This is a genomic window from Bacillus mobilis (genome assembly GCF_001884045.1).
Lineage (GTDB): Bacteria > Bacillota > Bacilli > Bacillales > Bacillaceae_G > Bacillus_A > Bacillus_A mobilis.
This window is the reverse complement of the sequence record NZ_MACF01000070.1, coordinates 1-115,343: the sequence shown is the minus strand read 5'-3', so window position 1 is coordinate 115,343 and position 115,343 is coordinate 1. Positions and strand designations below refer to the sequence as shown.

At 34.2% G+C, this 115,343-nt stretch carries 112 protein-coding genes and 2 other annotated features (1 of these 114 running past the window's edge); of the genes, 89 read left to right on the top strand and 23 right to left on the bottom strand.

Annotated features, from left to right (window positions below):
- The 6 genes from deoC to BAQ44_RS11860 form a co-directional block, all read left to right on the top strand.
- On the top strand, positions 1 to 632 hold the 3' portion of the coding sequence (gene deoC / locus BAQ44_RS11885; RefSeq protein WP_001017444.1) for a deoxyribose-phosphate aldolase. 40 nt of this gene lie to the left of the window's left edge; only the last 632 of its 672 coding nucleotides appear in the window; the start codon falls outside the window, past its left edge; its stop codon occupies positions 630 to 632.
- Between the two features lie 102 nt (positions 633 to 734).
- Entirely contained in the window at positions 735 to 1,916 is a 1,182-nt protein-coding gene (locus tag BAQ44_RS11880) for a NupC/NupG family nucleoside CNT transporter (protein ID WP_000876173.1), read from the top strand.
- 36 nt (positions 1,917 to 1,952) lie between these two features.
- Entirely contained in the window at positions 1,953 to 3,254 is a 1,302-nt protein-coding gene (locus BAQ44_RS11875; protein ID WP_001983022.1) for a pyrimidine-nucleoside phosphorylase, read from the top strand.
- A gap of 33 nt (positions 3,255 to 3,287) precedes the next feature.
- A complete protein-coding gene (locus BAQ44_RS11870) occupies positions 3,288 to 3,683 on the top strand; it encodes a cytidine deaminase (RefSeq protein ID WP_000358522.1) in 396 nt (131 codons plus the stop codon).
- 146 nt (positions 3,684 to 3,829) lie between these two features.
- Complete coding sequence (locus tag BAQ44_RS11865) at positions 3,830 to 4,225, top strand: DUF2871 domain-containing protein (protein WP_071721767.1); 396 nt, start codon at positions 3,830 to 3,832, stop codon at positions 4,223 to 4,225.
- A 17-nt stretch (positions 4,226 to 4,242) separates the two neighbouring features.
- Positions 4,243 to 4,722 carry a CcdC family protein gene (locus BAQ44_RS11860; RefSeq protein WP_071721766.1) on the top strand — a complete coding sequence of 160 codons (480 nt, stop codon included), beginning with the start codon at positions 4,243 to 4,245 and terminating at the stop codon, positions 4,720 to 4,722.
- A 50-nt stretch (positions 4,723 to 4,772) separates the two neighbouring features.
- On the opposite strand, the gene BAQ44_RS11855 is transcribed toward BAQ44_RS11860, so the two are convergent.
- Positions 4,773 to 5,003, bottom strand: a complete 231-nt coding sequence (locus BAQ44_RS11855; RefSeq protein WP_000789775.1) for a DUF896 domain-containing protein — start codon at positions 5,001 to 5,003, stop codon at positions 4,773 to 4,775.
- Positions 5,004 to 5,246: 243 nt separating this feature from the next.
- Here BAQ44_RS11855 and BAQ44_RS11850 point away from each other — a divergent pair, with 243 nt between their 5' ends.
- Positions 5,247 to 6,161 (top strand): HPP family protein, encoded by a 915-nt coding sequence (locus BAQ44_RS11850; RefSeq protein ID WP_071721765.1) that lies wholly within the window; start codon positions 5,247 to 5,249, stop codon positions 6,159 to 6,161.
- Positions 6,162 to 6,232: 71 nt separating this feature from the next.
- Here the strand turns inward: BAQ44_RS11850 and BAQ44_RS11845 are convergent, their stop codons facing one another.
- Positions 6,233 to 6,940 carry an alpha/beta fold hydrolase gene (locus BAQ44_RS11845; RefSeq protein ID WP_063260199.1) on the bottom strand — a complete coding sequence of 236 codons (708 nt, stop codon included), beginning with the start codon at positions 6,938 to 6,940 and terminating at the stop codon, positions 6,233 to 6,235.
- Positions 6,941 to 7,082: 142 nt separating this feature from the next.
- On the opposite strand from BAQ44_RS11845, the gene BAQ44_RS11840 reads away from it, so the two are divergent.
- The gene (locus BAQ44_RS11840; RefSeq protein ID WP_063260200.1) at positions 7,083 to 7,955 is read left to right on the top strand and encodes a LysR family transcriptional regulator; all 873 of its coding nucleotides are present in this window, start codon (positions 7,083 to 7,085) and stop codon (positions 7,953 to 7,955) included.
- 57 nt (positions 7,956 to 8,012) lie between these two features.
- On the opposite strand, the gene BAQ44_RS11835 is transcribed toward BAQ44_RS11840, so the two are convergent.
- On the bottom strand, positions 8,013 to 8,729 hold the full coding sequence (locus BAQ44_RS11835; RefSeq protein ID WP_249024726.1) for an urease accessory protein UreH domain-containing protein: 717 nt from the start codon (positions 8,727 to 8,729) through the stop codon (positions 8,013 to 8,015).
- A gap of 15 nt (positions 8,730 to 8,744) precedes the next feature.
- Positions 8,745 to 9,728, bottom strand: a complete 984-nt coding sequence (locus tag BAQ44_RS11830) for a F510_1955 family glycosylhydrolase (protein ID WP_071721764.1) — start codon at positions 9,726 to 9,728, stop codon at positions 8,745 to 8,747.
- A gap of 221 nt (positions 9,729 to 9,949) precedes the next feature.
- Between BAQ44_RS11830 and BAQ44_RS11825 the strand changes: the two genes are divergently transcribed.
- On the top strand, positions 9,950 to 11,239 hold the full coding sequence (locus BAQ44_RS11825) for an aminopeptidase P family protein (protein ID WP_071721763.1): 1,290 nt from the start codon (positions 9,950 to 9,952) through the stop codon (positions 11,237 to 11,239).
- A 110-nt stretch (positions 11,240 to 11,349) separates the two neighbouring features.
- Here BAQ44_RS11825 and BAQ44_RS11820 read toward each other — a convergent pair whose 3' ends face one another.
- On the bottom strand, positions 11,350 to 11,895 hold the full coding sequence (locus tag BAQ44_RS11820) for a hypothetical protein (RefSeq protein ID WP_071721762.1): 546 nt from the start codon (positions 11,893 to 11,895) through the stop codon (positions 11,350 to 11,352).
- Between the two features lie 317 nt (positions 11,896 to 12,212).
- A complete protein-coding gene (locus BAQ44_RS11815) occupies positions 12,213 to 12,782 on the bottom strand; it encodes a class I SAM-dependent methyltransferase (protein ID WP_071721761.1) in 570 nt (189 codons plus the stop codon).
- A gap of 292 nt (positions 12,783 to 13,074) precedes the next feature.
- Here BAQ44_RS11815 and topB point away from each other — a divergent pair, with 292 nt between their 5' ends.
- Both topB and BAQ44_RS11805 read left to right on the top strand, forming a co-directional pair.
- A complete protein-coding gene (topB, locus tag BAQ44_RS11810) occupies positions 13,075 to 15,219 on the top strand; it encodes a DNA topoisomerase III (RefSeq protein WP_063260205.1) in 2,145 nt (714 codons plus the stop codon).
- 348 nt (positions 15,220 to 15,567) lie between these two features.
- Entirely contained in the window at positions 15,568 to 16,815 is a 1,248-nt protein-coding gene (locus BAQ44_RS11805) for a DUF4153 domain-containing protein (protein ID WP_071721760.1), read from the top strand.
- A 126-nt stretch (positions 16,816 to 16,941) separates the two neighbouring features.
- Here the strand turns inward: BAQ44_RS11805 and BAQ44_RS11800 are convergent, their stop codons facing one another.
- Positions 16,942 to 17,907, bottom strand: a complete 966-nt coding sequence (locus BAQ44_RS11800; RefSeq protein ID WP_071721759.1) for an arsenic resistance protein — start codon at positions 17,905 to 17,907, stop codon at positions 16,942 to 16,944.
- Between the two features lie 293 nt (positions 17,908 to 18,200).
- On the opposite strand from BAQ44_RS11800, the gene BAQ44_RS11795 reads away from it, so the two are divergent.
- From BAQ44_RS11795 to BAQ44_RS11770, 6 genes are all read left to right on the top strand, one after another.
- Entirely contained in the window at positions 18,201 to 18,893 is a 693-nt protein-coding gene (locus BAQ44_RS11795; RefSeq protein ID WP_061676831.1) for an FMN-dependent NADH-azoreductase, read from the top strand.
- A 234-nt stretch (positions 18,894 to 19,127) separates the two neighbouring features.
- Positions 19,128 to 20,486: a branched-chain amino acid transport system II carrier protein gene (gene brnQ, locus BAQ44_RS11790; protein ID WP_061676832.1), complete on the top strand. Its 1,359-nt coding sequence runs from the start codon at positions 19,128 to 19,130 to the stop codon at positions 20,484 to 20,486.
- Between the two features lie 83 nt (positions 20,487 to 20,569).
- Positions 20,570 to 20,989, top strand: a complete 420-nt coding sequence (locus BAQ44_RS11785) for a VOC family protein (RefSeq protein ID WP_000750850.1) — start codon at positions 20,570 to 20,572, stop codon at positions 20,987 to 20,989.
- A gap of 251 nt (positions 20,990 to 21,240) precedes the next feature.
- The gene (locus BAQ44_RS11780; RefSeq protein ID WP_071721758.1) at positions 21,241 to 22,254 is read left to right on the top strand and encodes a CgeB family protein; all 1,014 of its coding nucleotides are present in this window, start codon (positions 21,241 to 21,243) and stop codon (positions 22,252 to 22,254) included.
- Between the two features lie 639 nt (positions 22,255 to 22,893).
- Positions 22,894 to 24,543, top strand: a complete 1,650-nt coding sequence (locus tag BAQ44_RS11775; protein ID WP_071721757.1) for a copper resistance CopC/CopD family protein — start codon at positions 22,894 to 22,896, stop codon at positions 24,541 to 24,543.
- 32 nt (positions 24,544 to 24,575) lie between these two features.
- Positions 24,576 to 25,196 (top strand): YcnI family copper-binding membrane protein, encoded by a 621-nt coding sequence (locus tag BAQ44_RS11770; RefSeq protein WP_071721756.1) that lies wholly within the window; start codon positions 24,576 to 24,578, stop codon positions 25,194 to 25,196.
- 75 nt (positions 25,197 to 25,271) lie between these two features.
- Here the strand turns inward: BAQ44_RS11770 and BAQ44_RS11765 are convergent, their stop codons facing one another.
- On the bottom strand, positions 25,272 to 26,048 hold the full coding sequence (locus BAQ44_RS11765; protein WP_071721755.1) for an alpha/beta fold hydrolase: 777 nt from the start codon (positions 26,046 to 26,048) through the stop codon (positions 25,272 to 25,274).
- A gap of 115 nt (positions 26,049 to 26,163) precedes the next feature.
- Entirely contained in the window at positions 26,164 to 27,069 is a 906-nt protein-coding gene (locus BAQ44_RS11760; RefSeq protein ID WP_063261794.1) for a DMT family transporter, read from the bottom strand.
- Positions 27,070 to 27,166: 97 nt separating this feature from the next.
- Here BAQ44_RS11760 and BAQ44_RS11755 point away from each other — a divergent pair, with 97 nt between their 5' ends.
- From BAQ44_RS11755 to BAQ44_RS11740, 4 genes are all read left to right on the top strand, one after another.
- Positions 27,167 to 28,036, top strand: a complete 870-nt coding sequence (locus BAQ44_RS11755) for a LysR family transcriptional regulator (protein ID WP_071721754.1) — start codon at positions 27,167 to 27,169, stop codon at positions 28,034 to 28,036.
- A 120-nt stretch (positions 28,037 to 28,156) separates the two neighbouring features.
- Positions 28,157 to 28,588, top strand: a complete 432-nt coding sequence (locus BAQ44_RS11750; protein ID WP_063261795.1) for an Rrf2 family transcriptional regulator — start codon at positions 28,157 to 28,159, stop codon at positions 28,586 to 28,588.
- 71 nt (positions 28,589 to 28,659) lie between these two features.
- Entirely contained in the window at positions 28,660 to 29,310 is a 651-nt protein-coding gene (locus BAQ44_RS11745) for a DsbA family oxidoreductase (RefSeq protein WP_071721753.1), read from the top strand.
- Positions 29,311 to 29,367: 57 nt separating this feature from the next.
- Positions 29,368 to 29,970, top strand: a complete 603-nt coding sequence (locus tag BAQ44_RS11740) for a nitroreductase family protein (RefSeq protein WP_071721752.1) — start codon at positions 29,368 to 29,370, stop codon at positions 29,968 to 29,970.
- A 150-nt stretch (positions 29,971 to 30,120) separates the two neighbouring features.
- Here BAQ44_RS11740 and BAQ44_RS11735 read toward each other — a convergent pair whose 3' ends face one another.
- Positions 30,121 to 30,540 (bottom strand): GNAT family N-acetyltransferase, encoded by a 420-nt coding sequence (locus BAQ44_RS11735; protein WP_063261797.1) that lies wholly within the window; start codon positions 30,538 to 30,540, stop codon positions 30,121 to 30,123.
- A gap of 188 nt (positions 30,541 to 30,728) precedes the next feature.
- Here BAQ44_RS11735 and BAQ44_RS31585 point away from each other — a divergent pair, with 188 nt between their 5' ends.
- The 3 genes from BAQ44_RS31585 (at position 30,729) to BAQ44_RS11720 (ending at position 33,772) form a co-directional block, all read left to right on the top strand.
- Positions 30,729 to 30,860 (top strand): hypothetical protein, encoded by a 132-nt coding sequence (locus BAQ44_RS31585; RefSeq protein ID WP_061676841.1) that lies wholly within the window; start codon positions 30,729 to 30,731, stop codon positions 30,858 to 30,860.
- Positions 30,861 to 30,969: 109 nt separating this feature from the next.
- Entirely contained in the window at positions 30,970 to 32,580 is a 1,611-nt protein-coding gene (locus BAQ44_RS11725) for an amidase family protein (protein WP_071721751.1), read from the top strand.
- Positions 32,581 to 32,758: 178 nt separating this feature from the next.
- Positions 32,759 to 33,772: an AI-2E family transporter gene (locus BAQ44_RS11720; RefSeq protein ID WP_071721750.1), complete on the top strand. Its 1,014-nt coding sequence runs from the start codon at positions 32,759 to 32,761 to the stop codon at positions 33,770 to 33,772.
- Between the two features lie 56 nt (positions 33,773 to 33,828).
- Here the strand turns inward: BAQ44_RS11720 and BAQ44_RS11715 are convergent, their stop codons facing one another.
- Complete coding sequence (locus tag BAQ44_RS11715) at positions 33,829 to 34,773, bottom strand: L-lactate dehydrogenase (protein WP_071721749.1); 945 nt, start codon at positions 34,771 to 34,773, stop codon at positions 33,829 to 33,831.
- Between the two features lie 201 nt (positions 34,774 to 34,974).
- On the opposite strand from BAQ44_RS11715, the gene BAQ44_RS11710 reads away from it, so the two are divergent.
- From BAQ44_RS11710 to BAQ44_RS11660, 11 genes are all read left to right on the top strand, one after another.
- Positions 34,975 to 36,411: a flavin monoamine oxidase family protein gene (locus BAQ44_RS11710; RefSeq protein WP_071721748.1), complete on the top strand. Its 1,437-nt coding sequence runs from the start codon at positions 34,975 to 34,977 to the stop codon at positions 36,409 to 36,411.
- A gap of 106 nt (positions 36,412 to 36,517) precedes the next feature.
- Positions 36,518 to 37,441 (top strand): CobW family GTP-binding protein, encoded by a 924-nt coding sequence (locus BAQ44_RS11705; RefSeq protein WP_063261853.1) that lies wholly within the window; start codon positions 36,518 to 36,520, stop codon positions 37,439 to 37,441.
- 129 nt (positions 37,442 to 37,570) lie between these two features.
- Positions 37,571 to 38,176, top strand: a complete 606-nt coding sequence (locus BAQ44_RS11700; RefSeq protein ID WP_116758358.1) for a TetR/AcrR family transcriptional regulator — start codon at positions 37,571 to 37,573, stop codon at positions 38,174 to 38,176.
- A gap of 14 nt (positions 38,177 to 38,190) precedes the next feature.
- On the top strand, positions 38,191 to 39,681 hold the full coding sequence (locus tag BAQ44_RS11695; protein ID WP_063261801.1) for an o-succinylbenzoate--CoA ligase: 1,491 nt from the start codon (positions 38,191 to 38,193) through the stop codon (positions 39,679 to 39,681).
- Positions 39,682 to 39,685: 4 nt separating this feature from the next.
- Positions 39,686 to 40,102: a MaoC family dehydratase gene (locus tag BAQ44_RS11690; protein WP_063261802.1), complete on the top strand. Its 417-nt coding sequence runs from the start codon at positions 39,686 to 39,688 to the stop codon at positions 40,100 to 40,102.
- On the top strand, positions 40,102 to 41,097 hold the full coding sequence (locus BAQ44_RS11685) for a 3-oxoacyl-ACP synthase (protein ID WP_063261803.1): 996 nt from the start codon (positions 40,102 to 40,104) through the stop codon (positions 41,095 to 41,097). Before BAQ44_RS11690 ends, BAQ44_RS11685 begins: the two co-directional genes overlap by 1 nt.
- Positions 41,098 to 41,277: 180 nt before the next feature.
- Complete coding sequence (locus BAQ44_RS11680; RefSeq protein ID WP_063261804.1) at positions 41,278 to 42,495, top strand: substrate-binding domain-containing protein; 1,218 nt, start codon at positions 41,278 to 41,280, stop codon at positions 42,493 to 42,495.
- An 89-nt stretch (positions 42,496 to 42,584) separates the two neighbouring features.
- Positions 42,585 to 43,358 (top strand): ABC transporter ATP-binding protein, encoded by a 774-nt coding sequence (locus BAQ44_RS11675; protein WP_046197658.1) that lies wholly within the window; start codon positions 42,585 to 42,587, stop codon positions 43,356 to 43,358.
- A complete protein-coding gene (locus tag BAQ44_RS11670) occupies positions 43,336 to 44,037 on the top strand; it encodes a branched-chain amino acid ABC transporter ATP-binding protein (RefSeq protein ID WP_063261805.1) in 702 nt (233 codons plus the stop codon). The genes BAQ44_RS11675 and BAQ44_RS11670 overlap by 23 nt, the downstream gene beginning before the upstream one ends.
- A gap of 21 nt (positions 44,038 to 44,058) precedes the next feature.
- Positions 44,059 to 44,919, top strand: coding sequence for a branched-chain amino acid ABC transporter permease (locus tag BAQ44_RS11665; protein WP_061676848.1), 861 nt, complete (start codon positions 44,059 to 44,061; stop codon positions 44,917 to 44,919).
- A 49-nt stretch (positions 44,920 to 44,968) separates the two neighbouring features.
- A complete protein-coding gene (locus BAQ44_RS11660) occupies positions 44,969 to 45,922 on the top strand; it encodes a branched-chain amino acid ABC transporter permease (protein ID WP_071721773.1) in 954 nt (317 codons plus the stop codon).
- Positions 45,923 to 46,024: 102 nt separating this feature from the next.
- Here BAQ44_RS11660 and BAQ44_RS11655 read toward each other — a convergent pair whose 3' ends face one another.
- Positions 46,025 to 46,813 (bottom strand): LysR family transcriptional regulator, encoded by a 789-nt coding sequence (locus BAQ44_RS11655; protein ID WP_071721747.1) that lies wholly within the window; start codon positions 46,811 to 46,813, stop codon positions 46,025 to 46,027.
- Positions 46,814 to 46,933: 120 nt separating this feature from the next.
- Between BAQ44_RS11655 and BAQ44_RS11650 the strand changes: the two genes are divergently transcribed.
- The 12 genes from BAQ44_RS11650 (at position 46,934) to BAQ44_RS11595 (ending at position 60,453) form a co-directional block, all read left to right on the top strand.
- Positions 46,934 to 47,482, top strand: a complete 549-nt coding sequence (locus BAQ44_RS11650) for a DUF4865 family protein (RefSeq protein ID WP_071721746.1) — start codon at positions 46,934 to 46,936, stop codon at positions 47,480 to 47,482.
- Between the two features lie 41 nt (positions 47,483 to 47,523).
- Positions 47,524 to 47,919 carry a tautomerase family protein gene (locus tag BAQ44_RS11645; protein ID WP_071721745.1) on the top strand — a complete coding sequence of 132 codons (396 nt, stop codon included), beginning with the start codon at positions 47,524 to 47,526 and terminating at the stop codon, positions 47,917 to 47,919.
- A gap of 11 nt (positions 47,920 to 47,930) precedes the next feature.
- Complete coding sequence (locus tag BAQ44_RS11640; RefSeq protein WP_071721772.1) at positions 47,931 to 48,254, top strand: carboxymuconolactone decarboxylase family protein; 324 nt, start codon at positions 47,931 to 47,933, stop codon at positions 48,252 to 48,254.
- Positions 48,255 to 48,407: 153 nt separating this feature from the next.
- Entirely contained in the window at positions 48,408 to 48,851 is a 444-nt protein-coding gene (locus tag BAQ44_RS11635) for a MarR family winged helix-turn-helix transcriptional regulator (RefSeq protein WP_001205521.1), read from the top strand.
- Positions 48,852 to 48,971: 120 nt separating this feature from the next.
- Entirely contained in the window at positions 48,972 to 50,027 is a 1,056-nt protein-coding gene (locus tag BAQ44_RS11630) for an LLM class flavin-dependent oxidoreductase (RefSeq protein ID WP_063261807.1), read from the top strand.
- A 615-nt stretch (positions 50,028 to 50,642) separates the two neighbouring features.
- Entirely contained in the window at positions 50,643 to 52,046 is a 1,404-nt protein-coding gene (gene cydA, locus BAQ44_RS11625; RefSeq protein ID WP_064476356.1) for a cytochrome ubiquinol oxidase subunit I, read from the top strand.
- Positions 52,033 to 53,049, top strand: coding sequence for a cytochrome d ubiquinol oxidase subunit II (gene cydB, locus BAQ44_RS11620; protein ID WP_071721744.1), 1,017 nt, complete (start codon positions 52,033 to 52,035; stop codon positions 53,047 to 53,049). Before cydA ends, cydB begins: the two co-directional genes overlap by 14 nt.
- Positions 53,049 to 54,764 (top strand): thiol reductant ABC exporter subunit CydD, encoded by a 1,716-nt coding sequence (gene cydD, locus BAQ44_RS11615; protein ID WP_071721743.1) that lies wholly within the window; start codon positions 53,049 to 53,051, stop codon positions 54,762 to 54,764. The genes cydB and cydD overlap by 1 nt, the downstream gene beginning before the upstream one ends.
- Positions 54,765 to 54,766: 2 nt before the next feature.
- Positions 54,767 to 56,491, top strand: a complete 1,725-nt coding sequence (gene cydC, locus BAQ44_RS11610; protein ID WP_071721742.1) for a thiol reductant ABC exporter subunit CydC — start codon at positions 54,767 to 54,769, stop codon at positions 56,489 to 56,491.
- A 436-nt stretch (positions 56,492 to 56,927) separates the two neighbouring features.
- Entirely contained in the window at positions 56,928 to 59,489 is a 2,562-nt protein-coding gene (locus BAQ44_RS11605; RefSeq protein ID WP_071721741.1) for a glycosyltransferase, read from the top strand.
- A gap of 206 nt (positions 59,490 to 59,695) precedes the next feature.
- Positions 59,696 to 59,917: a hypothetical protein gene (locus BAQ44_RS11600; RefSeq protein WP_000461288.1), complete on the top strand. Its 222-nt coding sequence runs from the start codon at positions 59,696 to 59,698 to the stop codon at positions 59,915 to 59,917.
- Positions 59,918 to 60,006: 89 nt separating this feature from the next.
- Complete coding sequence (locus tag BAQ44_RS11595; protein ID WP_061676859.1) at positions 60,007 to 60,453, top strand: DUF6376 family protein; 447 nt, start codon at positions 60,007 to 60,009, stop codon at positions 60,451 to 60,453.
- Between the two features lie 88 nt (positions 60,454 to 60,541).
- Here BAQ44_RS11595 and BAQ44_RS11590 read toward each other — a convergent pair whose 3' ends face one another.
- The gene (locus BAQ44_RS11590) at positions 60,542 to 61,543 is read right to left on the bottom strand and encodes a S66 family peptidase (RefSeq protein ID WP_071721740.1); all 1,002 of its coding nucleotides are present in this window, start codon (positions 61,541 to 61,543) and stop codon (positions 60,542 to 60,544) included.
- Between the two features lie 187 nt (positions 61,544 to 61,730).
- Here BAQ44_RS11590 and BAQ44_RS11585 point away from each other — a divergent pair, with 187 nt between their 5' ends.
- Positions 61,731 to 62,684, top strand: coding sequence for a D-alanyl-D-alanine carboxypeptidase family protein (locus BAQ44_RS11585; protein WP_061676861.1), 954 nt, complete (start codon positions 61,731 to 61,733; stop codon positions 62,682 to 62,684).
- Positions 62,685 to 62,929: 245 nt separating this feature from the next.
- Entirely contained in the window at positions 62,930 to 63,532 is a 603-nt protein-coding gene (locus BAQ44_RS11580; protein ID WP_186292095.1) for a nitroreductase family protein, read from the top strand.
- Positions 63,533 to 63,731: 199 nt separating this feature from the next.
- Here BAQ44_RS11580 and BAQ44_RS11575 read toward each other — a convergent pair whose 3' ends face one another.
- Entirely contained in the window at positions 63,732 to 63,902 is a 171-nt protein-coding gene (locus tag BAQ44_RS11575; RefSeq protein WP_071721739.1) for a DNA mismatch repair protein MutT, read from the bottom strand.
- A 695-nt stretch (positions 63,903 to 64,597) separates the two neighbouring features.
- On the opposite strand from BAQ44_RS11575, the gene entFM reads away from it, so the two are divergent.
- Positions 64,598 to 65,890 (top strand): enterotoxin EntFM, encoded by a 1,293-nt coding sequence (gene entFM / locus BAQ44_RS11570; RefSeq protein WP_061676864.1) that lies wholly within the window; start codon positions 64,598 to 64,600, stop codon positions 65,888 to 65,890.
- 98 nt (positions 65,891 to 65,988) lie between these two features.
- On the opposite strand, the gene BAQ44_RS11565 is transcribed toward entFM, so the two are convergent.
- Positions 65,989 to 66,753 carry an alpha/beta fold hydrolase gene (locus BAQ44_RS11565; protein WP_071721738.1) on the bottom strand — a complete coding sequence of 255 codons (765 nt, stop codon included), beginning with the start codon at positions 66,751 to 66,753 and terminating at the stop codon, positions 65,989 to 65,991.
- A 240-nt stretch (positions 66,754 to 66,993) separates the two neighbouring features.
- Between BAQ44_RS11565 and BAQ44_RS11560 the strand changes: the two genes are divergently transcribed.
- From BAQ44_RS11560 to BAQ44_RS11530, 7 genes are all read left to right on the top strand, one after another.
- Positions 66,994 to 68,754 (top strand): ABC transporter ATP-binding protein, encoded by a 1,761-nt coding sequence (locus tag BAQ44_RS11560; protein WP_071721737.1) that lies wholly within the window; start codon positions 66,994 to 66,996, stop codon positions 68,752 to 68,754.
- An 88-nt stretch (positions 68,755 to 68,842) separates the two neighbouring features.
- Positions 68,843 to 69,520 (top strand): response regulator transcription factor, encoded by a 678-nt coding sequence (gene hitR, locus BAQ44_RS11555; protein WP_217994143.1) that lies wholly within the window; start codon positions 68,843 to 68,845, stop codon positions 69,518 to 69,520.
- A complete protein-coding gene (hitS, locus tag BAQ44_RS11550; protein WP_071721735.1) occupies positions 69,517 to 70,590 on the top strand; it encodes an envelope stress sensor histidine kinase HitS in 1,074 nt (357 codons plus the stop codon). The genes hitR and hitS overlap by 4 nt, the downstream gene beginning before the upstream one ends.
- Before the next feature lie 220 nt (positions 70,591 to 70,810).
- Positions 70,811 to 71,530, top strand: coding sequence for a 3-ketoacyl-ACP reductase (locus BAQ44_RS11545; RefSeq protein WP_000818985.1), 720 nt, complete (start codon positions 70,811 to 70,813; stop codon positions 71,528 to 71,530).
- A gap of 140 nt (positions 71,531 to 71,670) precedes the next feature.
- A complete protein-coding gene (locus BAQ44_RS11540; protein ID WP_071721734.1) occupies positions 71,671 to 72,342 on the top strand; it encodes an O-methyltransferase in 672 nt (223 codons plus the stop codon).
- A 132-nt stretch (positions 72,343 to 72,474) separates the two neighbouring features.
- Positions 72,475 to 73,347 carry an aminoglycoside 6-adenylyltransferase gene (locus BAQ44_RS11535; RefSeq protein WP_071721733.1) on the top strand — a complete coding sequence of 291 codons (873 nt, stop codon included), beginning with the start codon at positions 72,475 to 72,477 and terminating at the stop codon, positions 73,345 to 73,347.
- 117 nt (positions 73,348 to 73,464) lie between these two features.
- Positions 73,465 to 74,292 carry a peptidoglycan-N-acetylglucosamine deacetylase gene (locus BAQ44_RS11530; RefSeq protein ID WP_071721732.1) on the top strand — a complete coding sequence of 276 codons (828 nt, stop codon included), beginning with the start codon at positions 73,465 to 73,467 and terminating at the stop codon, positions 74,290 to 74,292.
- Between the two features lie 85 nt (positions 74,293 to 74,377).
- Here the strand turns inward: BAQ44_RS11530 and BAQ44_RS11525 are convergent, their stop codons facing one another.
- Positions 74,378 to 74,986: an NUDIX hydrolase gene (locus tag BAQ44_RS11525; RefSeq protein WP_063261821.1), complete on the bottom strand. Its 609-nt coding sequence runs from the start codon at positions 74,984 to 74,986 to the stop codon at positions 74,378 to 74,380.
- Positions 74,987 to 75,068: 82 nt separating this feature from the next.
- On the opposite strand from BAQ44_RS11525, the gene BAQ44_RS11520 reads away from it, so the two are divergent.
- From BAQ44_RS11520 to bcbE, 22 genes are all read left to right on the top strand, one after another.
- On the top strand, positions 75,069 to 75,707 hold the full coding sequence (locus tag BAQ44_RS11520; RefSeq protein ID WP_063261822.1) for a pyridoxamine 5'-phosphate oxidase family protein: 639 nt from the start codon (positions 75,069 to 75,071) through the stop codon (positions 75,705 to 75,707).
- A 235-nt stretch (positions 75,708 to 75,942) separates the two neighbouring features.
- Positions 75,943 to 76,174 (top strand) — a binding site (T-box leader).
- A gap of 115 nt (positions 76,175 to 76,289) precedes the next feature.
- Positions 76,290 to 76,521, top strand: a binding site (T-box leader).
- Positions 76,522 to 76,675: 154 nt separating this feature from the next.
- Positions 76,676 to 77,971 carry a homoserine dehydrogenase gene (locus BAQ44_RS11510; RefSeq protein ID WP_063261823.1) on the top strand — a complete coding sequence of 432 codons (1,296 nt, stop codon included), beginning with the start codon at positions 76,676 to 76,678 and terminating at the stop codon, positions 77,969 to 77,971.
- Entirely contained in the window at positions 77,964 to 79,022 is a 1,059-nt protein-coding gene (thrC, locus tag BAQ44_RS11505) for a threonine synthase (protein ID WP_063261824.1), read from the top strand. Before BAQ44_RS11510 ends, thrC begins: the two co-directional genes overlap by 8 nt.
- The gene (thrB, locus tag BAQ44_RS11500) at positions 79,019 to 79,912 is read left to right on the top strand and encodes a homoserine kinase (protein ID WP_063261825.1); all 894 of its coding nucleotides are present in this window, start codon (positions 79,019 to 79,021) and stop codon (positions 79,910 to 79,912) included. Before thrC ends, thrB begins: the two co-directional genes overlap by 4 nt.
- Positions 79,913 to 80,023: 111 nt before the next feature.
- Entirely contained in the window at positions 80,024 to 80,233 is a 210-nt protein-coding gene (locus BAQ44_RS11495; RefSeq protein ID WP_063261826.1) for a DUF6366 family protein, read from the top strand.
- Between the two features lie 197 nt (positions 80,234 to 80,430).
- A complete protein-coding gene (locus BAQ44_RS11490; protein WP_071721730.1) occupies positions 80,431 to 82,734 on the top strand; it encodes a glycoside hydrolase in 2,304 nt (767 codons plus the stop codon).
- A gap of 283 nt (positions 82,735 to 83,017) precedes the next feature.
- Positions 83,018 to 84,019, top strand: a complete 1,002-nt coding sequence (locus BAQ44_RS11485) for an LCP family protein (protein WP_063261828.1) — start codon at positions 83,018 to 83,020, stop codon at positions 84,017 to 84,019.
- A 164-nt stretch (positions 84,020 to 84,183) separates the two neighbouring features.
- Entirely contained in the window at positions 84,184 to 85,431 is a 1,248-nt protein-coding gene (locus tag BAQ44_RS11480) for a hypothetical protein (protein ID WP_071721729.1), read from the top strand.
- Between the two features lie 13 nt (positions 85,432 to 85,444).
- On the top strand, positions 85,445 to 86,134 hold the full coding sequence (locus BAQ44_RS11475; RefSeq protein ID WP_063261830.1) for a response regulator transcription factor: 690 nt from the start codon (positions 85,445 to 85,447) through the stop codon (positions 86,132 to 86,134).
- The gene (locus tag BAQ44_RS11470; RefSeq protein WP_071721728.1) at positions 86,131 to 87,492 is read left to right on the top strand and encodes a sensor histidine kinase; all 1,362 of its coding nucleotides are present in this window, start codon (positions 86,131 to 86,133) and stop codon (positions 87,490 to 87,492) included. The genes BAQ44_RS11475 and BAQ44_RS11470 overlap by 4 nt, the downstream gene beginning before the upstream one ends.
- A 103-nt stretch (positions 87,493 to 87,595) precedes the next feature.
- On the top strand, positions 87,596 to 88,417 hold the full coding sequence (locus tag BAQ44_RS11465) for a peptidoglycan-N-acetylglucosamine deacetylase (protein WP_061680439.1): 822 nt from the start codon (positions 87,596 to 87,598) through the stop codon (positions 88,415 to 88,417).
- A 14-nt stretch (positions 88,418 to 88,431) separates the two neighbouring features.
- The gene (locus BAQ44_RS11460; RefSeq protein ID WP_063261833.1) at positions 88,432 to 89,088 is read left to right on the top strand and encodes a YkyA family protein; all 657 of its coding nucleotides are present in this window, start codon (positions 88,432 to 88,434) and stop codon (positions 89,086 to 89,088) included.
- Between the two features lie 159 nt (positions 89,089 to 89,247).
- Entirely contained in the window at positions 89,248 to 89,928 is a 681-nt protein-coding gene (locus BAQ44_RS11455) for an MgtC/SapB family protein (RefSeq protein WP_000119503.1), read from the top strand.
- A gap of 94 nt (positions 89,929 to 90,022) precedes the next feature.
- Positions 90,023 to 90,547, top strand: coding sequence for a GNAT family N-acetyltransferase (locus BAQ44_RS11450; RefSeq protein ID WP_071721727.1), 525 nt, complete (start codon positions 90,023 to 90,025; stop codon positions 90,545 to 90,547).
- A 298-nt stretch (positions 90,548 to 90,845) separates the two neighbouring features.
- A complete protein-coding gene (locus BAQ44_RS11445) occupies positions 90,846 to 92,654 on the top strand; it encodes an IucA/IucC family protein (protein WP_071721726.1) in 1,809 nt (602 codons plus the stop codon).
- 59 nt (positions 92,655 to 92,713) lie between these two features.
- Positions 92,714 to 94,552 carry an IucA/IucC family protein gene (locus BAQ44_RS11440; RefSeq protein ID WP_071721771.1) on the top strand — a complete coding sequence of 613 codons (1,839 nt, stop codon included), beginning with the start codon at positions 92,714 to 92,716 and terminating at the stop codon, positions 94,550 to 94,552.
- Complete coding sequence (gene asbC, locus BAQ44_RS11435) at positions 94,539 to 95,777, top strand: 3,4-dihydroxybenzoic acid-AMP ligase AsbC (RefSeq protein WP_071721725.1); 1,239 nt, start codon at positions 94,539 to 94,541, stop codon at positions 95,775 to 95,777. Before BAQ44_RS11440 ends, asbC begins: the two co-directional genes overlap by 14 nt.
- The gene (asbD, locus tag BAQ44_RS11430) at positions 95,774 to 96,028 is read left to right on the top strand and encodes a petrobactin biosynthesis protein AsbD (protein WP_061680434.1); all 255 of its coding nucleotides are present in this window, start codon (positions 95,774 to 95,776) and stop codon (positions 96,026 to 96,028) included. The genes asbC and asbD overlap by 4 nt, the downstream gene beginning before the upstream one ends.
- 44 nt (positions 96,029 to 96,072) lie before the next feature.
- The gene (gene asbE / locus BAQ44_RS11425) at positions 96,073 to 97,068 is read left to right on the top strand and encodes a petrobactin biosynthesis protein AsbE (protein WP_063261837.1); all 996 of its coding nucleotides are present in this window, start codon (positions 96,073 to 96,075) and stop codon (positions 97,066 to 97,068) included.
- Between the two features lie 25 nt (positions 97,069 to 97,093).
- Entirely contained in the window at positions 97,094 to 97,936 is an 843-nt protein-coding gene (locus BAQ44_RS11420) for a sugar phosphate isomerase/epimerase family protein (protein ID WP_071721724.1), read from the top strand.
- A 126-nt stretch (positions 97,937 to 98,062) separates the two neighbouring features.
- Complete coding sequence (locus tag BAQ44_RS11415) at positions 98,063 to 98,269, top strand: alpha/beta-type small acid-soluble spore protein (RefSeq protein ID WP_000113545.1); 207 nt, start codon at positions 98,063 to 98,065, stop codon at positions 98,267 to 98,269.
- 237 nt (positions 98,270 to 98,506) lie between these two features.
- A complete protein-coding gene (bcbE, locus tag BAQ44_RS11410) occupies positions 98,507 to 99,736 on the top strand; it encodes a bacillibactin exporter BcbE (protein ID WP_063261839.1) in 1,230 nt (409 codons plus the stop codon).
- A gap of 53 nt (positions 99,737 to 99,789) precedes the next feature.
- Here bcbE and BAQ44_RS11405 read toward each other — a convergent pair whose 3' ends face one another.
- Positions 99,790 to 100,404, bottom strand: coding sequence for a LysE/ArgO family amino acid transporter (locus BAQ44_RS11405; RefSeq protein WP_071721723.1), 615 nt, complete (start codon positions 100,402 to 100,404; stop codon positions 99,790 to 99,792).
- Positions 100,405 to 100,522: 118 nt separating this feature from the next.
- On the opposite strand from BAQ44_RS11405, the gene BAQ44_RS11400 reads away from it, so the two are divergent.
- On the top strand, positions 100,523 to 101,965 hold the full coding sequence (locus BAQ44_RS11400; protein WP_071721722.1) for an aminotransferase-like domain-containing protein: 1,443 nt from the start codon (positions 100,523 to 100,525) through the stop codon (positions 101,963 to 101,965).
- 12 nt (positions 101,966 to 101,977) lie between these two features.
- Entirely contained in the window at positions 101,978 to 102,145 is a 168-nt protein-coding gene (locus BAQ44_RS11395; RefSeq protein ID WP_061676491.1) for a DUF3933 family protein, read from the top strand.
- A gap of 107 nt (positions 102,146 to 102,252) precedes the next feature.
- Here BAQ44_RS11395 and BAQ44_RS11390 read toward each other — a convergent pair whose 3' ends face one another.
- Together BAQ44_RS11390 and BAQ44_RS11385 are read right to left on the bottom strand one after the other, a co-directional pair.
- Positions 102,253 to 103,218, bottom strand: a complete 966-nt coding sequence (locus BAQ44_RS11390) for a patatin-like phospholipase family protein (protein WP_061676490.1) — start codon at positions 103,216 to 103,218, stop codon at positions 102,253 to 102,255.
- 87 nt (positions 103,219 to 103,305) lie between these two features.
- On the bottom strand, positions 103,306 to 103,452 hold the full coding sequence (locus tag BAQ44_RS11385) for a YjcZ family sporulation protein (RefSeq protein ID WP_000540425.1): 147 nt from the start codon (positions 103,450 to 103,452) through the stop codon (positions 103,306 to 103,308).
- Positions 103,453 to 103,676: 224 nt separating this feature from the next.
- Between BAQ44_RS11385 and BAQ44_RS11380 the strand changes: the two genes are divergently transcribed.
- The 4 genes from BAQ44_RS11380 to BAQ44_RS11365 all read left to right on the top strand — a co-directional run bounded on the left by BAQ44_RS11380 (position 103,677) and on the right by BAQ44_RS11365 (position 106,529).
- Positions 103,677 to 104,429 carry a YwqG family protein gene (locus tag BAQ44_RS11380; RefSeq protein ID WP_071721721.1) on the top strand — a complete coding sequence of 251 codons (753 nt, stop codon included), beginning with the start codon at positions 103,677 to 103,679 and terminating at the stop codon, positions 104,427 to 104,429.
- Positions 104,430 to 104,575: 146 nt separating this feature from the next.
- The gene (locus BAQ44_RS11375; RefSeq protein WP_071721720.1) at positions 104,576 to 105,736 is read left to right on the top strand and encodes a transglutaminase domain-containing protein; all 1,161 of its coding nucleotides are present in this window, start codon (positions 104,576 to 104,578) and stop codon (positions 105,734 to 105,736) included.
- Between the two features lie 103 nt (positions 105,737 to 105,839).
- Positions 105,840 to 106,037, top strand: a complete 198-nt coding sequence (locus BAQ44_RS11370; protein ID WP_061676487.1) for a DUF4083 domain-containing protein — start codon at positions 105,840 to 105,842, stop codon at positions 106,035 to 106,037.
- A gap of 30 nt (positions 106,038 to 106,067) precedes the next feature.
- Complete coding sequence (locus BAQ44_RS11365) at positions 106,068 to 106,529, top strand: NUDIX hydrolase (protein WP_071721719.1); 462 nt, start codon at positions 106,068 to 106,070, stop codon at positions 106,527 to 106,529.
- A 41-nt stretch (positions 106,530 to 106,570) separates the two neighbouring features.
- Here BAQ44_RS11365 and nadE read toward each other — a convergent pair whose 3' ends face one another.
- Positions 106,571 to 107,389: an NAD(+) synthase gene (gene nadE, locus BAQ44_RS11360; protein ID WP_061676485.1), complete on the bottom strand. Its 819-nt coding sequence runs from the start codon at positions 107,387 to 107,389 to the stop codon at positions 106,571 to 106,573.
- 270 nt (positions 107,390 to 107,659) lie between these two features.
- On the opposite strand from nadE, the gene BAQ44_RS11355 reads away from it, so the two are divergent.
- The 3 genes from BAQ44_RS11355 to BAQ44_RS11345 all read left to right on the top strand — a co-directional run bounded on the left by BAQ44_RS11355 (position 107,660) and on the right by BAQ44_RS11345 (position 111,147).
- Positions 107,660 to 109,540: an FtsX-like permease family protein gene (locus BAQ44_RS11355; protein ID WP_063261848.1), complete on the top strand. Its 1,881-nt coding sequence runs from the start codon at positions 107,660 to 107,662 to the stop codon at positions 109,538 to 109,540.
- Between the two features lie 115 nt (positions 109,541 to 109,655).
- Positions 109,656 to 109,943, top strand: a complete 288-nt coding sequence (locus BAQ44_RS11350; protein WP_000648284.1) for an AbrB/MazE/SpoVT family DNA-binding domain-containing protein — start codon at positions 109,656 to 109,658, stop codon at positions 109,941 to 109,943.
- A gap of 253 nt (positions 109,944 to 110,196) precedes the next feature.
- Complete coding sequence (locus BAQ44_RS11345; RefSeq protein ID WP_063261849.1) at positions 110,197 to 111,147, top strand: serine protease; 951 nt, start codon at positions 110,197 to 110,199, stop codon at positions 111,145 to 111,147.
- 148 nt (positions 111,148 to 111,295) lie between these two features.
- On the opposite strand, the gene BAQ44_RS11340 is transcribed toward BAQ44_RS11345, so the two are convergent.
- The 3 genes from BAQ44_RS11340 to BAQ44_RS11330 form a co-directional block, all read right to left on the bottom strand.
- Positions 111,296 to 112,399, bottom strand: a complete 1,104-nt coding sequence (locus tag BAQ44_RS11340; protein ID WP_063261850.1) for an ABC transporter ATP-binding protein — start codon at positions 112,397 to 112,399, stop codon at positions 111,296 to 111,298.
- Between the two features lie 264 nt (positions 112,400 to 112,663).
- A complete protein-coding gene (locus BAQ44_RS11335) occupies positions 112,664 to 113,527 on the bottom strand; it encodes a PucR family transcriptional regulator (protein ID WP_071721718.1) in 864 nt (287 codons plus the stop codon).
- A 68-nt stretch (positions 113,528 to 113,595) separates the two neighbouring features.
- Positions 113,596 to 114,456: a helix-turn-helix domain-containing protein gene (locus tag BAQ44_RS11330; RefSeq protein WP_071721717.1), complete on the bottom strand. Its 861-nt coding sequence runs from the start codon at positions 114,454 to 114,456 to the stop codon at positions 113,596 to 113,598.
- Between the two features lie 368 nt (positions 114,457 to 114,824).
- Between BAQ44_RS11330 and BAQ44_RS11320 the strand changes: the two genes are divergently transcribed.
- Positions 114,825 to 115,343, top strand: a 519-nt coding sequence (locus BAQ44_RS11320; RefSeq protein WP_487246452.1) for a nuclease/transposase family protein, incomplete at its 3' end; no start/stop codon positions are given.

Below are 115,343 nucleotides of genomic sequence, written 5' to 3'. Positions count from 1 at the left end.
CTAATACTACAAAAGAAGATGTTATGAAAGTAATCGAAGAAGCAAAGGAATATAAATTCGCTTCTGTTTGTATTAATCCTACATGGGTGAAGCTAGCTGCTGAAGAATTAGCTGGACATGACGTAGATGTTTGTACTGTAATCGGTTTCCCATTAGGAGCAAGCACTACTGAAACAAAAGCTTTCGAAACAAAAGATGCTATTGCAAAAGGTGCAACTGAAGTTGATATGGTAATCAACGTAGGCGCTTTAAAAGATGGCGATAATGAGTTCGTTGAAAAAGATATTTATGAAGTAGTACAAGCAGCAAAAGGAAAAGCTCTTGTAAAAGTAATCATTGAAACTTGCCTGTTAACAGATGAAGAGAAAGTACGCGCTTGTGAATTATCAGTAAAAGCTGGTGCTGATTTCGTAAAAACTTCAACTGGATTCTCAACTGGCGGAGCAACTGCTGAAGACATCGCATTAATGCGTAAAACAGTTGGACCAAACGTTGGTGTAAAAGCATCTGGTGGCGTTCGTACACGTGAAGATGCAGACAAAATGGTAGCTGCTGGAGCTTCTCGCGTTGGAGCAAGTGCTAGTGTTGCAATCGTATTAAATGATGCAAAAGGTGCTACAGATAACTACTAATCATTAATGAAGTCAAAAGCAATAGATACACAAAGTAAAGTGTATCTATTGCTTTAATAATTGAAAAAAATGTAAGCGGATACGAATGGGAGGAGACGGCTTATGAAATACTTAATTGGTATTTTTGGCCTCGTATTGATTTTAGGTATCGCTTGGCTTGCTAGTAATAATAGAAAGAAAGTCAAATATCGCCCAATCATAACGATGGTTATATTACAATTTATTTTGGGGTTTTTATTATTAAATACAAGTGTAGGGAATATATTAATTAGCGGAATAGCAGATGGTTTTGGAGAGTTATTAAAATATGCCGCTGATGGTGTGAATTTCGTATTTGGTGGATTAGTAAATCAAAAAGAGTTCTCGTTCTTTTTAAGTGTATTAATGCCAATCGTATTTATATCAGCTTTAATAGGTATTTTGCAACACATTAAAGTATTACCTATTATTGTGAAATCTATCGGTCTAGCATTAAGTAAAGTAAATGGAATGGGGAAACTAGAATCATATAATGCAGTTGCATCTGCGATTTTAGGACAATCTGAAGTGTTTATTTCAGTTAAGAAACAATTAGGGTTATTGCCAGAGAAAAGGATGTATACATTATGTGCATCTGCAATGTCTACCGTTTCAATGTCTATCGTCGGATCATATATGGTGTTATTAAAACCGCAATATGTTGTAACCGCTTTAGTTCTTAACTTATTTGGTGGTTTTATTATCGCTTCTATCATTAACCCGTATGAAGTTACTGAAGAAGAAGATATGTTAGAAGTACAAGAAGAAGAGAAAAAGACTTTCTTTGAAGTATTAGGGGAATACATTATAGATGGATTTAAAGTTGCGATTACAGTAGCAGCTATGTTAGTCGGTTTCGTTGCTTTAATCGCATTCATTAATGCAGTATTTAAAGGTGTAATTGGTATTTCGTTCCAAGAAATACTTGGTTATGTATTTGCACCATTTGCATTTATTATGGGTGTACCTTGGCACGAAGCAGTTAATGCCGGAAATATTATGGCAACAAAATTAGTATCAAATGAATTTGTCGCTATGACAGATTTAGCACAAGGAAACTTTAATTTCTCAGATAGAACGACAGCGATTATATCTGTATTCTTAGTTTCATTTGCAAACTTCTCTTCAATTGGAATTATTGCAGGGGCAGTTAAGAGCTTAAATGAAAAGCAAGGGAATGTAGTCGCAAGATTCGGTTTGAAATTACTTTTCGGTGCAACATTAGTAAGTTTCTTATCAGCAACAATCGTTGGCTTATTATTTTAATAGATTTATATCATATAAAAAGGAATGGTGATTGTAATGAGAATGGTAGATATTATTGCAAAAAAACGTGACGGCAAAGAATTAACGACTGAAGAAATCAAATTCTTTATTAATGGATATACAGATGGAAGTATCCCTGATTATCAAGTGAGTGCGCTTGCAATGGCAATCTTCTTTAAAGATATGACAGATCGTGAACGTGCAGATTTAACGATGGCAATGGTGGAGTCTGGAGAAACAATCGATTTATCAGCAATTGAAGGAATTAAAGTAGACAAACATTCAACTGGCGGTGTAGGTGATACAACAACATTAGTATTAGGGCCATTAGTAGCTGCTTTAGATGTGCCAGTAGCAAAAATGTCTGGTCGTGGTTTAGGACATACAGGCGGAACAATTGATAAGTTAGAAGCGGTAGAAGGATTCCACGTTGAAATTACGAAAGAGCAGTTCATTGATATTGTAAACCGTGATAAAGTAGCTGTTATTGGACAAACAGGAAACTTAACACCAGCCGATAAAAAGATTTATGCATTACGCGATGTAACAGGAACAGTAAACTCAATTCCTTTAATCGCAAGTTCAATTATGAGTAAAAAAATTGCAGCTGGTGCTGACGCGATCGTACTTGATGTAAAAACAGGTGCTGGCGCATTTATGAAAACAGAAGAAGATGCAAAAGAATTAGCACATGCAATGGTACGTATCGGAAATAATGTAGGACGTCAAACTATGGCTGTTATTTCAGATATGTCACAACCTCTTGGATTTGCGATTGGTAATGCTCTAGAAGTGAAAGAAGCGATTGATACGTTAAAAGGTGAAGGTCCAGAAGATTTAACAGAATTAGTACTTGTATTAGGAAGTCAAATGGTCGTACTTGCGAAAAAAGCAAATACATTAGAAGAAGCTCGTGAAATGCTAATTGAAGTTATGAAAAACGGAAAAGCAACTGAGAAGTTTAAAGAGTTCTTAAGCAATCAAGGCGGAGATAGCTCAATTGTAGACAATCCAGAAAAAATGCCACAGGCGAAGTATGTAATTGATGTACCAGCTAAAACTTCAGGTGTTATTTCTAACATTGTTGCAGATGAGATTGGTATTGCAGCTATGTTACTAGGTGCTGGACGTGCAACAAAAGAAGATGAAATTGATTTAGCAGTAGGATTAATGTTACGTAAAAAAGTTGGCGATGCAGTAAAAGAAGGCGAGCCATTCGTAACGATCTATGCAAATCGTGAAAATGTAGAAGATGTAAAAGCAAAAATTTATGAGAACATTTCTATCGCTGAAACAGCAGTGGCTCCTAAATTAGTTCATACAGTGATTACTGACTAATCATAATTACACTTACTTTGAGGAGGAAATAATATGGATAAGAAAAAATATATTGAAGAAGCAAATAAGATGTTAGCAAAAGCATATATTCCGTATTCAAAATTTCCTGTTGGTGCAGCGTTAGTTACGAAAGAAGGTAAAATCTATACTGGTTGTAATATAGAAAATGCTTCTTACGGTTTATGTAACTGTGCAGAAAGAACAGCGATCTTTAAAGCAGTATCAGAAGGGGAGCGCGATTTTAGTTACTTAGTTATTACAGGCGAAACGGATGGACCGATTTCACCATGTGGTGCTTGTAGACAAGTGATAGCTGAATTCTGTGAACCGAAAATGCCAGTTTTACTAACGAATGTAAAAGGCGACGAAAAAGAAGTGACTGTTGAGCAGTTACTTCCAGGCGCTTTCTCGATAGAAGATTTAAAATAAGTTGAAAAGCCATTCCACAATTATTAATTGTGGGATGGCTTTTTTATTTTCAACAATTGAATGTAATATTTTGTTCATATTCCGTTCATAAACTTTGCTTAAAATAATTGCAGCGAATATAGAAAGTTTACAACAGGAGGAATAGAATGAAGAGATTATATAATGCGGCATTCATTTACTTAATTATTGGTTTATTATCAGGAGTATTTGCAAGAGAGTATACGAAAGCACAAGGAATTAAAGGATCCACAATGTTGCAATTGGTGCATACACATGTATTAGTGCTCGGTTTCGTATTCTGTTTAATTGCTTTAGCTTTATGTAAAGTGTTTCATGTACAAGAAACAAAGAGCTTTCGTGCATGGTTTGTTGTTTATAATGTAGGATTAATCTTTACTATCGCAACAATGCTATGGAGAGGTCTTCTACAAGTAAATGGAACTGACTTTAACGGTTTAAGCCATATGGCTGGATTAGGTCATGTTATTATAAGTATCGGGCTCGTTTGGTTTATGATTTTGCTCAAAAAGTCTGTTAAATAGATAGGGGTGGAGAGAGTATGATAGCACTTTTATCAAGTATTGTAGCGGTTTGTATGGCTGTTGGTGTCATGTTTCTGCGCTTTAAAGCAGCGAAAAAACCGGTAACGAAAAAGAAAATTATATTACCGCCAATTTTTATGAGCACTGGTGCAATGATGTACTTCTTACCAGAGTTTCGATTAACATCGTTAGAAATAATAGAGGCAATTAGCGTAGGACTTATTTTCTCTATATTTCTAATTAAAACAACTAAGCTCGAAATAAGGGCTGAACATATATTTATGAAACCGTCAAAAGCATTCATATTTATTTTAGTCGGATTATTGGCTGTACGAGTAGCGTTAAAATCATATTTAAGTCAATCAATTGATTTAGCACAGTTAAGCGGAATGTTTTTCTTACTTGCATTTGCGATGATTGTATCGTGGAGAATTGCGATGTATCGCTCATATGCTAAATTAGAAAAGACAATAAAAAGAGCTGGAATTTCTAAATAGGAATTCCGGCTCTTTTTATGTTTTATACGATTGCTTTTTTATCGCTAATTTCATTTGCTTAATTTTAAACGTATTTGAGCATCTTGTAATGCGGCTGGTGTAACGTTAAGACCATGTTGATCAACAATTTTTGTGTTTAATAAAATGGAATCTAAGCTTCCACGAAATGTTTTTGTATAGTTTTGACGCAACATTTGTTGTTCTTGTTTTTCATCAACTGTTAATCCAGATGCTTTTTCTTTTTTTGATAATTCGTTAATACGGAATAAAATGTTTTTCATTTGATTCACCTCTAGTTAAATTAATTACATTAGTTACTTACTAATGTATAGTTATTGTAACTTATCTTTTAATAAGTGTCAATGCCTAGAAACATTCCTTGTTTTGTAAGTGTATGTGGGGATAAAGAATGAAAAAACTAAATACTTGAAATAGAAAAGATGCTAATATACAATACCTTAGTAGGGTATATAAATGTATTATTTTACATTATGGAAGTAATAAGCAAAAAGGAGTATGTATGAATGAATGCAGTAATTTCAAAGAAAGAAACTATCATCTCATATACGATTGCTATTTCATTTATTTTAGCAATGGTAACAGCAGGTGTGTTATTAAATGATCCAGAAGTCATTTTGCCGGAAATAGCAGCAATGGCAGTTGCTTTATGGGCGTATCGTGAGCCAGGGTGGTTAAGACAACCAGAAAAAATCTTTATTGCAACGTCAATAACAGCTGTAATTGGTTTTATGGTGAATCAAATGGATATAGCCTATTTAGGGAAAGTAAGTTTAACACTTGTATTGATGTTGCTGTTTTTACGTGTAATTCAATCTAATTTAGCACCATCTATTGCGACAGGTTTATTACCAATAGTAACAAATGCGACGGAATGGTCATTTGTTATCGCAGTATTCGCTTTTACATTTATTTTAATGGTAGGTGTTCTTATATTTAAATTGAACAACGGTATTGAGCGAAAAATGAATATACAGTATAAATATATGACTGTATTTCTAATATTAAATTTCGTGTGGATCAGTTTATGTTGGATAACTGGTTATGAAAAATTAGCAGTTATTCCACCAATATTAGTTGTCGTGTATGAATCACTTCAAAAGCCGATGTACAATGAAAAAATGGCATTTAAACAAATATTAGTATTAACTACATCAGCAACTGTTGGAACGTTATTGTATTTTTCCATTGATTCATGGATTGTAGTCACTTTATTCAATATGATATTAATGCTTATTTTATTAAAAATCGTTGGAGTACGTATTCCAGCAGCGTATGCATTTCCGTTATTACCGCTCGTATTTCCTGATGAAATGATAAAAATGTTACCAGTAGTTTCATTTATTGCAGGGGTATTTTTATTTGGTACAGTACTGCTGTATAAAAAGTGGGAGATGAAGCAAAAGGGCATGCAAATGTAGTGAAGAAAATACAATCTCTAGTTAGCATAATAAATAGACACCTGCGGGTGTCTATTTTCATTAAATGAAATTTAGCGTAACTCATTTAAGCAATTAACAAGTTCTGTCGCTTTAGAAAAGAATGGTGAATGATCAGCTTCAAAAGTAATTATTTTCGTGCAAGGGGTCTCTGTATTCATTCGGCGCTGAAAATCAATTGGAATCGCTCTATCTAGAGTTGTTTCGATATAAATCCGATTTATAGTTCCAAAATTCTCTTCTGATATTTTTAGCTCTTGTTGGAACGGTCCTAGTGGTTGAGGACGCATTTGATTAAAAGATGCTTCTTTAATAGCGCCGTCTTCTGTAGCATTTAAAAATGTTTGTTCAATCAACTCTGGTATAAGTTCAGCAGTCAAGTCATTCTCATTTATAGAGAATTGTGGTCCGGTTTCTCCATTTAATTTACTACCAAGACTTTCTCCGTTTTGTGGTAAGAATGCACAAAGATATACTAATTTATCGATTTTATTGGGTATAAGTTCAGCAGTTTGAGTAATCACAATTCCACCCATACTATGTCCAACAAGAATAACTCTTTCATTTTGTTGATTTATAGTAGCTGTTACTGCATTAACATAGGAATCTAACGTTATATTTTGGGAGGGAGTCATATCTTTCCCGCTTCCAGGTAAGTCTAGTGTAATAACGGTGTGACCTAAAGCTTCTAGTTGAGGTTTTACTAATTCCCATGCCCATTCACCTTGCCATGCTCCATGTACTAAAACGTAAGTACTCATTTAATCAACACTCCTCTAATGTTTATATGTTTATTTTTTCGTAATATTGATGATGTATAATTAGTGTATATGAAGTGAGTTGATAAATATAATGAAGCTTATTTATAGATGATATAAATATTTTTTATATAAGGAGAACAAAATGAACGTTTTTGATTTTAAAGTTTTTAAATACGTGGCTCGTTTGAATAGCATTAGTTTAGCTGCTAAGGAATTACATATGACACAGCCGGCTATAACTCATATCATAAACAAATTAGAGAAACGATATGCTATCACTTTATTTGATCGCTCTAGACAAGGAACGGTTTTAACTGAAAATGGAAAAGAATTTTTAGTTTGTGTAGATAGACTTCTAATCGAGTATGAAAATCTTGAAGAAACAGCTTTAAAATTGAAAAATAAAAGCTTATATAAGATTGTATTAGCTACATACCCTTCAGTTACTGTATATTGTTTGGCTGAGTGTATCGAATTAGGTAATTTTGATCAAAGTCAGTATGTGCTTGCAGTTCGAGAGGGAAGCTACCAAGAAGTTTTAGATTGGTTGTCTTCTGGAAGTGCAGATTTTTCTATTTCTATAAAAGAAAATTTAATACAAGGATTTCATTATGATGTCATTGGTGAAGATCCGTATGTTATGGTTTCTTCAAAGTTTGTTCCACCTAATCTTACTATTAAAGAGTTGAAAAATTATCCTTTTATTATGCCGCTTTCTGGTTGTAAAGAAGTACTTGAACCATATTTGACGAAAAATGAAATAGTAGTTAATAAAGTGATGGAATCAGAGACCATTAGTTCAGCATTAGCACTTGCTTTACAGGTTAACGGTATAACAATTGTTCCAGTATCAGGACTACATAAGCAAATTATTAATGATTTCATTGTGCAACCGATAGAAATTAGAATTCCACGGCAACTTATTATGCAGTGGTCACCTAGAAAAGAGAATGATCCGCTGTTTCTGGCGTTTGTTATGAATTTACTAAGCCAACTACAACAAAAGAAAAAATGAATAAATAAAATGATACAAAGGTAAGCTCATTTCACTGTAGCTTACCTTTTGTATGTATTACCAATATAGAGTAGTATCATAGAGCCCAACTAAAATGAGTAGTATTCCAGCTATAAGCTGAATGGTTTTTCCTATTTTTCGGCTCTTTTTAAGTAGTGCCCCATTTAATCCAAGGTAGGAGATGATGAACATTAATATAACGATAGGGAGAGCAGTTCCTATCGAAAAGAATGGTGGAAACAAGTAACCATAATTATATGAGAAAGATAAAGGAATTAGCGTTCCGAAAAATAGAACGAACATAGTCGGACAGAAAGCTAAGGAAAAGAAGAATCCAAGTAAAAATGAGCCAACTTCATATTGTTTTCGTATAAATTTGATCGAGAAGAAATTTCTGCTCTTTATAATACCGGCTAACATTAGCCCCATCAAAATCAATAAAGGACCAATTATTTTTCGTAACCACGGGAAGTACAAAGTTAATATTTGCTGAGTCTCTTTTCCTAAAAACCATACGAATAGTCCAAGCGTTGTAAAAGCTATTATTTTTCCTAAAATGAATAACAATATATGTTTCCATGTATGTCCTTTTTGTAAAGAGTGATTGCCATAAAGTGTAATAGCACTAATGTTTCCTGTTAATTGGCAAGGAGCAAGAGTACCTACTACGCCTAATAAAAACGCAAATAAAAGAGGTACTGATTTCGTAGCATTCGCGACATCCATTAAAGGAGACATGAGTTGATAGCTCCATTCACTAATTGTTGAAAACACGTTATATTCACCTTTCTAATTAAATTGGAATGCTCCCTCTTTTGTAATCTGCTTCCACGTTTTACCCTCATCTGTAGAAAGGAACACATTAGCTTTCATTGTAGCAAATGCTATTTCAGCTGAATTTTGAGGGTTTTGCGATATGTACATAATTGCATCTTTAGGATCTAAAGCTGGAATTTGTATGTTTGTCTCTTCATTTGTAGCAATTGATTTCTTCGTTACGATTTGCTTATTGATAGGGGCGTAAATAACTTCTTCATTACTTAATGTAACTGCTGTCGATTCAAGTGATGTAGAGAATAGTTCAAATGTATTTCCGTAATCAGTAGATAAATAAACACCGTCTTTCGTACTTACCGCTACTACACTAGCTTGATCTGGATGTACGGAAAAGGCATGAATCGTACTTGAAAGACCTTTTAACTTACTATTTTTCCAATCTTGTCCGTTGTTCGTACTGAAATAAAAACCTTGTTGTAATTTAGAATTTGGACGCTCATTGTATAAATAAATAGCTTCCGTATTGTATCCGACAGCAAGGTTATGAAAATCAGATTCTCCATAGAATGCTAGCTTTTCAAGGGTGTTACCGCCATCAGAACTTTTCATTAACCCTAAAGGATTTTTAAAATTTGCGCCTGGTGCAGGATGACCGCTGGCAAAGAATCCGTTCTTCGTTGCTTGAAATCCCATATAATCATGTAGCTCAGTCTTAGTTTCAAGCCATTTTCCATTTTGGTAAACTTTTATCCCGCTATGAGTGGCGATAGAAACCCCAGGCATATTTCCTGCATAGCCAATTCCATGAATGTGCTCGATTTTGCCAGAGGTAGTTTCCTTATAGAAGTTTTGCGGACTCGTATTTACTGTTTCTGTATGTTTTGGCTGAGATTGCACCGTGTCTTTCTTCGCCGGTGCTGTTTCGGTGTTGCTAGAACATCCTGAAATTATGAATAAAGAAGTAATTGCTAATCCTGTTGCTACATAATATTTCAAAGTTGTAGCTCCTTTCCTATATATGAGATTTTAAGTATATGGAATAAATGTCAAGAAATTGTGGAGTAGTATGCGTAATTTTGATTGGAAGGGGCCTTAGTAATGAAAATTTTCCTTTCTTCATGAGTACTATTAATTGACGAAAAATTATAACAATAATAGAATGAATTGTATTGGATAATTAGATTTAAAAGTATACATAGAACGCTAGGGGGATTATTATGAAATCAACATTTTTTGCTCAAAATAGAGAACGATTAGTAAACACATTACCAGATGAATCTATTACTATTTTATTCGCTGGACAAGCACCTCATATGTCAGCGGATGCACATTATAAATTTGTGCCGAATCGAAATTTTTACTATGTAACAGGAATTGATGAACCGAATGTTATTTTCATGTTGAAGAAGTTTGGAAATAGTGTAGAAGAAACACTTTTCATTGAAAAGTCAGATCCAGTAATGGAAAAATGGGTCGGTAAAACAGTTTCTAACGAAGAAGCAGAGAAAATTTCAGGTATAAAGAAAGTTGTATATTTAGATAGCTTTGAAAAGACAATGTCAAATATACTTTTTACAGAAAATGTGAAGCATCTATATTTAGATTTAGAGCGTCGTGAGTGGAATGGTACGGAGACAAAAACGCTAGCATTTTCTAAACATGTAAGAGAACAGTATCCACACGTTTTAATTGGTAATGTATATCCGAATATTTGTGAATTACGAGTGTTTAAAACAGAAGAAGAAGTTGAAATTATTAAAGAAGCGATTGCTGTAACGAAAGAGGGCATTTACAACGTACTTAAGCATGCAAAAGCTGACATGATGGAGTATGAGTTAGAAGCTCAGTTTGATTTCACACTGAAATCATCTGGCATTAAGCATCATGCGTTCAATACAATTTTGGCAAGTGGAAAAAATGCTACAGTTCTTCATTATGAAGATAATGATGCACAAATTCAAAATGGTGATTTAGTACTGCTAGATTTAGGCGCTCAAAAAGACTACTATAATGCTGATATTAGTTATACTTTCCCGGCAAATGGAACATTCTCTAGTCGCCAAAAACAAATGTATAATATTGTATTAAAAGCATTGAAAGAAACAACGAAACTCATTAAGCCAGGAGTAAAGTTTGCTGCATTAAATGAGCATACAAAAAAGGTACTGGCAGAAGAGTGTAAAGCAATTGGTTTAATTCAAGAAGACGAAGAGTTATCGAAATACTATTATCACGGTGTCAGCCATTTCCTTGGTTTAGATACACATGATGTAGGAACATATAAAGAGAGAGTGTTAGAAGAAGGTATGGTTATAACAATTGAACCTGGTCTTTATATTGAAGAAGAAGCAATTGGCATTCGTATTGAAGATGATATTCTTGTAACGAAAGACGGACATGAAAACTTGTCAAAAGATATCATTAGAGAAGTTGAAGAGATTGAAGCGTTTATGAGAGAAAATAATGTGAATGTAAAAGTAAAAGAAGATGAAGCAGTTACGAAATAATGATCGGGAAAGACGCTCAAGTTTGAGCGTCTTTTTATTTTGTTCATTTTAAACCGCGATATTTTTTCGGAAAGCATCTGCTAATTATAAAGTTGATTATATTCCAAGTGTTAATGTATATGTTGATCATGCCCGGGTGAAGGTGGGAGAGTATGATCTGGGAATGTTACGAATACGGCAACGATAATTACTACGCTAATTGAAAGTAATAACAAAAAACGCCGTTGGATAAAAGTAGAAAAGTTCTCTGATAACAATTGAATCACACAGGACATAGTCATCGTTATAGTAAGTAAGAGACTAATGAACAGTATACTATGAGCCTGTTGAGCGTTTAACATTTCTGTAATCATTGCGCCCATCATACTTGCCATTAAGCCAGAGAACATTCCTTCTAAAGCAGTGAATAGGTGAAAACGTAGACCGACTAAAAAACCGATACAACTACTAATCAAAATCGCAAGCAAAGTAGAATATAGTAATTCACCTTTAAAAAGAATACCTAAATAAAAACCGATACTTAAACCCGTACTCATACTAAAAGACATAATAAATACCATATACTCCATTAGGGTACCCTTACGTTTAGAAATGTATGATGTAATAAGAATCGAGATACAACAAAGTGTTAAGGCGGCTAATGTGTAAGCGAACATTATGATACCTCCCTGTCCTATCATTCATTTCATCATATGTTCATATGGAGAGTACTTATGCTTATTTATATCTGCATATTATCTGCACAATTTATTAGAGGTGAGTTCGATATAATGTTCAAATAGTGATGTGTTCTTTTAGTAGGTGAGTATCTGTAAAAAAGTATTACGATCATATTAGTTACAGAGGGAAAAAGTATTATTACTTTGAGAGAAATATATATAGTAAAAATGAATGGAAAGGATGGTCCACTTTTGAACATCTTTTTTGTGAATAAATAGGAGTTAGGATAGTAAGCAAGATAATGAAACAGAGCTTAATAATTTGTTTTTCGAATGATAACAAGGTGGTCGTAAGTTAAAACAATGTTGTATTCAGAGTTATTGCAAAGTTCATTTACAGCTTTGATAACTCCTGGAAACTGCTCGGTATAATCGTGAAATAGAATGAGCCCACCATTTACAACACGTGATACATAATGAGTGATGTCGTGTTTCACACTAGAATATTCATGATCACCATCAATAAATAATGCGGCGATAGATTTAGGACAATCATTGTAAGCTTGTGTACTAAACTTTCTTATTGGAATAACGAAATCTTGTAGTCCGTGGTAATTTATGTTGAACTGAAATGAAGGGTAATAACAATCAAGGAATGGATCAATAGCGTAGATTGGACGTTTTTTATTACTCAATAGAGAACTTCCCAGAGCTAAGGCAATTGTACTTTTTCCTTTATAGGAACCGATTTCAACTATATCTCCGTCTAAGTGATCTAGCGTTGAAGATAAGTGTAATTGAGCAAATTGCTCATGCGGCGATAACCAGCCTTCGGTATGCTCTATAATTGCTAATAAGTCGTGTATACTTACTAGACTTTTCATATTATCATCATCCTTTTCAAGTTTATAATAGCTTATGTCAGTAGAAAAAAAGTGATATGGTTGTAGAGTTTAACTTTTGTACAATTGAATTCACATTTATATTGTTTTAATTATAGGAGAAATAATATGTGAGTATCTCTATTGTGAACACATAAAGAATAAGCGTATAATATTATAGTTATCCCATTACCCGGGGTAACCCGCGAATGATAAATAAGATTGTTGTTTTATCATCGCCTCTAAACAGATAGACAATGAAAGTAACACTGGAATACGAATAGGGAGTTATAAAATGAAATTAATTATTGCCGAGAAACCAGATCAAGGTTTGGCTCTTGTTTCACAGTTTAAATATCGCCGGAAAGATGGATATTTAGAAGTAGAAGCGAATGAGTTATTTCCAAATGGAGCGTACTGTACATGGGCAATTGGTCATTTGACGCAGTTATGTAATCCAGAGCATTATCACGCAGAGTGGAAAAAATGGTCACTTAATACGTTACCAATGATTCCAGAGCGTTTTCAATTTGAAGTAACAAAGTCAAAGTATAAGCAATTTAACGTTGTGAAACAGCTGTTACATAATCCACAGGTAACAGAAATTATTCACGCGGGCGATGCCGGGCGTGAAGGGGAATTGATTGTACGAAATATTATTAACCTTTGCAACGTGCAAAAGCCGATGAAGCGTCTTTGGATTTCATCTTTAACGAAACAAGCTATATACCAGGGATTTAAAAATTTACTAGATGAAGCAGATACAATTAATACGTACTATGAGGCGTATACAAGGTCGTGTGCGGACTGGGTTGTTGGTATGAATGCTTCACGTGTCTTTAGTATTTTGCTAAAGAAAAAAGGAATGAACGATGTATTTTCCGCTGGTCGTGTACAAACACCAACGTTAGCGTTGATTGTAAAGCGTGAGAAAGAAATAGAAAACTTTAAGTCTGAGCCATTTTGGGAAGTGTTCGCAACCTTTAATATAGAAGGAAAGAAGTATGAGGGGAAATGGGAGAAGGATAGTGAATCCCGCTTACAAGACCCTGATATGGCAAATAAAATTGCGGCATTTTGCCAAGGGAAACCGGCTGTAGTAAAAGAAATGAAAACGGAGCGTAAAGAGTTTCAGCCGCCTTTTTTATTTAATTTATCAGCACTGCAAGCGACAGCTAATAAAGCTTTTAAATTTTCACCGAAAAAGACGCTTGATATAACACAAGCACTATATCAAAAAGGGATAGTTTCTTATCCGCGTTCGGATTCTAACTATGTTACACAAGGAGAAGCAGCGACGTTCCCTGATATTTTACAGAAGTTAAGTCAGTTTGATGAATATAAAGGGTTATTGCCAGCACCAATTGAATCGATTATGAATAATAAGCGTTATGTGAATGAAAAAAAAGTTACAGATCACTACGCTATTATTCCGACAGAGCAAGTTACAAATCCAAGCAAACTATCAGGTGATGAAAAGAAAATTTACGATATGATCGTAAGAAGACTGATTGCGGCGCATTATGAAGTAGCAATCTTTGACTACACAACGATTACAACGCTTGTAGATGAACGGGCTGAATTCATTTCAAAAGGAAAACAGCAAATTCAAGAAGGTTGGCGTAAAGTTATTTTCCAAGATGATAAAGATGACGAAACAATTCTTCCAATTGTCGCAGAAGGTGAACAAGGGAAAGTTGTAAAGGTGAAAGTGAAAGAAGGAAAAACACAGCCACCGAAGCGTTATACAGAAGGACAACTTATTACGTTAATGAAAACGGCAGGTAAGTATTTAGAGAACGAAGAGCTTGAGAAAGTGTTAAAGAAAACAGAGGGTTTAGGTACGGAGGCAACTCGCGCTGGAATTATTACGATGCTGAAAGACCGTAAATATATAGATGTGAAGAAGAACCAAGTGTATGCAACCGATAAAGGGAAAGTATTAATTACCGCAATCGGAGACAAAATACTAGCTTCACCAGAAATGACAGCGAAATGGGAGCAGCGTCTTGCGGAAATCGGCGAAGGCACAGCATCACCAGCTACATTTATGGAGCAAACGAAAAAGCTATCAGCTAAAATTATTGAAGATGCAGTGGAAATGTCGGAGAAATGGGATTTCACTGGATTACATGTTGAGTCGATTGAGCGAAAAGGATCGAAATTTACAACAGGTAAAAAGGTAGGTAGCTGCAAAAAGTGTGATGGCGATGTGATTGATAAGTCAACGTTTTACGGTTGTTCTAACTACAACACGACACAATGTGATTTTACTATCTCAAAGAAGATATTAAGTAAAACAATTTCGCAAAAGAATATGACAAAGCTCCTAAAAGGTGAAAAGACCGATTTAATTAAAGGTTTTACAAAGGGCGAGAAAACATTTGATGCGAAGCTAGAGTGGAAAGATAATAAGATTAATTTTGTGTTTGAGAATTAAGTGGTTTTAACAAATAAAAGGTTAAGTTTGAAAAAGCATGACAATTTTATGTCATGCTTTTTTATTTTGTATGCTAACGATAAAAAATATTTGAAAAGATAGTATTTAAATAGGGCGTTTATATTATCTTTACCATTTATTTTATATAAGAGGAAAAAATAATTAAGAGAAACTGAGAGTAGTTTATACAGATTTTTGTGGAAATATGCAATAAAAATATCATCTTAAATAATAAATATTTATTGTAAATCAATAAACTTTATATTAAAATCAAAAACATAATAAATAAGTGTGGTGCTTTTTTGAAAAGGTAACAACTTTATTTTTTTAATTAGAGGAGGTATAAATATGGACAGTAACAATTTGATTATTGAAAATATGGATAACCCTCATGAGTTGGAGAGAATGTATAGAAAAGACCCAAAAGCTTTTAAAAAGTCATTCTCACAAGCATGGGATGAAAAACCTGATTCTCAGGTGCTAGCAGCTTGGTATGAAAGATTGAATTTCAAGGAGACGGCAAATAAAGAAAAAATATCACTGTTTCAAAAAGGTTTCTTATTCATGGGCATGTTAGCTATTCTAGCTGGGCTAAGCACTAGAATTATTTTCCACTTTGTTGAGCAGGAAGCAATTGCTCCAATTAACTTGGCTTTTGGTGTAATGCCCTTTATCGCTGCTTATTTTATTTACAATAATACTCCGAAAAAAAGTATTATTTATTTCCTTGGAGCGTTGTTCCTAATTGCCGGGTTGTATCTTAATATGTTGCCCTTAAATTATAAAGACAGCAGTATCCTTGCTTATTTACATCTTCCTATATTGTTATGGGTCTTATTGGGACTTGCATTTACGGGAAATGAATATTCAAAAGGCAGTACAAGATTAGCGTATATTAAATTTAATTTAGAATATGCTCTTCTCTACGCGAGCATGGCAGTGAGCGGAATGATATTAGCAGTTTTCACCATGAAGTTATTTAGCTTCGTTGACTTGGATATAGGAGAATTCTATTTTAGTAATGTTGTATTATTTGGAGCTGCCGCTCTCGCTGTAGTGGCTGCATACTTAGTATCATTGAATCTTAAATTTGCTAAAAATATTACACCATATATAGCTAAAATTTTTAGTCCTCTCGTCCTGATCACATTGTTTATTTATCTTATAACGGTAATTTTGGTCGCGAAAAATCCATTCTTGGATCGTAATTTCCTCATGGCCTTCAACGTAATACTACTTGGTGTATTGGCTGTTACTATATTTTCTATCGTTGAGAGTGAGTCAGACGAGAAAAAGAGCATTTCAGATTATATAAACGTTGCCTTAATTGCTTTGGCACTTATTATTGATACTGTAGCTTTGTCAGCTATCGTATTTAGACTTTCTTCTTACGGGATTACACCTAATAGACTTGCTGTTTTAGGTGTAAACATACTGATCTGGGCAAATCTTATTTGGATTATGTTCTCCTATATGCGTTTTCTACAAAACAAATCAGGATCGACAGCTATCCAAGACGCCGTTACGAAGTATTTGCCAATCTACGGACTTTGGGCAGCTTTCGTAATATTTACTTTTCCTATAATTTTTAATTAGAAAGACTTGGTTAATGAAACGACAAGTTAATTTTCTATAGCGCAAAAAATTCTTAGAGCTGATAATTATCGTTACTTCTATGATTTCTCGACAATAAAAAAACGTCCTAAAGTAGGACGTTTTTTGTTATGTATATCGCTGTTTTTTCTTAATAAACAACAACACTTGTGAAACACAAGCAAGTACTGGCAGTTCAATCAACGGACCAATAACGAGTGCAAGCGCGATAAGAGGTTCGTCTGGAAAAGCCGTCACGGCAATAGCGAGTGCAACAGGTGAGTTTCTTGCTAATGTTGTTAAGTTTAGACTTACTGTATCTTTATAAGATAAACGCATTATGCGTCCGATAAATTGTCCTAGTACAAAATTAATAATGAAGAACAATAGAACCGGAATGAGTAATAGTAAAACGACATTCATATTTTGTAGTAAATATTTTCCTTGTGATGCAAACATTGCTACGATTGCTAAACTTAAAAATACAATTTGAGCAGAGCTGAAAAACGGGATGAGTTTATTCTCGAGTGTTTCAGCTTTTTTCACTTTATTCATAATGAATTTTGTAGCGTGTGCAAGTATAAATGGTAAGACGATTACGATAACAATACTTTCTACTAAAACAGAAACAGCTACAGTCTTCATGACACCAGCAAATAAAAATAAATAAATGGGAAGGAGTAGTACTTGCAATATTAAATTTACAGGCAAAATTGCAGTAGAAAGTGCTACATTTCCTTTCGCTATTTCAGTAAAGATTAAGTACCAATCTGTACATGGAGTAACCATTAACATAATAAATCCAACCCAAAGTGCCGGATGATCTGAAAGAAATAGTGCTCCTAATCCCCAAGCGAGTAAAGGTGTCCATAAAAAATTAATGGTAAGGCTCGTTCCAGCGAATTTTAAATTACGAAATCCATTTTTTATTTCTTTCAATGGAATGCTGAGGAATAATCCATACAGCATGAAAAATAAGAAGGGGACAATAAATTGCTCTGCATACATATGTATCAAATTAAATTGTCCGAGTACGATGCCGCATGTAACAGCAAAAAGAATAATAAAAGTTTGAATCTTTTCTATAGTGCTCATGAGTAAATCCTTTCTAAATATGAATTGCCCTCTCTACATTCATTATACAAACAAAAAAGTACAATGGGTGTTTAAATTGTATTTGGGTTTTATTTTTAATTCGAGATATTATTTTTTATTTAAAGTTACTTGACTAAAGTAAGTGATTTGTATTACAATCACTTACATAAGGTAATTAAATAACAAAAAGTTTTGGGTATCTTTACTTAAGGTATCAATTGGAACTTTTTATTAGAATAAGAATTTTTATGATGATGAATAATGAATATGATAAGAAAGTTTAGGTGAAGAAAATGGGATTATTTAGCTCGTTATTTGGTAAAAAAGAAGAAAATACAAAAGTAGAGGGGAATAAAACAATGTCAAAAGTATTATTTGTAAAAGCAAACGATCGTCCAGCGGAGCAAGCAGTTAGTTCAAGAATGTATGAAACATTTGTAAGTGCTTATAAAGAAGCGAACCCAAATACAGAAATTACGGAGTTAGATTTATTTGCATTAGATCTTCCGTACTACGGAAATATCGCTATTTCAGGTGGATATAAACGTAGTCAAGGAATGGAATTAACAGCAGAAGAAGAGAAGGCTGTAGCAACGGTAGATCAATATTTAAATCAGTTTTTAGAAGCTGATAAAGTTGTATTTGCGTTCCCGCTATGGAACTTCACAGTGCCAGCACCATTAATTACGTATATTTCATATTTATCTCAAGCTGGAAAAACATTTAAATATACTGCAAATGGTCCAGAAGGTTTAGCTGGTGGTAAGAAAGTCGTTGTATTAGGTGCGCGAGGTTCAGATTATTCTTCAGAACAAATGGCTCCTATGGAAATGGCAGTTAATTATGTAACAACTGTACTTGGATTCTGGGGAATTACAAACCCAGAGACGGTTGTAATTGAAGGACACAATCAATATCCAGATCGTTCACAACAAATTGTTGAAGAAGGTTTAGAGAACGTTAAAAAAGTAGCGGCGAAATTTTAATTGATAATAAATGTAAAAAACCAACATGGATGACCATGTTGTTTTTTTAGTCTATTTCTATTTTAAAAAATGTATATTTATAAAATAAAAGAAAAGTTTGAAAATAGTATTGCAAAATATTATATTTCAAACTATAATGAGGTCAAGAATAGTTGATACTTAAGTTAAATATTCAGAAAATTCAATTAGTTAAAAATGGAAATGAGATAAAAGGATTGGAATGGAGGTTATATTATGACGAACAAAGTACCGTTTTCGTTCATAGTAGTTATTGGTTTAATGTTATTCGCACTATTTTTTGGAGCAGGAAATTTAATATTCCCGGCAATGCTTGGTCAATCGGCAGGAGAGAATGTATGGATTGCTAACGCTGGATTTTTAGTAACTGGTGTTGGTTTACCGTTACTAGGAGTATTAGCATTTGGTATTTCAGGTAAAGAGGATTTACAATCGTTAGCAAGTCGCGTGCATCCAGTATTCGGAATTGTATTTACGACAGTTTTATATTTAGCAATTGGTCCGTTATTCGCTATTCCGAGAACAGGCAGCGTTTCTTATGAAATTGGTATTAAGCCGTTCGTGACAGAAGGTTTCAGTTCTACAGCACTTATTCTTTTTACAATTGTATTCTTTAGCATTACTTGTTTTTTTTCGCTAAATCCCGCGAAAATTGTCGATATTGTAGGGAAAATCTTAACGCCAATTAAATTAACGTTCATTGGAATTTTAGTAGCATTTGCTTTTATTCATCCAATGGGAGAAATGCAAGCACCTGCAGAGGCGTATACATCACATGCGTTCTTTAAAGGGTTCCAAGAAGGTTACTTAACAATGGATACGTTAGCATCATTCGTATTTGGTATCATCATCATAAATGCGATTAAAGAAAAGGGCGCAAAAACGAAAAAAGATATTATGATTGTTTGTGCAAAAGCAACACTTATTGCTGCATCTATTTTAGCAATAATCTATTCAGCACTTTCATTTATGGGAGCTTCAAGTGTTGCAAAACTTGGCCACTTAGATAACGGTGGTGCAGTATTAGCAAAAGTTTCAAACTATTATTTCGGGTCATACGGCGGAATTATATTAGGGATTATGGTTATAGCAGCATGTTTAACTACTAGTGTTGGACTAGTCTCAGCTTGTTCTTCATTTTTCCATAAGTTATTCCCAAGCGTTTCATATAAAAAGATTGCAATTGTATTATCAGTGTTCAGTGCAGTTGTTGCGAATGTAGGTTTAACACAATTAATCGCAATTTCTGTTCCAGTATTAATCGCAATTTATCCATTAGCAATCGTATTAATTTTCTTAACACTCCTTCATCCATTGTTTAAAGGACGAGCAGAAGTGTATCAAGGTAGCTTATTAATAACATTTATTGTAAGTATGTTTGATGGATTAAATGCAGCTGGTATGAAATTGGCAGTAGTGAACGATATTCTAACTAAGTTACTTCCAATGCATGAAGTTGGACTAGGTTGGATTTTACCAGCACTTATTGGTGGACTAATCGGATACGGCATTAGTATTGTGAAAGTAAAAAATGAAGTTCAACCAACAGCTAGTGCGAATAAGAAAATAGGGTAAATAAAAAAGTTATAGAACTTGTTTCTATAACTTTTTTTGTTACTATTAATAATGAAAGAAAATAAAGTAGTAGGGGAAATAAAATGAAAAAAACAATTGATCATATTGGCATCGCAGTTCGAGATATAGATAGCACGATACGTTTTTATGAAAATGTGTTATTAGGAACTTTAATAGATCGTTACGTAAGTGAAGCTCCTGGTGTGGAAAGCGAAGTAGCCATTCTTGAAGTGGATGGAGATAGAATTGAATTACTTGCACCGACGAATAATACGACTTCACCAATTGCTCGATTTATAAAGCAAAAAGGTAAAGGCGTTCATCACGTTGCATATCGTGTCGATGATTTAGATGTAGCTTTAGAAGAGTTAAAAGAACAAGGTATTCGAACGTTAGAGCATACACTTCGAATTAATAAACACGGCAGAAGATTAATATATCTTAACCCAGCGGATACAGAGGGAACAATCATTGAGTATTGTGATTATCCGGAAGAGAAATAAAGTTCAACCTTAAGCAAAGGAGTTACATTATAATGTAACTCCTTTTTATTTTTGTATTTGTGTGAGGTGACAAAAAAGTTATACATTTTATAAGAAAGTCATACCTTATATAAAGATGTAGAATGAGCTGATTATGCTCCTCTTCCGCGGCAATAGGTTACAGGGGAGACTAATTTGTAGCCAACTATATATTTTTAGGTAATACAATATAATATAAATAGTTAATTACATGTATTGGAGCGTGGCTATTTGTGACGATTTCATATAGTGCTGAAAATTTTAACGTATTATTTGTTAAATCTGGTGCTTCTGTATATTTTCCAGTGTTAGAGGAATCAATATTTAATAGTTTGAAAAAAGCAATTGGTAATGTAACGATGGTAACATACAAAAATTTGGTGAAAACAGCTTTAAAGATACAGCCCTCACTCATTATTGTATTCCATGGTTTTGAAGAAGGAATAAGTAAGGGAATTCAAGAGTTAAAACAATATAATTTTACGACTGCACTCTGGCTTACAGATGATCCTTACTTTACAGATGTGACAAAAAATTTAGTGCTTGATTATGATTATGTTTTTACACAAGATACAGGATGTATTGATTTTTATAAAGATTTAGGCTGTGATAATGTTTATTACTTGCCTTTAGCGGCAGAACCTCCTGCATATACGCCGATACGTACGGAAGAGGATTATTTATTTGATATTAGTTTCATAGGGACTGCTTTTGATAATCGGCTAGCGTTTATTGATTCAATTGCAGAGTATTTAGTGACTAAAAACACCTTAATTATAGGATGTAACTGGGATAGACTAAAAAACTATGAATTATTGAAGGATAAGATTATACTTTTACCATTTTTGGTTTATAAAAATAGTATGGAATATTATACAAAAAGTAAAATTAACATGAATATACATCGATCGATAGAGGATGTAACATTTAATATAAATAGAGTAAAAATAAATGCTTGTTCCATTAATAATCGTACATTTGAAATAGCTAGTACAGGTGCTTTTCAAATGACGGATATTCGTTCAGATTTGGAAAAGTGCTATATTCCAGGGGTGCAAATTGAGACATTTACTTCATCGGTTGATTTTATAGAGAAAGCAGAAAGGTATTTGGAAAATCCAGCACAAAGAAATAAAATTGCGATGGAAGGATTTAGAAGAACACTAATTGAACATACATATGATAAAAGGGTAAAAGATTTATTGGAAATAATTAGCGTTAATCCTATAAAAGAAAGTGGAATTTAAAAATAGGGTTAGGATATGCAGAAACATAAAATGTTTAAAGAACAAGGTATTCGAGCATACACTTCCCATTAATAAGCATGATAGAAGGTTATTTTATCTTAACACAGCAGATACAAAATAAATGAGCATGGATTATGGTGATTATCTGGAAGAGAAGTAAAAGAATTGTATTAAGAAAAGGTGTTGCGTAATAACGTAATGCCTTTTTTGTTTCTTCGGCTATTTGCGAGCGATAAGACTACCACCTCAAAAGTCTGCGAATATGAGAGAGTTAGGTGGGAGCTTCCTGTCCGTAAAGGTCTGACTGGCGTGGGCTAATAATTAGGGGGGAACAAAAACACCGACTGATAAAAGTTTTACTTTATGTATTTCACACTTTCTTCACAAATGATTCACGATAACTTTTCTTCTTCAGGAACTTACATAAATATATTTTATGATATAATTACAATCGACTTTAAAAATGTAAGTTGTATCTATGAAGGTAGTTACTATTTTATTGGAAGTTTAGAGGTGAGAGAGAAATAAAGAGTTATACTGTATAGTAATTTATATTTAATCAGGTTAATATTTCGCCGGAGAATTGAACTTGGGAAGTTAAAGGAATGGAAGTATAGCGATGAGTAAGAAAGAAGTGAAATGATTGTGAAAGTAATGAAAAGGTTAGGGGCATGGCTATTCATTGTATGTGTGCTTATTATATCGATAACAAAAAGTGCATCTGCTCATGCGTACATTGTGAAATCCAACCCTGCTGAAAATGAAACGTTGAAGAAAGCACCAGCTGTTGTGAAAATTGAATTTGATGAGGATATACAAGTTTCGCATTTTAATACATTGTTTGTAAGAGATACATCAGGTACAAGAGTAGATTTAAAAAATGCTCATATCGATAAGAAAAATAAAAAATTATTAGAAGCAGGGTTAAAAGAAAACTTGAAAAACGGACTCTACTCTATTCAGTGGAAAGTGATTTCAGCTGACGGTCATCCTATTCAAGGAGTGATTCCGTTTCGAATTGGCTCAGCAGAAGCGGGAGCAGACGATATACAAGTAGAAGAGATGGGATATGTCCCGCAAATAGATATGATTATGGAACGTGGCGTTCTATATACAAGTTTCTCACTATTTATAGGAGTGCTATTCTTTAATCTTATTATGTATAAAGGGAATGCAATCTCGGTTCGATCAAGAAGTAAAAAAATTATATGGATCTCATTAATTGGCATATTCATTAGTTTATTATTCAATCTACCATTGCAAGCGAAAATAAATGCTGATGTTTCATGGCTAGAAGTATTCGATCCTTTACTATTAAAAGAAACATTACAGCTCTCTGTTTTTAGTTACGTATGGCTCACTCAAATGGCTCTTATTAGTTTGCTTATAATCGTTACGTATTTTGCGCTGAAGTGTGAAAAGCTATCGTCGTTTAAAGTATGGAGCATTCCGATAGTATTGTTTATTGGGATACTTGTTATGAAAGCCTTTAATAGTCACGCATATGGTTTAAAGTTTAAAGAAATTGCTGTCGTTATGGACTTTCTACATTTATTCGCAGCTTCATTATGGATTGGCGGTCTATCAACCATTATTCTTCTTTTACGTAAAGAGGATGACAAGTGGAGTGTGTATTGGGATATGATTAAGCGTTTTTCACCGTGGGCAACAGGTGCTGTCATCGTGATTTTAATAACAGGTCTTTTTAACAGTACATTTTTTATTCCAACAATCCACTCGTTATTTGATACGAAGTATGGATTAGCTTTATTAGCAAAAATACTTTTATTCATTTTCATGGGGATATTGGGAATTGTTCATTATGTGAAAGGGAAAATGAGAGCGAAGCAAGGATTAGGCGCTACGGTGAAAGTAGAGTTTATCATAGGAATTATTATTTTCGTAATCGTAGCTTTTATGACAAACGTACAAACACCGCCGATGCCACCTACTGGACCTTTTACAGAAAGTAAACAATTAGATAATGGATATGAACTTACTTTACATGTAAGTCCTAATAAAGTAGGAAAAAATACATTCCATATTACTTTAAAGGATGAGAACGGACAACCTGTTACTGATATGGAGCAAATTATTTTAACTACGCAATCATTGGATATGAACATGGGAAAAGGCTCATTTAAAGTTTCGGCCGTTTCACCAGGAGAATATGAATCGGAAGGTATGTATATTAACATGACAGGAAACTGGAATATACAAGTGCACGGATTAACAAAATCTCTTGATAGCTTTGATGCGGATTATAAATTTATAGTAGGCGGCAGATAAAGAGAAGGTATAAATAAAAAGGAGTTAATAAAATGAAACGTATAAAAAAAATTGGCACGACAATGATCGCAACAATAATTGCAATGGGCATTTTTTCGTTACCGGTTAGTGCGCACGTCACTGTGAAACCAGCGACTTCGGACGTTAATTCTTGGGAGACTTACACGATAAAAGTACCGGTTGAAAAGAATGTGGCAACGACAAAAGTTACACTGAAAATACCGTCTGGAGTGGAGTTTCAACAGTATGAACCCGTGCCAGGATGGAAAGTGGAGGAGCAGAAAGATAATGCTGGAAAAGTTAAAACTGTAGTGTGGGAAGCAACGGGAGATGGGATTTTACCTGGTCAGTTCCAGCGATTTACTTTTGTCGCTAAAAATCCGGATAAAGAACAAAAAATAGCTTGGGATGCATACCAACAATATAAAGATGGAGAAATTGTTGAATGGACAGGCGATGAAAAAGCTGAAAAACCACATTCACTTACTACAATTGCAAAAGGTACGTCATTAACAGGTGAACATGGTGAAGTGTCTAGTGTAGAAAAGAATGAAAGCACTAGTAATATGCAATTGATAGCAATTGTCTTATCTATTTTAGCGATTGTATCGTCGGTAGGTGCGTGTGTTTTTGTAGTACGTCGTAAAAGATAAGTAAGATTGAAAGGTCTCATTGTAAATAATGAGACCTTTTTATTAGGTCTTTGGATTAGTAATAATGTATAGAAATTAATTGACGATTATTAAGTCTTCCGGCAAAATATCATGTTCGAGCCAGTTTTCAATTAAAGTATTAAATAGTATAGGATTTGCCAAAGAGATTCCATGACCAATTTCAGGAATGATAATACCTGTACAATTCGTATTACTTTCAAGGATTTCATTCATCGAGTCTTTCATAATTCGTTTTTCTTTGTCTCCAACAGTTACTAATATATTACTATTAGCATCCTTGAAACCTTTTGGTATTGTAAATGACATGTTTTCTTCTAATATCCTTACAAATGTATTTTTACTTATTTGACAACTTTCATGATAATAGTTATCAAATTGTGTTTCATCTATGTACATTGATTTTGCTTGTATTTTGGAAAATGTCTTACTCTTTATTAGGAAGTGGGTTAAGCTAAGAGAGCTTATAAATGTTTTCGCGAAAGGAATTGGTTTAACTAATGCGCTATTTACCATAGCATATTGAATTAAGTGTGGCTTCATGCTGAGCATAGCAATTAATACTTGAGCGCCTAATGAAAAACCAATTACTATAACAGTTTTACCTTGTCCTTTTTCTTCAATTAGTTCTATGATTTTTTTAGCACTAAAGTTTATTGAGAAATGATCTTTACTTCTGTTTTTTCCTTGCTCCGGTAAATCAGGAACAAGGCAGTGAAAGTTAGTAAAATGTTTAATTTGTTTGTCCCACATCCATCCACTGACTCCACCCCCATGAATAAACACCATAAGTGGAGAGCTTGAATCTCCAAATTCTTTATACTGTAAAACCATATAATTCCCCCTTATGATTAGAATTGTTAGTCTATTTGTATATATTAGAGAAAATATTCTTGCTATTTAAATATCATCATACAATAAAAAAGAATCTACAAACGTAGACTCTTTTTTATTTCACTTCAACCTGCTGCCTTACAGCAAGTGTTTTCGGCTTTATATTAACAAAACAAATACTCACCACAATAAATAATAGTCCGATGAATAAACTAATAGTAATGGCCTCGTGTAAGAAAATTGAACTTACAATAATAGCGATTAGTGGAATAAGAAATGTATAAGCCCCAACTTTACTTGCTTCACCAGCTCCAACGAGTGTGAAATATGCAAGCCATCCCATTGCAATAACAAAGAATGAAATAAAGAGAAGTACGCTAATAAATGGTAGACTCCAAGCGATGGTAGACCAGCTTTCAAACTCTGAACCAAATCCAATTAAGCAAAAACCGCCAATAATGAGCTGAAGTGTTACCATCCAAATGGAATTAACGCGGTGCCCAGTTTTCTTAATAAATACTGTTCCAAGTGCCCAGCCAATCGCACATCCTATCGCGAGAAGGGTTCCGATAATAGAAATATGTCCAGTTAAACTACTAGAGCTAATAACACCTACGCCAATAAATCCAAGAACAAGCCCGAAAATTTTTAACCCGTACATAGATTCTTCAAGCCAAATCCATGAGAAAATGCCGAGTAAAACAGGTTGTAGAAATACAATGGCGGAAAATAAACCAGCAGGCATATATTGAAGGCCAACAGTTTGTAATCCGTAAAATATAATGATGTTAAGTAAAGAAGAAATAACGTATAAATGCCAAGTTTCTTTTAAGTGTAACTCTTTGTATTTCGGTAATGCGAAAAGGAGTAAAATGAATCCTCCAATTAAAGTTCGAACGCCTGCAAATAAAACGGGTGGTGTATAATGCAGGGCAAACTTAGATAAAGGCCAATTGATTCCCCACATGAAAACGAGAAAGGTAAGGATTATGGCCGTTTTAGTTCGAGAAAGCTGTGTCACGGTAAGACCTCCTTGTTGTTATTCATTTCACTATGATATGATATCGACTGTAATAAATAAAATGAATCTTTTTTATAAGGAGTATAAGTGATTAGTTATGACCATTACACAACTGCAAGTATTAATAAAAACTGTTGAGTTAGGTAGTTTTACGAAGGCTGCTCGGGTGTTAAATATGACGCAGCCAGCTGTAAGTCATGCCATTTCAAGTATTGAGTCAGAGTTAGGAGTTACGATTCTTATACGTGATAAACGAAAAGGATTAATCGTTACGGATGTAGGAAACAGAATTCTTGTACATATTAGAGAGATTTTGAACGGCGTAGAGAAGATTGAACAAGAAGTTGCGATGGAGAAAGGACACGAAGTGGGGACGATTCGAATTGGGAGTTTTCCGAGTGCTTCTGCACATTTTTTACCGAAAATGATAAACCATTTTAAGGAGAAGTATCCGAACTTAGAAGTCGTTCTTTGTGAAGGAACAATTAAAGAAGTTGAAGATTGGTTAGTATCAAGGGTTGTTGATATAGGAATTGTTATCTTGCCTAATAAAGAGATGGAGATTGTCCCATTAACCAAGGGAAAAATGGTTGCTATCTTAAGAGAGGATCATCCTCTTTGTAAAAAGGACTCTATTACAATTAGTGATTTAGAGAATGAACCGATTATATTATGTAAGGGTGGATATGAACCACCCATTATTGATATGTTTAAACAAGCTAACGTACCACTTCGGGCTGAATATGTAATATCGACCGTTACGACAGCTTTAAATATGATTCAGGAAGGGCTAGGTATTGCAATATTAGCTGAATTATCTTTAACGAATTTACCACAGAATGTGCAAACGAGAGAATTGGAACCGCAAGTATGGAGAGAAATTGCTTTAGCTGTTCCTGCATTAAAGGATTCTTCAATCGCTGTGCAGCTATTTATTGAAGAATTTCAAACGCTATTTGCAGAATAACAAGAGGTGTCTCATATATCATAATGGGGCACTTTTAAATTTGTTTATAAAAAATATATGAAAAGGATTGACTTATCTTTTTGTTGTAACTATAATGATTACATCGGGGTGGTGATCATGATGAAAATTAGTAGCCGCTTTTCTATAGCTGTTCATATTTTATCTATTTTGAAAAACAATCCATCTTCACTTTGTACTTCAGACTATATGGCTGAAAGTGTAAATACGAATCCAGTAGTCATTCGTAAAATGATGTCGTACTTGAAGCAAGCTGGATTTGTATATGTAAATCGCGGCCCAGGTGGTGCGGGATTATTAAAGGATTTACATGAAATCACATTGTTGGATGTGTATCATGCAGTAAATGTAGTCGAAGAAGATAAGCTATTTCATATTCACGAGCAACCAAATCCAGATTGTCCAATTGGAGCGAATATTCAAGCTGTATTAGAAGTTATATTAATACAAGCACAATCTGCGATGGAAGAAGTTTTAAGAAATATTACGATGGGGCAGTTGTTTGAAACTTTGCAAGAGAAAATGAATGCTTAAATCATATTTATATTTTTTTGTCATTGATGTAACTGATTTGATTACAACTATAAAGGTAAGGTGTAAAAATTATGACTGTAAAAATGAAAGTATACTCAGATTTTATATGTCCATTTTGTTTTTTAGCAAAAGGTCCATTAGATGAGGTAGCGAAAGAGAATGATGTAGAGATTGAATGGATGCCATTTGAATTACGTCCAAGTCCATATTCAAAAATAGATCCATGGAATGAGCCGGAAAAATTAGGTTCATGGGACGCTTTCATTCTTCCAACCGCGAAAAAGTTAGGAATCGATATGCGTTTGCCGCGTGTTTCTCCGCATCCATATACACATTTAGCTTTTGAAGGATGTCAATTTGCGAAGGAATGTGGACTTGGAAATGAGTATCATCACCGTGTATTCACAGCATTTTTCCAAGAAGAGCAAAACATTGAAGATATTGATGTTTTAACAAAATTAGCGGTAGAAGTAGGTCTTCCTGAAGCTGAATTTAAAGATGCTTTAGTAAATCGAAAATATAAAGAAAAGCATCAAGAAGCGATTCAGCATGCATATGATGAAGCGAATATTATGGCTGTTCCAACAGTCATGATTGGAGATGAAGTCATTCAAGGGCTTGCTAGTAAAGAAACGCTACAAAGAGTAATTGATAAAGAAATTGAAAAGGAAAAAACAAATTCATTTGAAGGTATGCAGTGTAATACAGATGGATATTGCTAATTCGCTTGTTATGAAATAACAAAATAAATTATAAAACAAATATTTGGAGGAATTAACATGTCAGCAACTACAACAAACTTAAAAGAAGCAATCGTGAACCGTCGTTCTATTCGTAAAGTAACAAAAAACGATGCAATTACGAAAGAAAGAATTGAAGAAGTTTTAAAAACAGCTTTACACGCACCAACATCTTTCAATATGCAAAGTGGCCGTATGGTTGTATTAATGGATGGAGAGCATGAAAAGTTTTGGGATATTGTTAAAGAAACACTAAGAGCCCGCGTACCAGCAGAAAACTTTGAAGCGACTGTAGAAAGATTAAAAGGTTTCCATACAGGTGTTGGGACTGTGTTATTCTTTGAAGATCAAGCAACAGTAGAAAAAATGCAAGAGAATGCACCATTATATAAAGATCAGTTCCCATTCTGGTCTCATCAAGGAAATGCAATGTTACAACATACTGTATGGATGTTATTAGCAGTTGAAGGAATTGGCGCATCCCTGCAACACTACAATCCAATTGTAGATGCTGAAGTGAAAGAGACTTGGAACATTCCAGCTGAGTGGAGCTTAGTAGGACAAATGCCATTTGGTGAGCCAAATGAACAACCAGGAGAAAGAACATTTTTACCTACTGAAGATGTAGTGAAATTTTATTAAGAAATTTAATATGTAAAGAGTGAAATAAAAGGAGAGTACATATGAGCCATATATGTACTCTCCTTTCGTATGTAATGTTAAAGATAAACACATACTGCAAGAACAAATTCCTTCATATGAACCGAAGTGTTTCCTTACAATAAAAATCTATTATGTTTTTGAAATGACAGTAAACATTCCCGTCATATTTGGTGAGTAATCTTTAAAATCAAATTTCTCATAGAACGATTTTTTACCTTCTGATGCAAACAAACCGACAAACGCTTTATCAGGGGCATTTTCATGTAAGTATGTAACTAAACGATGCATGATTTCTTTCCCGATACCATGTTTCTGATAATCCGGATGAACCACTATATCTTGAATATAGAAATAGATAGATCCATCACCAACAATTCTACCCATGCCGATCATTTTTTCATTATCTTTCACTGTGATGCAGTGAATAGAATGTTTTAGTGAAGTTTCCGCCACTTCAAAATTCATATAATTAGTCCATCCAACAGAATCACATAAATATTTATACTCTTCCAATGTTGGAATGTTATGTTTAAACTCATATGTTTTCAAAATGTACCCTCCAAACCCTTAAATTCAACAAATATATACTATACATTCGACATTTCTTTATCGTTTCCTCTTATGTAACTCAATTCCCTTTAGCTATCGAATTTCGTATAGTTTCCTTATTTGTATTAATTTATAGGAGTTTAGGGGAAAAATATTAGAAATAATGCAATAGAAAGGGAAGTGGAAAAATGAATGATGAGAAAAAATATACAGTAGTAGGTACTGATGTTGAGGAAGTAAAACGTTTAAATAAGAATTCAGGATTAACATATAATCAGGTGAAAGAATTATTAGCAAAGCAAATGCAAAATAAGAAGTAATGAAATTAAAATTCTTCATTTTTTCATGTAGCATTTCAATTAGAGAGAGTTACAAGGATAACTCTCTTTTTCAATACAATTTAGCAACTTTTAGAGTGGAGGTAACAACATGAAAAAGTGGGTAAAGATAATGTTGTCGATCGCTGGAGGTATTGTCCTGTTGGCATGTGCCGGAGGGTATTACATGTATAAAAATTATTTTCCAAAGGAACCGGAGCGTATCGTATATGATAAAGATAGAGTGTTAAAACCGATACATAATCAGTTGAAAGACATTAACATAGAAAACATAAAGATAAAAGAAAAAGAAGTCGTAGATGCGACTGTAGATGAGCTTCAAAAAATGATTGATGATGGGAAATTATCATATGAAGAATTAACGAGTATTTACCTTTTTAGAATACAAGAACATGACCAAAATGGAATATCATTAAATGCTGTTACAGAGATTAATCCAAATGCAATGGAAGAAGCGCGAAAGCTAGATAAAGAAAGATCTTTCAATAAGAAGTCGAACTTATACGGCATGCCAGTTATCGTAAAAGATAATATACAAACAGAAAAGGTGATGCCGACAAGCGCGGGTACGTATGTGTTAAAAGATTGGATTGCAGATGAAGATGCCACGATCGTGAAGAAGTTGAAAGAAGAAGGTGCTTTCGTTTTAGGAAAAGCGAATATGTCTGAGTGGGCAAATTATTTATCCTTTACAATGCCTAGCGGCTATAGCGGGAAAAAAGGACAAAATTTGAATCCATACGGTCCGATTACGTTTGATACATCGGGATCAAGTTCAGGGTCTGCTACAGTAGTTGCGGCAGATTTTGCACCACTTGCAATCGGGACGGAAACGACTGGATCGATTGTAGCACCAGCGACGCAGCAATCAGTAGTTGGATTACGCCCATCACTAGGTATGGTGAGTAGATCAGGCATTATTCCATTAGCTGAAACACTTGATACAGCAGGACCGATGGCAAGAACGGTAAAGGATGCGGCAACGTTATTTAACATAATGGTAAGTTTTGATGAAAAAGATGCTATGACAGAAAAAATGAAAGATAAAGAAAGAATTGATTATACGAAAGATTTATCAATAGACGGATTGAAAGGGAAAAAAGTAGGAGTTCTTTTTTCAATAGACCGACAAGATGAAAATAGAAAAGAAGTAGCAGAAAAGATTAGAAAAGACCTTCGAGATGCAGGTGCGATCTTGACTGATGATATTCAGTTAAACGCTGAGGGTGTAGATAATTTGCAAACATTAGAATATGAGTTCAAACATAATGTTAACGATTATCTTTCAAAGCAAAAAAAGGTACCGGTAAAATCGCTAGAAGAGATTATAACGTTTAATAAAAAGGATAGTAATAGACGAATAAAATATGGACAAACATTAATTGAGGGATCTGAAAAATCTGCTATAACGAAAGATGAGTTTCAAAAAGTAGTGCAAACGAGTCAAGAAAATGCAAGAAAAGAGCTAGATAGGTATTTAGTAGAAAAAGGTTTGGATGCTTTAGTTATGATTAACAACGATGAAGTTCTTCTATCAGCTGTAGCTGGCTATCCAGAATTAGCTGTGCCAGCAGGATATGATAACAATGGAGAGCCAGTAGGTGCAGTGTTTGTCGGAAAGCAATTCGGTGAAAAGGATCTGTTCAATATGGGATATGCGTATGAGCAGCAGTCTAAAAATAGAAAATCACCAAAATTATAAAAGGGTAAACGAAAAAAAGAGTGCCACTAAATTATGTTGATGTGCTAATAGAAAAAGAATCTAACATTATTAAAAGAAAAAAAGGATTCTTCTCAATTAGTAAGAAAGATTGTCTATAGAAGTTCATAAAATGTAATATATTCAATTTCCATCCATTGAAGGGGGAGGTTAAATCTTAATGAATGAAGTGAAAAATTTCTTTCGAAGTAGAGGGTTCCAACGGTTTCTCGTTTTAATAATAGTAGCGCTTGTATTATATGGATTAAAAAGTATGATTAATTTAATATTAATTACGTTCATACTGACATTTTTAATGGATCGGTTTCAACGTTTTATTTCAAAGAAATTGAAAGTGAATCGGAAAATTGTTATCGCATGTTTGTATATCATATTAGTTACTTTTATCGGCACAACATTATATAAATACTTACCTGTGCTAACGATACAAATTTCCCAATTGATTTATCAGTTTAGGTTATTTTTTCAAAATCCACCTGATAATGAAATCATTAAATATGCACTTTCAACAATTAATGGGATGGAAGTCTCAAAATATATAGAACAAGGTGTAGATGTCATATATCAATCGATTGCAAATATAGGAAAAGTCAGTTTGCAAATACTGCTCTCTCTTATTTTAAGTTTATTTTTCTTGTTAGAAAAAGAACGCATCATATCATTTACTTCGAAATTTAAAGATAGTAGTCTGAGGGTTTTTTATGAGGAGATTGCATATTTTGGTGAAAGGTTTGCAAGATCGTTCGGTAAAGTAATTGAAGCGCAGTTTTTAATTGCAATTGTCAATTGTATTCTTACTGTCATTGCATTAATCGTTTTAGGATTTCCGCAGCTTCTCGTATTAGCTGTCATGATTTTCTTACTAGGATTAATTCCTGTTGCCGGTGTATTCATTTCCTTGTTCCCGCTATGTATTATTGCTTATAACGTAGGCGGAGTTATGTATGTTGTATACATACTTGTGTTCATTACAATAATCCATGCTCTTGAAAGTTATTTTTTAAACCCGAAGTTCATGTCTGCGAAAACGAATTTACCAATCTTTTATACATTTATGATTCTTATCTTTTCAGAGCATTTCCTTGGAATATGGGGGCTTATTATTGGTATACCAATCTTCATCTTCTTATTAGATGTACTGAATGTAAATAATGAGGAGACGATTAAAAAATAGAAAATAAATAAAAAAAGCAATCCAAAATAAATTGGATTGCTTTTTTGCATACACGCTTAAAGAACAGGTGCCATTGTTTCTTTCAATACTTGAACAGAGTGATCGAATTTTAATTCTTCTTCTTCACTTAATTCCACTTCTAAAATTTCACGAACACCGCCGCGATTTAATACAGCAGGTACACCGATATAAACATCTTTTTGACCGTATTGACCTTCTAAGTAAGCTGATACTGTTAATACACTATTTTCGTCGTTTAAAATCGCCTTAGTAACACGTAGAAGTGACATACCAATACCATAGTAAGTTGCACCTTTTCGCTCAATAATATGGTAAGCTGCATCACGAACATTTATGAAGATTTTGTCTAAATCTTCTTGCGTGTATGTGTTGTCTTTATCAAGAAGTGTTTGTAGTTTTTGAATACCAATGGATACGTGACTCCAAACAGGAAGTTCCGTATCACCATGTTCTCCGATAATATAAGCATGAATGTTGTGAGGACCAATATCGAAATACTCACCTAACATATAGCGGAAACGAGCAGAATCAAGAGTTGTACCAGAACCGATTACACGTTCTTTTGGTAAACCAGATTCTTTCCAAGTTACATAAGTTAAAATATCGACAGGGTTAGTTGCGATTAAGAAGATACCATCAAATCCGCTATCCATAATACTACGAACGATTTGTTTAAAGATTTTCGCATTTTTCTCAACTAAATCTAAACGTGTTTCGCCTGGTTTTTGTGGTAATCCAGCCGTAATAACTACAAGATCAGCATCTTTACAATCTTCGTAGCTACCTTTCCATACTCTAGTTGGAGCTGGTGCAAAAGGAACAGCATGACTTAAATCCATTGCCTCTCCTTCAGCTTTTGCCTCGTTTAAATCAACTAAAACAAATTCTTCAGCTACAGCTTGGTTAATCATGCAGTAAGCGTAACTACATCCAACTGCTCCTGTTCCTACTAATACAACACGGTTAATACCTTTTTTCATTTCAAAATTCCTCGCAATTTCATTGATTTTATTATGTAAGATAATACGTCTTACTTCTATAGAGTCATATCTAGTTTATTACATTTTATAAAAGATATTCAAGTATTTGAAAATGTATCCGTGCAATTTCTTGCATGAAACATAGTACGTAAGTGAACCGAATATACTGCAATAAAATCCTTTATTGAAGGAGAAAAGGGCATGATGCAGCCATTAACGATGGGAAAAATGCTTCATATTATTAATGTGGGGCTCGTTAAAACGAAGAATCCAAAGCAGATTATTATTGCTGGTGCAGGGATTTCGGGCTTAGTTGCAGCATCGTTATTGAAAGAAGCAGGTCATAATATAACAATTTTAGAAGCGAATAACCGAATAGGCGGAAGAACATATACGATCCGTGAACCATTTAGCTCTGGTTTGTATTTTAATGCAGGGCCGATGCGAATTCCTGACACACACGAGTTAACTTTGGCTTACATTCGTAAGTTTAAATTACCGTTAAATTTGTTTATAAATAAAACCACTTCAGATATTATTTATACGAATAATATTAAAACGAGATTGAGCATATTCGAAAAAAATCCAAGTATACTGAGATATCCAATTGTAGAGAACGAAAAAGGAAAAACGGCAGAAGAGTTAATGTTAGTAGTATTAGAACCAATACTAAACTTTATAAAAAAAGATCCTAATAAAAATTGGATTATCGTTGAAAAAAAGTATAAAGCATATTCACTTGGCTCATTTTTAATTGAGTATTATTCAGACGGAGCAATAGATATGATAGGTGTACTTCTTGATATGGAAGCATATATGGGAATGTCTTTAATTGAAGTATTACGTGAAATGATCTTTTTTACCTCAACGACAAAATATTACGAGATAACGGGCGGAATGGATGCATTACCAAATTCATTTTTACCGGAGTTAAAAGCTCATATTTTTATGTCGTATAAAGTAGAGAAAATCATACAAGAAGATAATAAAGTAATGATGCAAGGAAGTCAGGAGCAAACGTTACATCCATTTATCGTAACAGGCGACAGTGCTATTATTACAATTCCATTTTCAGCGTTACGGTTTGTAGAAGTTCAGCCATATCATTTATTCTCTTATTATAAAAGACGAGCAATTCGTGAGTTAAATTATATTGCTGCAACTAAAATTGCGATAGAGTTTAAAAGTAGATTTTGGGAGAAAGCGGGACAATACGGCGGTAAATCTATTACAGATTTACCGATTCGATTTACATATTATCCGAGTTATGGCATTCATACACCAGGGGCAGCCATCGTTTTAGCGAGTTATACGTGGGCAGATGAGGCGTTAACGTGGGATAGTCTCCCTCAAAGTGATCGTATTCGTTACGCATTAAAAAATTTAGCAGAAATATACGGTGACATCGTCTATAGTGAATTTGTTACTGGAACATCTTTTAGCTGGAGTAAAAATCCGTATTCTTGCGGCGCATTTACGGCTTTCGAACCAGGCCAAGAGCTCGAGTTATTTCCGTATATTACGCCGCCAGCTGGCAAAGTACACTTTGCAGGAGAGCATACGACATTAACGCATGGATGGATGCAAGGAGCAATAGAGTCTGGAGTTAGGGTTGCACATGAAGTAAACGAACAGTGAATCTGTTATGTTTACAAATGGTCATTCTTTTAATAAAATGATAAATATAAATCGTAATTATTACGCTTTGAATACGTTTGAAGTAAAGAAATGGATGGTCGATCAAATGAATAAAGTAGAAATTCATATATTAGGTGGCTTTTTAGGTAGTGGAAAATCAACATTATTACAAAATTTATTGTTAGCTGAGAAAAAGAAGAATAGAAAAGTTGCAGTATTAATGAATGAAATTGGTGAATACTCGGTAGATACCGATATTATTGGAAAAGAGAATGTTTTAAGAGAGCTTCTGAAAGGATGTATTTGTTGTACGCTAAAAGAAGAGCTTGAAATACAATTGCATTCGTTATATCAGCAAGAAAGACCAGATGTCATTTATATAGAAACGACAGGTGTTGCGCATCCAATTGAAGTGTTAGATGCATGTGTATCACCAATTTTAGCACCTTTCTTAGACGTGAAATCAATTGTAGTCGTTTTAGATGCAGTAAGATGGTTAAATCGAAGTGTATTAAGTGCAAACGTTCAGCAATTATTGCATGAGCAACTGAAGTTTGGTAGCCACATTTTAATTAATAAATCAGACTTACTAACAGATGCGGATAAGAACAAAGTAATTGAAGAAGTGAAAGCGATAAATAATCATGCGAAATTGTTTGAAACAAAATATTGTAATATATCTTTAGAAGACATAGAAGAGGCTGAATTTACGAATGACGGGGAACATGAGACACTACATGTCAAACAGCATTTACATATACAAACGATGACGTATCAGTTTACGAAATCGATTGATCAAGACAAATTATATGAATGGCTTTCGAATTTACCAGATAGTATTTATCGTGTAAAAGGATTTGTGAAATTCCATGGAGATAAATACCCGCACCTATTCCAGTATTCGTTCGGGGTACCGACTTTACTGGAACAAGACTTCGGTTTTCCGACGAACTTGGTAGTAATAGGGGAAGGGCTAGATAAGAAAGAATTGGCTGAAGGGTTAGAGAAAGTAGAAAATAATTCTAATTAAGATTAAAGGTCTAACTTATTTTTAAGTTAGGCCTTTTTGTGTGTAGAAAAACACTTGCAGATTTTGTCTAACAATAATAATTGTAAAATTCAGAAATTTATTTATAATCAAACCTAAGAGGTGATTCAGGTGTCAGAAAAAATAATAATGGATGTAAAAAACTTAACAACAAAAGGATTAGAAACGAGAGAGAAATTATTGTGTGCTGCAGAAGATGTGTTTGGTAATAAAGGATATTACGAGGCTTCTATCGTGAATATTACACAAGAAGCAAAGGTAGCGCACGGAACTTTCTATAATTACTTTCCATCTAAAAAAGATATATTTGATGAATTGATTCGCAGATTGAACCGTGAGTTACGCTTAATTATTAAAGAAGAAATGAAGGGAATATCAAGTTATGAAAAGGCACAAAGAAGAGGTTTTCAGGCTTTTTTTCGGTGGGTGAAGGATCGACCTAATCTATATAACATTGTACAACAGGCAGTAGTTGTTGATGATAACTTATATAGATGGTACTATGCAAAGCTCGCCAATGGGTTTTTAAAAAGTTTATCGGCTGGTATGGAAGCGGGAGAGTTTAAACAACTTGATAAAGAAACAATTGCGTATTGTCTTATGTCAATTGGGCAATTTCTAGGAATGCGATGGGGTTATTGGGAAGAGAAAGATGTTCCAGAAGATGTATTTGAAGCAGCGATGTCATTAATATTTGAAGGATTGAGACAGAGATAAAGGAGTGGGGAAATATGCAAGGCATTGCTTATTGGATTGAAAAACGGTCCTATTTACATCCAGATCGCATTGCCATTATTACAGAAGAGGAGGAAATGACATATAAACAGTTACATGAGTATGTAAGTAAAGTAGCAGCATATTTAATTTACGAGGTAAATGTGCAAAAAGGAGAAAGGATAGCTATTTTATCACAGAACAGCTTGGAATATATTGTACTTTTGTTTGCTATAGCAAAAGTAGAATGTATTGCTGTTCCATTGAATATACGCTTAACAGAAAATGAACTTATATTTCAGTTAAAAGATAGTGGAACTACAGTTTTATTTGTAGAGGAAACATTTCAAAATATGGCACTGTCAATGCATAAGGTATCGTACGTACAAAGAGTTATTTCGATTAAAACTTTAAAAGAAATAGAAGATAGAAAAAGTGATAACTTTGAAGAGATAAATGAAAGCGCATCCTTTATTATATGTTATACATCAGGTACAACAGGAAAACCGAAAGGAGCCGTACTTACACAAAAAAATATGTTTTGGAATGCGCTTAACAATACATTTGCGATTGACTTAACTATGCACGACCGCTCTATTGTATTATTACCTTTATTTCATATTGGTGGAATTGGTTTATTCGCATTTCCAACTTTATTTGCAGGTGGCGTAATCATTATTCCAAGAAAATTCGAACCAACCACAGCTCTTTCCATGATAGAAAAACATAAAGTGACTGTAGTGATGGGAGTGCCTACAATTCATCAAGCATTAATTAATTGCCCAAAGTTTGAAACTACAAATTTCCAATCAGTTCGCTGGTTTTATAATGGTGGTGCTCCATGTCCAGAAGAGCTGATGAGAGAATTTATAGATAGAGGATTTTTATTTGGTCAAGGCTTTGGCATGACTGAAACATCACCAACCGTATTTATGCTTTCAGAAGAAGATGCAAGACATAAAGTAGGTTCAATTGGAAAACCTGTTCTGTTTTGTGATTATGTACTTATGGATGAAAACAAAAATAAGGTTGAAATCGGTGAAGTTGGAGAGTTACTTATAAGAGGGCCGAATGTAATGAAAGAGTATTGGAATCGACCAGATGCAACAAAAGAAACAATTCAAGATGGATGGTTATATACGGGAGATTTAGCTAAAGTTGATGAAGATGGTTTTGTATACATTGTCGGTAGAAAAAAAGAAATGATAATTTCCGGTGGTGAAAATATTTATCCACTTGAAGTAGAGCAGGTCATTAATAAGATTTCTGAGGTATATGAGGTAGCGGTCGTTGGTAGGCAACATGTAAAGTGGGGAGAGATTCCAATCGCCTTTATTGTGAAAAAGAGTAGCAGTGAATTAACTGAAAAGGAAGTTATTGAACATTGTTGTTTATTTCTAGCAAAATATAAAATTCCAAAAGAAATTGTATTTCTAGAGGAATTGCCCAAAAATGCAACTGGTAAAATTCAAAAAGTACAGTTAGCAAATCAATTGAAAAGCAGGTGAAGAGGTGACGATGTATAGCACTGGTCAACAAGCATCATGTAGTAAAACAATAACAGAAACAGATTTTGTATTATTTGCAGGTTTGAGTGGGGATTTTAATCCAATTCATATTGATCATGAGTATGCGAAACAAACTAGATTTAATCAAAGAATAGCACATGGTTTACTAACTTCTAGTCTATTATCACAATTGCTTGGGATTCATTTACCTGGAAAAGGATCCGTTTATATGGAACAAACTATTAAATTTACAGCACCAGTTTTTATAGGAGATACAATTACAGCTACGGCTACAGTGCAAGAATTTATGAAAGAAAAGAGAGTTTTGAAATTGATAACTGAATGTCATAATCAAAAAGGAGATTTAGTATTGACAGGTGTAGCGACTATGATGGTGCCAAAAGAAGGGGGAGTGGTCTAATGAATATTGGGGTTGAAACGACTGGTGTTTTCTTCCCAAAAGGCGTAGAGACGGCTGCAGATCTATCTAAGAAAACAGGTATCCCTGAGAAAATTATTATAGAAAAGTTTGGTTTATATGAAAAACATGTCGCAGATGAAATGATGCATGCATCAGATTTAGCTATTGCTGCTGCAAAGCCAATATTATTACAAGTAGATCCTCAATCTATTGATGTGATCATTTATTTTGGCAGTCCACATAAAGATTACCACGTATGGTCAAGTGCCCCAAAAATTCAGCATGAACTTGGATTGAAAAATGCTTATGCTTTTGAAATTATGAATGTTAGTTCTTGCTTTCCTATTGCTCTCAAAGTCGCAAAAGATATGCTTTACTCCGATAACTCAATTGAAAATATATTATTAGTAGGTGGATGTAAAGAATCTCAAATTGTAGATTATGATAATCCACGCTCACGTTTTATGTTTAATTTCGCTGATGGTGGAAGCGCAGCCTTAGTGAAAAAAGATGCTAGCAATGGTGAAATATTAGGAAGTGCGATTATAACAGATGGTTCATTTCATGAAGATGTACGTATTCCAGCAGGTGGATCAAAGCAGGTTGCGAGCTATGATACAGTTGAGAATCGACAACATTATATTGATGTAATAGATCCTAATAGTATGAAAGAACGTCTAGACCGGGTTTCAATCCCTAATTTTGACAAGGTTATTAGGGGGGCTTTAAGAAAAAGTGGATTTACTCCTAAAGATATTAAAGTATTGTTACCACTGCATACAAAACGTTCTATGTTAATAGAATTGATACAGGGACTAGGGCTAGATGAAGAACAAGTTGTATATTTAGATCATTATGGACATATGTCAGCGCTTGATCCTTGCATTGGTCTTCACTTTGCAAATGAACAGGGAAAATTACAGCCTGGAGATATTGCAGTAGTAGTAAGTGCCGGGACTGGGTATACGTGGGCTGCGACTGTAATTAGGTGGTGAAAAATACTAGATGAGTATATGGTAAATGGAGGTATTTGGAAAGAGGCGGCGAATGTAAAGGTACTTCATTAAATTTTTTAACACATTTGTTTGTATGATTCAAAGAAAAAGTCATAATTACGGATGGGTAACTTTGGCGTGTTTGACTCTATCAGAAAGTAAAGTATGGGGAGGATCACAATGTCGATGAAAAAACGTAAATGGCTAAGAATGATGGCTACTGGTTGTGTTTTAGGTTCGTTATTAATAACGGCAGCTTGTTCAGGAAAGACAACAAGTACAGAGGATGAAAAGACGATTAAGGTAGGGGTTCTTGCATCATTAACAGGTCCATTAGAATCGTATGGAAAACAAACAATGAACGGATTTGAATTAGGCTTAGACTATGCAACGGGTGGAACTGGGAAAGTGGAAGGGAAGAAGATTAAGTTTGTTGTAGAAGATACGGAAACGAAAGCAGATGTAGCGGTGAAGAAAGCTACGAAATTATTAGAAGAAGAGAAAGTTGATTTTTTAGTCGGATCGTCTAGTTCGAGTGATACATTAGCGGTTTTACCATTAGCTGAAGAATATGAAAAAATAATGGTTGTAGAACCGGCGGTGGCTGATAGTATTACCGGTAAGAACTGGAATAAATATATTTTTAGAACAGGAAGAAATTCATCTCAAGATGCAGTCGCTGGTGCTGCAGCAATTGCTAAAAAAGATGTGAAAATAGCAACGTTAGCACAAGATAATGCTTACGGCCGTGAAGGAATTGCGGCATTTAAAGCTGGAGCGAAGAAGTTAGGTGCAAATATTGTAAACGAGCAATATGCTGATACGAATTCGACTGACTTCACTGCAAATATTCAAAATATCATTAGCTCAAAACCGGATTATTTATTTATCGTTTGGGCTGGGGCAAATTCACCTTGGAAACAGTTAAAAGATATGAATGTGGAAGCGCAAGGTATTAAAATTTCTACCGGTGCACCAGATATACCGGCATTAAAAACGATGGATGCGTTAGTAGGAATGCAAGGTTTTTCTGTTTATTATCATACGCTCCCGAAAAATAAGGTGAATGATTGGTTAGTAGAAGAACATAAAAAACGATTTAATGGTGCGGTTCCAGATTTATTTACAGCAGGGGGAATGTCAGCGGCAATTTCAATTGTAGAAGCTTTAAAGAAAACAAAAGGTGATACAGATGTAGATACATTGATTAAGAAAATGGAAGGAATGGAATTTGATACACCGAAAGGAAAGATGAAGTTTAGAGAAAAGGATCACCAAGCGATGCAGACACTGTATTCCATTACATTGAAAAAGCAAGATGGTGTTGATTATCCGGTGCCAGTATTAGAGCGAGAATTAACGATGAAAGAGACAGAACCACCAGTTCAAAACAAATAGACTGAATTTTCTGTTGTTTTTGTATAAAGAGGGAATACCCTCTTTATACGTATTTCTTTCACACTGAAAGCTTTAAAAGGAGGGATTTCGTGACACACTTGCTTGAAACGAAAAATCTTAGCGTATCTTTTGGTGAACATCATGTTATTAAGGATGTGAATTTAACAGTACAGAAAGGAAAGCTCATTTCCATTATTGGACCAAACGGTGCAGGAAAGACAACGTTATTTAATTTACTTAGTGGACAAATTTCTCCAACAAAGGGTGAAGTATATTTTAAAGGACAAGAGATTACAAAATTATCAATTTCGGATCGAACTCGATTAGGAATTGGTCGTTCTTTTCAACTTACAAATATATTCCCGGAGTTAACGGTACTTGAAAATGTTCGTTTAAGTGTTCAATCATTTGTTCAAGATTACTATAGTTTTTTTCCGAGTTCGGCAAAATTTAAACAACAAGTGGGAGAGGCGAGACGGTTCTTAAAAACGGTATTACTTCAGGAGAAAGAACATGTATTAGCGAAAGATTTAGCGCATGGAGAAAAACGAAAGTTAGAGCTTGCGATGTTATTAGCTTTAAAAACGGATGTGTTACTACTTGATGAGCCGACGGCAGGTATATCAGTCGAGGAGGTACCGGCAATTTTACAAGTGATTGAAAATATTAAGAAACATCCAGAGAGTACAATTGTACTGATTGAACACAAAATGGATATGGTACTAGGTTTGTCAGACCATCTTATCGTTTTATTCCATGGAGAGTTATTAGCTGAAGGTTTGCCCGAAGAAATTATGAAAGATGAGCGTGTACAAAGTGCTTATTTAGGGGGATTATATAGTGGCACTATTACAAGTGAATAATATAGAGACGTATTTAGATCAGTTTCATATTTTACAAGGGGTATCTCTTGCTGTTGAGAAAGGAACGATTACTGTACTGTTTGGAAGAAATGGGGCAGGGAAGACTACGACATTACGTTCGGTTATGGGTTTTCACCATATCGCACATGGTGAAATTTATTATGATAGTACACAAGTAAATGGATTATCTACACATTTAATCTCAAGGAAAGGAATAGGGTATGTACCAGAAAATCAAGGTATTTTTTATGACCTGACAGTAGAAGAAACATTCGCTCTTGCTAGGGGGAAGGGAGAAGAAGCGGAAGAGAAAATTGAGTGGATGCTTGAATTATTTCCAGATTTAAAGCAGTTTTGGCACAAAAAAAGTGGGCTCTTAAGCGGAGGACAAAAGCAAATGCTAGCAATTTCAAGAGCATTTATAAATAGTGATGGTTTATTACTTATTGATGAGCCGAGTAAAGGCTTGTCCCCCATTATGATAGAAAAATTAATGATAGCCATTTTGAAAATGAAGGAGAAAACAACAGTTTTACTCGTTGAACAAAATTTTATGATGGCTAGTCAAATTGGTGATTATTTTTATATTATGGATAACGGAAAAATTGTTCATAACGGTTTTATGCATGAACTAAAAGAGGATAAGGAAATGTGTCATAAATATTTAGGAATCTCTTAACATGAATCCGGGGTGAGAAGGATGGATGTGTTAATCAATTTATTTGTAAATGGGATTTCAACAGGGATGCTCATTTTTTTATTAGCATCAGGTCTTTCACTTATTTTCGGTTTAATGAGCGTTCTAAACTTCGCACATGGTGGTTTATTTGCGTGGGGAGCATTTACAGGTGTTTGGCTATTTAATATGACAGGTAGTTATGTATTAGCGTTAATTGGAGCAATTGCTATGGGGATGTTTCTTGGATTCATTTTAGAAAGATTCCTTATTAGACCGGTATATGGAAATCATGTTCGCCAACTTCTTGTGACGCTTGGAGGAATGCTGGTACTTAGTGAATGTATTAAAGTATTTTGGGGGCCCAATCCAATTGGGGCTAAATTACCGTTATGGTTACAAGGTAGTTATACATTTGAAGGAGTTATATTAATTAAATATCGTCTATTTGTTATTTTAATTGGGATCATCATTTACATTGCCTTACTTTTATTGCTCAAAAAAACAAAAATAGGTCTTATGATACGTGCAGGCGTAATGGATAAAGAGATGGTTCAAGCGCTCGGTATTAACGTAAAAGCGATATTTTCTTTCGTCTTTTTATTAGGAGCAGGGATGGCAGCGTTGGGAGGCTTCTTATTAGCACCGTATTCAGGAGTTATTTTCGCCGAGATGGGTATGCAGTATGCGATTTTAGCTTTCATAGTAGTAATCATTGGAGGATTAGGAAGCGTACAAGGTTCGGCAATCGCTTCTTTAATTGTCGGATTAGCTGGTGCTTTTACAGCATATTTTATACCGGATTTATCGCTTGCAATCAATATGTTAATGTTACTATTTTTCTTAATAGTGAAGCCAAACGGACTTGTTGGTGAAAAGGGGTGAAATGGTGAACAGCACTTCAAATCGAATTAAAGTATACTTCGGTGTATGTATGCTCATTTGTTTAAGTGTATTTCCATTCGTAAATGATTCACGGAGTTTGTTAATTTTGTTCACTCAAATCTTCATCTTTGCTATTTTTGCAATGAGTTTTGATGTATTGCTTGGATATACCGGAATTGTATCGTTCGGTCACTGTATGTTCTTTGGAATAGGAGCATATGGGGTAGCGCTTTTATTTGATCGGCAAGGAGTATCCATAACGAACTTTTTAATAGGGATAGTAGCTGCAGTTATCATTTCAGCAATTGTTAGCTATATAATCGGCTTGCTTTCATTGCGGCTGAAAAGTCATTTTTATGCAATGTTAACACTTGCTATTTCACAGTTGTTTTTCGTACTTGCTGAAAAATGGCGCGGGCTTACTCACGGAGGGGATGGTTTTACATTTGGTGTACCAGATTTATTCCGTGACCGTTTTACGTTTTATTATGTAACACTTATATGTTTAATTGTCATTTTTATTCTGTTACGTCTTTTCACAAAATCTTCTATTGGAAAAGTATTAAAGGCGATTTCACAAAATGAGCAACGTGTTGAAGCGCTAGGGTATAAAGTTCTTCATTATAAAATTATTGCTAGTATTGTGGCAGGAGTAGTAGCTGCAATTAGTGGTGGTTTATTTGTTATCACACTACGCTTTGTAAATACGACGGTATTTTCAATTGAAATGACATTAAATGCATTATTGATGACGATGATTGGAGGCGTTGGAACGTTAATAGGAGCAATTGCGGGAGCAGGAATTATTGAATCATTGAAATATTATTTATCAGAACTGGCTACAGCGTATCCAATTTTTGAACGATGGACAATTATTCTTGGCTTATTGTACATTATCGTCTTGCTAGTTTTCCCGAAAGGATTAGTTGGAACGGTAAAGAGTTTGAAGAGTATGAAACGGAATAAGAAGGAGAAAAGTGCAGAAGTGGAGCAAAATGTGTGAAAAATCAATTGTATAGAATATGAAAATCCCTCTTTTAGATTCGTAAAGGAGGGATTTTTATTGGTGTATGTAATTAGTTAGTTTGTAAACCTAGCAATTATATTAATCAAATAGTTCATTAGGTATTTGTTTTAAAGAGTTTCGATTTGTAAAAAAATGAACAGCTAATCTCTCAATTGGAACATCTTCAATGGGCACTAAGTTATCATTTTTAATCGGTAAAAAGGCTATTCCTTTACCGTCCTGAATAAACTCTTCCATAAGCGAATAAGAATCTAATTGTTGAAGTTGACCTTGAGATAAATTATTTTCTTTTAGAAATTGTATCGTCTTACTTCTAAAAGGGCACTTTTTATCATTACTAACGAAGAAGAGTTCCTTTGAATAGTCAATGATAGGCGTTTCTTTCGATTTTAATAAGCCTACAGAAATGGAAGTAGTAAATACTTTTTTAAAAGTTGCTTCGGAATCATCCTCGTAAGTAATGACCATATCAACTTTTTGTTGTTGCAGTAATTTATGCAAATGACTACTATTTTCTACATATATTTGATAATTCCTGAAATTTTCTTTAATACGCTTACTTACATAATTAGTCAAAATAGATTGTGACGTCGCGATGATATAAGAAGAACCACTCGTTTTAATTTTATCTTTCGCTTCTGCTACTAAAGTTAATATTTGATTCGTGTAGTCTAATAAAATGTCACCTGAGGGTAACAAGGAAACACCTTTGTTATCTCTATGTAGTAAAGGTGTTTCTAATTCTTGTTCTAATTTTTTGATTCGCTCAGTTACGTTTGGTTGAACATATCCTAACTCTTTAGCAGCTTTACTAATAGAGCCTTCACTAGCTACAGTTTTGAATATAATAAGATCATTTATTTCCATGTATCACAGCTCCTTATACGGTATCATTATAAATGATATCAAGCATAATTTATACCTATTTTACGCTAGTCACTCATCGGTTTATCATTGTGTATATAAGATAGAAAGTGAGTGATAAACATGATTGGAATGCAATATAAGGTCATTTTGCCAAAGGATTATGATATGGAAATCATTAAAAAAAGGGTAAAGGATAATGGACATAAAACGGATGGTTTTCAAGAGTTGAATTTCAAAGCGTATTTAATTACAGAGGCAGGAAAGGACGGGAATTTCTATAACTGTTATGCACCTTTATATATTTGGAATGGCCATGAAGGAATGAACAAATTTATATTTAAAGGGTATTACGATAATATTTTACAATCTTTTGGATGGCAACAAATAAATATAGGTGTTCCATTAGTTGTTAATTTAAGTGATGATTTTAAAAAAAGTAAATATGCTGTTGAGTTTACAGGGAGTATTTCCAAAAGTAATTCACTGAAGGGAACGCAATTAAATACTATAAATGAAAATGTACAAAACATAGAAAAATGTTTAGGAAATGTAATCATTTATAATCCAGATAAATGGAGGTATAGTCAGTTTAATTTTTATGAAGGAAAGCCTGACATGGTAACCAATAAAGGGGTTACAGTATATGAGATTTTGCACATTTCACGATGAAAACTTGTTGAAGTTAAATTAAGAAAAAGGAATGAAAATGTATGCCCTTTGTGAACGTTTATTATCATGAAAATATATTAAATAAAGAAGAGTTGAAAAAGATAGGTGAATGTATTCATCTTTCATTAATTGAACATTTTAACATCCCTGAAAATGATTTTTTTCAAATGTTTTTACCTTATAAACAGAATCACTTTTTATTTAATCCATATTATTTATTAGAAAGAGGAGAAAAGAGAACAGAGAATATGATTTATGTTTCTATTACATGTGGATCGGGAAGAACGATAAAACAGAAAAGGGATCTGTATCAGTCGATATCCTTGAAGGTTTCTGAATGTTCTAGTATAAAAAGTGCAGACATTTTTATTACACTAAATGAGACAGCTGCTGAAAATTGGTCGTTTAGTCAAGGAGTGGCGCAATTGGTAAAATGAAGGGGAGTGAAATGATGAATGAATCCATTGAATATTGTATTCAAAAGAAAATGAGAGAAATGGCCCCTGCATTTGCTCAATATAGTGAAGAGATATTGTTCGAGGAAGTGTGGCGAGATGCCACTTTAACATTAAGAGAAAGAAGTTTATGTACAGTGGCGGCACTAATTAGTCTTAATCAGACAGAACAATTACCATTTCATTTGCGGCTGGCAAAGCAAAATGGAATTATGGAGAATGAAATGATTGCATTAATAACGCATATGGCTTTTTATGTTGGCTGGCCAAAAGCGGTAGCAGCTTTAAATATAGCAATGAATGAAATGGAAAGTTAAGAATAGCGATAAGAAAGAATTCATGTTGAAATTAATTCTTTCTTATCGTTATTTATGCAATACTCTAATGAGATATTTTTCACGTTTTCTCTTGCTTTTTCATCACTTGCGTAGTAAAGTGATAGTAAGATTCACGATAGGAAGTGATCAAACATGCGTGATAATACGATAGGATCATTAATATGGTTACGTTTAATACGATTTACGAACCAAAGTAATCAGATGTCAAATGAGTTTTTAAAGCGTTTTGATTTAACGACAGCTCAATTTGATGTGCTTTTGCAAATACGTACGTATCAACCACTAACACAGATGGAGTTAGCTGAAAAGGTAACTGTTACACAAGGTGGTATTTCTCGAATGTTAACTCGTCTTGAAAAAGAAGGATATATTGTACGAAAACAAGATTGGAAAACGAAAACAATTAGCCTTACAGAGCAAGGAGAAGCAGCTTTAGAGAGAGCATTGCCAGAGCAACTTGCATTTCAATCATCGTTTTTTGATGATGTATTAAATGAAGAAGAGCAAAAAATATTATACGAGCTAATGACGAAAGTTCATAAGCATAGTGAGAAAAAAGAATTACCACATGAGTAATTTTTTTTACACCATCAATTGACTAATCAAGTGATGACGTAGGTAATAGGGAGATACACTTGACTTACCAACCTTTTTAATAGAGAAACTAATTACACTTCATTAAAGGAGAGAGCAACTATGGAAAAATACCGTATGGATACAAGTAAAGGAATAGAGTTTGGATTATATTCGATTGGGGATCATGTTTTAAATCCGCATAACGGAGAGAAAATTAGTGCAGAACAAAGAATTCATGAATTAATTGAAACAGCTAAGTTAGCGGATGAAGCTGGACTTGATGTATTTGCTGTCGGTGAAAGTCATCAAACGCATTTTACAACACAAGCTCATACAGTTATTTTAGGAGCTATTGCACAAGCTACGAAAAATATAAAAATTGCAAGTTCAGCAACGATAATAAGTACATCTGATCCGGTACGAGTATATGAGGATTTTGCTACAATTGATTTAATTTCTAATGGACGTGCAGAAATCGTAGCTGGTCGTGGATCTCGTATTGGGGGATATAGTTTACTCGGTTATGATGTGAATGATTATGAAGAGTTATTTGAAGAGAAAATGGATCTTTTATTAAAAATTAATAAAGAGGAACATGTAACATGGAACGGACAGTTCAGAGCGCCGCTTGCACATGCATCGGTTATTCCAAGAGCTAAAAATAATAACTTACCAATTTGGCGTGCAGTTGGTGGCCCGCCAGCTAGTGCGATTAAAGCAGGACGTGCAGGTGTACCAATGATGATAACAACACTAGGTGGTCCAGCTATTAACTTTAAAGGATCAGTAGATGCCTACCGTGAGGCTGCGGCACAAAGTGGATTTAATCCAGCAAGTTTGCCAGTTGCAACAACGAGTTTATTTTATACAGCAAAAAATTCACAAGATGCATTTAATGAATACTATCCTCATATTAATGCTGGTATGCTTACACTGCGTGGTGGTGGGTATCCGAAGCAACAATTTACAAATGCAGTAGATTACCGTGACGCATTAATGGTTGGTAGCCCGCAACAAATTATTGAAAAAATGCTTTACCAATATGAATTGTTTGGGCAACAACGTTTTATGGCACAAATTGATTTTGGTGGTGTACCACTTAATAAAATTGAGAAAAACATCGAATTAATTGCTACTGAAATTTTACCGGCTGTTAGAAAACATACAGCAAAATAATTTTAAAAAAACCGAGAGTCTAATCGATTCTCGGTTTTTTTATGTATGAATTTAGTTTGAAAAAATGACAAAAAAATGAATTTTTAGTCTAGGAAGAGGGAGGGTATTTTCTATTTTTGAATAACAATATTTTGTGTTTGAATTTTTAAAATACATTTTTCTCTTGACAAAAAACTAGCTGATTTACCTGTTGGTTTAGAGGGCATTTTTTCGCGAAAAAGTCAAGTGTATGAAGAGAGTAACGATTATTTTATTGATGTGAAAGTAAGTCTTACATTAAAAAAATACATTTTAGTAATGAGAAAAATCTAATTCAAAAAAATGACAAATGACATATTTCAGACAAAATGATGTCAATAATACGTCAAAAATCAGCTGAATTTACTATGCAGGTATATTATACAATTCGATTAACGGATAAAACACTACTGAAATAGTGAAAAGGTAAATTTTATGAGAAAGTTCTTTTGTGATTATCTTGAAAACTGAAAATTTATATTTTCTAAAAGTACATAAACAAATTTATCTTTCTACATTTCTAAGATTTGAGTTGTTTTATTCATACAACTCAATTGAAATTACGATATAAAAAATTATGAAGGAAGTGATTGTAGTATGGAAACGCTCGAATTGGCACGAATACAATTCGCATCAACAACGATTTTCCATTACTTTTTTGTTCCGCTGTCTATTGGTTTAGCTTTTATCATTGCGTTAATGCAAACGTTATATGTGGTAAAGGGACAAGAAATTTATAAGAAGATGACGAAGTTTTGGACACAAATATTCCTTGTAAACTTTGCGGTAGGTGTAGTAACTGGTATTCTACAAGAATTCCAGTTTGGTATGAATTGGTCAACCTATTCACGTTTCGTAGGTGATGTGTTTGGTCCGTCACTTGCGATTGAAGGTTTATTAGCATTTTTCATTGAGTCTACATTCCTAGGTTTATGGGTATTCGGTGAGGATAAATTGCCGAAGCGCGTTCACCTTTTATGTATTTGGCTCCTTTCAATTGGAACAATGTTATCAGCATTTTGGATTTTAACTGCAAGTGCATTTATGCAATCGCCAGTAGGGTATGAAATGGCAGCAGATGGACGTGCACAAATGAATGATTTCTTAGCGATTATTCAAAACCCACAATTATGGGTACAATTCCCGCATACAATTACAGCGGCGATTGCAACTGGTGCATTCTTTATTGCGGGTGTGAGTGCATGGAAAATAACGAAAGCTCAAGAAACTGAAGTGTTTAAAAAATCATTCCGCATTTCTATCATTGTTGGAACACTTACAACTGCGCTAGTATTATTCTTCGGTCATGCGCAAGCACAACAATTAATTAAGACACACCCAATGAAAATGGCAGCAGCGGAAGCGTTATGGAATACGAGTGAGGATCCAGCGCCATTTACAGTATTTGCGAAAATTGATGCAGAGAAGCAAGAAAATTCGTTTGAAATTCAAATCCCTTATATGCTAAGTCTATTATCATTTGATAAATTTAGTGGTCAAGTAGAAGGAATGAATCAAATTCAAAAACAATATGAAGAAAAATATGGGCCTGGAGATTATATACCGCCAGTACACACTATGTTCTGGAGTTTTAGAGCGATGGTAATGAGTGGAACATTTATGCTTCTTCTAGGAGCATACGGATGGTTCTTATCAAGAAAAGATCGTTTAGCTGAAAAAACTTGGTATTTAAAATTAATGGTGTATGCAATTGCACTACCGTTTATCGGTAATACAGTAGGATGGATTATGACTGAAATGGGACGTCAGCCTTGGGTAGTTTTCGGTGTTATGAAAACAGAAGATGCTGTATCTCCAAATGTTACGTTCGGAGAAGTATTATTCTCTTTAGTTTCATTCACATCACTATATTTAATTATAGGTGGAATTACTATTTACTTATTCGTTCGTGTCATTAAAGGACATGAGAATAAAAAAACGAAACAGGATTCTCAAAGCCATGATCCATTTGATAAGGAGGATGAGTATGTTATCTCTTAATGAGTTGTGGTTTATCATTATTGCAGTTTTATTCGTAGGCTTCTTTGTACTTGAAGGTTTCGATTTCGGTGTAGGTATAGTTTCAAGGTTTTTAGGGGAAAACGATTTAGAGAAAAGAATTTACTTAAATACAATTGGTCCATTTTGGCACGCGAATGAAGTATGGCTTGTTTGTGCAGGTGGAGCTATGTTCGCGGCATTCCCGCACTGGTATGCAACTTTATTTAGCGGGTTTTACATTCCGTTTGTATTTATGCTTCTTGCTTTAATTATTAGGGGTGTTTCCTTTAAATTCCGTGCGAAAATAGATAATCATAAATGGAAAGGTTTTTGGGATTGGGGTATGTTTTTAGGAAGTCTGCTACCGCCTATTCTTTGGGGTGTTGCCATTGCTAACTTTATGGTAGGTATTCCAATTGATGAGACGAAAAATGCTGTAGGTGGATTCTTACAACTACTTCATCCATTTGCATTACTTGGAGGAGTTATGTTCCTTCTACTATGTATTGTTCACGGATTGCAATTCCTTACTATACGTACAACTGGTAAGTTAAGAGAACGTGCACGTATTGCTGCATTGAAAATTGCACCGCTTGCGATTATAGCACTTCTTATTTTTGCCGGTGTAGGGTTATGGAAAACAGATATATTCACTGGTCATGGTACAGAGTGGGTTATGGTTCCGATTGGAGCTTTTGTAGCATTATGTGCGTCAACATTATTAAATAAAAGAAGAAGAGATGGTTGGGCTTTCGTTATGACGAGTTTAACAATCATTTTACTAAGTGCGAGTGTGTTTGTCGGCATGTTCCCACGTGTCTTAATTAGCTCGTTAGGGTCAATATACGATTTAACAATTTATAATGCAGCATCAGGTGATTATGCACTAAAATTGATGACGTATTTTTCAATTGCTATATTGCCATTTGTTATGGGAAGTCAAATATGGAGTTTCTATGTGTTTAGACAACCTGTTAAGTCAGATAAAGATTTGGAGTACTAATGAAAAGAAAAAGAGGACTTCCGTCGTATCCTGGTAGCCGAGTTTTATATGTAGTGTTAACCATCATTAGCATTTTAGAAGCTATAAGTATTATTGCGCAAACAGTGTTTTTAGCGCGGGCTATTACGTTTTTATTTCAAGGAGAAACAGTGCAATCTGTGTTAAATGAAACTGTTTATTTTGGAATCACGTTTGCAGTACGTCACACGTTAGTGCGAATATCGCAAATATTAGTGGAACGTTTCGCTGAAAAAACAGGATCGCTACTGCGAAAACAATTAATAGAGGCGTATTTCACATTAGGTCCACGATATGTTCAAACTGCTGGAACAGGTCATCTGGTTACCTTATCGATTGAAGGTATTGAGAAATTTAAAACATATATTGAATTAACAATTCCTAAAATGATTAGAAGTAGTATCGTACCGGGACTAATTGTACTATATGTTTTTACGCTAGATATTGAGTCTGGAATCATTTTAGTTGTAACGATTCCTATCGTAATTACATTTATGATCCTACTAGGATTAGCGGCGCAGAAAATGGCGGATAGCCAATATGAAACATACCGTGTACTTTCTAATCATTTTGTAGATACGTTAAAAGGGTTAGAAACATTAAAGTATTTAGGTAAAAGTAAACAGCACGAAGGAAAGATTGAAAAAGTAAGTAAAAGGTATAGAAAAGCAACGATGCGTACTTTGCGAGTTGCTTTTCTTTCTTCTTTTGCATTAGATTTCTTTACGAGTTTATCCATCGCATTTGTGGCGGTCGGATTAGGGATACGTTTAATAGATGGGACAATTGTACTATTGCCAGCCCTTACGATTTTAATTTTAGCTCCAGAATATTTCTTGCCGATTAAACAAGTTGGAGCGAATTATCATGCTACGTTAGATGGACAACTTGCAATGGAGCAAATAGAAGAGATTTTACAGCAACAAAAAGAAATAGGAAAGAAAGAATCAAATGTAGATTTAATATGGAATTCCTCTAGTAGCTTGAAATTACAAGATGTAAAAGTAAAGAGCAATGAATCTGAAAAAGCTATATTAGAGGGAATTGATTTTACTTGGAAAGGCACCGGTGCTATAGGTGTAATTGGTGAAAGTGGAGCAGGAAAATCAACATTAATCGACGTATTAGCAGGATTTTTAACTCCTTCAGGTGGAAAGATGATTGTAAATGGTGTGGAAATTGACGGGACTACTCGTGAAGAGTGGCAAAAGAATATTGCTTATATTCCGCAGCAACCTTATATTTTCCCGCTTTCATTAAAAGATAACATTTGTTTTTATGAAACAAATACAACGGATGAAGAAGTGGAAAGAGTTATTAATGAAGTTGGTCTTCATTCACTCGTAACATCGCTTCCGAACGGGATGTGCGAAAGAATTGGAGAAGGTGGACGTATGCTTAGTGGCGGGCAAGAGCAACGTGTTGCTATGGCGCGTGCACTTTTAAGCAAAAAGCCAATTATTTTATTAGACGAGCCTACAGCACATCTTGATATTGAAACTGAATTTGAAATAAAACAAGCGATGTTACGTCTGTTTGAAGGGAAGTTAGTATTTCTTGCAACACATCGTCTTCATTGGATGAAACAGATGGATCATATTCTTATTTTAAATAAAGGGGAAATGATAGAAAGTGGAACATATGAAGAGCTTTTAAAGAATGAGGCATTACGTTTTCACAGGAAAGAGAGGGGATAGAGATGAGTAACTGGATTAAACCTTATATACAGCAAAATAAAGGTAGAATGACTTTAACTATATTCCTTGGTCTTCTTGGAGTTAGTTCAGGTGCGATGTTACTTTTCATTTCAGGTTATTTAATCTCTAAATCTGCTCTTAGACCAGAGAATGTAATGGCTGTATATGTTCCTATCGTTGCAACACGTGCGTTTAGTATAGGACAAGCGGTATTTCATTATTTAGAGCGTTTAGTTGGACATGATGTCGTACTGCGCATATTAGAAAAAATGAGAACGAAACTATATAGAATAGTAGAGCCGCAGGCGTTATTTTTCCGTTCGCGATTTCAAACGGGCGATATGTTAGGTGTATTATCCGAAGATATAGAGCATTTGCAAAACCTATATTTACGTACCATATTTCCTAGTATATTAGCATTAGTTGTATATAGCATATTCGTACTTGTTATCGGAGCATTTGACGTAGTGTTTGCACTTATTGCAGCATGTATGCTAGCGATTATCGTCTTTCTGCTTCCATTTATATCATTACTTTTAATGAAGCAACATCATGTTACTTTAAAACAAGGAAGAAGCCGTTTGTATCAACAATTAACAGACGCTGTTTTTGGATTATCTGATTGGCAAGCAAGTGGTAGAAAAGATGAATTCATTGATAAGTATGTAGAGCAAAATGCTCAGTTGTTAAAAACGGAAAAAAGAATGAAACGCTGGAATCATATTCGGGACAGTATCATTCAAGTAGTAGTGGGGATTGTAGTCATTTCCATGATCATATGGACTGGAAATGAGGCGGCAAGTGAACAGATTGCACCTACCGTTATTGCGGCTTTCGTCTTAATGACGTTATCAGTTACAAACGCGCTTATTCCTCTTTCAGATGCTATCGATCGAATCCCATCATATGTAGAATCTGCTCATCGTCTAAATCAAATAGAAGATAATGCTGTTTTACAGGAAGAAGAGGAATTACGCGGGGATAAAGGTTATGTTGCATCAAAACATATAGACATTGAATTAAATCATGTATCGTATAGTTACCCAGATAGTAATGAATTTGTATTGAAAGAAGTATCACTGCAAATAAAGGCAGGAAAGAAAATCGCCATTTTAGGAAGAAGCGGAACAGGAAAATCTACTTTGTTAAAATTGTTAACAGGTGCGCTAAGTCCGTTACATGGTGAAGTTTTATTGAATAGTGAACATGCTCATACAAATCTTTTATCGAAATATATTTCTGTATTGAATCAAAAGCCACATTTATTCGATACGACAATTGGAAATAATGTGCGAATCGGTAAACCAGAGGCTACGGATGAAGAGATATGGACAGCTTTAGAGAAAGCACAATTAGCTTCGCATATAGCTTCTCTTCCAGACGGATTGCAAACAAAAATGCATGAAATGGGAAAAAGGTTTTCTGGCGGGGAAAGACAACGGGTTGCTTTTGCTAGAACGCTCATGCAAGAGGCTCCAATTATTGTCCTTGATGAACCTACGATCGGCTTAGATCCGAAGACAGAATTATCTTTAATAGAAACAATGTTTTCTGCAACGGAAGAAAAGACAGTAATTTGGATTACGCACCATCTTGTAGGAATTGAACATGTAGATGAAGTTATATTCCTTGATCGGGGTCAAATTGTGATGCAAGGTAGTCATGAACAACTTCTGAAAGAAAACGAGAAGTATCGTATGCTTTATGAGTTAGATAAAGGAATATAGTTTGAATAAGTAATAATTGTAAAATAGCTACGCCTAATGGTGCAGCTATTTTTTTGTTAAGAAATATATTTTCTTTTTAAGGTATAGATTTATCCCGCTATTTGCAGGGAGTAAGACTCCAATCTTAAAATCCGGCTGATGTGAGGAAGTTAGGCGGAAGAGTAACTGTACGTAAAAATCCGATTGGTGAGGGGGATAATTAGAAGGGGGAGAAGCGCCCTCTAATTAAGGTTTCGTTTTATTTGCCTTAAGATAGAAATCAAATGAATCAAAAGCAGCTAATCAAATACTTATATCATTGAATATGTATATTTACGATTGAAAAGTAGGATATTTTGTTATGAGCTTGCATAAAAGTATAAAGGTTTCATACGGTTTAAGTAATGTGATAGTATGTCGCGTATATAAATAATATGCAAAAAGGTGGAGGGAAAAGATGGGGAATCGTTTTGAAAAAAGTGAAGAGGCGATAGAGCGAATTCCGTTAGTAAGTGTATTAATTCCTACTTATAATCGTCCTGGCTACTTTGAAAAAGCATTATGTAGTGTATTACAACAGACATATTCTAATATAGAAATTATCGTTGGAGATGATAGCACGAATGACGAAACAGAAAATGTGTTACAAAAATACTTATGTGATCATTCAAATATTATTTATATAAAAAACAGGTCAACTCTCGGACAATTTGAAAATGCGCTAATGTTATTTAATGAAGCAAACGGTGAGTATATAAATTTTTTAATGGATGATGATATATTTCATGTGAATAAAATTGAAAAAATGATGAAGTATTTTTTCAATGATCGAGATAATGAAATCAAACTTGTAACATCTCATCGTCAAGTAATTAATGATAAAGGGAAAGAACTACGACATATTTATTCAACTGTCCGTTTATTTGAAGAGGATACGATTATAGAGGGAACAGAATTAGGAAATAGAGTAATTGTGGATCAAAAAAATTATATTGGAGAACCGACAACAGTTTTATTTCGTAAAAATGATTTACAAGAACCGTATGGGATTTTTGATAAGAGAAGATATTTATGTAATGTAGATATAGCTTCATGGTTATCTTTATTAAGTAAAGGAAAAGCAGTATATATTGCAGAGACACTTAGTTACTTCCGATTACATTCAGGTCAACAGTTGAATGAATCTAATAAACTTATGGATGGAGTAGAGGATTTTTCACATAGTATTATAGTTGGAGAAAAGTATGGTTTTTTATCTACTGAAAAAGAGTTATATAAAGCAATAACTAATTTCCTAGACTATGCAAAAAAAATAGTTCCATCATCAATATTATATACGTTAGACTACTACCGACATATTAAGCGAAAGGAGATAAATATAGAAAAGAAAAAACAGTATCGGAATAACTACTCTCATTTACCGAAAGTCAGTATACTTATTCCTGCCTATAATCAACCTCATTACTTGGAATTAGCTCTCAAAAGTGCTTTGAATCAAACATATGAAAATATTGAAATAATAATTTCTGACGATAGTACAAACGGTGAAGTTAAAGCGATGATCCAACCATATTTAAGTCAATATGAATGTATTACATATGTTAAAAATAAACCTGGATTAGAAGCAGAGAACTTTAATAAGTGTATAGAACTTGCGAATGGAGATTATATAAACTTTTTATTAGAGGATGACTTATTTCATCCTGAAAAGATTAAAAGAATGATGAACTATTTTTTTAGTCTAGAAAACATTTCGTTTGTGACGTCATATCGTGAATTAATTGATGGGAATGGAAAAGTATTATCACCATCAACATTGAATATGAAAATCGCCAAAGAAACTACACTTTTTGAAGGGAAAGAATTAGGGGATTATATGCTAAAAAACTTAAAAAATGTAGTTGGTGAGCCTACAACAGTTCTGTTTAATCGAAAATTTTTGGGAGGCGGTTTTGGGTGTTTTAAGGGGAAGGGTTACTCTGCTATTCATGACATTGCAACATGGCTAGATATGATGAGGAAAGGGAAAGTAGTTTATATAGAGGAACCCCTTAGTTATGTTAGACAACATAGTGGGGAAAATCAAAAACAAATGCAATGTACAGTAAAGACAATTGAAGAATGGAATGAATTAATACTAGATGCATATAATAGTGGGTTTTTAAATTGTGAGCAAGATTATAAAGAATGTTTAACTCATTGTTTGGAAAATGCGGTGTTAATAATTAAGGATGCGGTAAAAAATAGTCAATTAAATCAAATTGATAATGAAAAGATAGAGAAGGAACTAAATAAGTTAGTTCATCTTTTATTTCAGAAAGAAGTCTGCTATTGTCAATTTTGCAATCAACAATTTGAAAAATTTTCTCCTTGGCCAGAACATTACGATTTTCCAAAATATAAATTCGAGATGTGGAATAAAGATACGGGAATTTGTCCGGTATGTGATTCGATGGACCGTGAAAGGTTATATCGTGTATATATTGAAATGGAAACGGATTTATTAAGTGGAAATGATACTGTGCTTCATATTGCACCAGAAGCAAAGTTAAGAAGTTGGTTTGCTCAGCATAAAAATATTACATATGTATGTGGAGATATTGAACCAAAGGATCCATTAATGCAGGAAATTGATGTTACTAGAATTCCATATGAAAATGATACATTTGATGTGGTTTTATGTGGTCATGTATTACAGTACGTTCAAGATGATGAAAAAGCGATGAGAGAGTTATATAGAGTATTAAAAACAAATGGATGGGGAATTATTCAAGCTCCAATCGTAATGAATGTAGATATTATTATAGAGAATGAATTAATTTTAACGCCAAAATTGAGAAAAATAGCTTTTGGTCATGAAGAACACGTAAGAATTTATAATCAATCAGGATTTATACAACGATTAATGAATGTAGGATTTAAGGTTGAATTGTATAACATAGCTGAAAAACAAGGAATGAGAAGTGCGAGGGGATTTGGTTTATCTGAAACTGATGTACTCTATATTGTTCGGAAATGAAGGATTGAGGAGAATTGAAATAATTTGCATAATAGATATTATGGACAGTTAAATCAAAGTTTTGAAGAAGCATTAAACCTTAAAAAAAGAATTAATGCTTCTCATTTTAATTATGGAGCGATATGCAACTTATTTTTTGGTTTTAAATTTAGCTGACAAAGGCAATACTGAGCCATAGTGAATGTAAAGTTGGAGGGCGAGTGTATATGTTTGAAGAGGATGGAATTGTTTTAATTATGGAGCCTGCTGATGAAAGAAACTTGAGGAGATTTATTTTTTCAGTGCCAAAGTCAGTGTATGAAAAGAAGGGGCTTACATTACACTATGGAGCAGCTATAGGACAAGGATATATGGATATAATTGAAGATATTATTAGTGTACATATAGAAATAGATGTTGTAACCATAATAGGGCATGTGAGCGGTTAAATAGCTATTTGAAAAAGGTTGTAGGTGATTTAGCTAGAAGTTATGATAAAGAAGATTGCAGACAAGGATAATGACGAAGGGAGTCTAAAATGAAAATCAAATCAATTTTATTAGTATGTATAGTTTCAATTGGTTTAATGGGATGTTCACTAGTAGAGCAAGGAAAGAACTCCATAGATTATGCTCAAAAAGCGACAGACTATGTAAATGAAATAAGTGCATTTGCAAGTGATGCGCCAGCATTAGCTGAAAAGGCCGTTAATGATAGCGAAGCTCGAAAAGAATTAGAAACGAAGCTTAATGAAATTAAACAAGATATACCCGCATTCAATGAATTAACGCCACCGGATGTAGCGAAGGATCTTCATCAGCAAATCGTCGGATATAACGAAAAGTTAAATACATTAATTGATACGGCAATGACAAAGATAGAAGAAGGCAAAGTGGATGTAGAGCAATTTAAAAACTCTGAGCTTATGCAGACGATAGATCAAGTTCGTGAATTGAAAGACAAGGTTCAAAATTTAGGACAATAATAAAAAAGGATCCGTGATGAACGGATCCTTTTTTATGTTTTCTAATGGAAAAGTTTATAATATTTTCTTCCTATAATATAGGCGTCCTTTATATCTTCCATTTTTCTAAAATATGTATAGTTTTATTGGTTGCATCCATGTTCACTTGAAGACCTATCGGCATAGTGATCATCGGATGGGTATGACAACAATCAAAGTCAGCAAGTAAAGGAATGCTTTGGTTTTGCAGTACTTCTAATAATATTTCGTACGGTTTGCGATTTGTACCACAATCATCAAATTGCTCATGTTTTCCAAGAAGTATACCTGAAACTTTATCAAATACACCGTTAATTTTAAGGAATGAAAAGCTTCTTTCAATAGTAGCTGCATTTTTTGAGCTATCCTCAATAAATAAAATATCGCCTTCTTGAATGCTTGGCATATAAGGGCTACCCCAAATGCCTTCTATTGTATTTAAGTTCCCACCAATAATACGTCCAGTAGCTTGTCCATTTGTTACAGAAATCCAATTATTATGTCTACGTTCTTTTTCTTCCGTCTTCATTTCCCAATTAATAAATTCATCTGACCAAAATAAAGGCTGTTTTATGTTGTAAGGAAGTACTTGATCATGTAGTAATGTTTCTGCAAAATAGTTGTATGTATAATCTACAAAAGGCTCAAATTCTCCAAAGGAGGGGACAAGTGCCGGACCATAAAATGTAGGGATTCCTGTTTTGGCATAAATCCCTAGCAATAAAGCTGTTGCATCTGAATAGCCAATCATTATTTTAGGGTTATTTTGAAAAGCATCATAATCAATATAAGGTAATAAGGAATTAGAATTCATGCCGCCAATTGTTGACATAATACAAGATACATTAGGATTTCTTATTAAAGCATTGAGTTCCTCGGCACGCTCTTGTATACTGCCAGAACGATAATAATCATATCGACCTGTTAGTGAACCTTCTAATATGTGAAATCCTTTCTGTTGTAAGTAGGATTTCGCTCGTTCAAATCTTTTTGGAGAAGTATAGGTTGCTGGTGAAGAGGGCGAATAAATGCCAATTGTGTCACCGTATTTTAATGTTTTTGGAAGTAGCATCGTAAGAATCCTTTCTATTCAATGTTAAATTACGATAATTTAACATTGAATATTCTTATATTTCGGTATTTTAATTGTAACATAAATGTATGAGATGAATAAATATGCTTTTTGCCTTGACGATATAAAGTAATTATTGTTATGGTTAAACGTGAGTGTATAAAAGGTTTGCTAAAGGAGTTTTGAAATGAAGCGGTTAAAATGGGGAAGGCTGACGATCCTAGTAGTCATTATTTTAGGGATATGTTGGTTCTTATTCCAAGGCACTCAAAAGAGTGCAACAAATGTAGAAGGACAACCTTTACAGGTGGCGGAATTACCTAAAACAGGATTAACTGAAAAAGTAGTGCCACCAAAGTACATACCACCGGAAATTGATGCAAAAGCAGCTATGATTATCGATGCGAGTAATGGAGATATTATTTATCAACATAATGAAAATGAAGCTTTTGCGCCAGCAAGTATGTCTAAGATGATGACAGCGTACCTACTATTAGAAAATGTACATAATGGGAAAGTTCGCTGGGAAGATCCGGTAAAAATGAGTGCGAAAGCGGCACAAACAGAGGGTGCGAGAATCCCAGTCCAAGTGAATGACACATTAACTGTTAAAGATTTGTACCATGCATTAATGATTGAATCAGCAAATAATTCGGCTGTAGCTTTAGCAGAACATATGGCAAAAACAGAGAAAGATTTCGTTCAGCTTATGAATGAAAAAGCAAAGCAGTTAAAAATGTCGGAGTATGCTAAATTTGCAAATGCGTCAGGACTACAAGAACCTGATGGAAGTGAGACGAAGATGACAGCTGCTGATGTAGCAAACTTGGCGTATCATCTTATAAAAGATTATCCAGAAATATTAGAAGTGACTCATTTACGTCAAAGTCAGTTAGCATTTAATAATATTAATGTTACAAGTACAAATGATATGTTAAACAAAAATAATAAAGCTTTATATATAGAAGGAATAGACGGATTAAAAACAGGATTTACAGATAGCGCGGGGTATTGTTTTACGGGTACAGCAAAACAAGGTGATACTCGTATTATTACAGTTGTAATGGGAACAAAAGGAAAAACGAAGCGTTTTACAGAGACGAATAAGCTAATGTCATATGCATTTGGCTTAGTTAATTAAGTAAAATATTGAGTTAGATCATTATATAAAAAAGGCAATTTGTTGTTACTTATTATAGGTAACAATAAATTGCCTTTTTATTTTTAGAATTAGGAAATAAAAAGGTAAAAAATGTGAGTGTTATTATTTGAGTTTATTATTGTTTGTTGATAGTATAAAGTTAGAAGCTTATTAATCATAAGTTTTAAGAGGCAGAATATGATGTGTACATATGAAAAAGCCTCAAATGAAAATTGGAGGGAATTATGATGGCAAAAGATTTTTACTCAGCAATTGAAGACAGAAGATCTATTTACGCGATTAGTAAAGAGCAAGTAGTTTCTGATGAGAAAATTCAAGAAGTGATTTATCATGCTGTAAAACATACACCTTCAGCTTTTAACTCTCAGAGCGCTCGCGTTGTCGTCTTGCTTGGAGAACAACATGATAAGTTATGGGATATTACGAAAGAAACGTTACGAAAAATTGTACCTGAAAATAATTTTGCATCTACTGAAGAAAAAATGAATGCATTTAAAAGTGGTTATGGAACGGTTCTATACTTCGAAGATAGTCAAGTAGTGGAAGAACTGCAAGAAAACTTTGCCTTATATAAAGAGAATTTTCCCGTTTGGTCTCAGCAATCCTCAGGAATGTTACAATTTGCAATTTGGACAGCTTTAGAAATTGAAGGATTTGGTGCTACATTGCAGCATTACAATCCATTAATTGATGAAGCAGTGAGAAAAGAATGGGAAGTTCCAGGGAACTGGAAACTTACTGCGCAAATGCCGTTTGGTAAACCGGTGGTAACTGCAGGTGAAAAAGAATACCAACCTTTAGAAAACCGTGTGAAAATTTATAAATAATGTAGGAACGATAAAGTGAAACTTTAATCAGTGGGGGAGTTGTTCATGCACCACTGATTATCAGCCTTCACCAATCGGGCTTTTACGGGCAGTTGATCCCCCACTTATCTTTTTTGCTTTCGCTGAATTTTGAGGTGGGGGTCTTACTGCCCGTTAATGTGGGATAAAAGGTGAACAGAAATATAATCTGTTCACCTTTTTATAAGTAGTAAGGATTTTTTTGATAGGAATTTTTCATCTGATTTTTTAATTCGTTTTTACGTGTTTCAATAGTTGATATTTTTTGTAACGTAATAATTGAAATGAATTGAAAAAAAGCATAGTACAGTTCTATATTTTTATTTGTAGGATCATCTATTATGTTTTTCATAAATATACCTCCTTTTTTAATAATAAGACTTCTATATCAAAATTCAATGCTACGTGGAGAATACCTACCCGTAAAAGTTCGATTGGTTTCCGGGTAGGATGGATAATACATGTATGGATTAAGACGCCACTCTATATATGATAATATAAATATCCTGAAAATTCCATGTGCAGCGGAAAATAAGGAGTAGAATGTACATTTTCGTCAAATTAGAACAGAATTTTTGAAGTTAAATCTTACAAATCGTCAAATCTTTTAAAAGCGATAGATAGTATCAAAAATAGTTTTCTGAAAATATTATACTATTGATAAAAAAAGCATTTTTTGTCATGATAAGAGTATGCTTCATGGAAAGAACTTTACTAGGAAATACATTCTTTGCATTGTATTAGATTAATAGAGTTTTTCGAAGTGGATAGGAAAAATATATTAAGATAATGAATGGAATGTCGAATTTTCAATGAAATACATATGGAATTTGAAAAAATCATTGCAAAAACAGTAAGTTTAATGGTAAAGTTCACATGAAGTTCACACGGAATTCACTTCATTCGTTTAAAATGAACTCTGTGTGAAAAATAAAACTCTTGTTAAAAAATGGAACTTAATGAATATTTTACTTTGATAATATTGTAATGTATTAAGTTTATAAGTTTTTTTAAGAGGATAGTAGGGAAAGGAAGTAAAGACAACTTATGAAAAAAGTAATTGCAGGTTTAGCAGCAGCTTCAGTAGTGGGTGTTGCAGTTCCAGGTATGGATTCTGCTCAGGCACAAGTTTCAAACGAGGCGCTAAAAGAAATTAATGGACAAAATCAAACTCAAAATCAAACGACTGTAACTGAAACAAAAACTGTAGAAACAAAATCTGATTTAAAATACACAGTAACTGCTGATGTATTAAATGTTCGTTCAGGTGCTGGTACAGGACATAACGTGATTTCTAAAGTGAAATCAGGTCAAGTACTACAAGTAATTGGACAAGAAAACGGTTGGTTCAAAGTAACTGTAAACGGTCAAACTGGTTATGTAAGTGGTGACTTCGTAACGACTGGTGGTAAAACAGGAACTACTGTTCAACAAGGAACTGGTACTTACACAGTAAACGTTTCTTCACTAAACGTACGTACAGGCCCAAGTACATCTCATACAGTATTAGGCTCTGTAAATAAAGGTAAAACAGTACAAGTTGTTGGAGAAGTACAAGATTGGTTTAAAATCAACTTCAATGGTGGAACTGGATACGTAAGCAAAGACTTCGTAACAAAAGGTGGTTCTGCTGTATCTAACGAAACAAAACAACCAACTACAAACAACAATACTACTACAGTTCAAACTGGTGGTTCTTATGTTGTTAACACTGGTGCTTTAAAAGTACGTACAGGCCCAGCTACATACAACGCTGTAATCGGTGGCGTAACACAAGGTAAAGTATTAAACGTTACTGGCGCTGAAAATGGTTGGTACAAAATTAACCATAACGGCCGTACAGGTTACGTAAGTGCAGACTTCGTTAAGTTTGTAAAAGGCGGAGTAAACAACGTTACAAATAACAATAACAATAACGTTACAAATAACGTTCAACAACCAGGTAAAGACGTACAAAAACCAACAACAGGTGGAGATACATCTTCAATCGCTGGATTCGCTAGATCTTTAAATGGTTCACCATACAGAACTGCTGGTACAACACCTGCTGGTTTTGACTGCAGTGGATTCATTCACTACGTATTAAATCAAACTGGTCATAAAGGCGCTCGTCAAACAGTTGCTGGATACTGGAGCTCTAAAACAAAAACTAGCAATCCACAACCAGGTGATTTAGTATACTTCCAAAATACTTATAAATCAGGTCCTTCTCACATGGGCGTTTACTTAGGAAACGGTCAGTTCATTAGTGCAGAAACAGATGCAACTGGTGTACGTATTAGTTCTGTAAGTAACTCTTACTGGAGCAAGCACATGTTAGGTTACACAAAAGCATACTAAGAAAAAGTAGTTTATATACTTTTCGTATAGAGAAAAGGCTTTCCAGGGAAACTTGGGAAGCCTTTTTATAGTTGAATAAATTGAGAATGTAGTAGTTTTTACTGTAACTTCCCATTTAAAAATCGAGCGTATAGGTCATGGAAATAGTTCGGACGAAATAAGTTTGCTGCATGTCCTGCAAGCGGTATTTCTTTGTATAAAACGTTAGGAAGAATGGATTTCAAATCAAAAAGACAAGATTTATAGAGATGATCATGTTCACCCATTACCCATAGAATAGGGTGGGGAAGTGATTTTAATTTGGATTTTAAATCGAATTCTAAACGATGCCGTAATGATTGGACAATAATTGATGAATGTAATTGCAATCCGAAACGGTAATAAATATTTCTTGAAATGACTGCGAACGGATTTGCTTTTAGTATGCCACTTGGGAAGATGGTATTTGCGTATTGAGAGAGCCATTTAGAGTAATCGTCTCCTCGCTTCTCCCAAAATTTTTGAAATACGTTATATAAAAGGGATGGATTATTATAATGTCCACCAATGTGACAAATGCTCAATACTTTTTCTGGATGCATTTGTGCAAAAATTGTAGAGATATAACAGCCGTAACTTAGAGCGCAAATATGAGCTTTTTGAATGCCTTCTTTTTCATATAAATTCAATAATTGATCTACGAGGCGCTGTAATGAAAATTCGATATCTGCACCTTTATCATCGCCATGACCTAATAAGTCATAAGTTATAATGTTATAGGTGGCTGAAAATCGTTTATGCTCTTTTTTGAAGGCACGACGATTGCCGACTAAGCCATGAATAAAAATGATTGTTTCCTTTTCGGAATGTATATTTGTTTGCAAAAAGGATACTCCTTTCAATAACGGGAGATTTATATAGTATTGTAAATTGGTTATCTATAATTCGCATAGAATAATATTAAGTACCTGGTAATAATATCAGATATTTATACTTGTTGTAAAGATGCGTTTGTATGTATATTTTGTAAAAAGAGAAAAAGTGTGTTTACATTCAGTTTACATTTGTATTGTATTCTATTTTTAGAAAGAACAGTTTGGTTTAACACGAGGAGATGAACAGGAATGGAAGTTAGAAATGAGATGAAGAAAAAAGGGAGCTGGAGGCAGTTTTTACGCCTTATTCAAGATACAAATCCTCCGAAAGGGATTCTTGCTTTTGCGTTATTAATGAGTCTGCTTTCTACGGGAGCGAGTTTATTTATACCGATGTTAACGAAAGGGTTAGTAGATAATTTTTCACTTTCGTCAATAAGTACAGGACAAATTGTTGGGCTAGTTGCATTCTTTATTATGCAAACTATAGCTGCAGGATTGTCTATATATTTACTAAATTATATAGGACAGAAGATCGTAGCTGGACTGAGAGAACGTTTGTGGAAAAAGGTGCTTATATTACCGGTAACTTATTATGATCAAAATAGAACAGGTGATACCATTAGTCGTATGACAAATGATACAGGAGTTGTGAAAACATTAATTTCTGAGCATTTGTCAAACTTATTAACAGGCGGTATTTCAATTGTTGGATCATTAATTGTATTATTTGTTTTAGATTGGAAAATGACACTTTTACTTTTAACAGTTATTCCATTATCAGTACTAATTTTAGTTCCACTTGGACGGAAAATGTATAAGATTTCAAAAGCACTTCAAGATGAAACGGCTTCTTTTACTAGTGTATTAACACAGGTGTTATCAGAAATTCGTTTAGTGAAGTCTTCGAACACAGAAAAAAAGGAATATGAAACTGGAAATAAAGGTATTGAAAAGCTATTACAATTTGGTTTGAAAGAGGGAAAAGTGCAAGCATTAATTTCACCAGTTATGTCATTTGTTTTAATGGCATTGCTTGTTATTATCGTAGGATATGGTGGAATGCGAGTTTCTAGCGGTGCATTAACAACAGGAGAACTAGTAGCGTTTATTTTATATTTAGTTCAAATTATAATGCCGATGAGTCAATTATCTATGTTCTTTACACAATTCCAAAAGGCAATTGGTGCAACGGAAAGAATTAATACAATTTTAGAATATGAAGTAGAAGATCATGAAACTGGTGTGAAGGTTACAAATGCTAAGCAGCCAATCGTTCTTGAAAATGTACATTTTGAGTATAACGAAGAAGAGCAAGTTTTAAAGAATATTGATTTCACAATTGAATCAGGAAAAGTAACAGCAATCGTAGGACCAAGTGGTAGCGGGAAAACGACGTTATTCTCATTATTAGAACGTTTTTATGAGCCGACTAGTGGTGCCATTAAATTAGGGAAAGAATCAATTACGAGTTATGCACTACAATCATGGCGACGTCAAATTGGTTATGTTTCACAAGATAGTCCGTTAATCGATGGAACAATCCGTGATAACATTTGTTACGGTGTTGAGGGCGAAGTGACAGATGCAGAAATTGAAAAAGTAGCAGCGATGGCATATGTTGATGCATTTATTCATGATTTGCCAAACGGATACGCAACAGAAGTGGGAGAACGTGGTGTGAAGCTTTCTGGAGGACAAAGACAGCGAATTGCTATTGCCCGAGCATTACTTCGAAATCCACAAATTCTTATGTTAGATGAAGCAACTTCCAGTCTAGATAGTAAGTCTGAGTCTGTCGTTCAAAAGGCATTAAATAACTTAATGAAAGGCAGAACAACGTTAGTTATTGCACATAGACTTTCTACTGTTGTAGATGCAGATAAAATTATCTTTATAGAAAAAGGGAATCTTACAGGAAGCGGTACACATGATGAATTATTACACTCACATGATATGTATCGTGAATTTGCAACGCAACAATTGAAAATTAAAGAGGCGGCATTTTAAAATGAATAATCAGTGGGGAATTTGCTTCACTGATTATTTGTTTTTAACAGTAATAAAATAGATGCGGAGTAGAAAGGAAATGGTTCTTTTGATACCTAAAATATTAATTGTGGACGATGATCCGCATATTAGAGAACTTGTTTCTGTTTTTTTAGAACGAGAAGGTTTTCAAACATATGAGGCAATTGATGGTCTAGATGCACTGAAGAAAATAGATGAAGTGAAAGTTGATATGGTTATTCTTGATATCATGATGCCAAATATGGATGGATTTGATGTATGTTTTGAATTAAGGAAGTATTATGATATTCCGATTTTGATGCTAACTGCTAAAGGAGAAACGTCTCAAAAAGTAAAAGGATTTCACCTTGGCACGGATGATTATCTTGTAAAACCATTTGATCCGATAGAACTAGTAGTGAGAGTAAAGGCACTACTGAAACGTTACCAAATTACAGTATCGCAATCGATTCAAGTTGGAAATGTACTGTTAAATCGTAAAACATTTGAAGTTACAATTGGAGAACAAATAGTTACATTACCGCTAAAAGAATTCGAAGTGCTCTTTACTTTAGGTTCTAAAGCAGGAAGAACTTGTTCGAGAGAGCAATTAATTGAAGATGTATGGGGATATGATTTTGAAGGGAATGAACGTACACTAGACGTTCATATTAATCGGCTACGTGAGAAGTTTCAAGAAGAGAAGTCGAAGTTCAGTATTAAAACGATAAGAGGCTTAGGGTATCGCTTAGAGGTAAGTAAATGAGAAAAAGAAAACGAATGAGTAAGTTGAAGATGTTGAAAGTAACGGGAGCGATCATAGCGCTCTTTTCTTTTCTCACTATAATTTGGTCTATCGCATTTTATGTAGCAACTAGTATATTGAATGCTCTTGAAATACATGTATCGTCGTTTGTTGCCTTTTTAATTAGTGATATGGTCGGTTTTGTATTTATTGTTCTTATTTGGACATTGTTTGGGATATTAATGAGGCCAAAACGACAGGCGATGATTTGGACGATTATTGAACCGATACAAAAAATTGCAAAAGGAGACTTCTCTGTAAAAATACGAAATGAAGAAAAGTATGATGGAGAAATTGGTGTACTCGTAAAAAGTATAAATGATATGACAGACGAACTGAATGCGATGGAGAAAATGCGTCAGGAATTTGTATCGAATGTGTCACATGAAATCCAGTCACCATTAACTTCTATAAAAGGATTCGCTAGAGCGCTACAAGACGATAACCTTTCCGAGGAAAAAAGAAAGCATTATCTTACCATTATTGAAACGGAAACGACGAGATTATCTAAACTAAGTCAAAATTTACTGAAACTAACTCTTTTAGAGTCAGAAGAGTATACACCAGAAAGAGTGACTTATCGATTAGATCAACAGTTAAAGCAAATTGTATTAAATAGTGAACCACTCTGGGCTGAAAAAGAAATTGAGCTAGAACTTAATTTAGAGAAAGTACACATTACTGCTGACCAAGAAAGTATGAGTCAAGTTTGGATTAATTTAATTCATAATAGTATTAAATTTACTCCAAGTGGCGGCACTATTACAATCCAGTTACAAGAACATGAAAAAGTAGTGGAAGTACGTATTCGCGATTCGGGAATTGGTATATCTGAAAAACAGAAACAACATATTTTTGAACGTTTTTATAAAGCAGATTCTTCACGAAATCGTGCTTACGGAGGAAGTGGCTTAGGTTTGGCCATCGTAAAAAAGGTACTCGACCTTCATCAAGGAGAAATAAAAGTCGAGAGTGAAGAGGGGAATGGGACAGAATTTATTGTTTGTATTCCTAAATATGAAGAAAAGTAGTGTATTGATAAGCGATATATTTTTTATACGAAGACACTCTCTTATGAAGAGGGTGTCTTTATTTTGCATTAATAATGATAAATTGTAATGAATTAATAGTAATTTACTATAGTTACCTACAAGTAACCTACGCACATGAAAGTGCATCATTGCCTTTTTACATAAACACAGATACAATTTTAATATAATACATAACTGAGATGATTAAGGAGTGTTATACTTGGCAGAATTATTACAAGGTAAAAATGCTTTAATTACAGGAGCAGGTAGAGGAATTGGTCGCGCTGTAGCGATCGCGTTAGCGAAAGAGGGCGTAAATGTAGGTCTTTTAGCTCGTTCAGAAGAAAACTTAAAAGCTGTAGCGAAAGAAGTAGAAGCAGAAGGCGTAAAAGCTGTTATTGCGACTGCTGATGTTTCTTCATACGAAGAAGTGACGACTGCGATTGAGACATTAAAAAACGGTTTAGGATCTATCGATATTTTAATTAATAATGCTGGTATTTCTAAGTTCGGTAAGTTTTTAGAATTAGACGTTGCTGATTGGGAAAAAATCATTCAAGTAAACTTAATGGGTGTATACTATGCAACTCGCGCAGCTTTACCAAGCATGATTGAACAACAATCTGGTGATATCATTAACATTTCATCTACAGCAGGACAAAAAGGTGCACCTGTAACAAGTGCATATAGTGCTTCTAAATTTGGTGTTCTTGGCTTAACAGAATCATTAGCGATGGAAGTTCGCAAACATAACATTCGTGTAACAGCTCTAACTCCAAGTACAGTAGCAACTGATATGGCTGTAGATTTAGGATTAACTGACGGAAACCCAGATAAAGTAATGCAAGCAGAAGATATTGCAGAATTTATCGTAGCGCAGCTGAAATTAAATAAACGTACATTTATTAAATCAGCAGGACTTTGGTCTACTAATCCGTAGGGGATAAATGTATAAACAAAAGAAGGGATATTTATTCTGTAATGGAGTAGATGTCCCTTCTTTATTTTTGTTTAGGAGACAGAATTTTCGGTATAATCAAATGTGAGTAGTAGAAAAGTATTGAAAGGGATGGTATTTACATGAGTACAATTGAGAAATGGACGGCTGTTGATCAATATGTGAGTGATGTATTAATACCGAAAGATTCTACATTAGAAGAAGTTCTTCAAGTAAGCGCTGCAGCTAATTTGCCAGCACACGATGTATCGCCAACGCAAGGGAAGTTTTTGCAACTATTAGTACAAATTCAAAGAGCTCGAAACATTTTGGAAATTGGTACTCTAGGCGGATATAGCACGATATGGCTTGCAAGGGGCTTGCCATCTGGAGGACGAGTTGTTACATTGGAAGCAAATGAAAAACATGCAGAAATTGCACGTAACAATATTGAGCGTGCCAATTTGAATGATAAAATTGAAGTAAGAACAGGATTAGCTTTAGATTCTTTACAGCAAATAGAAAATGAGAAGTATGAACCATTTGATTTTATTTTCATAGACGCTGATAAACAAAATAACCCTGCTTATTTTGAATGGGCACTGAAACTATCACGCCCTGGTACTATAATTATTGGTGATAACGTAGTACGTGAAGGAAAAGTTATTGACAATACGAGTAACGATCCTCGCGTACAAGGGATACGTCGCTTCTATGAATTAATAGCTGCAGAGCCACGTGTAAGTGCTACTGCGCTTCAAACTGTTGGAAGTAAAGGATACGATGGCTTTGTAATGGCAGTCGTAAAAGAGTGATGTGAGGAGGTAAATGGGATGAAAAAGAAATTTCAAAAATTATAACATGTATCTTGTACAACGCAGCTATCTCGTGGACCTCCAACATACTTGGAAATATAAGTTTATATAAAAATTGGAGGTAAGGAATAGATGAGAACTGAAAAAGAAATGTTAGACTTAATTATAAATACAGCAAAAGAGGATGAAAGAATTCGAGCTGTCATTATGAATGGATCACGTGTAAATCCAAATGTGAAAAGAGATTGTTTTCAAGACTATGATATTATGTATGTTGTACATGATATACAATCTTTTACGTCTAATCATAATTGGATTCATAGATTTGGAGAAATAATGATTGTACAAATGCCAGAAGAAATGTCATTAATTCCAGCGGACGAAGACGGGAAATTTCCGTATTTAATGCAGTTTATGGATGGAAATCGAATTGATTTAACGCTCGTTCCATTTGATTTGATAAATAAGTTCGTTGGACAAGATAGTTTAAGTGAATTGCTTCTGGATAAAGATAATTGTATGGATGAATTTCCACCAGCAAGCGATAAAGATTACTTAATAACAAAGCCTACAGCAAAAGAGTTTTTAGATTGCTGTAATGAATTTTGGTGGTGTAGTACGAATGTAGGGAAAGGACTATGGAGAGAAGAACTTTCTTATGCGAAAGGGATGCTCGATGGTCCATTACGAGATATGTTCACCGTAATGCTAGAATGGCATATTGGTATGAAAACAGACTTTACAGGTAATGCAGGAAAGTTTGGGAAGCATTTCGAGCAATATATTGAAAAAGATATGTGGGAGCAATTTAAACGTACCTATTCGAATGCAGAATATGAATACATATGGGAGTCATTCTTTGTCATGGGGAAATTATTTAGGGAAGTAGCGAATGAAATTGCTAACACATATGGATATCAATACCCGCAAGGTGATGATGACAGAGTGACGAGCTATTTAAAACATGTGAAAGCTTTGCCGAAAGATAGTACATCGATTTATTAATAATATAAAGCAATAAGACTGTCCTAATTATGGACAGTCTTATTTTTGTTCATGAATAGGAATTTCCCTAACAAAGTGCAGAGGAATCACATATGAAATTTTAGGGAGGTTTTTATTATGTATTATTTTTATTCGTCAGAAATGTTTGCCCCATATCAATTGGGATTAGAACGAGATGTTTCATACGCCTATATGCCATATCACTCATTTTATTATGGAGACTATATAAGCTCATTGCCATACGCATATATCCCTCAAAACTATGAAGTGCAAATGAAAGCATATGAGCGTGGATCGTGGACGCCATTTTCGTGGGTCGAAAAATATGCGTACGCATTTTCCGGACCATACAATAAAGCGGAAGTCGCTCTTACATTTGATGATGGACCAGATTTAGAATTTACGCCGAAAATTTTAGATAAGTTAAAACAACATAATGTAAAAGCAACTTTTTTCTTGCTTGGTGAAAACGCAGAGAAGTATCCGAATGTAGTAAAACGTATTGCGAATGAAGGGCATGTAATTGGCAATCATACGTATAGCCATCCGAATTTAGCGAAAGTAAATGATGCTGAGTACCGTAATCAAATTATAAAAACAGAAGAAATATTAAATCGTTTAGCTGGTTATGCACCGAAGTTTATTCGTCCGCCGTACGGTGAAATACTTGAAAATCAATTGAAGTGGGCGACAGAGCAAAACTTTATGATTGTACAGTGGAGTGTTGATACAGTTGATTGGAAAGGCGTAAGCGCTGATACGATTACAAATAATGTGTTAGGTAATTCATTCCCGGGTAGTGTTATACTTCAGCATTCAACACCAGGTGGGCATTTGCACGGATCTGTAGAGGCACTAGACAAAATCATTCCTCAGTTAAAAACGAAAGGGGCACGCTTTGTAACGCTGCCAAATATGTTCCAAACATCGAAAGAGAGAAAATAAACTGGAATTTAAATCAGCCGGGTATTGTCAATCATCGACTATAAAGAATAGGTCCCCAAGTACTTTAAAATGGGAGGCCTATTCTTTATAAACTATTATTTTCTAGTAAGTCTTTTCCTTGCTCTATAACAAATTCATAGTATGCAAGATCATATGGATAAATATCTTCAAATGTTATCGTTATCGGTTTATTGCTTAAAACAGAAATAGTCGTTAAAGATGAAATCTCTCCTTTTAATAGTTGTAGAAAAGAATTTGCATGTACTTTCATCACATCGTCTACTTCTTCACCCGGTGCGAATGGAAGTGGATTGATGACATTGTGGAAATACATATGACAAAACTCACGATCAGTAAGGTTTGAAATTTCATAATCTATTTTAAATATTCCTTTGTACGTTAAGTCAGTGGTTTGAAAGGAGAGCCCTAGCTCTTCTTCAATTTCACGAAGACCGCCAATTTGTACATCTTCATCATGCATAATATGTCCGGCAGATGTAATATCCCATATACCCGGAGCTTCTTTTTTATTTTTAGAGCGTAATTGGAAATATAAGAACATATCTTCATCATCTTTTTCTACAAACCAACAATGAAATGTTTCGTGCCAATCACCGTCACGATGCACTTCATCACGCAATTTCTTCCCAAGTGTATTTCTTTCAGGATCAAATATTGTTAACCACTCTGTCATTTTAATTCCCCTTTCTGCAAATTTTATTATACAATATTTGTATTGAATTTTGGGAAAATAAAGAAAAAAGGAGCGGTTAATAGTGGGGATAGAGCGTACGGAAATAAAATCGATTATTTCAACAGAGGAAGAATTACGGAAAATATTGGGGCAACCAAGTGAGCGAGCATTAAAGAAAGTTATTTCATCATTAGACCACCATTGCGTAGATTTCCTGTCTAAATCTCCTTTTCTAGTATTATCTACTGCAAATAAATTAGGAGAGTGTGATGCTTCACCGAGAGGAGACGCACCTGGATTTGTATACGTATTAAATAATAATAAAATTATCATTCCAGAAAGACCAGGTAACCGTCGTATAGATTCCATTTTGAACATTATTTCAAATCCATACGTAGGGTTACTATTTTTTATTCCTGGACTTGGGGAGACGCTCCGAATAAACGGCCGAGCGTATATTACAAACGACGAAGAGATATTGCAAGAAATGCAGGCGAATGGACGCAATCCGTTACTTGGAATTGTCGTTGAAATAGAAGAGTGTTATATTCATTGCGCAAAAGCTTTTATCCGATCTAAGATGTGGGATCCAGAATCTTGGTTACATAAAAAAGAGTTACCTTCAGCAGCAAAAATGTTGCTGGAGCATGCGAAAGTAAATACTTCTGAAGAAGATGTTGCACGTTCTTTAGAAGAAAGTTATACGAAAAGATTGTATTGAAAAAACTTTATAGATATAGTTTTGTAAGGTGAATATGTACACATTTTAGAATGGGATATTCATATAAGAATCGTTGATTTACAAACTGGAGAAATAACTAAATAGGTAAATCAAGTGGTAGTTGCATAATACTATTTTGAAATACAATAAAAAATGATTTTGAAAATTGTTAGTAAAAATAGGCTTGCTTTTTGAAAAGTTGATAACTATAATAAGTTAACAAATAGACATGAACGAAAAAGTAACGATAAGGACACGAAATTATTTTTACGGTTTACAGAGAGGGAAGTCAAGGGTGTGAGCTTCCTAACACGAGAAATGATTTTACCACCTTTGAACTTCAATAGTGAACGAGTAATCTAGTAATTATTGACGGAATCAGCCGTTATCTGAACTTGAGCAATCTAGAAGGAAATACGTCTAGATTGGAACAAGGGTGGAACCACGAAAACACATTCGTCCCTTTCCTAGGGATGAGTGTGTTTTTTTATGGATATGAAGATTGAAAATTAAAAATAATTAAAAAATAGTATTGATTTTGTTGTTTATACGAGTATAATGAATTAACAAATAAACATGAACGAAAAAGTAACGATAAGGACATGAAATCATTTTTACGGTTTACAGAGAGGGAAGCCAAGGGTGTGAGCTTCCTAACACGAGAAATGGTTTTACCACCTTTGAACTTCAATAGTGAACGAGTAATCTAGTAATTATTGACGGAATCAGCCGTTATCTGAACTTGAGCAATCTAGAAGGAAATACGTCTGGATTGGAACAAGGGTGGAACCACGAAAACACATTCGTCCCTTTCCTAGGGATGAGTGTGTTTTTTTATTACTTTGAAAGGAGGTGCTGTAACATGAAACGATTTGTATGTACGGAAATAACCACCACCTGCATGATTAAAAAGCAGAGCAAGGTGATTGATAAAGATAAAAAATAAAATTGTAGGAGGAGATTAGAAGATGAATAACGTTATTAATGTTGGGGTGTTAGGCTTAGGTACGGTCGGAAGTGGTGTTGTCCATATTTTGAAAGAACATTATAAAAAAATTGCACTTGATACAGGGTATGAAGTGAAGGTAAAGACAGTCGTTGTACGTGACTTAGAAAAAGAACGTGATGTTTGTATTGATGGAATCGTAGTAACAAGTCATGTCGATGAAGTTCTAAATGATTCAAATATTGATATTGTAGTAGAGGTAATGGGCGGAATTGAAGAAGCGAAGCAGCACATTGTTAAGGCTTTACGAAATAAGAAGCATGTCGTAACAGCAAATAAAGATTTAATGGCTGTATACGGTGCAGAGCTTCTTCAACTGGCGAACGATAATGATTGTGATTTATGTTATGAAGCAAGTGTAGCGGGCGGTATTCCGGTGTTAAGAGGCTTAACAGACGGTTTAGCTTCAGATCAAATTGAAAAAATAATGGGAATTGTAAATGGCACAACAAATTACATGTTAACAAAGATGAGTCAAAATGGATGGTCGTATGAAGAGGCATTACAAGAAGCACAAAAATTAGGTTTCGCAGAATCAGATCCAACAGCGGATGTAGATGGGCTAGATGCAGCGAGAAAGGTAGCCATTCTTGCAAACTTAGGTTTTTCGATGAATGTTTCTTTAGATGATGTGCAAGTAAGAGGGATTCGAAAGGTCGAAAAAGAAGATTTACAAATGGCTGAAAAGTTAGGATTTACTATGAAATTAATTGGGAAAGCAGAGAAACAAGGATCAGCCATTCATTTAAGTGTAGAACCGACACTTTTACCAAGACATCATCCATTATCGAATGTAAATAATGAATTTAATGCAGTATATGTTCACGGTCAAGCGGTAGGAGAAGTAATGTTTTACGGCCCTGGAGCTGGGAAGTTACCGACTGGTTCTGCTGTAGTAAGTGATATTATTTCAATCGTAAAAAGTATGAATCAAGTTCCGAAAAATAAAAGTGCGTTAAAAGAACCAGAACCGTATGAATTACAAGGAGATGAAGAAGTCGTTTCGAAATATTTCTTACGTATTTCATTACGAGATGAACCTGGGATGTTACAAAAAATAACAGAATGTTTCGTTAATTATTCTGTAAGTTTAAAAGAAGTTATTCAATTACCTTTAAATCGTGAACTTGCAGAAGTCGTTGTTGTGACACATCAAACTTCAAAGTATCAATTCGAACGAGTGCTAGGAGCGATAGAAGATGTCGCAAGTGAAATAAACAGTTATTACATTATTGAGGAGGAAAAACAATATGTATAAAGGATTATTAAAACAGTATGCTTCTTATTTACCGGTGAATGAAAATACACCTGATGTGAGCTTAATGGAAGGAAATACACCGCTTATTCCGTTATTAAATATATCAAAACAATTAGGAATTCAGTTATACGGTAAGTATGAAGGAGCGAATCCGACAGGTTCTTTTAAAGATCGTGGTATGGTAATGGCTGTTGCGAAGGCGAAAGAAGAAGGTTCGGAGGCAATTATTTGTGCATCAACAGGTAATACTTCGGCATCGGCCGCAGCATACGCGGCACGCCTTGGAATGAAATGTATAATCGTAATCCCTGAAGGAAAGATTGCTCATGGAAAATTAGCGCAAGCAGTCGCCTATGGAGCTGAAATTATTTCAATAGAAGGAAATTTTGATGATGCACTTAAGGCTGTAAGAAATATTGCTGCTGAAGAGCCGATTACATTAGTAAACTCAGTGAATCCTTATCGAATTGAAGGGCAAAAAACAGCAGCATTTGAAATTTGTGACCAGTTGCAAAGTGCACCAGATGTTTTAGCGATTCCTGTTGGAAATGCTGGAAATATTACAGCGTACTGGAAAGGTTTCTGTGAATATGAGAAAGAAAAAGGCTATAAGAAGCCAAGAATTCATGGGTTTGAAGCGGAAGGAGCAGCTGCTATTGTAAAAGGACATGTCATTGAAGAACCTGAAACAATTGCAACAGCGATTCGCATCGGTAACCCAGCGAGTTGGTCATATGCAGTAGAGGCTGCTAAGCAATCTCACGGTGAAATAGATATGGTATCAGATGAAGAAATATTACATGCGTATAGATTATTAGCAAAAACAGAAGGGGTTTTCGCTGAGCCGGGATCAAATGCTTCATTAGCCGGCGTTATTAAACATGTTCAATCTGGAAAAATCAAAAAAGGAGAGACAGTTGTTGCGGTTTTAACTGGAAATGGGTTGAAAGATCCTGATATCGCAATCTCTTCTAATACATTAGATATTGCAAGTGTTTCAAATGATATAGAACAAATTAAAGAGCATATTAAAGGGGTGATTATGTCGTGATACCATTAAGTATTCGAGTTCCTGCTAGTACAGCGAATGTTGGACCTGGATTTGATTCAGTGGGAATAGCTTTGTCATTATATTTAGATGTAGTAGTAAAAGAGAAAGCCGATAAATGGCAAGTAATCCATTCCTTTGAAGAATCAATTCCGACAGACGATAAAAATTTAATCGTTAGCACGGCATGTAAAGTGAGTCCTTCTTTATCACCCCATATAATAGAAGTTACTAGTAATATCCCACTTACAAGAGGTCTAGGAAGTAGTGCGTCAGCAATTGTAGCTGGGATAGAACTTGCGAATCAACTAGGCAATTTGAACTTAACGACTGATCAAAAAGTTCAAATTGCTACAAATTTTGAAGGACATCCTGATAATGTTGCTGCTTCTATATTAGGAGGAACTGTAATCGGAGCACTGGATGGAAAAAATGTTTCGGTTGTAAGAATTGAAAGTAAGGAATTAGGTGTAATCTCTCTTATTCCAAATGAAGAGTTAAATACGGAGGAAAGCCGATCTGTATTACCAGATGTGTTTCCGTTTCATGAAGCAGTTAAGGCTAGTGCAATCAGCAACGTATTAGTAGCTGCGTTTTGTCAAAAGAAGTGGGAAGTTGTAGGAGAAATGATGGAAAGAGATCATTTTCACGAGCCATTTCGTTTAGAACTGGTCCCGTTATTACCATCTATTCGTAAATGTGCAAAAGAATTTGGAGCATACGGCACAGCGCTTAGCGGTGCAGGCCCATCCATTTTTATATTAACGCCATATGATAAACGTCAAGAAATTGGTGAGCAATTAGCGAGAGTATTTACGTCTATGAATGTGTGCGAGCTAGAAATCGATCATAGAGGAATTACTGTAAATAAAGAAGAACATATAGGGCTATAAAAAAGCTAGCATTGCTAGCTTTTTTGTTGTAAATATCTTTTCAGTTGGCATATAAAAGAAAAGTAATAATGTATAATTTAGTAAAGGGTGTAATCATTTGGAGGTGATTGTATGAAGAAAGAGTCACCAGAAGAAAAGAGAGAGCGTATAAGGCAAAGTGAATTGAAAAATAATCCTACCGGTTCTTTAAAGGATGGATTAAACAGAGCTGAATCAGGTAGTCCAGTTGATATGACAGGTGGTATGAATTGGAAAGGTACAGCGCTAGTAATTGTAGTGCTAGTTTTAGGCTATATTATGTACACTTATTTTTTTAGTTAAGAAATGTACGTTAAAGTTATGAATTATTTGCTTTTATAAGTAGTGAGGATTGTATTACATATACTTTAAACAAATTATAGTTGTCCATACACACTTATTTTTAATACTCAAAATAGAGCTAGCGTTATGCTAGTTCTATTTTTTTGCCATATTCCTGTAACAAAGCCCCTGTATATTCAGTGGTGGAGGTGCAGAAGATGAAAAAAATGATAGCGATATGTCTTCTTACAACTATGTCATTTTCGACTTTAGTTGGGTGTGATGTAAAAGGTAACAATGCTGTACAAGAGTCTAAAATAAAGAAAGCGACGTATAAAGAATTTACTTACGATGTAAATCCAGAGACTTTCACGTTAACTGTAGAACATGATGGTGTAAAGGAACAGGCGTCGCAGCCGTTACCGAAAATGAAGGTGTCGAATGTGAAAAAAGATAAGGGGCGCACATCATGGGAATATCCAGATCAAAAAGTAAAAGTGAATGTAGAAAAGAAAAAAGATCACTTAAATATTGAAGTGGAATCGACTGGTGCAGAAAGCTTTACATGGCCGAAAGTACAAGCTGAAAATTATACACTTCCGTTATGGGAAGGAAAGCAAATTCCGAGTAATGATGAAAATTGGAAGAAGTTTTTAAAGGATGATGCATATTCATTTGCTGAATCATTTTCTATGAAGTTTTTTGCTTTAAATGGTTCGAAATATTCCATTGTATATATTGCAAACAATTTGTTTAATAATGAATTGAAATTTCATTCGGATCCGAAAATAGGATTTGATTTTATACATGAATTCCCGAGCATAAATAAAAATAAAACATATGGATTTCAATTATATGTGACAAATAATGATGCAGTGAGTATTGCTAAACTGTATAAGGATAATATTGCTGGAAAAGGTGAATTTAAAACATTACAAGAAAAGGCTAGAAAAAATAAAGAGATTGAAAAACTTTATGGTGCGGCTCATTTTTATTTTTGGAATCAAAATGGTTTGTCTGACAGTAACGTAAATTGGCAAAAGATAAGAGAACAAATAAATAGTCCTGTGTTTAGCCATATAAAAGAGCTTATTCAAAAGAATAGTTCGGAGCCTGGAGAATTGAATGTATTTGAGCAAGTAAGTAAACAAGATTTCATTGATCAGTACCAAAAAAATGTTATTTTGCGTTATGTAAATGAAGTATTATCAATGAAGGAATTGTATAAAGAGGATATTTTCCCAAAAGTTGATCAGAAGGCTAGTGAGTTATTAAACAAAGGTGTAGATCATTTATCGAAGATGGAGTTATATAACTTAAATAAGCATGTATTAAAGTCGGCGCTCGGCGATGCGATTGAAGAAGTAAGTAAATGGGGTAAGGCAGATGGAACGGATATTATAAAGGAAATGAAAGCAGCAGGAATAGACAATGCGTGGATTGGGTTACCGAACTGGGAACAAGGGTATATGCAGCCTGATTTCGTGACAGAAGCTAAGAAAATGGGATATTTAGTTGGTCCGTATGATTCGTACCATTCTATTCACGAAAAGGCTGATAAAAATTGGAATACAGCTTCTTTTCATGATCCATCGTTATATGAAGAGGCAACTGTGACAAAGAAAAATGGAGAAAAAGTGCAAGGGTTTTTAGGTAGAGGGCGAAAATTAAATCCAACTTTATCTCTTCCTAGTGTAAAAGAGCGAATGAACGATATATTACAAAATGGACCTAAATATAATTCATGGTTTATTGATTGTGATGCAACAGGTGAAATTTATGATGACTATTCGGCCAAACATATAACAACACAAGAACAAGATTTAAAAGCAAGGTTACAACGAATGGATTATATTGCGCAAGAAAAAGGTATGGTAGTTGGTTCAGAAGGTGGAAATGACTTTGCAAGTAGCACGATTGCATTTGCTCACGGCATTGAAACGCCGGTTATTAAATGGGACGATGAAGATATGAGGAAAAATAAAACTAGTCCGTATTATGTGGGCGGATATTGGTCACCGAATCAAAATGTTCCAGAAAAATATGCAAAACAAGTACCGTTAAAAGAAGAATATAAACAAGTATATTTAAATCCAGTATATTCGGTACCGTTATATAAATTAGTATACAACGATTCTGTAATTACAACGCATCACTGGGAATGGGGAAGTTTGAAAGTAAAAGATGAGGTAGGAAACCGTATGTTATATGAGTTATTGTATAATGTTCCTCCGTTATACCATTTAGATGAAGTAGAGTGGAATAAGCATAAACAAGAAATTACGCAGCATCTGAAAGTTTGGAATGAAGTTCATGAAAAGGCAGTAAAAGAAGAAATGACGAACTTTGCGTATTTGTCAGAAGATAAATTAGTTCAATCTGCTTCTTATGGAAAAGATATTAAAGTTATTGTGAATTTCTCAAATGAAGAGATAGAAATAGATAAGGCGAAACTAAAAGCAAAATCCGCTGTTATTTATAATCATGGGAAGAAAACAATGTATACACCGCTTGAGGGATAATATGAAATGTATTGTTACATTACTAATTTTTCAGGTGAAAGTTGAAGGATTCGAAACGAATAAATTTATAAATCTGTAATTTATGATGTCAAGGAATGTTAAATTTTTGAAGTTGAAAAATAGTGACTTGCCAAAAATAAGCACGAGAGTATAATGTGAAATGGAATACATATTGGATTCATCATGTAACCTTACAAAAATGTAAGGTGTTTGAAAGGAAATTCAATATGAAGATTGCTAGACATACATTATACTAGGGAAAGAGAAAGAGAGGCGAATGAAGATGAGCTCTGAATTAGAACAAAATACGAGAAGCAATAAAAAACGTTCTAAAAGAAAGTCAATAAAATGGTTCATTTTAATTCCATTTTTCCTACTTATTTTTGGAGGAGTAGGATATGGATCATTAATATATAATAAAGCAAAAGCTGTTGTAAGTGATGCGTATGCACAAATTGATAAATCATCAAAACGTGATAAAGAAGTTGAGCCTTTAAAGGATAACATTTCAATTTTAATCATGGGTGTAGATGGTAGTGAAATGCGAAAAAGTCAATATGGTGAAGCTGTTCGCACAGATGCACTTTTATTAGCAACAATTAATAAAGATGATAAATCAGTTAAATTAGTAAGTATTCCGCGTGATTCACGTGTATATATTCCATCTAGAAAGAAATTAGATAAAATTACACACGCACACGTATTTGGTGGTGTTGAAAGTACACGAGATACAGTGGAAAGATTTTTAAATGTTCCTGTTGATTATTATGTGAAGTTTAACTTTGAATCATTCGTACAAATTGTCGATTCACTTGGTGGTATTGATATTGATGTACCTGTTACTTTCACAGAGCAAGATAGTAAAGACCAAGCGGGTATGATTCATTTAGAGAAAGGTTACCAACATTTAAATGGGGAACAAGCACTTGCACTTGCAAGAACACGTAAAATTGACAGTGATGCAATGCGTGGCCAAAGACAACAACTTGTAATAGAAGCAATTGCAAAAAAAGCAATGTCTGTCCAATCTATTAGCAAAATGGGCTCTTTACTTGATGCGGTTGATAAAAATATGAAAACGAACTTAACTTTCGATGATATGCTTGCGATTACAAAAAATATGGCAGGGTCTAATTTGGAAATGGAAAAAATGCAAGTAGAAGGTACGGATAAACGTATCGGAGGTATTTATTATTACATTCCAAATGAAAAAAATGTGAAAGATATTTCGAAAAAATTAAATGATCATTTAGGTGTAACACCAAAACCAGTTCGAAACGAATAATAAAAAAAGATTGGCTTTTGCCAATCTTTTTTTATCGGAATGGATTTGTAACTTTTCTGTAACGATTTTTTATTTTAGAAAAATTATACTCATATGTATGAGAATATTGGAGAAGCAAAAAGTAAAGAAAAATAATGAAAATCTGTAATAAGGAAAGATATTATATGCAGAAATGGATAGGCATTATGGGAATCATTTTTATGTTGACTGGATGTAAAATGTCTGAAGCTCCAACAAGTTTAATGGGTGCTCCTGCCAATGAAAAATGGATTAATGAACTAAAAGAGCAAATAGATAAAGATTTGCCTGTAAATTATCGATTGCTTACTCCAATGTCTAATAAAGATAAACAGATGATTTGGTCAATGGATTTTAAACAAGATAATAAGAAAGAAGCCATCTTATTTTATAAATTACCGAATGAAGATCATAGCGTATATTTAGCCGTATATGAAGAAGCCGGAAATGGGTGGAAAGTAAAGTCCACGAATAAATTTGATGGTGGAGATGTAGATATCGTTGAAGTCGGTGATTTTACAGGAAACGGGAAGCGGGAGTTACTAATCGGAATTTCTGCAAGTCGTGAATCGTTAGAACACGTTATGTATGTTTTTTCAGAAGAAAATGAAGATATGAAGGAAATATATAATCGAAGTTATACGAAGTTATTCATAGAGGATTTAAATAAAAATGGATTGAAAGATATAAGCCTTGTTACGTATGAAAAGGATGAGAAATTGACAGTTGAGTTCATGGAACAATTTAAAACTTTATCTGAAGCATCATTCGATCCATATATAAATAGCATCCAAAGAATACAAATGGGCCGTATTTCTAAATCACTAAAGGCGGTTGTAATTGATGCAGGTGTTGGTGCTCATTCAGGGATAACATATGTAGCAAAATTTGATAAGGGTCATTATGAGCCACTACCTATAGATGGAAAAGAAGATTTATTCAATGATTATGTAGTCGAAAGCAAAGATATAAATGAAGACGGCATTATTGAATTTGTTCGTACAGTGCGTCCGAAAGGTTGGGAAGAGGCATCATACGGAGAGAGTACGATGTTTGAACGTTATATTCAGTGGAGCGAAGATGGAATTAAATCGATAGAAGAAAGATATGTAAATATAGAGAAAGGTTATTTTATCAAAATCCCGCAAGCATTAATTGGAAAAATAACTGTTCCAGTCCAGCAAGAAGCATCAGATGTTCAAAAGTTTATAGATACAACGACAAATGAACTATGGCTAGAAGTCCATATATTTAAGCGGAAAGAATGGTTCAAAATAAAAGGATACGAGGCAGCAGTGAAAACGGCTTCTCACGTATACGCCGTACCGAAACAACCACATTTTGAAAAAGTGAAAGCATATGTAAAGCCGCTAGCGGATTATCAACAAGAGTAGGGAGGTGGAAATTATGCCAACAATTTTAGTTTTAGAAGATGAAATGCCTATTCGTAGTTTTATCGTCTTAAATTTGAAGCGTGCTGGATTCTATGTATTAGAAGCTAGTACGGGAGAAGAGGCGTTACAGATTTTATGTAAACATACTGTTGATGTAGCATTGCTTGATGTAATGTTACCAGGAATGGATGGTTTTCAAGTTTGTAAAGCGATCCGAGAAGAAAATAAAAAAATCGGTATTATTCTGTTAACCGCACGTGTACAAGATGAAGATAAGGTACAAGGATTAGGAATTGGTGCAGATGATTATATCGCAAAGCCGTTTAGTCCAGTGGAATTAACTGCACGTATACAATCGTTATTAAGAAGAATAGAAGTACATGATGAAAAAGCAAATACAATCATATCTGGCCCGTTTTCGTTACATGTTATAGAAGAAAGATTATATAAAAGTGGACAATTAGTTGATTTAACCCCTACAGAGTATATGATATTACAGTATTTAATGAATCAGGCTTCAAAGCCAGTTTCACGTGATGAAATTTTAAATATGATTTGGGGAACGAATTATGTAGGTGAGACGAAAGTAGTAGATGTAAATATGAGGCGGTTACGTCAAAAGATAGAATGTAATCCATCAGAACCTGAATTTATTCTTACTGTGTGGGGAAAAGGATATGTGTGGAAGGAAAGTATAAGATGAAAAGAAAAGTGACTTTATATTTTATGACGGTCATTATACTTATGCTTGTATTATTTGAAGTCGTATTTTCAGTCTCCATTTATCGATATTATTATAATGGTATTGTGCAATATATAGAATCTCATGCGAAGACAAGTACACGATTTTTCTCTGAATACAATTCACTATACTTTATTCGTTTGCAAGAATACAGCGGCGATATAATTGAGAGCTTTCAGTTAGAAGGAACTGAATTACAATTAATTGATCGACATGGTACGATTATACAGTCGTCAAGTGGACAAAAGGTAGAAGGGAAAGTAGTTATTCCGTATTCGTTACTAGAAGGAGAAATGTACCATCAAGTGACTACTACGAAAGAAAATGTGAAACAATTAGAAGTTATTAGTCCACTTATTCATCAAGGACAAACAATCGGTGTTTTGAAATATACGACTGTTTTAACGAATGTAAATGCAAAGATTATCGAAATCATTATGTTTACTATTTCTGTAGGTATTGTTATTTCAGGAATTGTATTCTTAATCAGTAGACGATTAGCGAATTCGTTTGTTAAACCAATCGAATCTATTATTCATGCTTCTTCACAAATTGCAGAAGGTACATTAAAGAAGAAAATTAAAGAGGATTACCCTGGTGAATTAGGTGAATTGGCACATAGTTTAAATCATATGTCTAATAAAATAGAAAAAGCAGAACAGATGAAAAATGAATTCATTGCTTCGATTTCTCATGAAATACGAACGCCTTTAACTGGAATTAAAGGTTGGAGTGAGACGTTAAAAACGGTAAAACATTTAACGGAAGAAGAGATAAAGCAAGGTATGGGAATTATATCAGGTGAGACAGACCGATTAATTCATTTAGTAGAAGAATTACTAGATTTTTCAAGATTACAATCAAATCATTTCAATTTATATAAACAAAAGGTGCAAATATACGATATACTAGAGGAGACGATTTGGCAATTAACTCCTAACGCTGAAGAGAAACAAATTCAATTTATGAATACGATAGAAAGAATTGAATTGATGGGAGATCGAAATAGGCTAAAGCAAATTTTCTTGAATATTGTTCAAAATGCTATTAAATATTCACATGAAAAAGGTACAATACACATTGAAGCGACTAAAAATGAAGGACAAGCAGTAATCAAGGTGAAAGACGAAGGGATTGGAATTGCTAAAGAGCATTTACCATATATAGAACAGTCATTTTACCAGATTAATAACCATGCTACAGGTGCTGGTCTTGGTTTAGCTATCGTAAAAAAAATGGTAGAGCTTCATGGAGGTACACTTAGTTTTATTAGTAAAGAGGGAATAGGAACAACCATTTTGATAAAACTCCCATTATAATACATATATATAGGTCTGTTTATATAGTGTAATAATATAAATAGATGTATAATTATATTGGGTGATTTATATATAAGATTAATAGGGAGAGGAATTAGATAGAATGGAAAAAGCTTTAAAAATTAAACGAGTAGTAGTCGTTTTAATAGCGATTGCAGCAGTAGCTATTGGGTATTTTATGTTTCAATCCATTACTTCACCAGCAAAGGCTGTTGCAAAACAAGAAAATGTAGTACAGCTTGCAAGTGAACAACCGAAAGTAGAAATGAATAAAACGGCACCAAGTCGTTTTAATGGGAAAGAAAGAAAAGTTGCTTATCTTACATTTGATGATGGCCCAGGGAAATATACGGCTGAATTGTTAAATATGTTAAAACAGCATGATGCGAAGGCGACGTTCTTTTTAATTGGAGCGAATGTAAAAGAATTTCCGGATTTAGTGAAACGTGAAGATGCAGAAGGTCATTATGTAGGTATGCATAGTATGACACATAATTTTGCAAAGTTATATAAAAATGGCGAGTATGTAAATGAAATGAAAGAAGATCAAAGCTTAATTGCAAATATTATTGGAAAATCACCTAAATTAACACGTCCGCCATACGGTTCGATGCCTGGATTAAATGAAGGTCTTCGAAACAAAGTGGTAGAGGGCGGTTTTAAAGTATGGGATTGGACAATTGATTCATTAGATTGGAAATATAACAAAGTACAAGTTGATGCAGCGGCAGCACAAATTGCTCAAAACGTAATAACACATGCAACAAAACCACAGGAAGTTATTTTAATGCATGACATTCACCCACAATCAGTTGCTGCTGTGCCAGCAATTTTAAAAGGGTTAAAAGAAAAGGGTTATGAGTTTGAAGCTTATCATGAAGAGAGTCACTTCCCAGTGAATTTCTGGCATGATAACCGTATGTAATGGAGGAATGAACGTTGAAGTATGGAAAAGTAGCAGTAGTTGGAGCACTATCAGTAGGACTATTAACAGGTTGTTTCGGTGAAAAACCAGAAGAAAATCTTTATACAGCTTTTGAAACAGCAGCAACACAAGAAAAATCATTAGTTGATGAAGCGAAGAAGTTAGAGAAGTTAGAGAAGGAAGGTCAAGAGCTATATTCTCAAATTTTACAAGAAGGTAAAGATCATAATGACGCTGTTATGAAGAAGATAGAGCAAGCTACTGCAAATGTAGATGACCGTGAAAAAGTATTAAAAACTGAGAAAGAAATGCTAGAAAAAGCTCAGAAAGAAACGAAATCTGTGCAAGGAAATATAGAAAAGCTTGAAGATAAGAAGTTACAAAAACAAGCGAAAGCAGTAGAAGAGTCGTATAAAAACCGTTATGATGCATTCCAAAAGATGAATGAGAATTATACGAAGGCGTTAGCGACTGAAAAAGAACTGTATGAAAAATTAAAAGTAAAAGAAACGAAATTAAAAGAGATTGGTGAAAAAGTTAAAGCTGTCAATGAATCAACTGTGGAAGCACAAAAGTCAAAAGAGCAATTTAACAATTATACAAAAGAGTATAATGACAGTAAATTAGCATTCTACAAAGATGCAGAGATTAAGATTAAAGATCAGAAATAAAGAAGAACCTTACGCATAATAAAAAGCCGGAGAAACATCGTTACAAATGTTTTTTCGGCTTTTTACGTTAAATGAATAGAAAAGGCTGGAATTGATATCATAAAAGAGTTATAGTGAATTATTCCAAGGGAAACATTGTAAAGTAAGGAGAATGGAAATATGTCATATGAATTTTTACTCAAATTAGGTTTAGCACTCTTTTTAGGATTATTCATCGGGATAGATAGGCAGCTAAAGAATAAACCGCTTGGTGTGAAAACAAGTATGGTTATTTCTGTAGCAAGTTGTTTAATTACGATGGTTTCAATTGAAGCCGTACATGTATATTCTGTTCCAGGGCACACAAATATGGATCCAATGCGTCTAGCTGCTCAAATTGTGAGTGGTATTGGTTTTCTTGGAGCGGGTGTTATTTTACGAAGAAGTAATGACGTTATTTCCGGATTAACGACAGCTTCTATGGTGTGGGCTGCTTCAGCTTTAGGTATAGCAATTGGGGCGGGATTTTATTTACAAGCGACGGTTGCTATGATTTTAATTATTTTAGCAATTAACGTACTTCCGCAACTTGTGAAAATCGCAGGTCCGTATTCATTAAGACAAAAGGATTTATCTATAAAAATTACTGTAAAAGAGCATCATGAGTTAGATGGTATATTTAAGCAAATCAAAAATTTAGGTATGCATGTGAAACGAGTGAAAATTAAAGATATAGATAGTGGAGCATTTCAGCAACTTGAGATGGTTATTTTAGCTCCAGAAGACTTGTATACGACGGAGTTATATAGTTCCCTAAAAGAGATTGATCGAGTAGTTTCAGTTGAAGTGGAAAGTAGATAATAGTGATAAAAAAGAGTGAAGTGAAAATTCACTCTTTTTTAATTTGGATTTTTAAGGAAAGAAATTGATATAATGGTGAATAAAAAGGGGAGAAATGATGGAAATACATATTAGAAGAGCGATAAAAGATGATATACCAGGTATAGCAAAAGTACATGCTGATAGCTGGAAAACAACGTATAAAGGGATATTTCCCGACGAAATTTTAAAAAATATAACATATGAGCAACGGGAAAAACAATGGGGAAATATTTTTCAACGAGAAGATAAATACCAATATAGATTTGTAGCAGAAACGTTAAATGGAGAAATAGTTGGATTCATCGATGGAGGAGCAGAAAGAACTGGTACATATAATTGTGATGGAGAATTATATGCGATTTACCTTTTACAAGAGTATCAAGGAATGAAAATAGGACAAAAGTTATTTCAAGCTTTACTATCGGAATGTATAAACAATGATATGCAATCACTTTTAGTATGGGTTGTCACGAATAATCCTTCTAAAAAGTTTTATGAAAAATTTAATCCAGAAAAAATTGACACGAAATTTTTAGAGAAACTAAATATAGAAGAAACAGCGTATTGTTGGAGAAATATAAATAATATTATTATGTAAACTTATTGTTTGAAAGAGGTATACCAATTAAGGTATACCTCTTTTGTTTAACTATTTTGAAGGGGATTACTAATGAAAAAAGTAAGTATGTAGTTTGAAATTGAGTATTTTTTTCGTGTATTTTTAACTAGATTAAAGAAAATAGAGAAAACAAGAAAAATTAAATTAGATAAAAAAATTCTGAAATATACTATTGAATTGAATATCATTATCAATTAGAATCATAATTGATAACGATATTCAATTGTTGTTTATTATATAAAATTTCGATAGCTTTAATATAAAGAGGAGGACCAATATGCAGCATGCGAAACAAATCGCAGAACATGCAACATTACAAAGTTTTTTAAACTGTTATTTAAGGGAAACAGGGAGTGGAGAATGGATTACAGAGGATGAAAAAATGAAAAGTATCTTCAGTAATACGTTGAATAGAGATATAGTCCCCACATATTTATATTGTCGGCTATCGGCGCAGAACGTTACTTTGTATGGAGAAGTTATATATAAATCAGCAACAGATCGCCATTTGTTTGGAGAACAATTTTATTATCAAATGGGAGAAAATAAGAATGTTATAAAAGCAGATTACGTTACTGTTATTACGTTTTTAATAAAAGAAATGTCTATGAATTATGGGGATGGTACAAATCCCGCTGAACTTATGGTCCGTGTCATTCGAAGTTGTCAAAATATTGAAGTTTTTTTAAAGGGACGGATAGAAGAAACATCAAAATTATATGGTTTCCATACATCCTTTATAGAGGCGGAGCAATCATTATTATTTGGACATTTAACTCATCCAACCCCAAAGAGTAGACAAGGTATTTTGGAATGGAAAAGCGCAATGTATTCTCCAGAATTAAAAGGAGAATGTCAGCTTCATTATTTTAGGGCACATAAAAGTATAGTAAAGGAAAAATCATTATTATTTGATTCTACAACAGTAATTCTAAAAGAAGAGTTATGTAATGATGAGATGGTGAGTCAGGAATTTATATCGAAATATTGTAAGGAAGATGAATATTCATTACTTCCAATTCATCCGCTTCAGGCAGAATGGCTATTACACCAATCTTACGTACAGGATTGGATAGATCAAGGAGTACTTGAGTATATCGGTCCGGCCGGTAAGTATTATATGGCAACATCATCACTTAGGACGCTATATCATCCCTACTCAAAATACATGCTTAAGTTTTCATTTCCAGTAAAAGTAACAAATTCAATGCGCATTAACAAATTGAAGGAACTAGAAAGTGGTCTGGAAGGAAAGGAAATGCTAAATACAGCGATTGGTGAAGTGTTAGAAAAGTTTCCGGGTTTTGATTTTATTTGTGATCCAGCATTTATTACATTAAATTACGGAGCAGAAGAATCTGGATTTGAAGTAATAATACGAGAAAATCCTTTTTATAGAGAACATGCAAATGACGCTACATTAATTGCTGGACTAGTTCAAGACGCTATACCTGGAGAACGTACTCGTTTATCGAATATTATTCATCAACTAGCAGATGTAGAAAGTAGAAGCTGCGAAGAAGTAAGTTTAGAGTGGTTTAGACGATATATGAATATTTCTTTAAAGCCGATGGTATGGATGTACTTACAGTATGGCGTTGCATTAGAAGCTCATCAGCAAAATAGTGTTGTTCAGCTAAAGGACGGTTATCCGGTCAAATATTATTTCCGTGATAATCAAGGTTTTTATTTCTGCAATTCAATGAAAGAAGTGCTTAATAAGGAGTTAACTGGTATTGGAGAACGTACTGGAAATCTATATGACGATTATATTGTAGATGAAAGATTTCGTTACTATTTAATTTTCAATCATATGTTTGGCCTCATTAACGGTTTTGGCACAGCAGGATTAATTAAGGAGGAAATTCTTCTCTCTGAATTAAGATCTGTACTTGAATCGTTCCTTCCTTATAACCGTGAACCTTCTACCTTTTTAAGAGAATTGTTGGAAGAGGATAAGTTGGCATGTAAAGCAAATTTATTAACGAGATTTTTTGATGTCGATGAGTTAAGTAATCCATTAGAACAAGCAATTTACGTACAGGTACAGAATCCGCTCGTTAGAGAAGTGGCTGTTCGTTCATAAATAGCGTTAAAATTTCACGTAATACAAATAATGGTATTTCTCGTAAGATGGAGGGGGTAATAACGGTGGACATGTATCATACGAAAATTTTGAAGGCGCTCCAATCAGAAGATTACATTTCAGTGCGAAAAAGGGTGTTACGTCAATTAGTAGAGTCGTTAATTTATGAGGGGATCATTACGCCAGTTCGCATTGAAAACGAAGAACAAATTCTTTTTCTTATACAAGGACTTGATGAAGACAACAAAAGTGTCACGTATAAATGTTACGGAAGAGAACGAATGACATTTGGACGTATCTCTATAGAGTCATTAATTGTAAGAGTTCAAGAGGAACAACAAGAAATACAATCAGTCTCGCAATTTTTGGAAGAAGTTTTTCGAGTTGTTAACGTGGAACAAACGAAATTAGATTCTTTCATTCATGAATTAGAGCAAACGATACTTAAAGATACGATTGCACAATATGAAAGACATAATAAGGTGGAATATACTCAAAAATCGTACGATGACTTTGAAGGCCATTTAATAGACGGTCATCCATATCATCCTAGCTATAAAGCACGCATTGGATTTCAATATCGTGACAATTTTCAATATGGATATGAATTTATGAGGCCAATAAAACTCATATGGATTGCAGCGCATAAGAAATATGCGGCTGTAGGTTATGAAAATGAAGTGATATACGGTGATACTTTAAAAGAAGAAATTGGTGAGCAAAAAATAGAAGAATATATGAAGAATATTCGAAGTTTAGGATGTAACCCGGAACAGTATGTATTCATTCCAGTGCATCCGTGGCAGTGGGAAAACTTTATTATTCCGAATTATGCTGATCATATACAGGGTAAAAATATTATTTATTTAGGAAAATCAGCCGATGATTATTGTGCGCAACAATCAATGAGGACGTTAAGAAATGTTACGCATCCAAAGAGACCATATGTAAAGTTATCGCTGAACATACTTAACACTTCAACACTCCGTACGCTGAAACCATATTCAGTTGTGAGTGCACCAGCTATATCGAATTGGTTAAGTGATATCGTAAGTCGGGATTCTTATTTAACGGATGAATCACGCGTCATTTTGTTAAAAGAATTTTCGAGTGTAACGTATGATACGAATAAGAAAGCCACATATGGTTCATTAGGATGCATTTGGCGTGAGAGTGTTCATCTTCATTTAGATGAGCAAGAGGATGCGGTTCCTTTTAACGGCTTATATGCAAAAGAGAAAGACGGTACACCAGTTATTGATACGTGGTTAAACAAATATGGGATAGAAAATTGGCTACGATTACTGATTCAAAAAGCGATCATTCCAGTTATACATCTTGTTGTAGAGCATGGGCTGGCATTAGAATCACACGGACAAAATATGGTTTTAGTTCATAAAGAAGGGCTACCTGTCCGTATTGCATTAAAGGATTTCCATGAAGGACTTGAGTATTATCGTCCATTCTTAAAAGAAGTTGCTAAATGTCCGGACTTTACTAAAATGCATAAAACGTATGCGAATGGAAAAATGAATGATTTCTTTGAAATGGATCGTATTGAATGTTTACAAGAGATGGTATTAGATGCACTGTTCTTATTTAATGTAGGAGAATTAGCTTTCGTATTTGCGGATGAATATGATTGGAAAGAAGAAAATTTTTGGATGATAGTGGTCGAAGCAATTGAAAATCATTTTAGAAAATATCCACACTTGAAAGAGAGATTTGAAAGTATTCAGCTATACACTCCTACATTTTATGCTGAGCAATTAACGAAGCGTCGATTATATATGGATGTGGAATCGCTCGTTCATGAAGTTCCAAATCCATTGTATAGAGCAAGACAACTTAACAAACAAAAATCAGTTGTTACAGGGGGAAATTATGCTAATCGTTAATAAAGAAGAGTATAGCAAAAGTGATTTTGATTTGAGATTACAAGTTTATGAGGAAATGGAACAATTTCAAGAAGCAGAAGGAAAGAGATTTGCGCTTTGTCTGAAAGATCCATTCGATATTATTACGCTTGTGTTTTTCTTAAAAGAAAAGAAAGCCTCAGTATTACTTATACATGAAGATACGCCAAAAGAAACGGCTATTGAAATGGCAAAGCGTGCAAATTGTATCGGAATTTTATATGAAGAATATAGCGATTTTACGAAATTAGAAGTAGTGAAAGCTTTATTAGAAGAGCCCTCTTTATTGCAATATAGTTCTGGAACAACCGGAGAACCAAAACTGATTCGTAGAGCATGGACGGAAGTGGATACAGAAATTACTGCTTATAATGAAGCTTTAAACTGTGAAGTAGATGAAGTGCCGATCGTTATGGCTCCTGTTTCACATTCATACGGACTCATATGTGGTACGTTATCTGCAATTACGAGGGGAAGTAAACCTATCATCATTACGAATAAAAACCCTAAATTCGCATTAAATATCGTTCGCCATACAGAAAAACATATCATATATGCAGTACCACTTATGTTACATATTATGGGGAGTTTCCCGCAAGGAACGTTTCAGTTTCATAAAATTATGACGTCAGGAGCGCCTTTGCCAGAAGCATTGTTTTATAAACTAAAAGAAACGACAACATATATGATGCAACAATACGGATGTTCTGAAGCAGGTTGTATTAGTATATGTCATGATATGAAAAGCCATTTAGATTTAGGGAATCCACTACCTCATGCGAGTATAAACATAGGTTCAGATGAAAATATGCCTGAAGAAATCGTAGTGAAAATGAACGATAAGGAAATTTTTACGAAAGATTTGGGCTATAAATCTGAGCATGGCCTTCATTTTATGGGTCGCATGGATGATGTGATTAACGTTTCAGGATTAAAAGTCTTTCCGATAGAGGTAGAAGAAACGATGCTTCGACTAGAAGGTGTTCAAGAGGCAATTGTATATCGAGGGAAACATCCCGTGATGGGCGAAATAGTGAAAGCGAAAGTAATCTCTCATATTGATCCAGTTCGAATAAGAGAATGGTGTATGGAGCATTTACCAGCTTATAAAGTTCCGCATGAGATTGAAAGTGTAACTGAAATTCCGAAAAATAAAACTGGAAAAGTAAGTAGAAAGTTACTAGAGATGGGAGAGGTTACAACATGAGACGTGAAATATTAAAAAATGAAGTGTTGAAAATTATGATAGAAAAAATGGAACTAAAAAATGTAACGCATTTAGAAGAAACGATGCGTTTGAACCAAGATTTATATATAGATTCGGTAATGATGTTACAGCTTATAGTATACATAGAAATGGATGTAAAGCTATGCGTTCCAGAGGATGAGGTAGACCCAAAAGCGTTTCTTACTGTAGGATCTTTACTTGATTTTATGGAGGAGCTACAACCGGTATAAGAAGTAAATGTAAATAATTAGCCTTTAGGAAAGTGGATGAGAATATGACTTCAATTAAAGTGCACTGTTTAGTGAGTTGTTTTTGTGAAATTATAAAAAGGCGTAGCGATATAGATTTTCGTCCCTTTTATTTTGGATTATGGGACGGAGATTTTGATATAACAGAAGGTGGTATTATTTCGTATCACTCCGAAAATATTAACCACGATAATTATTTATTATGGTATGAAAAATTGTATGGCGTAAAAGTGAACGAATGGTATGATCATGCAAAAGATAAGGATAGCAATGTAGAAACGTTTTTACAATTAGTAGAAAACAAGCCAGAAAATCGCTATGTCATTGTAATGGTTGATATGTCTCTATTACCTGAGAGGGAAAATAAATTCCATCAAAAACCGTTTCCGCATTATTTAATGATATCGAAGACAGAGAAAGAAGAAGAATGGTTCATGCTAGATCCTGATTTTCGCTGGGAAGGGAATATGGAAAGAGAAAAAGTACTTCACTCTGTTCGAGATAACCCATTTGGCGGAGGGTATTTCATTGATATAGAAGAAATTCAGGAGCCAACAGAAGAAATGGTAGCGAGTTATTTCATAGAAACTTTCAAAAGAAACGATAATGAATTGACTATGGAGCTGAAAAATTTAATTATAAAAATGGCAAATGAAGAAGAAGGGTATTCGCTTTCTAGTCTTGTAGCGGCAGTCAAACAAATACCAGTACTTGCAATTCGTAAATATAGTTATGAACATGCCTTTGCGTACTTCCGTGAAACGTTGCAATATTCGGAGCAAGAGTTTGAATATTGGTGTGATCGGGTAGAAGATATTGTACAAGGATTTACAAATGTACAGTATCGTGCAATTAAAATGGCAATGACGAATAATAAAGGTATGTTATTAGCAATTGTTGAAAAGTTGGATGAAATGAATGCAATTGAACTGCAAATAAAGGTTGAATTAGAGAGACAGTTTTTATTATGGAAAGAAATGAAAATAAACGAGTCTGTCTTAGCATTTAAAAAACCTAACTGAATTTAAGATAAGGAGGTTCGAACCTATGAAATATTCATTATGTACTATTTCCTTTCGTCATCAATTAATTTCATTTACTGATATTGTTCAATTTGCATATGACAACGTTTTTGAAGGAATTGAATTGTGGGGGACTCATGCACGAAATTTGTATATGCAAGAGTATGAAACGACAGAACGAGAATTGAATTGTTTAAAGAATAAAAACTTGGAAATTACAATGATAAGTGATTACTTAGACATATCATTATCGGCAGATTTTGAAAAAACGATAGAAAAATGTGAACAACTTGCAATACTAGCTGATTGGTTTAAAACGAACAAAATTCGTACGTTTGCTGGCCAAAAAGGTAGCGGTGATTTCTCGGAACAGGAGAGAAAAGAGTATGTGAATCGTATTCGCATCATTTGTGAAGTATTTGCTCAGCATAATATATATGTACTTTTAGAAACACATCCAAATACATTAACGGATACGTTGCCTTCTACTTTGGAATTATTAGGTGAAGTAGATCATCCGAATCTGAAAATAAACCTGGATTTTCTTCATATATGGGAGTCGGGAGCAAATCCAATAGACAGCTTCCATCGACTAAAGCCGTGGATACAACATTACCATTTTAAGAATATATCGTCAGCAGATTATTTACATGTGTTTGAACCTAATAATGTATATGCAGCAGCGGGAAGTCGAATTGGTATGGTTCCATTATTTGAAGGTATCGTAAATTATGATGAGATTATTCAAGAAGTGAGAGATACTGATCATTTCGCTTCACTCGAATGGTTTGGACATAATGCAAAAGATATATTAAAAGAAGAAATGAAAGTATTAATAAATAGAAATTTAGAAGTAGTAACTTCTTAATATAAAATGATGTAAGAGTCTCTCATTGTAGAGACTCTTTTTTAAAAAATACAAATAACCAAAAATTACCATGTATTTAAATTAAAATTTAACACAATTTATATATAAATAAGGAGGTGATTGGTAATGGCTAGAAATCGTAATTCTAATCAATTAGCATCACATGGAGCACAAGCAGCTTTAGATCAAATGAAATATGAAATTGCACAAGAGTTTGGTGTACAACTTGGAGCTGACACTTCTTCACGTGCAAACGGTTCTGTAGGTGGTGAAATTACAAAACGTCTAGTAGCGATGGCAGAACAACAACTTGGTGGCGGATATACTCGCTAATTGTAGAAGGTTATAGGAGAAAGGAAGGATTCTTCCTTTCTTTTTTTTTCAATTAATTGGTATGGATATATTGCGAACTGGATTCAAAGAATAGAAATAATACTATATTTTCCCCAATTTCTTTTGTTGTGAATGGGAAGTAGTAAAGATGTAATAGCCCTGGTGGAATGAAAAATTACGTTCCAGCAGGGCTATTATATGGTAAGAAATATACGATGAAAGGGTTCCGAAGCCAACATGTTAAAAAAAGAAAACTGTTGTTTAATTGCGCTTGCATCAGTTCCACTTGTTATGACATTAGGGAATTCAATGCTCATTCCAATCCTACCGACTATCGAAAAGAAGTTACATATTTCATCATTTCAAGTATCCATGATTATTACAATTTACTCTATTGTAGCCATTTTACTTATACCGATTGCTGGTTATTTATCAGATAGATGGGGACGAAAGATGGTAATGGTTCCGAGTTTGCTGATTGCGGCTATAGGAGGAGCGATAACTGGTTGGGTATCTTGGAAAGTTGATAATCCCTACACTTGGATATTGATTGGTAGAGCGATTCAAGGTATTGGTGCTGCTGGTGCAATGCCAGTTGTTATACCGTGTGTTGGTGATTTATACAAAGATGAAAAACAAGTTAGTACAGGTTTAGGAATCATTGAAACATCCAATACATTTGGAAAAGTGCTGAGCCCTATTTTAGGATCTGCTCTTGCTGCCATTGTATGGTTCTTACCATTTTGGGCGATTCCGGTTTTATGTGTAGTAGCAATTGTTTTATTACTTGTTCTAGTAAAGGCAAAGAAACAAGAAGGAGAAGTACCACCACTTAAAGAGTTTATAAAATCTATTCTCTCTACGTTTCGAGAAAAGGGAAGATGGTTGATTGCCATTTTTGTATTAGGTGCAATTATTATGCTTATTTTATTCGGAATTCTCTTTTATTTGTCGACTATACTGGAATCAAAGTATGACATTCATGGTATATGGAAAGGGTGTGTACTCGCTATCCCGTTACTTGTACTCTCACTTAGTTCATATATGGCCGGTAAAAAAATTGGAGATAATCAAAATGTGATGAAGAAGTGTATTTATATTGGATTTTTAATGGCTTCTGCTTCAGTCATTATTCCTTTATTTATAAAAGGAATCTATTTACTAATTCTTTGTCTCGTTGTTATGGGAATCGGAATTGGTATGGCACTCCCATGTTTAGATGCTTTAATTACACAAGGGATTGAAAAGGAGCAAAGGGGGACAGTTACGTCATTTTATAGTTCCATGCGATTTATCGGTGTAGCAGCTGGACCACCTCTATACTCTTTTTTCATGAAAGGTGCTGACCATGAAGTGTTTTATTTAACCAGTATATTCGCTGGTATTGGTGCTGTTATAGCGATCATTTGGATTAAACCAGCAAAAGATGCAAAGAACGTAAAACCGGAACCGGAACCTACTTCATAATTTGTAAGAGAATTGCACGATGTTTTATAGATCATGCAATTCTCTTTCGTTCATTAAGAATAAATCACTTGTGTTAACATATAAAGTGCGACACCCCATATGATGAGACCCGAAAACTTATTTAATAATACGATTGTCTTTCCAGTTGAGTCTATTCTTTTTAGAAATTTCCCCGCTAAAGCTAAGCATATAAACCAAACCCAAGAAACGATAATAGTTGCCAGTGTGAAAGCCCATTTCTCACTTCCTATGTATTGAATAGAATTTGTTCCAATTACACCGATTGTATCTAAAATTGCATGTGGATTTAATAATGAAACCGATGCAGCGAAAAGGATTTGCTTTTTTAATGGCATGTTGTTTTCTTGTTTTATATCGTTGGAAGGGTTACTTTTCCAAATAACAAAGCCCATATATAGGAGAAAGAAAAATCCAATTATATATAACGTGTTAGTTAGCCAAGAAAAAGTAAGGAGTACAAGGGAGACACCCTGCACTGCAATTAATATGAGTAACGTATCACATATAGAGGCAGTTAATACTACAGGAGCTGCTCTCCAAATGTTTGGTTGGCTCACACCTTGGTTAAAGACGAAAATATTTTGGACACCTAATGGAATGATAAGACCAAATGCAAGAATGATACCATGAATAATTGCTTCACTCATCATATTACCTCCTATTTAAATTTATTATGATAGTGTATATTGTATAGAAGAAATGAAAATTTGTATCCATCCATATGGTTGGGGAGGTTACCAACCAAAAAGAATATAAGGTGATATGATGGAAAGATTCGTTTGGAAACCGAATATATCTATAGCGACACCTCTGTATAAACAAATAGAAACGTATATAAAAGAAAGAATCGTTAATGGAGAATGGACTGTTGGAACGAAATTACCTTCACAAAGAGATTTGGCACATACATTTGGTGTGAACCGGAGTACAATTGTAATGGCTTTTGATGAGCTAGTGGCAAAGGGATACATTGAAGGGAATGGCAGGAAAGGAACAATTGTTGTAAATAATAATGTGAACACCTTAGCTTACGCCCCGCCACCTAATTGGCAGTCTTACGTAGAAACAGGACTTCATTATCCGAACCTTCCTGCTATTCAAGAGATTAATCAAGCTGAATTTTATCCGCATGTAATTCGTTTAGGAACAGGTGAGCTCGCGCCAAGTCTTTTACCTGAAAAAAAGATGAAAGATATTATGAATAAGCTTTTAAAGTCGAGCATGGTACTTGGGTATGAAGAACCGAAAGGGAATTTCTATTTAAGGAAGAAAATTGCGGACTATTTAAAAGGACATGGTGTATATGTAACTCCTGATTCTATATTAATTGTTTCAGGAGCAATTCAAGCTTTGCAACTTATTTCTATGGGGCTTCTTCCAAAGGGGGCATCTATTTTATTAGAAAAACCATCTTATTTATATTCTCTTAATGTTTTTCAATCAGCAGGAATGCGCTTAATTGGTATACCGATGGATGAGAATGGTTTACATACATCATATATTACGAAATATAGGAAGCAATTTAATGCATCTATTTTATATACAATCCCGTCTTTTCATAATCCGACGAACTTTAGTATGAACGAAAAGAAACGAATAGAGGTTATGGAAGTATGTAACGAAATTGGATTGCCTATTATAGAGGACGCGGTGTATCAAGACTTATGGTTTGATGAACCTGTTTCAAAGCCTTTAAAAGCATATGATAAAAATGGGATTGTACTACATATTGGGAGTATGTCTAAAGTCATTAGTCCAGGATTAAGAATTGGATGGATTGTTGGATCAGAGCCAGTCATTCAAAGATTGGCAGATATAAAAATGCAAACAGATTATGGTTCAAGTTCTATATCCCAACAAATTGCAGCGGAATGGTTTGCAGATGGATCGTATGATGAACATTTACAGTTTGTAAGAACTAAGTTGAAAAAGCGCAGAGATTTTATGATACAAATGTTAGAGAAATATTGTCGTGATATAGCAACTTGGTATGAACCGTCAGGTGGTTTTTACATTTGGTTACATATGAATGTACCCGTTTCGAACCGTAGCTTATTTGACAAAGCATTGAAAGAAAAGATTTTATTAAATCCAGGTACTCTGTATGATAGAAGTGCAAACCAATTTTTGCGTCTATCCTATTCATACGCAACGTTAGAAGAAATTGAAATAGGTATAAAAAAACTTGCACAATTAATGAAAAAGTAAGAGGAGAAAGTAATGAAACAATATGTAATTTGCCAAATTATTAATGGAGAAAAATATTTAGCTGCTTATGCAGAAACGATGCAGGATGCAATTGAAAAAGCAGAATTGTTAGGATTGCGAACAGGAAATCGATACACTGTTATTACTGCGGAGGAAGCGGAAGGGTTAACGTATCCTTAAACAACGTATAATAATTATGTAGGAAGTAAATAAGCCTAGTAATATATGATATTACTAGGCTTATTTTTTTTGAAAGTGTTACGTGTTCTCATATGAAAATAATAGTATTATGAGTCAAGTTGACGGAAATACCGATTTGTTGCTCGGTCCTGATTTCCATTTCTATATGCATCAATATATTGTCTGAAGTTCCAAGATTGTAAAAACTTATTTGCGGCGTTATAACCAGAATTGTAAAGCCACTCTTTTTCTTCCTTTGTTAAATCGAAGTTTGTACTTGTAATGGACCCAGTTGGAATTGTAATTGTTCTTGCTTTTGATTCCTTATCTAAATGACGTAAATCATGGGCTTGCATCATTGTTTTAAATAGCCCTTTAAACATGGAGATAGGCTCGTTATAGTGGGCAGGATCAGCTTGAATCTCATCTTTTACGAAATGAAACCCAAAAGTTGGCCAGCGAGGAGAGGTAGGTGAGTCGAAAATCCAAATAGGATAATTACTTAAAATCCCTCCATCAACCATATAACAAGGTTGTTTCCATTTTGGGGTTCTCCATTTTACCGGTTCAAAGAAGAAGGGGATTGTACTACTCATTCTTACAGCTTTAGCAATAGAGAAGCGATAATTTAAAAATCCGTAGTTTGGCAAATCATCGGGGAAGACAACCATTTTACCATTACTTATATCAGAAGCGATAATTTTAAGCTTATTTAAATCAGGTAAATCAGTAAATAAGTGAACTCCTTTTTTTCGAAGTAATTCTTCAATCCATTCTTCTATAAAAACATTAGAGTAAATACCAAGAGTAGTCCATGCACTTAATCCTTTGCCGATAAACGGGATTCTGTCAATAAAGGTTTTTTTCGTAAATTTATTATAATCAATATCAGTTATAATTGTTTTTAACTCTGAACAAGAATATCCTGCTGCTAGGAGCGCTGCGATAATGGAACCAGCTGATGTTCCAGCTACACGCTCCCATTCATAGCCTTTTTCAGCTAACGCGCAAATTGCCCCTACATGCGCAATTCCGCGTACACCGCCTCCTTCAAAAACACCATCAATTTTCATTAAACATACTTCCTTTCGAATAAAAGATTTAGAAATGGCAAAAAAGCACGTATTGTACGTGCTTTTTTACAATAGTTTTTAAATTTACTAGCAGCCTACAAAGCCGCCCCAACAGCTAGCTCCGATGATGATTAGAAGGATAAATAAAACGATTAATAAAGCGAAACCTCCATAACCACATCCACCACAACTACCGCCGTAACCGTAACCGCCGCAACTATATCCGTAACCCATGTGGAATTCCTCCTTAAATTAAAAATAAAAATGAACGAGGGGAAAATGTACTGGAAGAAATAATGAACTATCGTGTTTGTAGGAACAATGTATACTATGCTTTTTTTAACTTGTTCGCGTATGATGGAAGAGCCCGTTTTTTTGAAGGCTTGTCGTTTTTACAAAGAATGGAGTATAATCTTTGTGCGATGATACAAATAAGTATGTAAATGTAAGGAGAATGTATGAAAAATAAAATTGAAGTATTAATTGATAAATATGGGCTGACACATTTGAAAGAGGAACTTATTCATACTGTATTTCCTTGTGTGAAAGTTGTGCCAAAGCAGGCGGAAACAGTAGCGATAGGTAGTTCGAAAATGGGCGGCGTTCCTGATTTACCAGATTCATTTGAATACCCAGTGCACAAAGGAAATCCATTACAATTTATCGCTCAATTTAATTTAAATGATTTACAAAATGTTGGTATGGATCATAATCTTCCTAAGACGGGGATGTTATATTTCTTTAGCATTGAAAATTACTTTGAAGAAGATGTGAACCCAGCTGAAGCGGGACGTGTACTTTATTATGATGTTCCTGTAGAGCAATTACAAAGAGCAGATGGATTCCAAACGAATTATAGCCAGTGTGCAACTACTTTTGAACTGACATATAAATTGCCAGAGCTGTTCATTGAAGATGAGGCTGATTCAGATCGATTCTTACAATTGCTTGAAGAACTAATTCCAGACAACTACGATAACCATCAAATGTTTGGTGAGCCATTCTCTGTACAAGATGAGGTATTGTACGAGACTGGACAATATATGGACATAAACCCGCAGCAAATGACGCTTTTACTCCAAATTGATTCAGATACTAAAAATTGTAATATGATGTGGGGAGATTTAGGGATGCTTTATTTCTGTATTGGAAATGAAGACTTGAAAAATCGACGTTTTGAAAATACATGTTGTGTATTACAAACTTGTTAATGAAGAAGGTTGTTCTTGTAGAAAGAACAGCCTTTTTACAATGTTAAATATGCATAATCTCATATGACCTATACGAAAAAGTATTGTATACTCTGAAACTATACGATACTTTTTTCGTATAGTTATAGAATGTAAGGAGTGACGAGATGGGAAAGACAAGTAAGTATGTGACAGCTACCCTGCTTTGTTCAACTATAGTAATGGGAGGCTTACACGCGTCAACGGTATCTTATGCAGCTACGAATCCGACTGTAGCGACAACACAATCAGATGCAAAGCTATTAAATGATTTCAGAAAAGAATTAAAAAAACAGGTTGATAATCGAGAAGAAAATATTACAATCACATATAAAACGAAAGATAGAAATGCTAGAAATGTTATGGACCAATTGTATGGCGAGTTTAATAAAATTGTAGATGCAGATGAGTATGTAAAATATAATGTAGCCTCTACTAAATATTCTATTAAAGGGTTACCAGGAAACTATACGTTTACACTGCAAGTGAAATACCGTGAATCAAAAGAGCAAACACAATATGTAAAATCACAGGCAAAAGCAATTATCGGTTCAATTGTAAAACCTGGAATGGACGAGCATGAGAAAGTAAAAGCGATTCATGATTACGTTGTAAAACATGTATCTTATGATACGTCTTATAAAGCGTATACAGCATATGAAGCATTAGCGAATCGTTCTGCCGTTTGCCAAGGATATACGTTATTAACATATGAATTGCTAAAAGAAGCAGGTATTCAAAACCATATTGTAACAGGTACAGGGAATGGACAAGCTCACGCATGGAATATAGTGAACATTGAAAACAAATGGTATCATCTTGATACAACATTCGATGATCCAGTACCGGATAAAGCTGGGCGCGTAACATATTCATATTTTAATATGTCTGATGAGCAATTAAGTAAAGATCACGAATGGGATCGCAGTAAATATCCAGCAGCAACTACAAGTTACTTTGGTGAATTAACAAACAAAATAAAAGCGGGTAGCTCAAAGACTACTGCATATGAACAAATGTTAAAAGAAACAAACTTAAAATACTTATCTGCACAATACGGGGCAGACAATTACAGTGAATTTAAGAAGAAATTACAGCAACAATTCGCTTCTAAGCCAGAGAAGGTAGAAGTACGATATAAGCAATCTATGGATGGAACAATGCAAGATATAAAGAAAGTATTAAATGAAATAAATTGGCCAAAAGGTGCAAAGCGTGTATCTTATCAAGTAGCACCTTATAGTGCGATGGCAGATTATTCATTAGCGACAATTACATTTACCTATTAATCAATGAAAAAGAGCATCTGTAAAAGGTGCTCTTTTTATTATGTATCACTTCAAAAAACAGAATTGTGTGATAAAATACAAAAAGGAAGGATGTGGAATCTGAATGAATTTGTTCGAAAATAATATTTTTACATTGATATATACTTGTTTAATAATCGGACTTATCGTTTTGTTTTTCCTATCATTTACTTTGTTTGTTAGAAGGTTATTGCAAAACAGCGCTGCAAAAAAACAACATGTAATTCATATGAATAAGAAGCTAGAGCGAATTATTGAATTGCTTGAAAAAGATAAGAAATAATGATAGAAGATGTATGAAAAGGGGAAGATGATGGCTAATTATATAAAAGAATTACGTGAAAAAGTAGGACACGATTGTGTTTTCATAAACTTTGCGGGTGGTTGTGTGTTGAATGAATATGGAGAAGTTTTACTGCAAAAAAGAGGTGATTTTAATGCTTGGGGATTTCCTGGCGGTGCAATGGAAATCGGAGAATCTGCCGCAGAAACTGCGATTCGAGAAATAAAAGAAGAAACAGGCTATGATGTAGAAATAAATGAGCTTATCGGGGTGTATACAAAATATTTTCAAGCGTATCCAAATGGAGACAAAGCCCAGTCCATTTTAATATTCTTTTCATGCTTAATTGCCGGAGGAGAGCAAAAAGTAGACGGTGATGAAACGTTGGAATTAAAGTTTTTCCCGCTAAACAAAATGCCACCATTGTTTAATCAACAACATGAGGATTGTTTACAGGACTTACTAGAGAAAAGAGTAGGGGTGTATCGTTAACATAAAAAAGAAGCTAATGAGATTAGCTTCTTTTTTATGTTTTATTTCCACCAATCATCAAACATTGATGCTGGAACTTGTCTTTTATGTTCGCTTACTGCGTAACGTTTTTCAATTTTTTCTGCTACGTCAGCTGGAACGGCTTTACCTTCTAAATAATCATCTAGTTGATCATATGTAATACCTAACTCTGTTTCATCAGCTTGACCTGGTTTTTCATCTAATAAATCAGCTGTTGGCATTTTTAAGTAAAGTCGCTCGTCTGCACCTAATTCTTGTAATAGAGCGCGTCCTTGGCGTTTTGTTAATCCTGTTAATGGTAATAGGTCTGCACCACCATCTCCGAATTTTGTAAAGAATCCTGTAACAGCTTCTGCCGCGTGATCAGTTCCAATTACAAGTAATCCTTGTTGACCACCGATTGCGTACTGCGTAACCATACGGATACGTGCTTTTACGTTACCTTTATTGAAATCTGTTAATGATTCACCAAGTAAGTTTTCATATTGATTTGAGAAAGCATCAACTGTTGAAGCAATATCAAATGCAACAGATTGATCAGCTTGAATAAATTGTAATGCTAATTGTGCATCATCTTCGTCCTTTTGCACTTTATAAGGAAGGCGCACGGCAATAAACGTTGCGTTACCACCTTCATTACGAATTTCCTCCACTGCAAGCTGAGCTAAACGTCCAGCTAATGTAGAGTCTTGTCCACCACTAATGCCAAGTACAAATCCTTTTGCACCTGTTTTTTTTACATAATCTTTTAAGAAATCTACACGTTTACGGATTTCTGCTTTCGGATCAATTACAGGCTGAACATGTAATGCTTTCATAATCTGTTCTTGTAATGTCATTATGATTCCTCCTATTCATATTAAAGCGGTAATTAAGTTTATATGTATATTGGTACATACTTCTATCCTTTATTATTTCGCAAAACTAACGAATATACAATAGGATGCGTGTATGAATATGAATGTAGTCATTATAATGAAACTGTTTCATTTAAGCAATTTTTTTGAAACCTTTCAATAATGTAAGGTTTTTGTCATTTGAATCGATGGAAGCTATTTCCGCATTTTACTAATATAAGAACATAGTTAGCAGAAGGGCGGAGAAGTAATATGAACATTAGAGAACTCGCATACCGGAATGTAACGCGAAATAGACGAACATACTCAGCATATTTTTTAAGTAGTGCATTTGCAATTATGGCCTTTTTTGTGTACTCATTTTTTGCGTTTCATCCGGCATTAAGCGCTGGAGAATTGGGACAGTATGTATTCGTAAGTATGTCTTTTGCACAGTCCATTATTTACTTATTTACGTTTTTCTTTATTTTATATTCGATGGGAATGTTTTTAAAAACGAGAAAGCGTGAATTAGGAATTTTAATGATGTTAGGTATGACGAAATATCAATTAAAGCGTCTTATCTTCTTTGAAAATATTATGATTGGGATAGGGGCAATTATTTTTGGAATACTTGCAGGCATGCTATTTTCCGGAATATTAATATTTGTAGCTCCGATGATATTAAAATTAGATATTACTTTAGCGTATTACATACCAATGAAAGCTATTGTTGTAACGAGTATTATGTTTTTCATATTATTTATGATTATTTCATTATTTAGTGCAGGAATGGTTCGTAAAAATAAAATTATGAAATTGTTTAGAGGATCAGCAGAAGCGAAGCCAGAACCGAAAGCATCTATTATTTCTTCTATATTAGCAGTCATATTGCTTAGTGCGGGATATGCAGGAGCGCTTCTGTCACATGGTGCAATGGTATTTGTCATGATGATTCCTGTTACAACGGTAGTCATTATTGGTACGTATTTGCTGTACAAGCAGTTAAGTGTCTTTATTATTAGACTATGTAAAAAAAGTAAACGTTTCTATTGGACACAGACAAATATTATTACGTTATCAGATTTAGCTTACCGCATGAGAGACAACGCAAGAATGTTCTTTATTGTAACTATTATTTCAACTGTAGCATTTTCAGCAATCGGCACATTAGTTGGTTTCGCATCAATGATGAAAGGAATTATGGAGAGACCAATTGCATTTCAATATCATTCTAAGCAAGGAAATAGTAATGAATCACAGCATTTGAAGATTATTGACGAAGGATTAAAGAAACATAATATAGCAGCTTCTAAAACAAACATTTCAACGAAAAAGACGGAGGAGCAGTCGTTAAGAAGTGCTATTTTCATAAAAGAATCAGATTATGAGAAATATGCGAAGTTAACAGGCGAACCATTTCAAACTATAGCAAATAAAGAAGCTTTATTTTTGGCGGTCGATATACCAGGACCACCGATGAAAGAAAGAAAAGAAATTACGTTACCAAACACGAATGAAGCTTTAAAAGTAAAAAAAGTTAATACTTCTTCGTTAAGTAAAATACTACGAGGTAACGTGTATGTAATCTCTAAAAATCAGTATGATACATTACAAGACGGCTTTAAAGAGGAAAAAGATTATGTGTACAAAACAGAAGGAACGAAAGATGAAATTGAAGTTGGTAAAGAACTTACGCATCAGATGAAGACTTATGAAGAACATGCCACGTTTAGTGCAGAAGAGTACGAACAAAACCAAAGTTTACAAATCGCAGGACCAATTTTATTTGTAGGCTTCTTCATTGGTATAGTATTTTTCGTATGTGCAGGAAGTTTCCTTTACTTCCGTTTGTTTTCTGATTTGGAGGATGATACTCGTTTGTTTGAAATGATTCGAAAAGTAGGCTTAACGAGTGGGGAATTATCGAAAGTAGTTACAATCAGATTGGCACTTTTATTCTTCGTTCCAATAGGTGTTGCAACATTACATGGGGCAGTAGCGTTAACGGCACTGGGACAGATGTTTGAGTACTCATTATTTAAAGAAAATGCGATTGTATTAAGTATTTTCGTAGGAATCCAAGTTGTATATTTCTTACTAATACGATCTCGTTATTTAAAACAATTGAAAGAGAGATTACGTATTCGTTAATTGTGTTATTTTAACTTGAGTACAAAATTTTCTAAAAAGAGACAAGTATTACCAAAAAGTGATAAAATGGAAAGAGCGAGGTGGAAAAAATAATAGAAAGTAAGGGGGGAGTAATATGAAAGCAACAGGAATTATTCGAAAAGTAGACGAATTAGGACGAATTGTTATTCCTAAAGAGTTACGAGAAGTATTAGGAATCCAAATCAAATCACCACTTGAAATTTTCGTAGAAGAAGAAAAAATCATTTTACAAAAATATCAACCTTACAATGCTTGTCAAATAACAGGTGATGTTTCAGATCAAAACATATCATTAGCAAATGGAAACATTACTGTTAGTATAGATGGAGCGAAACATTTAATAAAAGAAATAGAGAAGTTTTTAAATAAGAGTGAAGCTTAGTCTTAATTTATTTTATTTTTAAAGTTTCATATCATTCTTTAAAAACTATAAAAGGACCATTAAATGGGTCCTTTTATTTTTGTTATTGGTGCCTAAAAATTACGAGATTAATAAAAGAGTAGTATAAAATTAGTAAGCTATATTGAGAAATATTTTTAAGGAAGGAAAATGAAACGAATAAAACGAATGTTACATTTAAACCTTTTCAAAAGTGGTCTGAAATGAAAATAATATATTTTCAGGAGGGATTACGATGAATAGTAGTACAGCGAATAAACAAAAAGGTATACAATTGATTCCTTTTACAGTAGATAAGGTGGTTGAACAAGTAAATGAAATTCCACCAGGTGTACAACTTATTCATGCCCCACAAGTATGGGAGAAGAGTGCGAAAGGAAAAGATATTGTTGTTGCCGTATTAGATACAGGTTGTGATGTGAATCATATAGATTTAAAGGATCGCATTATCGGTGGAAGAAATTTCACGAAAGATTACAAAGGGGATCCGAATATGTACCTTGATAATAACGGACACGGTACTCATGTAGCGGGGACAATTGCAGCGACTGAAAATGGTGTCGGTGTTTTAGGAGTCGCACCGCTTGCTAAAATGCTAGTGTTAAAGGTTTTAGCGGGAGATGGTTCTGGAAGTTATGAGCAAATTATTGAGGCGATTCATTATGCTGTAAATTGGAGAGGACCTAATAAAGAAAGAGTTAGAGTCATTTCAATGTCACTTGGTGGTCCGCAAGACGTTCCAGAATTACATGAAGCAATTCAGAATGCGGTAAAGGAAGATGTTCTCGTCGTATGTGCTGCTGGGAATAATGGAGATTGTAATGATAAAACAGAGGAACTAGACTTCCCAGGTGCGTACGCAGAAGTAATTGAAGTCGGCGCTGTCAACTTAGAACGGAAAATCGCATGTTTTAGTAATTCGAATCAAGAAATTGATCTAGTGGCGCCAGGCGATGAAATATTATCTACGTATCCTGAAGGGAAATATGCGGTATTAAGTGGTACTTCTATGGCGACACCACATGTTGCTGGAGCGCTCGCATTGCTCATTAAGCAGTGTGAGAGGGAATATGGTAGAAAGTTATCAGAGCCAGAAATATATGCACAACTTATTAAAAGAACTGTACCTTTAGGATATGAACGTACATCTGAAGGGAATGGATTACTAGATTTATTAAAAGAATAGCAAATACTAAAAAACATCTCATAAAAATATGAGATGTTTTTTAGTATGGTTCTGTCACATATACAGAGGAATCTAGTATTTAATTCTACTTCACGAAATGTTTGCCACAACTATATCTGTTTTTTCTAAAGTAGAAGCTATGCATCCATTACATATTACGAATCCGTTGTTCGGTAGTGATATCGAAAAAGTGTGCTTTCGCTAAACTAAAAGCTAATGGGAGTGAATCGTTAGCCTTAATCTCGGAACGAGCGTTAATTCGCGCAATAAAGTTTTGATTTGAAAGTTTTCCATGAATCATCGTTTCAGCACCTAATAATTCAGCAACTTCTACTGTAATTTCGACTGTGGATTCAGGAGAAGATTGAAGAACGATTGGCTCATCATGAATGTCTTCAGGACGAATGCCGAGTATGATTTTTTGTCCATTATACCCTTTTTGCTTTAAAGTTTTTAGTTGTCCATCTGGTACTTTGAAGCGAATATTTTCCATGTGAAAATAGTTATCTTGTAATGTTCCGGTAAAGAAATTCATAGCTGGAGAACCAATGAATCCGCCAACAAATATGTTTTCAGGCGTATCATATACTTCTTTTGGAGTCCCGACTTGCTGGATGAGTCCATCTTTCATAACGACAAGGCGTGATGCCATTGTCATTGCTTCTGTTTGATCATGTGTCACATATATAGTGGTCGTATTTAAACGACGATGTAGTTTGGAGATTTCTGAACGCATACTGACGCGTAATTTTGCGTCTAAATTCGATAGAGGCTCGTCCATTAAAAATACTTTTGCATCACGGACGATAGCTCTTCCTAGTGCAACCCGTTGGCGTTGTCCACCTGATAATGCCTTCGGTTTTCGTTGTAAGTAATCTTCGAGCCCTAATATTTTCGATGCCTCCGTTACTCGACGATTAATTTCATCTTTTGGAAGTTTGCGTAGTTTTAAGCCAAACGCGATATTGTCATAAACAGTCATATGCGGGTATAGTGCGTAATTTTGAAATACCATCGCAATATTGCGATCTTTTGGAGCGACATTATTCATACGCTCTCCATCAATATAAAACGAACCATCGGAAATGTCTTCTAGTCCTGCGATCATGCGTAGAGTTGTTGATTTTCCGCATCCAGAAGGACCGACAAATACGATAAACTCTTTATCTTCAATATGTAAATTAAAGTCAGAAACAGCAGTGGTTTTATTATCGTAAACTTTAAAAATATGATCTAATACTAGTTCGGTCATAATTATTCACTCCTTTTTGTAATTGATTGAATTATAAGATTATTAAAAGCGTAAGTAAATCGGCATTGTGCACAAAAGAATGAGAGGCTATTATGCAGGTTTACAGATTTAAGAAACAAAAAAGCAACTGTAGGATATACTTTCATCTATAGATATGGGATAAAAGTATTACTTTTTAGTGGAAAAATATGTTAAAAGAGTTTCCGATTCATAAAACAATGATGGTATGAGAAAATGAATATTGTAACGTGTTTCATGAGAGTTTCACGAGATATCTAAAGAAAGAAACGCCATATAAACTGCTACTGCACCTTCAAAAGTTTTTATATTAATCCCTGTTTTTTCAATGAATTTATCAATTCGATACTGCAAAGTATTACGATGTAAATATAATTGTTTCGCTGCAAGAGATACATTTAAGTTACATTGGAAGAATACTTTAACGCTATCAATTAGTTCTTTGTCATTCGAAATGTGTGCCAGTAAATGATTCGTGTATTTTTTTCTTTCTTCTTTCGGTAATGAAATCATTAATTGATAAGGGAGCAGTTGTTCAATGTATGTAATTTTTTTTGATAAATAGGGAGAAAGAACAGAAAATAATTTTCGCTCCCATTGATACAGATAAGCAAATTCAGCTGTTTGCGTATAGCGTCTTCCAACAAAGAAGGATAGGGATACAAAAAAATCTGTTTCTAGTGTATCTAAGGCTGTTTGCAATACAGACTCCGTTATGTTTTCTTCTAATATGAGGACGCCAGCTTGCGAAGTTTCCCATATCATTGTAGTAGTAAAAGAAAACATAGACTGTAAAGCATCTTGAAATTCTTCTCTTTCTACTATAGATTGTGTTGTGAAGAAGTGTAAAAAACGAACTGATAGCATAGAGATATTGTTATTTTTGTATAATGCTTCATGCCACGATTTTTCTTTTTCTGTTTTATAAAATGTCTCAGTATGAATGGGTGTTAAGATGGATGAAAGCAATTGATGCTCCCTTTGATGTAATCGGATTTTTCGAATCCCGACTTTGTTTCCTTCAACTAAAAACCAGCTATAATCTTCTGACAACACAGCTTCATTGATTTTTATATCCTCACCATAATATGTTTTTAATTGTTGAATCATAGGAACACTCCCCCTTCAAAAAAATAGTAACAATATTGTAAATAAGTATAGATTCATTGCAATTATCTTTAAATTTTTGCACTAGAATCTGGTATGTTTTTGCTAGAATTGATAGCGTTTCTGTATTGTGAGGGAGATAGATTCGTTTCTCGTTTAAATGATTGTGCAAAGAATGATTGGGAAGAAAACCCGGTAATAGTTGAAATGTTAGAAATTGAATAATTGGTAGTTTCTAACAATATTTTACTTTCTCTAATACGAGTTTGAATTAAGTATTCAATAGGTGAAACGCCGACGAACTTCCTGAAAGAATGGGATAGGTAATATTTGTTTATATGACTAATTCGAGCTAATGTATCCAGGCTAATATTTTCGTGAAAATGCTGCTTAATATAGTTTTTAATAAATTCAATATCTTTATTGATTTTTTGAGTAGATGTTTTTTCTACATTAAAGGATTTTTTTCTCATCATTTTAAGTAGTAATATTTCCAGAATATTTTGTATAATTAAATCATAATCTTCCTGATGGTTTTCCACTTCCTCGACCAATTGCTGAAGGTAGAAGAGAAAGTTTTTTTGATCCTGGCTATAATTATGAATAGTAACTGGACTAGGATTTTCTAAGGATGAAAAGGACAGGCCTTGAATACCAAGTGCGATGTATTCGAGTGGGTGATTCGTATCAGACTTTTCCGTGTGCTCGATATTTGGATTGATGATAATTAAATTGTGTTCTTGGACAGGGATTTCTTCTTTATAAAAGATAAAAGTTCCTTTGCCCTTAGTAATATACAATAGCTCTGTAAAATGATGCGCATGAATGGTACTATGCCAATCTTTATCGTATTTTGATTTTGTTATGTAAAGAAGTTTTACTGGAAGATGGTTTCGTTGAAATTGTGGAATCTCATACACTTCATTGGACAAATGAATCCCTCCTTCGTAGACTTTTTATCTATTTTATCCTTTTCGGCAAGAAAACTCCATCTGATTTGTGTTACGGGTGAAACCCAACAATTCAGGTGGAGATGAATTGCCGTTAGAAGGTAGGCTGAACTCTTTTGTTTCGCTCATAATAATGTTTGAGGGCGAATGTTTGTTTCTTTTTTTCTTACGATATCATGTAGATAAGGAGGGAATAGATTGTAAGACAACGAAATTAGATAATGATTCTCATTCAGCTACTTGATCCAAAAGGAATTACGATGAAGAAGATGTTCTTGTTCTATTTCTTTCTAAATATTAATTTGTCAAAAATAATTTTAATAATCCCTCTAAGAAAGGTGGTGAAAACAATGGCTAGAAAGAAAGCAGTGAAAGTATTACGGAAACAAAAGAAAAGAGAAAACATGCAACGATTCACGCAGAAACAGAATATCGGACGAGCTTGTCTGACTGCAAGAGAATTTCGCTTACTTCAGCGCATGTCACATAGTTCAAAAGCTTTGCGAAATGCTGGCTTGTACACGATGAAACAAAGTTATTTGAACAATAATAAAATGGCTACTGTAAAAGAAGTGGATACTGCCATGCAAACCGATATGAACTACTCGGGCGTTCAATCAAACTCTGTTCAAGCGATTCGTAGAGCCTTGTTTACAGAAGTGAAGAGCTTTTTTAAAGCATTGGAACAGTGGAAGAAAAATCCTGAGAAGTTCACAGGTCGTCCGAAGTTTCCAAATTATTCTCATTCCACCGACAAACGAATTATTGAAATCTATCAAGTTCCAAAAGTGGATGAGAGCGGGTTTTGGATGATTCCGATGAGTGTTGCATTCAGAAAAAAATTCGGTTCCATTAAAATACGTATGCCG

Coding starts and splice junctions, on each gene's coding strand:
- BAQ44_RS11540 (WP_071721734.1), top strand. CDS start 71,671: ATGAGTACAATTGAGAAATGGACGGCTGTTGATCAATATGTGAGTGAT.
- bcbE (WP_063261839.1), top strand. CDS start 98,507: ATGTTAAAAAAAGAAAACTGTTGTTTAATTGCGCTTGCATCAGTTCCA.
- BAQ44_RS11530 (WP_071721732.1), top strand. CDS start 73,465: ATGTATTATTTTTATTCGTCAGAAATGTTTGCCCCATATCAATTGGGA.
- BAQ44_RS11770 (WP_071721756.1), top strand. CDS start 24,576: ATGAAACGTATAAAAAAAATTGGCACGACAATGATCGCAACAATAATT.
- BAQ44_RS11805 (WP_071721760.1), top strand. CDS start 15,568: ATGGACAGTAACAATTTGATTATTGAAAATATGGATAACCCTCATGAG.
- BAQ44_RS11750 (WP_063261795.1), top strand. CDS start 28,157: ATGAAAATTAGTAGCCGCTTTTCTATAGCTGTTCATATTTTATCTATT.
- BAQ44_RS11855 (WP_000789775.1), bottom strand. CDS start 5,003: ATGAAAAACATTTTATTCCGTATTAACGAATTATCAAAAAAAGAAAAA.
- BAQ44_RS11850 (WP_071721765.1), top strand. CDS start 5,247: ATGAATGCAGTAATTTCAAAGAAAGAAACTATCATCTCATATACGATT.
- BAQ44_RS11350 (WP_000648284.1), top strand. CDS start 109,656: ATGAAAGCAACAGGAATTATTCGAAAAGTAGACGAATTAGGACGAATT.
- BAQ44_RS11450 (WP_071721727.1), top strand. CDS start 90,023: ATGATGGAAATACATATTAGAAGAGCGATAAAAGATGATATACCAGGT.
- BAQ44_RS11455 (WP_000119503.1), top strand. CDS start 89,248: ATGTCATATGAATTTTTACTCAAATTAGGTTTAGCACTCTTTTTAGGA.
- topB (WP_063260205.1), top strand. CDS start 13,075: ATGAAATTAATTATTGCCGAGAAACCAGATCAAGGTTTGGCTCTTGTT.
- BAQ44_RS11580 (WP_186292095.1), top strand. CDS start 62,930: ATGATGGCAAAAGATTTTTACTCAGCAATTGAAGACAGAAGATCTATT.
- BAQ44_RS11655 (WP_071721747.1), bottom strand. CDS start 46,813: ATGGAAATAAATGATCTTATTATATTCAAAACTGTAGCTAGTGAAGGC.
- BAQ44_RS11485 (WP_063261828.1), top strand. CDS start 83,018: ATGAGCTCTGAATTAGAACAAAATACGAGAAGCAATAAAAAACGTTCT.
- BAQ44_RS11605 (WP_071721741.1), top strand. CDS start 56,928: ATGGGGAATCGTTTTGAAAAAAGTGAAGAGGCGATAGAGCGAATTCCG.
- BAQ44_RS11840 (WP_063260200.1), top strand. CDS start 7,083: ATGAACGTTTTTGATTTTAAAGTTTTTAAATACGTGGCTCGTTTGAAT.
- BAQ44_RS11465 (WP_061680439.1), top strand. CDS start 87,596: ATGGAAAAAGCTTTAAAAATTAAACGAGTAGTAGTCGTTTTAATAGCG.
- BAQ44_RS11665 (WP_061676848.1), top strand. CDS start 44,059: ATGGATGTGTTAATCAATTTATTTGTAAATGGGATTTCAACAGGGATG.
- BAQ44_RS11845 (WP_063260199.1), bottom strand. CDS start 6,940: ATGAGTACTTACGTTTTAGTACATGGAGCATGGCAAGGTGAATGGGCA.
- asbD (WP_061680434.1), top strand. CDS start 95,774: ATGAGACGTGAAATATTAAAAAATGAAGTGTTGAAAATTATGATAGAA.
- BAQ44_RS11510 (WP_063261823.1), top strand. CDS start 76,676: ATGAATAACGTTATTAATGTTGGGGTGTTAGGCTTAGGTACGGTCGGA.
- BAQ44_RS11365 (WP_071721719.1), top strand. CDS start 106,068: ATGGCTAATTATATAAAAGAATTACGTGAAAAAGTAGGACACGATTGT.
- BAQ44_RS11380 (WP_071721721.1), top strand. CDS start 103,677: ATGAAAAATAAAATTGAAGTATTAATTGATAAATATGGGCTGACACAT.
- BAQ44_RS11470 (WP_071721728.1), top strand. CDS start 86,131: ATGAAAAGAAAAGTGACTTTATATTTTATGACGGTCATTATACTTATG.
- BAQ44_RS11370 (WP_061676487.1), top strand. CDS start 105,840: ATGAATTTGTTCGAAAATAATATTTTTACATTGATATATACTTGTTTA.
- BAQ44_RS11795 (WP_061676831.1), top strand. CDS start 18,201: ATGGGATTATTTAGCTCGTTATTTGGTAAAAAAGAAGAAAATACAAAA.
- BAQ44_RS11385 (WP_000540425.1), bottom strand. CDS start 103,452: ATGGGTTACGGATATAGTTGCGGCGGTTACGGTTACGGCGGTAGTTGT.
- BAQ44_RS11340 (WP_063261850.1), bottom strand. CDS start 112,399: ATGACCGAACTAGTATTAGATCATATTTTTAAAGTTTACGATAATAAA.
- BAQ44_RS11740 (WP_071721752.1), top strand. CDS start 29,368: ATGTCAGCAACTACAACAAACTTAAAAGAAGCAATCGTGAACCGTCGT.
- hitS (WP_071721735.1), top strand. CDS start 69,517: ATGAGAAAAAGAAAACGAATGAGTAAGTTGAAGATGTTGAAAGTAACG.
- asbC (WP_071721725.1), top strand. CDS start 94,539: ATGCTAATCGTTAATAAAGAAGAGTATAGCAAAAGTGATTTTGATTTG.
- BAQ44_RS11650 (WP_071721746.1), top strand. CDS start 46,934: ATGATTGGAATGCAATATAAGGTCATTTTGCCAAAGGATTATGATATG.
- BAQ44_RS11820 (WP_071721762.1), bottom strand. CDS start 11,895: ATGTTCGCTTACACATTAGCCGCCTTAACACTTTGTTGTATCTCGATT.
- BAQ44_RS11525 (WP_063261821.1), bottom strand. CDS start 74,986: ATGACAGAGTGGTTAACAATATTTGATCCTGAAAGAAATACACTTGGG.
- BAQ44_RS11755 (WP_071721754.1), top strand. CDS start 27,167: ATGACCATTACACAACTGCAAGTATTAATAAAAACTGTTGAGTTAGGT.
- BAQ44_RS11695 (WP_063261801.1), top strand. CDS start 38,191: ATGCAAGGCATTGCTTATTGGATTGAAAAACGGTCCTATTTACATCCA.
- cydC (WP_071721742.1), top strand. CDS start 54,767: ATGAGTAACTGGATTAAACCTTATATACAGCAAAATAAAGGTAGAATG.
- BAQ44_RS11725 (WP_071721751.1), top strand. CDS start 30,970: ATGAAAAAGTGGGTAAAGATAATGTTGTCGATCGCTGGAGGTATTGTC.
- BAQ44_RS11445 (WP_071721726.1), top strand. CDS start 90,846: ATGCAGCATGCGAAACAAATCGCAGAACATGCAACATTACAAAGTTTT.
- BAQ44_RS11335 (WP_071721718.1), bottom strand. CDS start 113,527: ATGATTCAACAATTAAAAACATATTATGGTGAGGATATAAAAATCAAT.
- BAQ44_RS11375 (WP_071721720.1), top strand. CDS start 104,576: ATGGGAAAGACAAGTAAGTATGTGACAGCTACCCTGCTTTGTTCAACT.
- BAQ44_RS11415 (WP_000113545.1), top strand. CDS start 98,063: ATGGCTAGAAATCGTAATTCTAATCAATTAGCATCACATGGAGCACAA.
- thrC (WP_063261824.1), top strand. CDS start 77,964: ATGTATAAAGGATTATTAAAACAGTATGCTTCTTATTTACCGGTGAAT.
- BAQ44_RS11715 (WP_071721749.1), bottom strand. CDS start 34,773: ATGAAAAAAGGTATTAACCGTGTTGTATTAGTAGGAACAGGAGCAGTT.
- BAQ44_RS11800 (WP_071721759.1), bottom strand. CDS start 17,907: ATGAGCACTATAGAAAAGATTCAAACTTTTATTATTCTTTTTGCTGTT.
- BAQ44_RS11355 (WP_063261848.1), top strand. CDS start 107,660: ATGAACATTAGAGAACTCGCATACCGGAATGTAACGCGAAATAGACGA.
- BAQ44_RS11345 (WP_063261849.1), top strand. CDS start 110,197: ATGAATAGTAGTACAGCGAATAAACAAAAAGGTATACAATTGATTCCT.
- BAQ44_RS11630 (WP_063261807.1), top strand. CDS start 48,972: ATGGAAAAATACCGTATGGATACAAGTAAAGGAATAGAGTTTGGATTA.
- BAQ44_RS11880 (WP_000876173.1), top strand. CDS start 735: ATGAAATACTTAATTGGTATTTTTGGCCTCGTATTGATTTTAGGTATC.
- BAQ44_RS11595 (WP_061676859.1), top strand. CDS start 60,007: ATGAAAATCAAATCAATTTTATTAGTATGTATAGTTTCAATTGGTTTA.
- BAQ44_RS11635 (WP_001205521.1), top strand. CDS start 48,408: ATGCGTGATAATACGATAGGATCATTAATATGGTTACGTTTAATACGA.
- BAQ44_RS11585 (WP_061676861.1), top strand. CDS start 61,731: ATGAAGCGGTTAAAATGGGGAAGGCTGACGATCCTAGTAGTCATTATT.
- brnQ (WP_061676832.1), top strand. CDS start 19,128: ATGACGAACAAAGTACCGTTTTCGTTCATAGTAGTTATTGGTTTAATG.
- BAQ44_RS11495 (WP_063261826.1), top strand. CDS start 80,024: ATGAAGAAAGAGTCACCAGAAGAAAAGAGAGAGCGTATAAGGCAAAGT.
- BAQ44_RS11785 (WP_000750850.1), top strand. CDS start 20,570: ATGAAAAAAACAATTGATCATATTGGCATCGCAGTTCGAGATATAGAT.
- BAQ44_RS11705 (WP_063261853.1), top strand. CDS start 36,518: ATGAATAAAGTAGAAATTCATATATTAGGTGGCTTTTTAGGTAGTGGA.
- BAQ44_RS11420 (WP_071721724.1), top strand. CDS start 97,094: ATGAAATATTCATTATGTACTATTTCCTTTCGTCATCAATTAATTTCA.
- BAQ44_RS11560 (WP_071721737.1), top strand. CDS start 66,994: ATGGAAGTTAGAAATGAGATGAAGAAAAAAGGGAGCTGGAGGCAGTTT.
- BAQ44_RS11685 (WP_063261803.1), top strand. CDS start 40,102: ATGAATATTGGGGTTGAAACGACTGGTGTTTTCTTCCCAAAAGGCGTA.
- nadE (WP_061676485.1), bottom strand. CDS start 107,389: ATGACATTACAAGAACAGATTATGAAAGCATTACATGTTCAGCCTGTA.
- BAQ44_RS11575 (WP_071721739.1), bottom strand. CDS start 63,902: ATGAAAAACATAATAGATGATCCTACAAATAAAAATATAGAACTGTAC.
- BAQ44_RS11490 (WP_071721730.1), top strand. CDS start 80,431: ATGAAAAAAATGATAGCGATATGTCTTCTTACAACTATGTCATTTTCG.
- BAQ44_RS11720 (WP_071721750.1), top strand. CDS start 32,759: ATGAATGAAGTGAAAAATTTCTTTCGAAGTAGAGGGTTCCAACGGTTT.
- BAQ44_RS11390 (WP_061676490.1), bottom strand. CDS start 103,218: ATGAAAATTGATGGTGTTTTTGAAGGAGGCGGTGTACGCGGAATTGCG.
- BAQ44_RS11775 (WP_071721757.1), top strand. CDS start 22,894: ATGATTGTGAAAGTAATGAAAAGGTTAGGGGCATGGCTATTCATTGTA.
- BAQ44_RS11680 (WP_063261804.1), top strand. CDS start 41,278: ATGTCGATGAAAAAACGTAAATGGCTAAGAATGATGGCTACTGGTTGT.
- BAQ44_RS11865 (WP_071721767.1), top strand. CDS start 3,830: ATGAAGAGATTATATAATGCGGCATTCATTTACTTAATTATTGGTTTA.
- BAQ44_RS11875 (WP_001983022.1), top strand. CDS start 1,953: ATGAGAATGGTAGATATTATTGCAAAAAAACGTGACGGCAAAGAATTA.
- BAQ44_RS11745 (WP_071721753.1), top strand. CDS start 28,660: ATGACTGTAAAAATGAAAGTATACTCAGATTTTATATGTCCATTTTGT.
- BAQ44_RS11870 (WP_000358522.1), top strand. CDS start 3,288: ATGGATAAGAAAAAATATATTGAAGAAGCAAATAAGATGTTAGCAAAA.
- BAQ44_RS11400 (WP_071721722.1), top strand. CDS start 100,523: ATGGAAAGATTCGTTTGGAAACCGAATATATCTATAGCGACACCTCTG.
- BAQ44_RS11535 (WP_071721733.1), top strand. CDS start 72,475: ATGAGAACTGAAAAAGAAATGTTAGACTTAATTATAAATACAGCAAAA.
- cydB (WP_071721744.1), top strand. CDS start 52,033: ATGTTATCTCTTAATGAGTTGTGGTTTATCATTATTGCAGTTTTATTC.
- BAQ44_RS11660 (WP_071721773.1), top strand. CDS start 44,969: ATGCTCATTTGTTTAAGTGTATTTCCATTCGTAAATGATTCACGGAGT.
- BAQ44_RS11475 (WP_063261830.1), top strand. CDS start 85,445: ATGCCAACAATTTTAGTTTTAGAAGATGAAATGCCTATTCGTAGTTTT.
- BAQ44_RS11860 (WP_071721766.1), top strand. CDS start 4,243: ATGATAGCACTTTTATCAAGTATTGTAGCGGTTTGTATGGCTGTTGGT.
- BAQ44_RS11640 (WP_071721772.1), top strand. CDS start 47,931: ATGATGAATGAATCCATTGAATATTGTATTCAAAAGAAAATGAGAGAA.
- BAQ44_RS31585 (WP_061676841.1), top strand. CDS start 30,729: ATGAATGATGAGAAAAAATATACAGTAGTAGGTACTGATGTTGAGGAA.
- entFM (WP_061676864.1), top strand. CDS start 64,598: ATGAAAAAAGTAATTGCAGGTTTAGCAGCAGCTTCAGTAGTGGGTGTT.
- BAQ44_RS11765 (WP_071721755.1), bottom strand. CDS start 26,048: ATGGTTTTACAGTATAAAGAATTTGGAGATTCAAGCTCTCCACTTATG.
- BAQ44_RS11710 (WP_071721748.1), top strand. CDS start 34,975: ATGATGCAGCCATTAACGATGGGAAAAATGCTTCATATTATTAATGTG.
- BAQ44_RS11645 (WP_071721745.1), top strand. CDS start 47,524: ATGCCCTTTGTGAACGTTTATTATCATGAAAATATATTAAATAAAGAA.
- cydA (WP_064476356.1), top strand. CDS start 50,643: ATGGAAACGCTCGAATTGGCACGAATACAATTCGCATCAACAACGATT.
- BAQ44_RS11600 (WP_000461288.1), top strand. CDS start 59,696: ATGTTTGAAGAGGATGGAATTGTTTTAATTATGGAGCCTGCTGATGAA.
- BAQ44_RS11815 (WP_071721761.1), bottom strand. CDS start 12,782: ATGAAAAGTCTAGTAAGTATACACGACTTATTAGCAATTATAGAGCAT.
- BAQ44_RS11480 (WP_071721729.1), top strand. CDS start 84,184: ATGCAGAAATGGATAGGCATTATGGGAATCATTTTTATGTTGACTGGA.
- asbE (WP_063261837.1), top strand. CDS start 96,073: ATGACTTCAATTAAAGTGCACTGTTTAGTGAGTTGTTTTTGTGAAATT.
- BAQ44_RS11405 (WP_071721723.1), bottom strand. CDS start 100,404: ATGAGTGAAGCAATTATTCATGGTATCATTCTTGCATTTGGTCTTATC.
- BAQ44_RS11825 (WP_071721763.1), top strand. CDS start 9,950: ATGAAATCAACATTTTTTGCTCAAAATAGAGAACGATTAGTAAACACA.
- BAQ44_RS11395 (WP_061676491.1), top strand. CDS start 101,978: ATGAAACAATATGTAATTTGCCAAATTATTAATGGAGAAAAATATTTA.
- BAQ44_RS11590 (WP_071721740.1), bottom strand. CDS start 61,543: ATGCTACTTCCAAAAACATTAAAATACGGTGACACAATTGGCATTTAT.
- cydD (WP_071721743.1), top strand. CDS start 53,049: ATGAAAAGAAAAAGAGGACTTCCGTCGTATCCTGGTAGCCGAGTTTTA.